The sequence below is a fragment of the Vibrio sp. Of7-15 genome (assembly GCF_022347565.1).
GTDB lineage: Bacteria > Pseudomonadota > Gammaproteobacteria > Enterobacterales > Vibrionaceae > NORP241.
The window spans coordinates 403,700-519,042 of record NZ_JAKRGH010000001.1 but is presented as its reverse complement, the minus strand read 5'-3'; the positions used below and the strand labels follow the sequence as shown (position 1 = coordinate 519,042).

Genomic DNA, 115,343 nt, shown 5'->3' with positions numbered 1-115,343 from the left:
ATCGGCACATACGCAGCCCCCGCTTTTAATACAGCAAGGATACTGACGACCGTAAACAAGCTACGATCAAGATACAAGGCAACCAAGCTCTCTGGTTCCATTTCCTTCCCATACGCTGCTGTGAATTGCGCGCGAAGCTCCCTCGCCAACACATTCGCCTTTTGGTTTAACGCATCATAGGTCAGGGCTTCCCCACCATACGTCAACGCGATGGCATCTGGGGTGTTAGCGGCTTGTTGTTCAAACCGATAAGCAAAAGTATCGGCACAGTATGGTTGATTTTCCGACTGATTCCATTCGCTGAAGGCCGTGTGCTCTTCTTCCGACGTGAAACTTAAACTTGCGTGCAGGTCGTACACACTGTCCGGTAAGCGTTGTACGATGCGCTGAATTTGTGCAAGCAGGGTCGCTGCTTCCGATTCTGCCAGCAGGCTTTGATCGTATTTCAAATGCAGCTCAAGACCAGCTGTCTTTTCGTACACCACCAAAGAAAGGGGGTAATCCATTTTCTCAATTGACGCACGGAAGCGAACCCCTGCTTCAGCGGCTTGCTCATCGTCCATTGGATAGTTTTCATATACAAACAAGCTATGGAACAGTCGCTCTGCACCCTGCTGCAACGACGCGAGTGAAACACCTGAATGGCTATTTATGGCGGCTATTTTTTGTTGAATACCCTGCAACATTGCAAGGCAAGTTGCGCTCTCATCCCAGCGAATGGTTAAGGGTAAGGTATTGATAAACAGGCCAACACTGGCTTCCACACCCATGACAGGCATATCCCTGCCTGACACGGTCGTCCCCACTGTGGTTTGCTCGTCCTGAGAGTAAGCAGCCAGCAATTTGTGCCACGCAAATTGCATGGCGACATTGAGCGTCACGCCATGCTCCCTGCACGTCGCATCTAAACGTCGGTGAATTTCCCCATCAATTTCAATGATGCTTTCTGCGGCTTTTTCCAATGTTTTGAAAGCATTTAAGTCACAACGTGACGTCAGCATTCTGTTGATATCATTCGCTGATGCAAATTGAGCACGCTCTGATGCCCAAAAAACCTCATCGTGCTGTTTTTGTAGCTGTCTGTATCGCTGCGCTTCTAGATACGCCGAATCGTGACCGACTTCAGGACACGTTCCGTCTAGCAGCGCAATGTAATACTGGTGTACAGATTGGAGCAACAATGGGCCACTCCAGCCGTCCGCAATCGCGTGATGTTCCGTTTTCATCACCGTTGATGAGGATCCACGAACGAACACCGTTAAACGAATCAATCCTGGGGAGGAAAGGTCAAATGGCACGGCCCTGTCTTGCTGTTGAAAATCAACCATTGCCTTTTCTTGCGCGGCCTCATCAAGGTGCGAAATATCAATGACGTGGAAATTACCTTCTCCTATCGTTGGTTGCGCACTGACAACCTGAAGAACATCGCCTTCTCGCTGCCAAACAAAGGCAGTTCGCAGTGCTGGGTAGCGTTTAGACGCGAGCTGCCACGCGTGCTGGTAAGTTTTGATGTCGATAGGGCGTTCATAATCAAACAATACTTGCACACGGTAGGCATCGTCTTCTGGCTGCGTAATGTTGTGGTAAATGAAACCTTGCTGAAGCCCGGTTGCAGGAAATATTGCTTCAATATCATATTGCCCCTGCAATTCTTCAAGCTCTGCGGGAGATAAGTCTTCCACATCGAAATCTGCTGGCGTTTTTACACCCCCCGATGCCATTGCTTGCAATGCAGTGGTTAACACGCCTCCCAGTGCGGTGTTTAATGCCTCTTGGAAAGTATCCGTCTCCTCTTCGGACAATGCGCTTTGAATGTAGAAAACGAGCTCGCCTTGCCGTACGACACTATTGATCGCCAAAGCATCAAGATCACCGTTTTCCTTTGCTACGACACGTCCGCAGGCATCTGCTGAGAGACCCCACTCTCCGTTCGTTCCTTGTGCGCCCATCTGCCCCAGATAATTAAACGTCACTGAAGGCAAGGAGGAGTAAGAGAGGTGCCCTGCCGCTTTAATAGCACCATACCCAAGGCCTTTGTTTGGCACCTTGCGAAGCATCTCTTTAGTATGGATGATGGTTTCTTCTTCATCCCTACCCGCATGTAATATCACCGGGTAGGTTGTGGTGAACCAACCCACTGTCTTAGATACATCGATACGCTCGTCAATCGTTTCACGGCCATGTCCTTCCAGCGTAATCGCGCTGTATGCATCACCGAATGTATTGGCTAACGCAATAGACAATGCACTAAGCAGCAAATCGTTTATCTCGGTGTTGTACCCTTGGTTTGCATCTCGAAGTAATTGTGTGGTTTGAGATTGATCTAACGATATTGTTCTGGTGTGACTTTGCCCAGACTCCGCTTTCAAGTGGTTGCCGTCGCAGACATCTTGCCAATATTTTGCTTCTTCTGGGTGAGCCGACGCATATTCTTCAACAGCCTGCACCCACTGGCGATAACTGCTTGTCTTTTCTCCTAAGGCTTCGCCCTGCAACAGACGTTTTAAGTCCTCTGCAACGATCCGCCAAGACACCGCATCAATGATAAGGTGGTGGCTTGCAAAGAAAAGTCGTGCACTGCCATCACCATACCCAGTGAGGTGGCCCGCCTGCCAAAGAGGGCCATTTTCTAAATCAAAGTGCTGCTGCCATTCTGTTAGGGTCTCTTGAATCTCAAGATCATTTAACTGGGATACATCTGCGGTTTTCAGAACAGGCACCCACGGCTGAACATCTGCATGGTAACGCTGTTGATAGCCACATTCAGTCGGCTCAAAGCCACAACGCAATATGTCGTGTTGAAGGGCTAGTGATTCTAGCGCACACGCAATTTCTTCTGCGGTATATCGCTCTGGTATAGTAACCATGAACGCCTGATTCCAATGGGAAGGGCAAGGAAGCTGCTTGTCGAAAAACCACTGCTGGATTGGCAACAATCCAAATGCCCCCGTCAAAATACCCTGTTCGGCTTCAATTTCCACTGCTAAGCCACTGTTTTGGGTCAGCGATATTGCTAGCTCGGCGACAGTAGGCGCATCAAAAATGGCTTTTACCTGTAAGACATACCCCTCTTGGCGAAGTCGCGTCACCAACTGAATGCTGACGATAGAATCTCCCCCAATCCTGAAAAAGTTATCATGAATACCAACACGCTCTACACCCAGTACATCCTGCCAAATGTCGCAAAGCTGTGCTTCGCAGGCGTTGCGAGGCGCGGTGTAGTCATCACCTTGAACAAACACAGGCTCAGGCAATGCTGCTTTGTCGAGCTTACCATTTATATTCAAAGGGACAACATCAAGCTCAGTGAACGTTGTTGGCACCATATAAGGCGGCAATGCTTCCCCAAGCGCATTTCTTAGGTATGTTTCATCAAGCGTATTGTTTTCTTGCATAACCAAATATGCTGCTAAGTATTTGGTTCCATCTTTATTCTTGTCTAATACCAGTGCTTGTTTGACTTTCGGTATATCGCTTAGCGCACTTTCTATTTCACCCAACTCAATACGGTACCCTCTGATTTTCACTTGAAAATCGTTTCGCCCGATATATTCAAGGTTGCCATCGCTCATCCAGCGTACTAAATCTCCCGTGCGATACAAGCGCCCATAGCCAAGAGCCCGATCGGCTTCTGAAGCGAAAGGATTGTCAATAAAGCGTTCCGCCGTCAGTTCTGGACGATTTAAATAGCCTCTCGCTAAACCAGCACCGCCAACAAACAATTCCCCTGTCACACCCGTTGGGACCGCTTGCCCACGCTCATCCAGCACATACGCTTGCATGTCTTTAAGTACGCGACCAATGTGAGAATTCGACGCATGATCATATTCGGTGAGTGGCTTATAGGTCACATGCACCGTTGTTTCCGTTATCCCATACATGTTTACAAGGAGCGGCGACGTATACCCGTAGTGTTGCCACCACGGTTTTAACTGCGCGAGATTCAGTTTATCCCCACCAAATATGACATAACGGAGGCTATCAAACGTTGCATCACAACGACGTGCCGCGTCACTGAACGCGTAGAAGGCCTCAGGGGTCTGATTTAACACCGTCACCTTGTGCTCCTGACAGAGCGACACAAATTGGGGAAAGTCGCGAAGGCAATCTTCCGTTGGGACGATGAGCTTCCCGCCATAAAGGAGGGCTCCCCACAGCTCCCAGACGCTAAAGTCAAACGTATAGGCATGGTACAAGACCCAAGTGTCGTGTTCATTGAACTGGTAGTCTCGCTCTGTTGAGGCAAACAGCCGGCCAACGTTCTCGTGTGTTTGCAGAACACCTTTGGGCTTGCCGGTTGTGCCTGATGTGTAGATAACATAGGCCAAATCTTGTGGCTTGATGTCCAGCGTAAGGTTGCTTTTATCCCATTGCTGCTCTCTGCTCGCTTCGATTTTCAATACCAGAGGTTGCGAAGAAGCCTGTTGCTGAATGCCAGTGAGTTGCTCTTCAAGCAAGGGTTGGGTAACCACAACGGGTGAAGCCGTATCCGCTAAGATAAATGCCGTGCGATCTTCTGGGTTTGCTGGTGAAATAGGAACATAAGCGCCGCCCGCTTTGAGGGTGGCTAAAATGCCGACCACCATGTCAATGCTTCGTTCAAGATATAGCGTAACAAAGGTACCAATGGGCATCGTTTCTTGATACTTGGTGGCATAGCTACCTCTGATGTACCTCGCCAATCGGTTGGCACGCGCGTTCAGCGCGTTGTAGGTCAAGGACTCTCCTTCAAAGGTAACGGCAATATTTTCGGGATACAACGCCACTTGGCTTTCAAACCAGCGAGTTATTGAATGCGTTTGTGGGAACGCAGATTCGCGCTCGCTCCAAGAAGCCAACTGCACTTGCTCGGTGCGGGTGCTCATTTGCAACGATGATATGTTCGCTTCTGGTGTGTCTACTACTCTTTCCATCAGCGTAATAAAGTGCTCTGCCATTTGCCCAATGCGCTCGGGGGCGTAAAGGTCGGACGCATATTCCCATTGAATTGAAAGTTGCTCATCTCCTTTATCCCAGCAGGTTACCGTCAGGTCAAATTTTGCTTCATTCGTGACCAATGGAATATCTCTCAAGGCACCTTCCGCATTAAAGCCCATATCTTGATTCTGCAAGACAAAGCAAATATCAAATAAAGGATGGCGATTCTCTTCGGATGTCACACCCAATGTGGTGAGTAAATCTTCAAACGCAATGTCGCTGTTGGCAAAATCTGAGAGTGTGTTCTTTTTCACTCTTGCAAGCAGAACATCAAATGCTTCTTCTTCCTTGACGTTCTCTCTTAGCGCAATCGTATTAACAAACATGCCGACAATATTTTGGATTTGACTATTCGAGCGCCCGTTAACCGGTGTACCTATGACGAGGTCGTTCCCCGCTTGGTATTTCGCCAGCAGCACGCGAAAAACTGCCATCAAAAGCATATAAACCGAACAACCTTGAGAGGCGGCCAATTTGCGCAACGCGTCAGCAAGATGGGCAGGAACTAAACGAGTTAACGCGTTTCCTTTCAAGCTTCTTACACTTGTTCTTGCATAATCAGTCTGTAAGTCGGTGACGGGTACACCATCTTCAAACCTTTGCAGCCAATATTTTTGCATGGATTGGTATTTATCCGACAAGTGTCTTTCTTTGTCCCAAACGGCAAAATCTTTGTAAGTAAGCGCCAGTGGATGAAGCGTTTCTCCGCGTTTCAGCGCCATATAATCGTGTAGGATAATACCCATAGATGCGCCGTCGGTGATGATGTGGTGTAAGTCCAAAAGTAAGAAGTGCTTACCTTTACGCTGGATAAAGACAGCTCTAAACAACGGCGCGTTTGATAGCACAAATGGCACGATGGAGCGTTGCGCTACCCGCTGGATAACTGCATCCGACTCACCCTCTTGTCGCTCTGCATCTACAAACACCACATCAACAGCACTGCTATCCTGCACCTGTTGTTTCACTTCATCGCCATCTAAGGTAAATGCCGTTCGTAAGGATTCGTGCCTTTCCACTAAAGCACGAAACACACGACGCTCTTCGTCTTCAATAGGCTGTGTATCCAGTTCTAGTAATACGGGGATATTGTACGCTGTCGAATCCGGATTTAGCTCTGCCTGCCAATACATTTGTTGTTGGGCTTTGGACAGTGGGTACGCTTCCGCTAATTCCGCTTTCTTGATTAGCTGACTTTGTTCTTTTTCTGAGAGTGTCACCTGACCGCCAGCTTTACTTTGCTCAATGGCAGCCCCTAATCCATGCTTGTCGTTCAAGGCATTGATAAATGCTTGAATGGAATCGGAAGAAAGCAATGCGCCAACGTCAGCTTGAATGCCTAATATTTCGTTGAGCATATATACAATGCGTGTTGCAGTGATGGAATCGCCACCAATGTTGAAGAAGTTGTCTTCCAGACTAATCTGCTCATAGCCCAAAGCGTGACCGATTGAAAACGCCACCAGCCTTTGCGCATCACATGCCTCGCCCCCATCAGGAAGTCGTGCATGATTACTACTCAACGCAATAGCAAGAAGGTCTTCAGGCACCCGCTCTTTTCGCTCATCGACGTCACTTTGCGTGCTTTTATTGATGAGTGGCAACTCTTGTTCGTTGAACCAGAAGCGATTTTTTTCAAAAGGCTGGGCAGGTAAACTGACGCGAGCATGGTTGGAAGAAAACACGTTCTTCCATTGAATTTTTGCACCTGCGACATACAGGGAAGCCAGCTGCGCTTGTATATCCGCTGTTACCATGTCACAGTCTACAAGCAGTTGATTCGCTTTTTTGTCCAACCCCTTTGTTACGCGTTTATCATCCAATGACAGCAATATCGTTTCTGGTAATGTACGTTCTTGGTTTTCATCGTCCAGAACGCAACTGAGGCGCTGAAGCTGTTCAACAAGATCCTCGATAGAAGTAACGAAAAGTGCGGCGCGGCAAAGGTGATGCTCTCGTCCTACCGCAGCTGTATAGCAAACATTATCAATCCTTACATTCGGTTGTGTTCCAAAATACGCGTTGTACCTTTCTACCATTTTTTGTAAAAGCGCAGGTGTTCTACCAGAAACCGGGAAAACAAAGTGGTTTTGAGTGTCTTCACTTTCAGGCTGATCATTCATCGCCTGCTCGAGCACAATATGGCAGTTTGTGCCGCTTAGGCCAAACGAGCTGATACCAGCCAAGCGCGAGCCATCAGATTCCCAGTCCCGGCACTTGTCATTGATAAATACCGGCCCCGAGCAGAAATCTATAAAAGAATTGGGTTCATGAAAGTTTATTGTCGGCGGAAGCAACTTTTCTCTAAAGCCCATCAGTACCTTTATCACTCCAGCCAAACCCGCTACTCCTAGCGTGTTGCCAATGTTCGTTTTTACCGATCCGATAGCACAAAACTGCTTTTTATCAGTAAAACGAGAAAATGCGTCCCTTAGCCCTTTTATTTCAATGGGATCTCCCAAATGGGAGCCCGTGCCTTGCGCCTCGATATAAGAGAGTTGATCTGGCGTAATACCCGCCCGCTCCCACGCTTCAACCATCACATCTCTTTGGGCTTTCGCATTTGGCGCAGAAATGCTGCTTGAAGCACCATCATTGTTGATTGCAATACCTTTAACGACCCCATAAATCGTATCTCCTGCCTTTTGGGCTTCAGCCAAAGGCTTGATCATGACAGCGGCAACGCCTTCTCCCCACGCTGAGCCATTGGCCTTCTGATCAAATGCGCGGATTAAATAATCGTCATTTTCCATGTCTTCCATCACATCTTTCCAAGGACGGAAAAAGAGGTTCGCGGCGCCCACTAATGCACTACTGCAATCCCCGGCTTGTACTGCTTTAATCGCTGAATCAAGCGCGATCAAACCAGAAGAACATGATGTATCTAGGACCATTGCTGGCCCTTTTAGATTTAGCAAATAAGAAAGACGACTTGCTAACACGCTCGACCACGAGCCAGTGATGGTATTAAAATCTCGTTTTTCAGCTTCGATAAAGTTTAAATAGTTATTTGCAAAACGATGGGTATGGTCATTCCCAATGAATACACCAACGGTTTGATTATAAAATTCGCCTTTGTGATAACCCGCGTCTTCTATGGTTTCTGTCATTACCTCAAGCAACTGGCGATGATACGGGTCCATATGACGGGCAATGGCTGGCGGTATATTAAAAAACTCGTTGTCAAACGTGTCTACACTCTCAAGGAACCCCGCATTAAACAGCGTCACTTCCCCTTCTTCTATCGCTTCTAAATCCGCGCGGCGCTTAGCAGGGAAAGGCCTGATGCTGTTTCTGGCATTCAATATGTTTTGCCAAAACTGCTCTTTGTTATCAGCTTCAGGAAAACGGCATGCAATGCCAACGATAGCGACATCTTGTCTTTCTTTTGACGGCGAAGATTCAAGGCTATTTAAGAAGCCAATCGCCGTCCCTTTATCAAGCTTCCTATCCTTAACCTGCTGCAGTAAATAACGAACTAAGTCTTTATTTTTAGTTCCTACATCCATGTTATTTTTTCCCGTTTTCATTGGCATATCCCTGCATTACAACTGGCAATCTGTAAAAATCCGAAAAGATTTCAAGTCAAGCGTCACCTAACCACTTTTTTCAAGGTGGCTTATTCGGTTATATTTCCGGCATACGTACCGCCCTATAAGAGCGGTGCGTTATTCTTGGTACACAGCAATTTTATTCTCCGGATACCAAGGTTCGGCATTATTTAATTTGAAGTAATCAATTTAGAAAAACTCCGGCTACTTCTAAGCAATGGGAGCAATATTGTCAGGCAGCAAATAGCCAAAACAACTTCCGTAGAAATAGAGAACATTAATGGTCCTGTGCTGCCTTTAACCTGCCAGAAAATACCCCCCACTAACGGCCCTGAAATGGCGCCGAAGTTACTAACAAACCCTTGTACACCAAATGCACTTCCTTTATTTTCACCCGCGACTTCACTGATTAGCTTCGACAGAACAAGTGCTGAAGTGGTGATCACACTTGCATCAATGACGAACAGTACACTAATTTGCCAAAGCGCAGACACTTGCAGCATTAACCACGTGGATGTTGCACCCACGACGCTTGCAAAACTGAGGAATATTGCAGGGTTAACCCTATCAGCAAACCGCCCAAGCATGGGGGCCGCCATCATAGAAATAATCCCACCCGGAATATACGCGATAGATAGCTCCGCAACGCTGACGATATTGAGGTGTTCAAGCAAGTATACTTCGAGGAATGGCGCAACAAGAGAGCCCGTTAGCTGTCCTACAAACACCAGTCCAAAAAGGCACAATGTCAGCTTAGACATCCGAATTTTTTCCTTAGAAACCACCTCTTCTGAATATTCTTCTACCACAATGCCACGTATCGCATAGTAGCTTTTTATACCCGCATACAAAGAAGCCACGGCAAACACAGGAATAGAAGCATAAATAATCGCTGCGGAGTACCCTTCACCTTCCGCTACCGATAGCAACGTAAACGCAAAGATAGCGCCCCACATTACGCCAATACCCAGTTGCTTAGACGCTTCGCCAAGCACTTCAGCACGATGTTTAAAATCGCTGACTTGCCCAAAGCACGTTTGCCATACCAGCCAAAACAGGCCAGAGCCAAACCCTAACGCAAGTGTGGCAAAAATCATTACTGTGTAGCTCGATTCCAAAATAGCTAAATAGAGACACACATACGCCGCTGCTTTAAGTACACAGGCAACCAAAGCAAAGGTCGCTCGGTTAGCCCAACGGTTCACCCTCTTTGAAAAAATGAGCGCCGACAAACCAGTACCGACCGCTTGGAGTGAGAATAGTATGCCCATTTCCCAGCCGTTCGCATCAAAACGCTGGTGTGCCACTACCGGAATGATAAAGTTAATAAAAAAGAAGCCAAGTGTATCCATCCGAATCGGAATAAGCAGAGGTTTAAGAACCGCTGGAAAATTAGAAGTCATACGTCATCCTTAATAAATTTGATTATGCAGCAGCGCTAAGCTTGTTTTGTTTCAACTTGTCATTAATTACTGTGCAAATATCTTGGTAATGTTCATTTATAAAAAAGTGGCCGCGGCCAAATCGATATAAAGAGAAGTTCCCTTCTGTATACCCTTCCCATGCCTTCGCCATGTCAATAGTTAACATGCTATCTTCTTCACTAAAGAAGAAAGTAATGTCTGACTGCGAAATAAACCGAGGCTCTTCCATGACATAGTTTTCAAGAATTCGATAGTCACTTCGAAGCACAGGTAAAAATATGTCTACCAACTCCTTCATCTTGAAAAAATCATCGGGTGTACCATCAATTTTTCTGATTTCATTAAGGAAGTCGTCATCAGAAAGCGTGTGATAGCGAGTGAGCACAGGCATGTGAGGCGGCTTTCTTCCTGATAAAAACAGGTGTTCAGGATCATTCACCCCCATACTTTTCAGCGCCTTAATAACTTCATACGCCACGGCACATCCCATACTGTGCGCATACAAAGCATATGGGCCTTTTCTAGCGATAGGTAGAATTTGGCTTAAAGTGTCATCAACAGTTTCCTGCATGTCTTCACATCTAGGTTGAGACATACGGTGGCCATGCCCGGCATACTCTACTGAATGCAACGCAATGTGCTGCTCAAAATGCGCCCCCCACTTGCTATAGGTTGCATGCCCAGAGCCGCCAGCGAAAGGAATTGCTATTAGTGTGATCTTCTTTTCCATAGTCCGTAGAAGCGCGTAAACCTAACGATTCACGCGCGTTCATCTCCTAGATTTTATCCAAAATGTTGTCAATTGATTCGTTGCCGTCAGTGACACTGTCCATCAAGCTTTCCCAATCGGTTTTCGCATCTTGCTCACCCTCGTCCTCCGGGATCACACCGCGTTTCTCGTCGATATACTCCGCCATGACATCTACAGATGGGTAAGAGAAGACGTCTGAAATATCCACCATTCCTGGGAACTCAGCTTCAACTACCTTGAGTAAGTGGGTGGCAATAATGGAGTTACCGCCCATATCTTGGAAGTTAGTGAACACATCTATTTCGCTTACCCCGAGCACGCACGCATAAATCTGCGCCAACGTCGTCTCTGTTTTAGTAAGTTCAATTTCACTTTTACCCGTTATTTCAACCGCACCGCCAGACGCCTCTGCATTATCGCTAGCCGAGGAGGCGGTCTTTGCCAGCTTGTCTTCCATTTCAGGCGACAACGTAAATGGCACTTGTTGCTCAATTTGCTTGAAAATAGTGGGGTTGATATCGCTCGCAATGACAGAAGACGCTCCCGCCAGTACTACCTGAGTCAGCTTGGTAAAGGCTTCCTCGTTCTTAAGCGAATTGAACGGTGTAGAGCCTTCTTCAATTTGGAAAGCGATAGCCATTCCCGCTTCTTGCCACAACGGCCAGTTTATTGAGTAGACAGGAATCCCAAGGGCTCGCGCACAGGGGGTAAGTGCATCCAAAAAGGCATTCGCAGCAGCATAGTCCGTTTGGCCTTCGCCACCAATACATGCGGTAATCGACGAGTAGAGAACAACAAAGTCGAGGGCATCACCTTCAAGCAACGACAGTAAGTTGCAACTTCCTTCGAACTTGGGCTTTAACACTGAATCGTAGGTTTCAAACGACTTACGCATAACAAACCCGTCACCCGCGATACCTGCCGTATGCAACACACCATTTATTTGGCCTATGTTGGATTTGATGCTGCCAATCGCATCAGCCAGTTGCCCTTTGTTCGCGACATCTGCACTCACATAGGAAACTGAAGCAGCGCTCTCCTGCATTGACAGCATTGCCTGACATACCTCTGCGTATTTATGATCCTGCTGTGCGGCAATCGCAGACCATTCATTGCGCTCTGGCAGTTGTGAGCGTCCCATAAGGACGATGTGGGCCTTAGCCTGACTGACAATGTGCTGCGCTGCAAGCAAGCCAAGCCCGCCTAGTCCCCCAGTCACGACGTAAACGCCATTTTCCTTAAACATTGGACCAGATGGCTCGGTCACCGTATGAGGTGCTAGCACTTGTTGGTATAGCTCTCCTTCCCGTAACGCAATATTTTTACCAGTAGGGATTTGCACAAGGCAGGTAACTAACTCTTCTTTTGACGTAGTAACACCCCCATCGAGCACTCTGCACTCGAGGCCAGGTACTTCCATCGCAAACGATTGAACGAACATCGCGCTTGCTGCGGCGATAGGGTTCAAATGAGACTCTAGGCCAGAAACCTGCCACCCTTCCGCACTGAGCAAGGCGATCCCCCAAGGCAGCTTCACTTTTTCTTCGGTGATGGCTTTGCAGAGCTTAAACCACAGGTCTGAACTGCGTTTACGTGCCTTCTCTATACCGCCGTTTAGAATGTCATCAACCTGCACCTGAAGATCATTTGCGAGTACGATGCCAGCTGTCGTTGCTGTCACGCTTCCACTCAGTGCTTCACGCAAGGCCTCAATGCTCATTCCACGACTGATGTCCAAAACACGGACGTTTATTTGCTGTGCTTTGAACGCGCTTTCCAGTTCAGTAATTTGGCTTGCGTCATCTGCTACTAATAGAAGCTCACCTTCCGGTCTCGTGTCTGTTGCATCAAAACCAGGGATGCGCGACCACGTCAGTGCAGTGAATGCCTCTTTACCTTGTTGGCTGAAACCGAAGCTGTGGACCTTTTTGGTGATGTAACCAACAGACTCCGCAATCACATTACCTTCGCCATCGGTCAGGGTCACGTCATAGGTATGGGTCTCTTCTTCACCAGTTACGGTCGTTTTTGGCACTACATGGGTATACATCTCAGCGGTAAATGGCGCGTACAACTTGAACGATTTATACATAAACGGCAGGTAAGTCTTACCTGTGCTTTGGCTGGTCAGATTCATCGCGTTGTCGAGCACTGATGGGTGAATTGCTAAGCTCTCTAACTCGTGTTGTAACTCAGGTTTCAGGCTGAGCTTCGCCAGTGCGACGTCTGGTGTTGTCCACGTTGACCGAATTGCGTCCCAGTGAGGACCAAACTGGAAGACGCCCGTATCACTCTCAATGCGATAATCTTCAACAATTTCCGTCGCTGCTTGCTTTATTTCTTCAATTGGCAATGTGCGGTTTGGAAGATCGGTGATGCATTCTGCTCCACCTTCTACATGTAGAACCCAATCATCAGACTCCACATCTAAACTTGAAATAGTGAAATTGACCGTCTCCCCTTTCTGGGAAAGTGACAACTGCATACGGCGCGTTTCACCTTCTGCCACGACCATTGGCTGAAGGAAACAAATATTTCTAAGGTCAATGCTTGCCCAACCTTTTGCATCTTTTACCGCAGCGCGCGCCATTTCTAGGTAGGTAGTACCCGGAACAACACACGTCCCCTTTATTTTGTGGTCATCCAAGACCCAATGCGTTTCATTATTGAAATCTGACTCATACACCCATTCTTGTGACTGACGGCCAGTGCAACGTTCTACCAGTGGGTGTAATTGGCTATCAAAGCCTTTAACTTGGCTAACCTTTGGCTCTGCCCAAACACGTACCCGCTCAAAGGGATACGTTGGCAACGCTAACCGATATCGGGTTTCAGCTGCATAGCAGGCTTTCCAGTCAACATCAGCCCCTTTGCAATAGTGCTCGGTAAGAGCGGTTAACGCGTCAACGTGGGATTCAGACAGGTAAGCAGTTAAGCATGACTTCGCGCTGTCAGTCGCCGCTTTTTTCTCTTTATCGGTTATTTCACCTTGCTCCCTTTGCTTTTTCTTCTCACTGACAATGTGATGTGAGCCGTACGCAATACCCTCTTTTGCTGCCGGTCCTTCTTCAATGAGGTTGATAGAAGCATTCAACTTACCCACAAAATCCTGTTCATCACTCGCCACAATTGCAAGTCGGTGAGCATAGTGACCACGGCCCGTTGCTGCGGTGAAGCATAAGTCAGCCAAGTTCCATGATTGTGTTTGGCAAAAGTCCTGATACCGCGCAACATAATCAAGAAGCAACGTTTTCTTTTTCGCTGATAAGGTAAAACAATATTGTGCTGCTTGGTTATCGGAGCGCGGTTTTCCCGGCGCTTCTTCTACCACCATGTGGCAATTGGTATGGCTAAACCCAAATGAGCTAATGGCAGCGCGTCTTGGTGTTTCGCTTTCCGGCCAAGGTTGATTTTTGTCCGAAACATACAACGGGCTATTGGGAAAATTGATGTAAGGGTTTGGTGCATTGAAGTTTATCGTTGGTGCCAATGTTTTATATTTCATTGACTTAACGACTTTAAATAGGGATGCAATGCCAGAGCTCGCCACCAAGTGCCCCATATTTGTCTTCAACGAACCAATCGCACAAAACTGTGAACGTTCGGTGAAGCGCCGGAACGCTCGCGTTAGGCCTTTGAACTCAATCGGGTCACCTAGCACGGTGCCGGTGCCGTGTGCTTCGATGTAAGATAATGTCTCTGGGTGGACACCCGCATTATCCCACGCCTTCACAATCACATCTTCCTGAGCTTCTGCGTTGGGCGCGGTTAGGCCATTCGAGGCGCCATCATTGTTAATGGCACTGCCTTTGATGACAGCATGGATATGGTCACCATCTTTCACTGCTTGCTTGAGCGATTTGAGCATGACCATGGCAACGCCTTCACCCCAGACTGTACCGTTTGCGGAGGCATCAAAGGTTCGGATAACGCTGTCTTCGGACTCTACCGAGTCCATGCTCATCCCACCTTGGTAACGTGGCTTAAATTCACCCGGGATGATGTTTACCCCACCAGCCAATGCAGTATCACATTCACCACTTAATATCGCTTTTGCGGCCATATGTACTGAGACAAGGCTTGCCGAGCACGCAGTGTCCACTAGCATGCACGGGCCCCTAAAGTTAAAGAGATAAGAAATTCGGCTACCAATAATACTTTCCCAAGAACCGGTAAGTTGCATTGGATCCTTTTTGGTGTTGTAACGATATAGGGAGAAGTTGGTACCTTCTTTCCCTATGTAAACGCCGGTGTTTGAACCGAAAAGCGTTTCTCCCCCGTAGCCTGCATCCTCCATCGCTTCCCAAGCGACTTCTAGAGTCAGACGTTGATTTGGATCCATATAGGTTGCTTCTGAGGGAGGAATACCAAAGAAAGCTGTGTCAAACTTATCTGTTTCATCCAAATACCCCGCTTTTGCGTAAACCTCTGCCATGTCTTCTGGCTTGATCGCCTCCCCTATCAAGTATTCCATGTAGTAAGGGTTACGAAGGATGTGCTCTCCGTCTTTCTGGCGCTCTATGGGGAATTCGTCAATGCAGTTGATGCCATCGCTCAACAACTGCCAAAACTTCTCCGCATTTTCAGCTTTAGGAAACCGCCCAGCCATGCCAATTACAGCGATCTCATTGCCTGTCGTACCCGGAATATTTTCTGCTCTGCCACTAGTTAACTGACTTAGCTCGAGCAGGTACTCTTTGGCTTGTTGTTGAGATATTTCCTGATTGGCGACCTGTTGCAAGATATAATTTTTGATCGCTTTCATTTGTAAACATATCCTTGTAAATTCAATGTATTATTCTTCATCGAGCCTTCAATACCACTCGACAGATAAACCTTTAAAACGTGCCTAAAACAGCGCCTCGGCCTCTTCTGCAGACAACTCTCCCCGGGCAAGTTTTGCAAGAATGTCATCCATGTCAGAATCAATAGGTGCTTTCTCTGACGCCACTGGCGCAGGTTCCGATTTTCCTAATGCTTTGCGTAAAAACGCAGCTTGCTCACGAATCGTGGTATAGGTAAACAAATCGGCCATATCAATTACCCCAGGGAAAAGGGACTCATAGGCCTTATACTTCTGTGTAGTTAAAATTGAGTTGCCACCTAGATTGTTAAACGGCTCGTCTGCGTCCAGCTCAGACAACCCAAGTACCCTGCCCCAAATGTTTGCAGCGGCATCATCGAACTCATCGGCATCTTCAATACCTATCAGGCTTGTCGAGGACGAAATACTTGGGCTGGCGTCTTCGTTTTCTTGACGTGAGTGACGAAGTTTTCTCTTTACAGAACTCCCCGGAGTCAGGTCTAGCGAAGCAATATCTTGATCAGTTGCACCTGTTTTCAGACGAGACAACACAACCGTTGGGGGAAGCTCGTTCCCTGCGGCAATGACTCGTGTTAGGCCATCCAACGCTTCTTTTGTATCGATAGGACTAAAGACATCTTCCTCATTGACAGCCCCATAGTTAACCGCGATCCCTACTTCACGCCATGCAGGCCAACAAACAGAAACGGCTGGCAAACCTTGTTGTCGACGTTCCTCAGCTTTGGCGTTCATAAAGCTATTCGCCGCACTGTAGTCGCTTTGTCCGGGCTCAATAATGAGGCTTGCAATCGAGGAATACATGATGAAGAAATCGAGAGGGTCTTCTCTTGTCAGTGCATCGAGCACCACGGTACCCTGCACTTTAGGAAGCAACACTTTTTGCATCTCTTCATCAGGCTTGTGGACAAGGAAGCCATCCCCAGCAACGCCTGCCGCATGGATAACGCCCTTCAGCTGGCCATGCTCAATGCGTATGCTCTGGAGTAAAGAAGCCATGGCGGCATCATCTGAGACATCCACTGACGCGGTAATAATCACGGCACCTGTATCTTGGATTGCGAGCAACTGTTTTACGGTTTCCTTTTGCCCTTTTTCCGTCGAATCACCATTAGCAACTCCCTCCCATTCTGACGCAGGTGGCATGTCTGAACGCGATGTCAGCACAAGCGTGATCTTTTGGCTTTGAGCTTGCGCTTCCTCAGCCAGTCGCTTGGCAATAGCAAGCCCAAGCGCGCCAATACCACCACTTATCAGATACGTCCCCTGACTCAACCACTTTTCTCTAACGAGATCGGGAAATGACCACTGGTGCAGCACGCATTCAAGGGCCTTGTTGTCTTGATGAATTTGAAGGGGCTTGAACTCGCTTTCTGTCAGCCCAGACAGCAAGGCGAACGCTATGTCTCCCGTTATATCAAGACATGTCATAGACAGTTGCGGGTTTTCTAGGCTGGCTACCCTTGCAAAACTCGTTGCCGCCGTGTGTAAAGGGTTGATGTCCGAAGACAGCGCAAAGGCACCACGCGTCAACACAATAAACTTTTGCTCAGGTTGAACCCTTTCATTTACGCAGTAATTCACAAAGGACTTGAAGCGATGAAAAGCAGTATTGCTTGCGTCTGTTGAAGTTTGCCCCAAGAACTCGCCATACAGTATGTGGCTGACGCGCTCATGAAGGAGGGAATGCCAACTCGCGTGATCCTCAACATCCAGTGCAACATATTCAATGCTGTTATTAGTCAACACTTGTTCGATGTGGGTCACATCAGCGTGGGGCGACGTTACAAGTAACACACGCAGCGAACGTGTATCAGCTGTAATCTCTTCTAAGGTTTGCTCATTGGTTTGCACTGCCACGGCAAACACATCAAGATCTTGTTCTGTCTCACTAAATTGCTGCTCATCTGCCACTCGCTTAACTCGGTAATTGTCCACAGTGGCACAGATGTTCCCTTCAAGATCAGTCAAGGTGACACGCAGTGATACGACTTCCGTATCTCTTGCTCCGTTCAGATGTAAGTTGACAAAGCAATCTGCAGGAAGCGCTTTGTACACACGCAGCGTTTCATAGGCCAAGGGTAAATAGAGCTCTCCATTGCCAAGAAGGTGGTTCGCCGCATTGATTGCCGTATCAAGAAGTGCAGGGTGATAGAAATACTGCTCAAGTTCATCGTGGTAGGTATCTTTTAAAGCAAGTCGAATCAGATACTGGTCGCCATTCGACGAACCCCAGCCTTCTTGGAAGGCATAATTCCACCTGTCGCCAATTTCCAACCCTCGAGACAAATCTTCGTCTTGAGTAAACGACACGGTTTCTCCTAAGGCTTTTTTAAGATTGTTTAGATCCAGTGCTTTTGGCGCTGTATGACGCTGTCTAAGTTCTTCAATTTCAGCGACACAGTGCAATTGCCCGTTGTCTCCACTACCACTTCCAATTTGCATAACAAATCCACTTCCCTGTTCTTCTATTTGAATATCCAGTGCGCGATATTCATCTTCTCCAACCATAAAAGGCGTTAAAAACTGCACTTTGTTGAAGCTGTAGTCCTGAAAGTTTCCGCTTCCTAATCGCGAAGTCAGGGCCAAGATAATTTCGATGTAACATGTCCCTGGGAGGACATACATACCGCGCACTTTGTGCTCTGCCAACGCCCATTGACGTTTCTCGCTGCATGTGGTTCGATAGACGGACACCCCAAAACTGTCGACTAGTTTTTGGTCAATCAAAGGATGGGCAGGCATAAACGGGGAATAACGTTGGTTAGATAGCGCTTCACCCGCTGGGGTGGCTTCCACCCAACAACGGTGGCGAGCAAAAGGGTATGTAGGCAATGACACCCTGCGACACGCTTCATCACTAAGGTAACGAACCAACAAACTTGCATCAGCGCCTTTACAATACCCCTCAGCGAGACTTGATAGCTTGGCTTGGCGCTGTTCACCAGACTCTTCCAGAGGGAAAATACTCATCAACTGATGAGAGAGTTCCTCCAATTGTGATTCGGATGTCAGGTGAGCCGAGGTTTGCATTTGAGTACCACCTTGGTTTTGGTGCGACGCTTCCGCACCGTGGAACGCCGTTGAATAGTAGTCACCCGAGCGTTGTTCAACAAACGCCAGCAGGGCATCGGTCAACGTGGTAAGTGACGTAAACAAAAAAGCAGCACGCACATCATGGTGCTGACGACCTGCTGCTGCGGTAAAGCAAAGATCCTCAATACGCGTCCCGCTTTGTTCTTCTAACCATGTGAGATACGCATTTGCTAAATCTCGAAGTTGCTCCGGACTTTTTGCTGATAACGGCAAAATCCATGCTTTGTTTTCACACGCTGTCGTACTTAGGTCGGCGCTGCCTTCGTAAGAAGAAACCACAACATGGCAATTGGTTCCGCTTAACCCAAAGGAGTTAATACCAGCAATGCGCGGCTTGCCTTCTGCGACTTCCCAGTTCGTTAATCGGTCATTGACATAAGTGGGTGTCTGTTCAAACCCTATGCTGGTATTTGGCTTGTCAAAAAACAAACTTGCAGGCAACTGTTTGTTTTTGAGAGAAAGAACGACCTTACTTAACCCAGAGAGACCTGCTGCATTGTCCAAATGCCCAACATTCGTCTTCACGCTACCAATGGCACAAAATTGCTTGCGTGAGGTGTCGCTGGTGAACGCCTCTTTAATACCGCTCACCTCGATAGGATCGCCTAGCCGCGTTCCCGTTCCATGTGCTTCAATGTAAGAGACGTCTTTCGCATTGATGTGTGCGTCCGACAATGCGGAACGGATAAGCGTCGCCTGAGCTGTATTATTCGGTGCGGTAAGGCCCGCTGACTTTCCATCTTGATTGATTGCACTGCCACGAATAACCGCATGTACTTGGTCACCATCTCGCTCTGCGTCAGCGAGTGGTTTGAGCACAAACGCGAATACACCCTCGCCAACAGACATACCATCACTGCTATCGTCGAACGTTTTGGTTCTGTCATCCGAAGAGTAAGTGTCGGCAATGTCTTTCATGCCCACACCCGTAGTGGGATCTTCAAGCAAAGGAATGAGGTGTGTTTTTACCGCGCCTACCAGTGCCATATTGCACTCGCCACTGCGTAAAGAGCGGCAGGCCAAATGCAGTGCTACCAAACTTGATGAACAAGCAGTATCTACAAGCAAACTTGGCCCCTTAAGATCCAAAATGTAGGAAAGCCGGCTAGCGATAACAGACTTAATGTTACCTACAATGGCGATCTCGGGAGCGTCCGGAGCAAGGGTTTCAATGAGGCGACGGTAGTCCTCACCAAAGTCGTTACTAAAGCCGCAAAACATACCTGTTTTACTGCCTTTGATGCCTTCTCCACAATGGCCTGCGTCTTCCAAAGCCTGCCATGCTGTCTCTAAAAACAACCGTTGGTCAGGGTCCATCAAGTTCGCTTCTTGTTTGGATAAGCCAAAGAATGCGTAATCAAACTTGTCGATATCGTTTAGATACGCTTCTCGCAGATAATCCTCATCTTTTACGGCTTGACTGGCATGTTTCAGGCAAAGGTACTGCTCCACATCTTTTCTACGTGACGCAGGTAGATCACGGATGCTTGCGTGCCCCCAAGCCAGTTGCTGCCAAAAAGTCCCTGGGTTGTCGGCATCCCCAACTTTTAACGCCATTCCGATGATGGCGATATCTTTGGCCTGCTGGTTATTTGGAGGCAAACGCTCTTGCTTTTCCACTCGCACTGCTGAAGTGGCAGTTTGCTTCGAGCCAAACAAATCATCGAGTGCTAAATTTTTTATTCCCACGCTTTACGCCCTTTCTAAATGACTAGCCATGACTCTGTTCAAGCAAAATACTCTGCAAACTGCGCTGTATAACCTGTTGCTTGTGCTACATCGCGGATCCGTTCATGCAGTTCATTCTCATTGGCACCTTTGGTCAGCATGATGGTTTTCAGCAATTCCACTGCTGCTAACGCTTGTGATGCTGACGCGTCACTTCCTTCCTCGAGTACGGCATCATGCATTTCTTTCAGGCGTTGATACGGAGCGACTACGCCTTTTTGGTAGCTTTCTGTATCCCAGTTGGTGTTACGCGTGCTAACGGCTGCTGCCATACACTTACCAATAAACGCCGGGCGCTCTCGAACTGTGCGTATGTCCGTATCTAGAAGCTGCATAACCTTCGCCGCATCGTCTTCATCATCCAAAGAAAACGCCCTGACATTCCCCAGCACCGCCGTTGTCAGTTTTCTTAAAACTACCCCGGGGCCAACTTCAATAAACAAATCAAAAGGCCCTGTCGTGGATGAATGCTGCATCCATTGCAGTGAGTCTTGCCAGCGCACAGCACCAGTTAATTGCTGTGTAAGTTTGTCTTTTACTTCTGAAGGCGATTGATAAGGCTTGGCATCAATATTTGCCACGATAGGCGTGGTGGCGTCGTTTAGCGATACCGCGTCTAGCGCCGCGCGAAGTGAGTCAGATGCAGCGGACATATAAGGACTGTGGAACGCACCGCTAACACGCAGTTTAATGACCGAAGCGCCTTCTTCTTTCAAACGTTCTCCAACCTTATCCAGATGCGTGGTGTCGCCAGAAAGTACCAGTTGACGTGGAGAGTTGTAATTGGCTACGACAAACGATTCGCCAAAGCCTGCAAACTCACCGCAGATCTTTTCCACCTGCTCACGCTCAAGTTTGGTGATGGCAGACATGCCGGTTTCATCCGGTTTTGCACATTCAGACATCGCCAAGCCCCTTTGCCTTGCGAGCATCAGACCATCAGATAATGTCAATACACCTGCGCATACCAATGCACTGATTTCGCCCAAGCTATGGCCTGCGACGATATGGGGACGCAGTCCCGTCTCTTGCTCGAACACTTTGAAGCTTGCAACGCTGCAAAGCAGTATTGCGGGCTGTGTATTTTCAGTGCTGTTAAGTGCGTCTGAAGGCCCTTCAAAACAAAGGGCTTTCATATCCATTCCCAACACGTCAGACGCTTCATCAAAAAGGTCTCGAACTCGCTGATTTTCATCATGCAACGCTTTACCCATTCCTACATATTGGGAGCCTTGCCCTGGAAATAACATCGCTATTTTCTTCATAACTTTATCTATCCTTGAGAAGCATCTATAACTGTGTGCAGCAACGTCATATAGTCGCTGGCCATTTGATTTATTTCCTGCTCGCTTAGACGCGAGCTATTGAAATAGAGGTCGCCTTCGGCCGTAGAAGGTGAAAACTGAAATTCGATATCAGTCTTACTAAGTTTTTTCTGCCCATAACTCTGATTGGATACCAGCACCAACGCCTTTCCTTCAATCGCTGCACCTTCTAGTTCTGAAAGTGCCAAACTTTGCAATATCCCAGTGCGCTTTTTAGCCACGTAGTTGAACAGTGTCTCTACGTCTTCTAAACCCGTAAGATCAAGGTCTAAGTGCGAAAAGTCAGTGGCCGACGCCATCAACAGCGACACCTGATGCTGACCTGTCAGACGCGTCCAATAGAGCGCGAAAACGGCGATAAATACATCAAAGTGCTTCACGCCATAATGTTTCGCCACACTATCTAACTGCGGTGCACTTTTGCTGCCTAAGCTCAACGCAAAGCCCTCTGTCCCGGTGTTATCCTGTACCGAAGTAAAAAACGCGTCGGGTAGCGATACTCTGGGTACCCTGTCTTCGCCTTGTCCGGTGCGAGACTCAATAAGCGTGCGGAGTTGGCGTAACGTAGGATGAGCAAAGATGTCTGCTACATTGATGATTGACGGGTAGCGCTTCTCAATTTCATCTTGCAAAAACACGATGCTCATTGAGTTGCCCCCTACATCAAAAAATCGGCTTTCTTTGTTGAATGCGCGTCCGGGCAAAAGCGTCCGCCAAATAGACGTTAGAAACGCCATCAGTCCATCATCGTCCTCTGGCTGCTCAGTCGTAGGCTTCACCTCGATCGATTGTTCAAATTGAGCGATGTCTTGAGGCAACTGATTGCGATCGACTTTGCTGTTCGGCGTAAACGGCATCTGGGTCAGTTTAATAAGCCGCGTGGGCACCATATATTCCGGTAGTTTTTGACGTAGGCACTCTCGAACATCCAAGTATTCAACATCCACATCAGCGGTATAAAAGCCAACAAGTTCCGAATAATTCGGTGCGGTATCCCTAAGCACAACCGCGCCATTTTCGATACCGTCGCAAGAGAGTAATGCATGCTCAATGTCCATCAGCTCCATTCGGTATCCACGCAACTTAATTTGGCTGTCACTTCTGCCAAAGTACGTGAGTTCACCGTCTTCCGTCCAAGCTGCAATATCTCCGGTTTTGTACATGCGTTCTCCGGGATAAAACGGATCCGAAACATAGGCTTCCGACGTTTTTTGAGGATCATTCAAGTACCCTCTTGCCAGTCCGTCCCCTGCAATGTACAGGTCCCCTTTGCTGCCTGTAGGCAATAGCTGTTTAGCTTTGTCCAGCACATACATCCGGGTGTTTGCTAGAGGTCGGCCTAACGTAACCGTACTCGTTGGTTCAAGGGGCTTAATACTTGACCAAACGGTTGTTTCCGTTGGGCCGTACACGTTAAAGACTTTCAAATTTTCAAGTCTTGCCAGCGCTTGTTTGTGTTGAGGTTTAAACGCCTCACCACCTACGATTAAGCGCTGTAACCCAGCCAATGATGTTTCTGGATCGGTGGACGCGGTCAGAAGCAGTTGCAATCGGCTGGGGGTCATTTGCGCCACGTTGATGTTCTGCTTCTCAATGAATGTTCCCAACGCTGCCGGATCTTGCTGAAGCTTTTCCGTTGCAAAGACAAATGTTCCGCCCTTCAGCAAGGTCAAAAACAATTCGAGAACAAAAATATCGAAAGACACTGTGGTCAGGCCCAACATTCTTGGGTGAGACGGCAAATCAAGCTGCTCTGACATCGAGAGTAAGAAGTTAACAACACTGCGGTGCTCAACCATCACCCCTTTAGGTGTCCCTGTCGACCCGGATGTGAAGATGACATAGGCCAGCTCGCTCGCACTAAAAGGCGCAATCGTTGTTGCCGAACTGTCTTTGCTAGAAAGTAAGGTTTCGGGATCAACAATCGTGTTTTCATAGCCAATATCCCCCAGCAATGATGTCTTCGCTATCAAAAGCTGAACATTGGCCGCATCCAACATGTAGCTCACCCGAGCCGATGGGTAGTCAGGGTCAATGGGTATGTACGCGGCTCCCGTTTTCAGTACGGCGAGAAAAGAAACAAGCGCGGCACTCTCACGAGCAAGCATCACCCCCACTAATTGCCCGGGCCCTGCACCCATTTCTGTAAGTTCTATTGCCATAGCGCTTGAAGCAATATCCAGCTCGCGGAAGCTGTAGTGCTTGTCTGCCGCCTGAATGGCTGTTTTTGAGGCATTTGCTTCAAACGAAGATGCCAGTAGTTGTGGTACGGTTTGGCAAAGATCGTAATCACGGTGAGTAGCATTGAACGCAACCAACATTTGTTGTTTGTCGGCTTCCTCCATCAGAGCGATGTCTTGAATGGCCTTTTTCGGCTCAGCGATGACCTGATTCACGATATTGATGAAGTAACCTTTCCACGATTCAATGGTCTGCTTGCTAAATAGCTTTGAAGCATAGATAAAGCTACAACGTAACTTCCCTCGCTCATCAATGATCTCAAGCGTTACATCAAACGCAGAACCTTTTAACGCGACAGGTAACGCATTGACATTAAGGTCATGACTATCAACCAATCGCTTATCGCCCGGTTCATAGATAAACATCGAGTCAAACAGCGCATTTCTGCTCATGTCACGAGGTACATTTAGCTCTTCTACCAACTTATCCAGTGGGAGCTTACTGTTATCAAATGCCTTCCCGCATAGACTTCTGATTTGATTAACAAGATCTTCAAACGTCAATGCCTTTTCGGTATTACCGCGAATCACTAAGGTTTGTGCAAACATGCCCAGCGTTCGTTCGAAGTCTTCTGTTCCTCGCCTATCAAATGGCACACCAACAGAAATGTCATTTTGTTGAGAGAGTTTCGACAACAAGACAAAGAAACTACTTAGTAACCAGGTAAATGCCGTACATCGAAGATCTACACCAGACTGCTTGATCGTTTTGGTTAAGTGTTCATCCAGTTCGAAATGAACGGTGCCCCCTTGGTATTCATTTATCGCAGGCCTGCCAAAATCTGTAGGTAAGTTCAACGGAGGACATGGTGGGAAAAGTTGGGAAAGCCAGTATTCACGCTGTGATTGGTACGCATCAGAGGCAATAAATTTGTGCTCTGCTGTTTCAAACTCTTTATAAGCAAGGCCCAATTTTTCAGGCTGCTGACCTCGGTAAAGTGCAAAAAAATCATCCATCAATAACGACAGTGAAATACCGTCCGCAATCAAATGATGTAGCTCAATGAACAAGGTGTACGTTCGTGGCGTATGTTTCACCAACCGTACCCACCACAGTGGCGCTTGTGTCAAATCAAAAAGCACTGGCGTCGGCTCAATCAGTGCACTGCCGTCAGAATTGTTTTCAACCACATTGATGACTGGCGTGACCTCTGGCTCCACGCAGCGATAAACCGCGCCATTCTCAATCACATATCGGGTGCGTAGCGCTTCATGTCTGTTTGCCAATGCTTTGAATACGGACTCGGCGAGATCACTGTCAAACTCACCTTCAATAGAAAAAGCCCCACAAATGCGATATGCCAGATCCCCGCCTTTCATTTGGCTAAGTACATACATCCTGCGCTCTTCCGATGACAAAGGGTAAAACGCTGATGGCTTATAAGCCCCTCCATCACTATGTACATCAAGCGAACGGAAACTAAAGCCGCCCAGGCGTAACGATTCAGTCGCGCCTTTCATCGCATCCAGTATGGCGTTAATGTCCTCTTGCGTATGCGCGGTAGAAAAAACAAAAACACGCCGCTCCCAGCAGAAAATACCCGCTTGCTGTAGGAGCTTGAAGAACAGGCTGCTTTCCAAACCGAGCTTGTCCATTTCCTGTGACGGCAACGTTTCAATTCTGAACATTGAAGCGAAGGGCTTAATCACCATTGGAATTTGGTGCGCTCGGCAAAGGGCATTCGCTTTATGGGCGAACTCTTCTGTAAATAGGTTTAGCTTTTGCTGTAAGGCTGGGCCTTGCTTTTTAATTTCCGAGAGAACAGCGTGTGCCGCCGCCATAGTCAGCGGGTGCTTACAAAATGTGCCAGCAAATACGGTTGTTTTGGATGACGGCAGAGAATCATCGCCAAATTGCCAATGCCCACCATCAATATGATCAAGAAGCGCAGCTTTTCCCGCTACAACGCCAATAGGCATTCCTCCACCAACGATCTTTCCATAGGTAACAAGGTCAGCCCTAATATCAAAGAAAGCTTGCGCTCCCCCCGAATGGCATCGAAAACCAAGGATCATTTCGTCGAAAATCAGAACAATGCCAAGTTTTTGAGTAAGGGCGCGTAGCGCCTTTAGGTACTCGGAGGGTTGAAGTGCAGGGTTTCGGCTCTGTACCGGTTCTACAAGAACGGCGGCGATATGATCGGCCTGAGCCTCAATAGCCTCCAGAGAAGCTTGCGTTCCATAGTTAACAACGAGCGTATCTTCTACCAATGACGCCACGTGGCACCCTGCTGCTGGCTGACTTCGCTCTTCGCCTGCTTCTGCCAATACGCCATCAAACGTGCCATGATAAGCGTTACTGAAGCGTACTATTTTCTGCTTTCCTGTTGCCGCTCGTGATACCCTCATTGCAGCCATTACTGCTTCAGTACCGGTATTCGAGAAAGTCACGCGTTCAACGCCAGTTAGCTCTCTGATAATGGTGGCAACTTCTCCCGCTTGATCAGATTGCGGGCCTAACGCGTAACCTTTTTCTATCTGTTTGAGAAGTGCGTTTTTTACAAAGTCAGGATTATGGCCGAAAAGGTTAACCCCATAGCCCATGCAAAGATCGATGTATTCATGTCCGTCTAAATCCTTGAATCTCGCCCCACTCGCTGTATCAACAACCACAGGGAAACACATTTCTTTCAAGGAGGCGGAGAAGTTCAAGCCGGAAAGCCAATCTGCCATACCCGGGCGATATTTCTCTGCATGTGCTTTAGACAGAGGTAAGGCTTCAGATATCTGCGAAGACAGCGTGTGGATAAATGACCGCTGCTGTTCAGACAATTCTGGCTCTTCCACATTAACGGTTGTCAGCATCTGCTTTGCTTGTTCTGGCGTAACAGTTGACGTATCAGCAACTGCTTTGGTGAGATCTGGCTGTGCCGTTATGGTGCCTTGCGGTATTGGATGTCCACCCGTACTGCCAAGTAATTGGAGCTGTTGATGCATGATCGCCAATTGAGACTCAATGACCGATTGGAGAGTGGCACCCTCAAGCTCGCGTTGCGACGCTGTCGATTGTAGATTCGACGCTATTGGTTGTGGCAACGAAGCAGTCGATTGTGGCTGTTCGTCGAAAGACGTGATAGTACGCTCTGAGGACGTGTGTCGGTCTGTATTATCTACAATGGCATCGAGTGAGGCATTTTTAATCACAAAATCCGCAATACGCTTTGGGGTATGGATTTCAGTAAAAAAATCGTTGAGAACAATTTCAACGTCATAATATTTTTTAAGCCGTTTGTTGAGTTGAACCAGCATCAGCGAGTCCATACCTAATGCAAACAAATGTGTTGAATCACTGATCTCAGACTCATCAACACCAATGACATCACAGATCATCTCGACAACATGTTGTTGTACCTGGCTCTCATTCGTTGTTGCCGCCAACGTCACCTGTGGGTACTCAGACATATCACTTTGTGGTGAGGGTGTTATTGATGATGTCGTCTCTTTTATCGTTTCGGTTAAATCTCTAAACCAGTACGACTCGCGAAACTGACCAGTGTAAGGCAACAAGGTATCAACACATTTTCGTTTTTGGTGGTACTGCACCCAGTCAATATCTGCACCAGCCTTGAAAAGCGCGGAAAGACTATCGTTGACCTGCTGCCACGCATCTTTTCCTTCACGCAGCGAAGGGTAGAGTTTGAGAGCAGCACGTTTTTCAGGTTCAGCCACGTCTGCAATCTGCGCTATAAGCCCGCTTAACGTTGCCTTTCCTCCAATTTCGATAAAGTTGGTCGCGCCACTTTCAATAGCGGTTTCGATTGCATCAACAAAACGTACGGGCTGACAAAGGTGCTGCTGCCAGTAGTAACTGCCAACCTCGGCGGATGAGGTCACGCACTTTCCGGTAATGCCGGAATAAAAACGCATTTGTGGCTGTGCGAACAAGACTGTTTGAATTCCCTCAGCCAGCTCTGCTGCACTGTCTTCCATCAATGGAGAATGGTAGGCATGCTTCATGGGCAGTGGCTCAGTGAAGATACGCCGTGCCTTTGCATCCGCGATCACGGCATTCACCCCTTCAGTGCTGCCAGCAATCGTCACATTGTCAGGAGCGTTAATTCCTGCAATCCACACATCTTTTTGTGAATCACACATAACTTGAACAGTCATGGGATCAGTGAGGATACCTGCCATACGCCCTTCACGCTGACAAGATTTCATAATTTCGCCGCGCAATGCCACCATACCGACAGCATCATCGAGGCTAATGACGCCCGCGACGAAAGCAGCGGCATACTCTCCAATGCTATGACCAATCACATGTTCAGGCTTTATCCCAAGTGACAGCCAAAATCGACTTAGCGCATACCCAATACTAAAGATAATCGCTTGTACTGTCGCGGGGTCTTGGTGGCAGTGAGTTTCAATTCCCGTAATTATTTCAGTTAGGGGGAACGGAAAATGCTGTTCAAATTTCAACTCACACTCTTCAATGGCAGCTCTAAACACCGGAGAATGTTGATATAGGGTTTTCCCCATTTCTGGATAGGTTGAGCCTTGGCCTGTAAATACAAAAGCGATACTCCGAGGCTTACAACTGGTTTTTTCGGTCACTGAGCGCTTTAGCTTGAGTCCTTTGTGTTTTTCAATGTATTTGGTGATTCTTTTTTTCAGGACTTCGCCACTTGACGCAAAGGTCGCGTACCGTGATGGGTAGTAACTTCTTTGAAATTGCGTTTCTTTACACCAATTATCTAGCGCCGGACGTTCAAGCGGCATCTTGTGCGCATGCTGCTCCAATGTTGATAGCAGACCTGCCTCAGACTTTGCAGAAACACTAAACAAAACGCCGCCAGAGTGGTTTTCTTGAATGCCTTCGTTCGCACTTACCGTGGTATCAGGCGAGTACTCTTCAAGAATCATATGTGCGTTGCTGCCATTAATCCCCAACGATGTAATGCCCGCCATTCTTGGCGTTTCATCACCTTCCCATTCAATTAGCTTGTCGACGACTTGGAGAGAGGCGGCATCCCAATCAATCAACCCATTGGGCGTTTTATAGTGAAGAACTGGCGCAATTTGCTTGTGTTGTAAGCATAGAACTAACTTGATTAGTCCAGCCATACCTGCTGCGGCTTCGGTATGGCCGATATTTGACTTAACGCTCCCAATCCATAAGGGTTTTTCCCGCCCTTTGAACACGCGAGTGAGTGCATCAGCTTCCTGTGGGTCGCCCAGTTTAGTGCCGGACCCGTGAGCCTCCACATAATGGATTTGTTCAGGCTCGACATTTCCATTCTTAAGTGCTTCTCGGATCACCTTCTCTTGGGCCAAGCCACTCGGTACGGTTAACCCCCCACTCTGCCCATTGTGATTGACTGCAGAACCTCGTATCACGGCCTGAACACGGTCACCATCACGTATCGCATCAGATAGACGCTTAAGAACAACAACGCCACACCCTTCACTCCTCACATAACCGTCGGCTTTTTCGTCAAAACTTGCACAACGGCCGTGCGGCGATAGCGCGTTCAAACTTGAGTAGCTAATATGGCCGTCAGGCTTCAACATCAAGTTTACCGCCCCGGCAAGCACTAAGTCGCAAGAACCTGATTGGAGTTCTCGCGCACCATAGTGAACAGAAACTAAGGATGAAGAACATGCCGAATCCAAAGCAAGGCAAGGCCCCTGTAAGCCAAACACATAAGAGATACGCCCCGCAGCAGTGTTGAACATGGACCCTGTGAACGAATATGGTCCCGTTCCGTGCCCTAAGGCGTGTCCTATTTGTGCATAGTCGGTTCCTGATATCCCGACAAAGACGCCTGTTCTGGATCCAGATAGAGAGGGAATATTCGCGCCGGCATTTTCTAACGCTTCGTGACAAACCTCCAACAGCAAGCGCTGCTGAGGATCCAAGGATTCCGTTTCGTTAGGAGAAAGTCCGAAGAAAAAAGGATCAAATTGATCAATACCATCAATGAAACCGCCTCGATGCGCGGCAATATTGTTCAGCTCAGACTCTTTCTTAGACCACCTATTTTCGGGTATTGGAGCAATTGGGTCTTCGCCATTGGACAAAAGCGACCAATACGCATCAATATCATTCGCGCCACCAGGAAAGCGGCATGCCATGCCAATGACAGCAACTGCCTCTACGTTGGCAGCACGCGCTTTTTGTTTCTCTGCGGCTTCTTCAGGCGCAGCGGGCGAATTTAATTTACTGCCAATCAGTGTTGCCAATGCTTCTGTTGTAGGATAGTCCAGTATCGCGGTGCTCCCCAAGTGCACCTCATACTCACTTTCCAGTCTCTTCTGAAGTGCCATCAGTGCCATTGATGCAATTCCCAGCTCCATCAAGCTCGTTTTAGCATCAAGCCCTGGAACACCAGTGTATTCTGCAGCGATTGACAGTACATTTTGGTGAATTTCCTCATGCTCGCTTTCTTCCCCGCGATGAATCGCCTTTGATGGAAAGAATGCGTCTTCGGGTGTGCTATCACCTGAAAACTGCTCGACTAAACTCGCCATTGCCAATGAAAAGGCATCCTCATTCTTCCCATTGTTTGAAGGTGATGAAGGGGATTTTTCAACGTCACCTGTAGTCAACTGTTCCGTGTTATTGTCCGACATGTCCGATCCTACTTTTGTGCGATTAAACGCCAACCCGTTTTGATGCTTTACGGAAGTATCTGCGCAAAGCAAAGTTAGAAATCATCATTTGCTGTATTTGCGTCGTCCCTTCGATAATTTCCAATACCTTCGCCTCTCTGTATAAGCGCTCTACCGGATAGCCATTCCATAAGCCATTACCTCCAAGTACTTGAACAGCAGTACTACTCACTTCACATGCAGCTCTAGACGTAAATAGTTTGGCGATATTGGTCTCCATTACGGCTTGGTCATCGTTGTTGTCACGTAGCAGTGCGATCTTTTCGCACATCGATCTACCCGCATGGAGAGACGTGGTCGAATCAGCGATCATTGCCTGAATGAGTTGATGCTGGCCTAGCTTCTTCCCAAATTGCGTGCGCGTTCTGGCATAGGTCACCATTTCCTCAATAGCAGCAGCCATAATGGCCACACCACCCCAGGCAATGCTGTAGCGCCCGTAAAACAATGCTGTATTCGCGACGAAGCTAAAGCCCATTCCTTGTTTACCTACAAGGTTTTCTTTTGGCACTTCTACATTTTCAAACGCAATTTCTGCCAGATGTGCGCCTTTGCTTGCCATAAGGCCACTCATGGGTGAAATACTCACACCCGGCATGGCGCGATCCACTAAAAAAGCACTGATGACACCTTCATTGGCGGCAAACACCAAAAACAAATCCGCGATACCCGCAAACGAAATCCACCTTTTTTTCCCCGAAAGCACAAAACTGGATTCATTTTCGGCATAAGAGGTAGATATTGAGGCTGCATCAGATCCTGCATGCACTTCAGAAAGCGCAAAGCAGGCCAGTTTCTCTCCGGATGTCATCAAGGGAAGGTATGTGGCTTTTTGCTCTTCTGTGCCAAGTCGCTCTAAGGTTTCGCCAACCAAACTGGTATGTACTGTCAGCAACGCTCTGACTGAGTTACACCCTTTTCCAATTTCTTCTGTAATACGGCCATAGGTATACGGATCTACACCTGCACCACCGTATTCCTTGGATATCACACTGCCTAAGAAGCCCTTTTCCGCCATCAAGTCAACAATCTGTTGAGGGACGCCAGTCTGTTCGAACTCGCCAGCATTACTTCGTATATGCTGGTCTGAGAACAGTTTTGCCTCTTCGATTAAGGGATGGTTATTGAGATTCATGCTGTACCTCTTTTAACCTCACCATCATTTGCCACATTGCACTCACAGAACTGAAGTTATGTATCGCTATCTCTTCATCTGGAACAATCAACCCAAACTCATTCTCAATGAAGTTCAAAAGGCGCATTGCAAAAGTAGAATTAACGTACCCACTCTCGAAAATGTTCGTTTCATCGTCGAATTCGACGTCTTCGTCGAAAACATTCATATTGTTTTCGATAAACATGTAAATTTTATTTCGACTATCTGCTTCTGAAAAAACCATACAAACACCCTATTGGAAAATTAAAAAATAAAGGTGAAAGAGAACCCCCTGAATAATAATTCGGGGTAATTAACACGCATAACAATAACTAGACCACTTGTTTTTCAACAGGTAGCAGAACACATCACTCAAAACAAAGCGATCAAGTGCAAACTAGTTATATGGTATTTTAATAAAACAATATTTAATGCGGATACTTACGTTCAATTCACCATTTTACACATGTAACAAACTTGCCAGCTAAAAAGCCGACCAATTGTAATGAGCACCACACTCACTTTTTACTTAGGAAGGATTAACCTCTAGACCCTAAAACTCAGTCAAATAAGACTGAAAACTAAAAAAACAAATAAAAAATAAATAAATCAAGACCATTATATTATCGATGCAACGCAAAACGGATCCCATCTAATAGAGATATCGACAGCCTTCACATTATATAAAGTGATGCGCATTTTATTGAGAAACATCACAACTTAACATGCATAACTGTATGAATAACAACCTTATCATTAGTGCTACGCATCACAATATAACCACCAATACACAACATCAATATATTGTCGATGTAGATAACACCCCAACTGAAAGGCATCAAAATATAATAAGCAGCCAAAACTCGGCTCACAGCTTACATTGTTGAACGAAGACAAACAGCTTTCTATATATAGACATAATTGGCAGTTCATAAGCTAAAGAATGGTTAGAGTACCGAGTGAACCCGTTTCCTATACAACAAACGGAGTGCAACCTTACTAATAAGTGATGTATTTTCTCAAGCACGATGAAACATCATGAAAAGCGCCACCATTTTCAACTCTGCATCTCAGAAGTTCATTAACTTGCTTCGCTGACAATGCAGGACGTGCTTTATTTAGCCCAAACTCTTCATATTTAAATCTAGAGCATTAAATCTCATTTGTTGGATTTAATAATAAGCGTAAATAACGCTATATAAATGAGGAGTTCTTTAATCTTAAGTGAGAGCTGAGCTCACAACTTCCATTACAGCAAAGCGGCACTCTGTCGGAGATTCCTACCGCTTGTCATATTACTCAGCACTCGACAGCTAACACATTTAACCTGCGCTTATTGAATTTGAAAGCGCACAGCGGAGTCAACAATGATTAGATTTGAGAACATCTACAAGTCATACAAATTGGGAGAAACCGAAACCGTTGCATTACATGGTGCTAGTGCATCAATCTCAAAAGGTGAAACAGTTGCCTTGGTCGGCCCATCCGGAAGTGGGAAAAGTACCCTTCTCAATATCTGTGGCCTTTTAGATAACAACTACCAAGGGGTGCTAGAAATAGATGGCGAAAAAGTCTCTCGAGACGAGCACACCATTACAACGCTTAGGCGAGAGAAACTCGGGTTCATTTTCCAACACTATAATCTCATCCCAGTAATGACTGCATTGGAAAACGTCGAATATCCGCTGATGCTTAGCCCCCTTTCAAAAGCGGAGCGCAAAAACCGGGCTCTCTCTGTGTTGGAATCGGTTGGTTTAAAAGAACAAGCAAACAAACGCCCCGACCAACTGTCCGGCGGTCAGCAACAAAGGGTTGCAATTGCACGGGCACTGGTGAAAAACCCATTGTTGGTCATCGCCGATGAGCCCACAGCCAATCTAGATACCGAGACAGCATCACTTGTCATCGATTTAATGAAGAACCTTGGTCGTCAAAGTAACACCACGTTCTTGGTTGCGACGCACGATGAACGTATGACTTCACGCTGTGACCGTGTTATACGCCTCCAAGATGGTCTTATTAACCAAGACCTGGTACAAGCATGCAGCAACAAAGTTACCCACGAAACCATTGCCGAAGGAGTTTGAAATGCGTTGGATTAAGTTTGCTTGGCTAAACATACTGCGTAACCGCAGGCGCTCATTGCTAACAATTATGATTTCGGCAGTCGCCACAACGGCCTTACTATCTACTGCAGGTTTTGGGCTTTATACCTACCAGTCATTGGAAGAAATGTCTGCTCGCGAGGTAGGTAACATTACGCTGTCCACGCCAGGCTATTTCGAAGCCGAAGAAGATTACCCTCTTGAACTTGGTATGACGGATCACGAGAGCATCCAAAAGCAGTACCTTAAAGATGATGACATCCGGGCTGTACTCCCTAAAGTCGACTTTAATGGTTTGATTTCAAATGGTGATAAGTCCAGCATTTTTATCGGTACCGGCGTTGACGTAAAAGAGTTTTTGATAAAAGGCCCTATTCTCGAAATCGTAGAAGGCCAAACCTTATCAGGAAAACCAGACCCAAGTGAAGACCCAGAAATAATGCTTGCTGAAGGGCTTGCTAGAAATATGAAAGTTGGCCTTGGTGATATCGTGACACTTCTGTCTACTACAGTAGATGGCGTGTTAAACGCAATGGATTTTGAAGTGAAAGGGATCTTTAGGACTGGGGTACCAGAAATGGACAAGCGTCTTCTCTACACCACCATCGACGCTTCTCAGTCTCTTTTAGACAGTGACAAAGTCAGCTCAGTGTCCATTTTTCTCTATGACCACGATTTAACACTTGGCAAATGGAAAAAAGTTCAATCGGAGCAGACCGAATTGGAAGTTAACCCTTGGTGGGAGCGCGCGTTTTACTACGAAAAAGTAAAGAATCTGTATGACAACATTTTCGGCATGCTTGGCAGCGTCATTGCTATCATGGTTTTCTTGGCCATCTCTAACACCATGGCTATCACCGTTGTAGAGCGTACCCGCGAAATTGGCACGCTGGCTGCTATGGGTTCGTATCGCAAAGAGATTGTTAGAAACTTCACTTATGAAGGCATGCTAATGGGTCTTTTAGGTAGCTTGATTGGTGTTGTTCTTACCCTAGGCATCTGCATCTTTACTATAGTGGTTGAAATAAATATGCCACCACCACCAGGTAGCACTATGGAATACCCTGTATTTGTAAACTTTTCTCCAGAACTCGCAACAGCGACAGTATTTGCACTCACATTCATCTGCACAGCAGCAGCATGGATCATCGCTAGAAAAGGCGCGAAGAAACCAATTGTAGAGGCTCTTTCCCATGTCTAAATTAAGAAATGTAATTTTGTTCGCCATCATACCTTGTTTCGCCATTGCCAGTACATTTGCCAACGCGAAAACGGCACAAGAACATCTTCAGCAAGCAGATAACTATCGCTACAAGACAGGTTCAAATAAGTCTGTCACTTTGGTCAAACAACTGGAAGGCGAGGAGCTTAAAAAGAGTAGTTTATACAATGTGTACTCCAAGACGGGCGTAGGTTCACTGGTTGTCTTCCAGTCAACGGCAGAAAAAGGCCAAAAGATGCTTATGCAAGAAGACAAATACTGGATGTTCATGCCTAGAAGCAAGCGTCCGATTCGAATCACGCCAATGCAAAAACTGTTAGGTGAAGCATCAGTTGGGGACATTTCCTCACTGAGCTGGGCGGAGAGCTATGACGTCACTTGGATAAACGACAACCCAGCAGAAAACACTGATGAAACCGTCCAGCTTGAGTTAACTGCAAAAGTATCGGGATTGAGCTATCACAAAATCGCATTGGAGCTAGACAAAACCGACAGTTTCCCTGTAAAAGCTGACCTTTTTCTTAAGTCTGGTAAGCTAACCAAAACGGCTTTCTTTACTAAAGGGCAAATTAATGGTGAAGTAGCCGTGACCGAAATGAAACTGCATGATGGCATTCAAGCAAAACAACAGACCATCATTGAGTATCAGAGCATCAAGGAACTGGATATACCTAATAAGCTATTCAATCCGTCTTATCTGGTAAGAAACAATCTAAACGACTACTAAGCATGTAAGAACACCAAGAACATAGAAGTTATCGCTCGCGAAATGCTGTTTCAGTCAACCTGCCCGAAGAGGAAGATGATGAGAATAACACAGCAAATCAACCCAGAGTGATAACGCCTATGGCGAGCGTCTGCTCGCACACGTCAGAGTAATAACCCTGACCCTTTTGGGGGTGCAACCACACCCCCAATTTTTTCGCCTCTATCCCGTAACAACACCATCTATTAATCACGCATTCGCGGCACAACCCTCCCCCCCTTACTCACAATGTGGCTCGATATATATTTTCTCAACCCAAACAACCTGAAGATACAGGATTCAGGTTATTTGGGGTATAAACCGTTAGCTATTTTACAGGATCTTCCCTGACCAGCAGATCGAGAACACCTGTACTAACTCAATTCCTCAACCGAATATCGCTTTTCCTTTCTTCCTGTCGTAGAAAATAACGAGTTATCGCGCCCACAATTATCCTTCTTCCTCATGAAATATATTGTTTACATCAAATGAGCAGCGGCAAAAACATAAAGGATGATATTTACCTTTGGTGCCGACGTTATTACCAAGTTATTTATAAAGATTGATATTGAGGCACTCTAAACGTGACTCATTCAAGGAGCGAATAAATGAACAGGGTTGTTATTACATCATGCGTTAGGACACCGATTGGATTATTCGGAAAATCCCTTAAAACCGTATCGGCCATTGACCTTGGAGCGGCAGTAATAGAAGAAAGCCTAAAGCGCTCAAACTTGAGCGGAAAAGAAGTCAGTGAGGTGCTTTTTGGCTGCGCTATCCAGTCTGGCCTGGGGCAGAATGTTGCAAGACAGTGCGCAATCAAAGCTGGGTTACCCGAGTACGTACCCGCTACGACGGTCAATCAAGTATGTGGCTCAGGTTTGCGCTCAGTATCCCTTGCTTATCAATTAATTAAATCTGGTGATTCAGATATTATTTTGGCGGGCGGCACTGAAAATATGAGTCAAGCACCTTTAACCCTTAAAAACACCCGCTTCTCTGGACAGCAAAATAATATCGAAACCATCGATGAAATACAGTCCGCGCTTTCTGATGGACTGCAAGGTTTTAAAATGGGCATGACAGCTGAAAACTTGGCAGACAAATTTAAAATAAGTAGAGAAAAGCAAGACCAATTGGCCTTCCTTTCTCATATCAAAGCTAAACGCGCGCAAGACGAAGGCCTATTAAGCGCTGAAATTTGCCCAATCCTAATCAACAAAGAAAGCAATACGTATCTCAGTAACGATGAAACCATCGTAAGAAATGTTACGCCTGAGCATTTTTCCGGGTTAACACCTCTATTTAAAGATGGGGGCAGTGTCACAGCTGGAAACTCTTCTGGCATTAATGATGGCGCCGCTGCCGTGGTACTCATGAGCGAACAAAAAGCTCTTGAGCTTGGCGTGCCAATTATGGCAGAGATTAAAGGTATTGGTCAGGCAGGTGTTGACCCTTCCATCATGGGGTTTAGCCCAGTAATGGCAATCAAAGAAGCGGTCAATAAAACCAACATTCATCTTGATCAAATTGACCTGTTCGAAATTAACGAGTCTTTTGCTGCACAAATGATAGCAGTTGCCCAAGGGCTACGAGAAGAGGGAGTTGGCGAAGTTCCTTTCGAAAAGCTCAACGTAAACGGCGGTTCCATCGCACTAGGGAGCCCTGTTGGGTCTTCTGGTTGCCGAATACTGGTTACGCTCCTTCACGAAATGAAACGAAGCAAAAAAAGAACTGGCCTAGCTGCCATCTGTGCAGGAGGCGGTATCGGCACTGCCATCATTACGCAAAATTATGCCGCTTAACGACAAACAGATTCGAGTTTAAGGAAGATAAAGAATGGATACTAAAATGAATATCGCAATTATTGGTGCAGGTGTTATGGGGGCGGATATCGCCATTACCTTTGCTCTATATGGGCACCAAGTAATTTTACACGACATCAATGAAAGCGCACTTGACGCTGCTAAAGGAGCGCTGCGAGGCAAATTGCGGATGTACAAAATGATGGAGCCATCTCTTAAGGATTTATCAGCTAGTGACATCTCTACCAATATTCGCTACACAAGTACATTGTCTAATGTAAAAGCAGCGGATTGGGTAATTGAAAATGTGCCAGAAGTGCTATCCATAAAGACTGAAGTTTATCAGTCTCTCGCTGAAATTTGTCATCCTGAAACAATGTATGCGGTGAATACCAGTTGTATATCAATTACAAAAATTGCGTCGCTAATGCCAGATCCTACCCGTGTAATTGGCATGCACTTTATGAACCCTGTTCCTGTTAAAAAGGGGGTTGAAGTCATTCGTGGTCACCTCACTTCAGAAGAGACCGTTGTAAAGTCAAAGGCACTTTTAAAGGCTGTGAAGAAAAATGCCATTGTTGTTCAAGATCTTCCAGGGTTTGTCGCCAACAGACTATCCCATTTATTTATGAATGAAGCCGCCTTTCTTGTTCAAGACAAGGTTGCTAACCCCGCAGAAATCGACGCAATTTTCAAGCAAGGTTATGGGCACAAAATGGGGCCACTCGAAACAGCAGACTTGATTGGGCTCGATACGGTTGTTCAGTCTCTGAAGGTGCTTTACGACAGCTATCAGGACCCCAAATTCCGTTGTTGCCCTTTACTGCAACGTATGGTGGATGCCGGAGAGACCGGGCGTAAAAGTGGTAAAGGATTCTATCAGTATTAAGGACAAAGATTATGTTAAACAACACTGCAAATTTAGAAATTAAAGTACCAATGGTGTCATTGTCGAACAAAGCAATAAAATGTATTGTCTGGGATCTCGATAATACTTTATGGGAAGGCATCCTATCAGAAGGTGACAATGTGACGCTTAAGCCCGGAATTGTATCTCTGATTGAATGGCTTGACCGCAGAGGAGTGATCAACTCTATCGCGAGCAAAAACTGCCATGAAGATGCAATGGCAAAGCTCAAGAGCTTTGGTATTGATCACCTTTTCCTGTATCCACAAATCAATTGGAATGCGAAATCCGAATCGGTAAAAAACATCCAACAAAGCCTTAACATTGGCATTGATACGTTTCTTTTTGTCGATGACCAGGTCTTTGAGAGAGAAGAGGTAGCGGCTGTACATCCACTTGTTACCACCCTCGACGCGCTTGATTATCAACGCATCGAATCACTACCACGTATCATCAACTTTAAGGTTTCAGATGATGCCGCTATGCGTAGGGTCCGCTACCAAGAAGACATGATGCGGCAAGAGAGCGAGTCGAAGTATTCAGGGACTCCAGAGCATTTTCTTTCAACCTTAAACATGCAATTTAAAATCACAGCAGCTTGTAAAGAAGACTTACTAAGGGCTGAAGAATTAACACTTCGTACTAACCAGCTAAACTCAACCGGGGTTACCTACAATGCCCAAGAACTTGAAAAGCTAATGAACGATGAAAATCATGACTTACTGGTTTGTGAACTCACTGACAAATTCGGCAGCTACGGCAAAATCGGATTGGTACTGATTGAAAAAGGCGTCGCTGTCGACAAAATTAAATTGTTGCTTATGTCTTGTCGTGTAGCGTCCAGAGGCGTTGGGAGTGTCCTCCTAACACACTTAAATAATTATGCTCGTCAACGAGGCATTGAGCGACTGCAGGCGGATTTCAGACGAACAACCCGTAACCGCCAGATGCTGATGACATACCAATTCTCCGGTTTTAGCGAAATCAGAAAAAATGCCGAAGATATTATTGTGTTTGAAAAGCCTATTTCGAGCCATCAGCCCTACCCCGAATATATTAATGTTCTAACAGCGTGATCTTCTCTCCCCTCTTTAGGCTCGCTTCCAGCCTAAAGAGGGGGATTTCAAATGCGTAGGTGCTTCCCCCAATAGAAGCAACGTAAGTAGGGATAAATACCTACTACAGACCGTCACACAAATGTTAGAACGGGTAACTAATCAAGCTAAAGAGGACTTGCTCATCAGGTAATTGAGAAAAAACGGAATCATTGCTCCCCCCAAACCACCTGCCTCCTGCCTCTATCCACAGTCCCCCTGCCCATGTATGCCGAATCCTGCCTGTAGTAATAATACCTCCATCTTCAGGAGACAGCACAACATCCATAACAGGATCCCAGCGCTCCCATTCATAGCGTGTATGGAGAAGTAAATTGTGTCTGACGAGATTTTGTGAGGTGAAAAAATTTTGGCTCGCCGTTAAATTTCCATACAAATCCTGCCCCGAATGCAATGCGTTACCTGTCGCGATTAACGTTTCCCATTGCGAGTTTGTAGGACTTCGCTCATCAAACCAATACTCCACAAGCAAGCTAACATTATTGCTAAAGTTATAGGTTAAGCCAGACAAAAACTGTGCGGCATTTTTGCCAACCTGATGATAGACCGGGTTGCCTGGAAAAGGCTGGTGTTCTTTCGAAAAGTGATGTTGCAGTTCATTGTATTTTCGCTGGAGTGTCGCCGATGTATGGAATGATAGCGCATCACCTATCACCGTCACCATGCTTCCGCCAATTAACCCTTCGCGAACGTCATCATAGTAGGCTAAGGCTTGTACATCCCAATCCCCTACTAATGCATAATACCTAACACCCGCACCTTTTCGTGTAGGTGCATTACTTTCCTGTTGAGTTTTACTATTCGCCGCTAAAAACGAAAGTACACCTGTATCCGTAAAGTATTCAGCTGATGCAATCCATGCACCTTCTTCTACGGTAATGCCAGTTGGCTGAGAAATATAAGACTGAATAATATCTAAAGGCCTATAGCTGTACCCAACCCCCCAATCGAGCCTTTTCTTCCCAATGGTAAAATCCCATGCCCACACGCTTTTATCTATATAGAGCTCATTGAGGATCAGATCATCCTCCTGTTTTGTAGCAAGCCACTGCTTCCGCGCGGTTGCGACACCACTGAGACCAGCATAGCTCAAGCCCAACTCGGCGCTCACTTGCTTTAAGTCGTTATTGGTTTCTGGGAAGAAGTAACCTTGTTGAGGTGACATATTCTCAAGAGAAGCATGAAGAGAAGCACTCCAATCTAATGCAGTGGCGGAAGCACTCACTAGAGCAGAAATTGAAAAGGCTAAAAAAGTTCGGGGCATCTTAGAACATCAACAGAGACTTTATTTTCACCAATAGAATCACCGTTTGACCAAGCAAAGCAACCGCCATTTGTGAAAAGTCGACGCAATTCATAATTTAGTATTGAATTCGTGAGTCAATGAAGAAATAGGAGGGTCTGTTTGTTAGCTTTCTATGGAGAAGGCTGTTCTAGCCTACCAACAACGACGTTGCTGGAGAGAAACTACAGCCTTTTTATTCTCAACTTTGCTAATACGCAGTATGTAAATCAACGGTACGAGCTCTGTGCGTACATTGATGTGGCCAAATATTTAATTACGTCATTTCCTTTTACTATTTCAACGTTTTTCACTTCTCCAACCTGACTAAAAGACAGGTGATATTTCTTTTCAACATTGTGCCAGTGTCTCGTATATAACCTGACACGCCTACTGTTAATGTATGTATTGATATAGTCTGAACTATCTAGTTCCGTTGTATCTACAGCACTCAGCGGTGCTGTCAGCCCCACACCAAGCGCTTTTAAAACGGCTTCTTTACACGTCCACATCTTGGTGAATTGAAAGCTCCGCTCGTCCTGACTAGACTCTAACACGTAACTTATTTCATTTACGTTGAAGTGGCTATTCGTAATATCGCCAATTTCACCCTCTTCTATCTTGGTGTTGACCTCAATATCAACACCAACGTGGTCGTCCTTACTTACAGCTAGGGAAATGAAATTTCCACTATGCGACAAGTTGAAATATACTTCCTCTTCCATGCCTTCTACAACTAATTTTCCCAATTTCGTTTTTGTAAGACTAATGTTGTGTGGTTTTACGTTGAGGTGCTTAGACAAAATGCTCTTAGCAAGGAGCCTGCCGTAGATAAATTCTTTTCTTCGAGCGTTTGACTTTATCACTCCCAAACGATTTCTCTCTTCAGAATCTAACCAGGTTACCGCTCTATACTCCGGACAATAGGTACTAAGCCTATTTATTTCAGCGATATATAACAAAGATGTTCCATATTCAATCTGACGCTCTTCACTACCGTATGACAACGCTAACACGCTGTCTATCCTATTACCTTGTGGCTCGCAGGCCATCCTTATCGCTCGTCTCATCTCTGTTATTCCGACATTATATCAATGGTAATAATATAAGCCGTACTAGGTTCACCTTTTATAGATTGTGACCAAGAGGAAATATCAGCGACGAATTGCAATTGATAAATCAAACATAATAAAAAGGAATATGATATTAATGTAATGAAAATAAACCAAAAGAATAGTGACACTTAAAATACACCATAATAAGCACACCAGTAGATATTGATTGGGATAAAGAGGGCATAAAAGATCAAAGGAAAACCCAACAACCAGCATATGCATCACGACGCAATTAAAATACAAAACAGATAGATGTTAAATATAAAGATAGTTTCAATGAAAGGTCATTTGCTTTTAGCACGAACAGAGAGGGAATATTTATAAAGCCTCAGAACTAAAAAACCAACGCTTTAGGCATTGGCTTTTTATCTCGCAGGTTATCACTGAAAAATACTCGTTAACACTTGCTTTGTTTGATGTACACGAATGGTGCCTGGGTGACCCAACGCGGACAAAGCAAAGAAACAGCCAGCCCTGCGGTTATGCCAGTATCTAGTGAAAACTTTCCACCTTTTATTCTCAACAAAGCTTGTTATATAGTCTGACTCATCCAATTGAGTGGTATCTATCTTTTTCAAAGAAGAACTAAACGCATTGCCCAACACACTGACAACCGCTTCTTTGCACGCCAAAATCCTATAAAAATTCCGAAAGTTAACTTGGTCATTTAAGGTATTGACTCTAGATAACTCCAAGCGACTAAAGCATCTATTTGAAATACCTACTAACGCTTTCTTAGGTAACTCTTCAGACGACTCTATATCAATTCCTACCGGCGTATTTACACTGGTAGCCACTGCAATGTATTTTTTGCTCATCGATATATTGAAGTAGACAGAAAATTGATCACCTTTCGCTAGCGAAAATACATGTTGATTTTGTATAAGTGTAAAATCAGCGGCTGTTTCCCCGTACAGATTTCTAATCAACCTCTCGACAATTAATCTTCCGTAAACCATATCGGTTGTTGTCTTTTTGTCACCAAGACCGCCCCCCACTTCCATTGCTAAACGTTCTTCTATCTTTGCTCTTTCTACAACAAACACATCCGTGTAATCACTCATTCCTTACCCTCTACTCAACACTTTGCGCAGAAGATCTTTCAATCCTTTGCTTCGCAAACTTGTACTCTGGCGTACTGGTAAGCCCTATCGCTTCAATTTCTGTCCAATACTCTAGCGCCCGGCCATTCATTCCACTTTTTTCGCTCCATAGCCCTTTTAAAAGCAATGCTTTTTGGTAGAACTCTTCATTCAATGAATTTCTTTTACCAACAAACCAGCTTAGGTCATCCACCAACGTGGTGTCGTTTGGAAATGAAAAATATGAAACCGCTCGCAGAAGCCTTAATCTCGTATCATGTGGGTTCAAGTCGACTGCTTTCTCCATCACACTCGTCCCTTTAGAAAGAAAGTACGATCGCTGAACCACTGGAGTAAGTAACACGTTCCATGCCCTACGGAGAGGATAAACTCTCGCCATATGGATATACGCAGCGCCTAGTTGCCCCAATGCCATCGCGTCGTTCGGTGTTTTCGCGAGCTTATTGCTCGCGATCTCAAACGTTTTCCTGCAGGCTCTAAATGAGTCAGAGTAGATACAAAGCCCGAGGTAAATTTCACGGCGCTGTTTCTCTGTCACATCCTGCCGCGTATCAAAGCTCGTCAACTCGGTTTGATAATGTTGAGCTAACTGGTCCTTGTACCACTTGGTATTGTACGCTTCTGCTTTAGATATAATTTGCTCTGTCGAACGGGTCTGTTTCTCTCCCCAGTTGTCATAATGTCGCTCAACAAAAAAGAACAACGCCATGCTAACTAGTGCCCATACGACAAGGAGAATTTGCATTGATTTGCGTATCATCGCTGGTCCTCATACTTTGATTTAGTATGAATATACCTACATACAAATATTGCCAATCAATGTTACGAGAAGCTGGTATTTTTCGGGATAAGCGGTTTAAACCGGTGACTAATGGAAAAGCAGTAACCTTATTAGTTAACCTGAGTTCGGGATAAAAACTGAATGGAACTAAAAGCTGGTTCTGCGATCAGATCTTTCGACCAAGAAGGACTCATCACAAAAGAACCAGCTATGCGTAAGTTAGTAGACTTATTTTGTCATGTCGATGATTTTTGTCAGGCTTTTCTACCTCAGTGGCAAAAGTGGCAGTCTCGTCCTCTCGATAGTGTCTATCCCATTGTTTATATTGGCTGTATTGTCATAAAAGTTCGACAAGGCAAACAAGTAATCAATAAATCCGTGTATCTCGCCTTAGGCGTGAATATGGAAGGCCAAAAGGAACTGCTTGGACTATGGATATCAGAAAATGAAGGGGCTAAGTTTTGGTTAAGTGTGCTTACTGAGCTTCAAAATAGAGGTATAAAGGACATACTGATTGCTTGTGTGGATGGACTAAAAGGCTTTCCAGATGCCATTAACTCCGTCTACCCTGACACCCAAATACAGCTCTGCATTGTCCATATGGTACGGAACTCAATGAAATACGTACCGTGGAAGGATTACAAAGCGGTGACAACCGATTTGAAACTCATCTATCAGTCTACGACTGAAGATGAAGCCCTATTAGCCCTTGAGCAATTCTCTGATAAATGGGATGAAAAATACCCTCAGATTAGCCGTTCTTGGACCGCTCATTGGGATAACCTAAATACGCTATTTAATTACCCTCAGGACATACGTAAAGCCATTTACACGACCAACGCCATTGAGTCCTTAAATAGCGTCATCAGAAAGGCGATTAAAAAGAGAAAACTGTTTCCAAATGATGACTCTGCAAGCAAAGTCATCTACCTAGCAATTTTGGATGCATCGAAACGATGGACCATGCCTATACGCAATTGGAAAACGGCTTTAAACCGATTTATGATTATGTTTGAAGAGCGACTCACAAAATACTTATAACCGACAGTAATCACACAGAATTATTTACAGGGTCCAATACTCGGGCTTTTTAAATAATAAGATCAGAATAGTATAAGTAATCACCTAGTCACACTGACTTGATAGCACTCATTAATTTAAACTGAATCATTCACAAAATTAACCACAGTTTTTATAATTGGAACTTAAGCAAGTTTTAGCTTTATTTTCGGATTTAGAAATTTCGTTATCGGACATTGTTTCTCTTAACTTACTAACAACTTCGTCTTTTATTCCTTCCCTCGAGCTATTTTGGCTAGCCAAAATAAACCACATTGCAGCGGTTAATTTATTTTTTCCTTCTACACCTAAACCATTTTCATACATCTTGCCAAGATTATTTTGCGCTATTACATGCCCCTGCTTGGCAGCCTTTCGATACCACTTTAAGGCTTCTTCATAATCTTGATCTACACCCAGACTATTCTCATACATCCAGCCAAGATTATTTTGCGCTTTTGCATCGCCTTGTTCTGCAGCCTTTCGATACCACTTTAAGGCTTCTTCATAATCTTGCTCAACACCCTGCCCCTTATGGTACATAAAGCCAAGGTTGGTTTGTGCTGTTGCATAGCCTTGCTCAGCAGCCTGTAGAAACCATTTTACGGCTTCTTCATAACCTTTCTCTACACCTTGGCCCTTTCGGTATAGCAAGCCAAGATTATTTTTCGCTATTACATTCCCCTGCTTGGCAGCCTGTCGATACCACTTTACGGCTTCTTCATAATCTTGCTCTACACCTGAACCTTTCTCATACATCCAGCCAAGATTGGTTTGCGCTGTTGCATGGCCTTGCTCGGCAGCCTTTCGATACCATTTTACGGCTTCTTGATAATCTTGCTCTACACCTAAACCATCATCATACATCCAGCCAAGGTTATTTTGCGCTCTTGCATCACTTTGCTCGGCCGCCTTCAGATACCACTTCATAGCCTCTTTATAATCTTGCTCTACACCCAGACCATCATCATACATCCAAGCCAGATTCGTTTGCGCTGCTGCATAACCTTTCTCGGCAGCCTGTCGATACCACTTCATAGCTTTTTGGTAATCTTGTTCTACACCCAGACCGTCCTCATACATCCAGCCAAGGTTATTTTGCGCTCTTGCATAGCCTTGCTCCGCAGCTTTTCGGTACCACTTCATAGCTTCTTGGTAATCTTGCTCTACACCCAGACCATTCTCATACATCCAGCCAAGATTATTTTGCGCTCTTGCATAGCCTTGCTCCGCAGCCTGTCGATACCAGTTTATCGCTTCTTGATAATTGCGCTCTACATCCTGGCCCTTCTCATACATCCAGCCAAGATTAGTTTGAGCACTTGCATTGCCCTGCTCGGCTTGTGAAGTTAACTTTTCATTATTATTTGGAGTTAAGGAACAGGCAGTCAATAAAAACGATGCAATTACTCTTATTACCACCAGTTTAGTATTTAAGCGCATAAGTGAACCTGAGTAGCTAAAATTAAGAAACGATTTTAGTAATTTATTTACTATCATCAAATGAAAATTAAACGTTCATGTAAATTGTATTTAAAATGAATACCGCAAATTCAGAACCTTGTTAGTTCCTCTCGAATAGATACAAACTATTAGGCTATGCCTTCGTAAAATATTACTTCGAAGGCCTGAAAAAAGCAAAACGGGAATGGTTTGTGAAAATTAACATTCAGCCGTTGAGGTAATAAGTAACCCAAGCTTAAGTGGAAACTTACTAATGAGTTTATGGAAACACGTAGAAAAGAACAACTAAAACAAAAGCGGCTCAACTGCGTGGAAATCAGCTTAGTAAATACAAAATTACTTACACCAGCACCAAAACAAAGAAGAATCGCTCTGTTCCTATTTATTCCAGATTGTATGAAGTGTAGAAAGTCATTCCAACTTGATTACACTTATAATGCCTATTACCCGGGTGTAAAAGAGAAAATCGTTGATATGGCTATGAATAATTCTGGGTTACGCGATACCGCTAGAGTATTACACATTGGGTTTAATACGGTATTGAGGACATTAAAAACGCCAACCAAAGCAAGTAACGACACTTCCTTTTGATGATGCTGAAATCGAACTTATCTGTGAAGTGGACGAGCAATGGTCATTTGTTCAGAACAAGAAGAATCAACGTTGGCTTTGGTATGCATGGGAACCAAGATTTAAAAGGGTCATCGCGCATGCCTTTGGTCGCCGAAATGCAGAAGCATTTCGTTCTTTGCTTCAACACTTAATTACGTTTTTCTGCACAGGTGACTTTGCTGTGTATTCATCGCCCCTTCCAGCAGAGAAGCACATTGTGGGAAAGTTATTAACCTAACGTATTGAACGACAAGACCTCACATTAAGAACACGATTAAAACGATAAGTTTCTCAAAATAAGAAGAAATCCATGACAAAGTGATAGGTACATTTATTGAACGGGAGTTCTATAGGTGAGGTTCAACAAGTTGGAGTCACGACCAGTTTATTCTTCAAACATGACTGTAGGAGTAAGCTTAGCCGTGGATTCTCAAGGGGTTGCGGCTCAACAGCTTGCTAAGCCTGTTCAAATTTCAGCTCAACCCTCTCACGCTGTAATAGCTTGTATTCAACAACTGCATTAACCAGTGACAAAGCCGTTGACACAAAAATCCCTCATAATATTTGCGGTAAAGAAGAGCAAAACCAAGGTGATACACCACCCAATAGAGTTGTATAAAAAAACAGTAAAATTTAGTACCATAAGCCTGTCAGTCGATAGGTTTATACTGCAGCTGTTGCGATCCTGAATGCGGCCACTCTTTTGTCATGAATTTGTGCTTTAGTCACACACTTAGCCCTAGTTCCAAAACAACCAGCCAACTTGCCTTTAATATGGTTAAAGCCTTACCGCCAGAGCAGCGGCAAGAACTTCAACAGCAGATATCGATGCTATAAACAAAGATGTGATGAATCGGAATCGTCGGCCATTTCAACAATTGATTGAATGGCCTTTCTTTTATCTGCTATCTGCGTCTAGCTTTCCTTGGTTGGCAACAATGAGCAACTACATAGGAGTAACACTGTATATTAATACAGCGATCTGCAGGTGTTTTTAAACACAGATCACTCATCCATAAATTCTCTGAACCAATAAAATCACTACAAGCCCAGCCATACGACTAGAAACCAAATACATCAAAGATTAATTACTAAAATCAAAGCCTAGAGAAAATGCTATCCAATGCTTACCGTTATTTTTAAAATTCTCTTTACGCCCTACTTTGTCTTCACCAATAATTATCCCAGCATTAAACTCATCTTTCAGTTCAAACAGTATTCCTCCTCCCCAACTAAAGCCAAACAAGCTTGATGAATCCCCCTCACTATCTATATCTTGAATAGTCGTCGCACCTGCAAAAAGAACCGGATTAAACTCTATACCTAAGTGATTCCAATCTATTCGATACCCAACAAATGGGGCCAATGTAGAAGAACCGATATATTCTTTTCTTGTCTTATAATATTTATATGGTGCGATTAAAGCGCCATAACTAAACCCCCTTACTTTTGAGTTACCAAGTTCAAAACCTCCCATACCATGTGTAGCTTTAATTCGAGTACTGCGAGGTAAATAGCGTAATTCAACTGAATCATCGGGAAAAGACACACAATTTTTTCGCATTATGCTCGAATCGCTACTTTTATCCACCTCTATATTATTTTTATAATCTTCTTCCTCTGCTTTGTTAGCTTCACTTACCCACCCAAAATGAGAAACACGATAAAGTTCAAAGTATTCATCTTCGTGGGAAACGATTCGAATTTTCTCATTACTGGGTAAACAATAATATTCTGGGCTCTCCTCGGATTTTTCTTGGTCAACCAATACAACATCGTAAACAAAACTGACAGTATCTCCCTTATAATTTCCGTCACTATTAGGGACTGAACCCTCTTCACCTTCAGCCTGAACAAACAGAGAAAAAGAAACAGCAGCCATAGCAAAATATGGTAATAATACTCTTTTCATATACACCTCCACATACACGACTAAGATCTCAGCCGCTATTAACATATATATTCATAATAAAATTCATATAATAAGACCTCACGCCAACTCCGAATCATCCCAATCAGGAGAAGCTGGCCATGCTCTGGAAAAACCGATAAATCTGGCTGTACATACTCAGATTCAGATAATGGCTTCGGTGGTTCTTTTTCAAATTCGTCTAGCCAACTGAGGTTCGCTGTGGGTATGTACTCCTCTGCTAGCTGAGCTGGGCCCACGGTTCCGCACGGAAGAACCTCCGCAGGGCGAATTCTTATCCTTGTTTCATCATCTATTCGAACTGAACTGCCTTTTTTCAACGCGGCCAAGGCAGATTCATCAATATTTGGCGGTAATTCCCCTCTTATTGAGTAAGGCGCTAGTAGCCTTCTTAGCTGATCGTCAATCTGCTCGGATTGTGGCTCCGTACAGTTATTGACAGAACTCCGAGTTCAATTACTTACCTTTAGCTTATGCATATAGATTAGGCTTTGAAGGCTCTTTTGGTTTCCTTACTTTTTAAAAAGTCTTAACTTGCTCTAAATCATTTGAACACAAAGACTTTATCAGGGATTTATAAGCCTGGTCGAAATTTAACAGTTCTTTACCACTCATTGACGTCCCCTAGGTAGTTAACGCCTCAAACACCGGCTCAGCTTTGCTGCGTCCGAGTGCTTTGACTTGTTAGAGGTAATCTTGTCTCAATTACCGCATCGCCGTTTTGCCTAAGCACTTTAAAGATCAAAGAATTTTCAATAATTTCAACATACCCGACTGCATTACTTGCATAGAATTTACAATCGGTTTCTGAAAGTGGTTGAGAAAGAGAAAAACCAGAAGCTCCATATATGGATTTATCAAACCTTACATCATTTTCGAACCATCTTATTCGATTCATTAAGAAACTTGTCGGCCAGAATAAAGAGCCAGAAACAAGTTGATGTATTGTTGTACTTTGACCTTGATATTTTAGGCTTGCTGCAAAATGGGAATGAATATCTCCTGATAAGAAAATAACATTTTGAATATCTTTACTGATAATATAATTCAATATACGTTCTCGTTGACTCGGGGCTTTTTTCCAATTGTCAGACTTGTTAGGTTTAGAATGATTATCAGCCAAAAATGTTACTGAACTTGCCACTAATTTCACTCGGCAATCAGAAGATAAGAACTTCTTCAAATGCTCCTCTTGTTCGGAAGAAATTAAGCCTCTATGCCCTCTCTCTTTTCTAGTATCCATGAGAAATAGACCTACATCACCAAAATTAATGCTAGCATAATGCCTTACAGGCACTTGGTTTTTAGACTGCCCCTTTACGAATGAAACGCCTTCTTGCTCACTAGGCTGTGTATCATATATAGGTCCATGAGATGCTTGATAAGAATAGAACGCGTTAATTCCATTTATAAGTCGATCTTTATCTTTATTTAGCCAATTAAACCTTGTGTCGCCATATTCATCAGCTCCGTGTTTAAAGCTATCTTCTATTTCATGATCATCCATAACCATGTAGTTCGGCACTTCAGGTAGCAGTCTTTTGACATGCGTATTGCAAAAAAAATCTTCATATAATTTAGTAAAGTCTTTCTTTGATGAGTTATGTAGTGTGGCACCTAATAATTTATCATTATAAACTTGGTCTCCCAGCCAGAGCATCATATCTAACGGGGTATCTTGGTGCATCTTATGAACGGTTTTTAGAACTTTTCCAACTCGACTGTCATCATTATTTCTTAAACAAGAGCCGAAACAAAAGCAAAACTCTGAAGAACTTTTGGTAAGAAAACTATAAGTTTTAATTTCTTCCCAATATTCAAGATTTTCTATTTCGTCTTCTGAGTAATCGGAAGTGTACGCCATTTGATACTCATACTTGGTGTTTAATTCTAGATAAGTTAATTCAATAACACCGGTATAGTAAAAGTTTGCATTGAATCTAAACTGTTTTGCTTTTTGCCAGTTAGATCCACTTCTCCTAATTCTAATCCAGCCGCAATTTGGTTTATCATTATTTGGTTTTTCATTATTATTCCAGCACTGAATTCCGCACATTATTCTTGCACTAGAAGTTTTAACTAAGCCCAAAACAGGACCAATCCTTGGATTGATTAACTTCATTTCTTATCTCCTCATGCATAATGCTTGAAAAATATAACGCCTGCAATAAGGTGCCCCGCACTGAGCCAACAAAGCAAACCGAACTTCACACCAAAACCGCCGAGTGTAACGGGTCACCTTAATTGCTTTGTTATACATTCTTACTCATCACTCAAGTTTTTCAAACGATACGCAGCATAGCTATTTCCTCTTGAGCAGTTTGTTATGTGGCTGCACTTCGAATCGATTTATATCTATCAGCATGACCATGACCCATTAGGTTTGCAGCTTGAATTAAATGATTCCAAAACTACTTTGATGGGATCGGGTTATCTTCTATAACACCATCCAACTCTTCCATTGCTAACAAAAGCTCATTTGCAGCGATGTAATCAAAAAAATCATTTTTTCTATAACCATTATCGGATTCAATGGTTGTCTCTGGAAGCAGTTCATAAGCCGCCATTAACTCTGCTTCTATTTTCTGCCATCTCTCACTTGAGTCATATTTATTACTAACCTTTGGCCTCTCTGACCACATAACGCCTGGGATCAGCGCCGACGCCCCTTGCAGCCCATTGCTATGCGAAAAATTTGATGGTTACTTCCAACAAGTAACAGAATACTTGCCGTTGACTTGTTTGGTTACCTCTACCTTACTGGCGCTCGCCCGCAAAGCTTCTTTGACAACACTTGGAACTTCGCTTTTTGGTATATCAGTTAGTTTGTTCATCTAAGCATCCTTAATTGCACGAAATAGAAAGATCAGTAACTGCATCGGATCGCAAACTGCTTGCTCTTTTACCGAACATAAAAATGACATGACCTATGTTGTCCGCTGTTTGTTTGCGCCATTGATCCAGTTTTCCTTTATTATCGGCATTCGAATTGAGCCACGATTTGATGCAGTTAGTGGTTTTCAGATCATCTACATCGAACTCATCTGAAATTCCGGCAACCCTGGCTTGTTCTATCTCCATCGTATTGCGAATGACTTCTGGGCACAAATTTAGGTCTCCCTTCAGCGACGCTGTTGCATTGTTGCTGTCGTCTGCCGATATAATTGCCATGCAGTAATCTAGGACATAGGGCTTGTTCACCACATTGTTAACCATACTGGACACAGCTACAGCGATGGCTTGAGTAGACTGATCATTGAGTCGGCTAGTAATACCACCGCCTGAAAGCGCTGCGCTACTGGAAGATGATGCTGCCGCAGTTGTTGCGGCCGAGTCCTGAGCAGCTTGTAAAGATTGGACTCGTTCTGTTGCGGCGTCGAGAGTTTGTTGACGTAAGGCGCGAATTTCTTCAGCCAAAGCAACTTCACTGTCGGCAGTAGCAAGTTCTCGCTCCGCTCTTTGAAGTCTTGCGCCCGCACGTTGCCCAGCCGCGTCGTCTCCCGGATTGTTTTGACGATCAGCTTGGGCTGCCGCAAGTTCGTCTTGGGACTGTTTTTGCTTTCCTTCTGCGTCGCTTTTACGTTCTAACGCCTCTTCCAGTCTTGTTTGGACGCGCTGCTGTTGTTTTAAGGCCGCTTCAAGCAGCTGTGAGGTGGCGATCATCACTGAGGTAGCATCAGCCGAGGCGCTACCAGACAAGGCGGCTTGTTGTGCTACAACTACTCCTGTCAGTTGCTCGGTCGCGAGGATTACAGCCGTTAGATCCTGACTACGGCTCAACATCGCCATAACCTGTGGCCCACTCAACTTGCCGTTCCCATAGGCTTCGCACATACGGTAGAGCGCATCACGCATCAAAGTGATCGATTGGGTCCTAAGCCCAATGCTAGCCGCACTCGAATTTCCGCTAGCGGTTGCAGTCGCGGCACCCTTCGCCGGAGAACTGGCCCCGATGCCTGCAGCAGCAGCAAAGGCCGCCAAGGCATCCGGACTGGGCTCCGAGCAATACTTCCCCATGGAGTTGACGATCAATAGTCGTTGCTGAATGTCCAAATGGATTGCCTTGCCTTTGTTGCTAGCGGAATCAAGCGACGTAGTTCGAGCAATGGTGTTTAAATTCGCACAGCCCACTAAAAATAATAGTGTTCCAAACAACAAAGATATCCTTCCAGACCATTTTGGTTTATTTGCCATTCTCATCGCGCTTCTCCGTTTGATTTCCTCGTTACACATAGCATTAACTATATGACTGAGATCCGTATATATCTTTGATTTCGGGAGATATACTGATTTGAAGCACATATACAAGGCTCAAACCAAGACAACAAACCAAGTCAAGGATGTATCATTAATTGGACATTTAAATAATAGGTATGAATAGACGGTTACGCTCAATAAGCAATCAGCATTACATATAATTTACAGATCTATCATTAACACCTAGGCATACTTTGCCAATAGCACCTTTTCTCTATGAAGCGTTTGTAGTCAGCCATGTATTGTTCATCGGAAATGGCTTTTATATCACTCATGTCTATATCTCGGCATGTTAATGGCCAGCCTCGAGCGCTGGTAGCCCAGCACATAAAGTTATCCACTTTTTACTTTGCGTCTTCGCTATCAAAAGTAATGCAAAACCTGTTTTCGGTACTAACATGCACACCACGTTACTTGATGGTTCTGTTTAGCTTCTCTGCCTGTTTTTCCAAACGGATGATTCGCTGGTAAAGCTTTTTTTAATACTCCTCTGGTTTACCTTGTTTCTTGGCTATCGATTTCGCTTTGATGGTTTGGCCTTTGGCAGCTTGAGCAACCTCAATACCTGCATCCATACAGTCGGCCGCTTCCACAAGGCGATCACGCAAATGCTCCATCAAAGCAACACAATCCATATGAACCGTATTCACAAGAGACAACACGCACCACTGCTTATCTAACCCAAACTGACCACCAGAAAGAACGTGGGTAATTTCATGACAAAGCGACTCACCCGTTGTTTTGCCTTTTTGGTCAATTTCATGCTGAACCAACACATCGCCCACTTGGTAATTACGATCATTAAAACGCACTTCAGACATTTTCAGCCCCTTGCGAACGGCAGCGAAAAACTCAGCTTCGGTTTTTACTTCATGCACTTTCATGATTTCACCTCCACACCTTGTGAAGCTTTCACCCCAGCAATCAGCTCAATAAGCTTGTCTTCAACCAACAACAACTCACATAAAGCCTCTTCCCCAGCTAAATCAACATACTCCTCAAGCACAACTCTTGGCTCTGCCGTTTCAAATTCATCCGCTACAGCAGAAACCGTAATATGAAGCCCTTCAATGTGGCTGGAATATCGAATAACGAAATAAACCACTCCTCGGTTTACCATGGCTAAATCCATGATCGAATTCACCGTAGATTGCACCGCTAACTGATTCGCAATAGCTTGTGTTTTCTTATTCATCGTTGTTACCTCATGAAATGTAGGTAAAAAGAAACCCTCCCTCTGCCTATACAAATAGGAGGGCGAATAGGCAAAATGCCTAATGGCTAGGTAGAACTAAATACTGCTAGGTTTAAGACCAACGCTCTGAAATGTGTGTGGCCTGTAAATCTATTTTTCGAATTTCGTGTCTTATGCGCTGCTGCTCGCTTAACTTATTGCTCTCTTCGTAATGCTGAACAAGCTCTGAACGGCGAGAATACAAGCGGGCTAACTGTTCTTCGCGCATTTGAGCGCGAACTTTTTGTAAACTGGCTAAACCACGCACCTTATCTTCATGAGGTAGCGCATAGTGCGGCATGTTTGGGCATGGGTTTGCTAAAGGTGGAATAACGGAAACGGACACAGGTGCTCACCTAAGCTAAACTTGGAATAGGAGCACCGCTGGCAAGCAATTCCATACCCATACTAATTAATGGAGTTGTGCCAGTAGTGCGGTTCTCTAAATCAAAAATAATGGAAACAAGGTTGGTTAACGCCGATTGAGCCGCGCTATGGTTTTACGTTTATCGCTGCGGTATAAGCGTTCTGCATTGCACAGTGTGATTGCATCGCGAGAAAGCTCACCCGCTAACGTGCTGTTCATTAGCACTCGTTCAACGAACGTTTTCGCTTGTTCCTCTTTTGGCACCGCGGCCACCACGACACCTAAATCGCCAAGTAAGGTATTTACTATGGTGTAATCGCCCGAGGCATTGCAGAATATGGCCAAATCAACCGGCGTTAACTTATGCGGCTGCTCAGGGTTGAGTTTGTTTCTGAGCATGGTGCCTGAAATACCAACCGATTCAGCAAGCTTTTCGATATTGTGGTTTTGCACAAAATCACGGCAAACCTCATCAAAAGAGCGCTGTTTGAAGTCACGTAATTCGCACATAGCGTTCACTCCATCCATGTATGACACTCTCTATAGCAACGGCGGTATACAAATGACGACCCAAGCAATGACATGAATCCACATTGGGCAGTGGTTTTTATTCGGAATCAAAGAGGAAAAGCGCATGCACTACCCTAATTTTTCAATGGCTTCACGTGCGGCGATTTCAATCATGGCAACCATGTTTACCAGCGGCTTTTCTTTAGGACGCTCTTTTTTCTTAATTAGAGTTTTGCCTTGGTTTACATAATCTTTGATGGTGCCCATAGGCAGGCTAGAAATTCGTGAATACTCTTCATAAGTCACGAAAGGTACAGGAGAGACTGGGTTATAAGTCAGCATGATGGTATCCTTCTCGGCAGTTCATATAAATTCAGATTCATCCAGCTTTGGTCGGTGTGTGTGAATCTGAGTACGAGAAGATTGTTGATCGCCATCTGGATATTTTAAGCATCCATTTAGAGGTTCACGTCAAAAAAGCATGGAAAACTGATGGGAAAAGATAAAATCCTACCTTTTGAGTATTTGAAAGGTTCAGACTTTACAGACAATTTGAAGCGCATAACTAAAAGTAAAACACTTCTTGAAATGTCTGACTTACTAAATGTACCAAAGCAAACGTTTAGTACTTGGAACACACATAACCGTACTTCTCACGAACTCATGGTAAGACTTCATTTAGCATTGGGGATACCAATTGAGGACATGGCGTTATCTGATGAAGAAAGAGCAAAACTGCCTAACCGCCCTGCCGTTGCTACTGCTTCTACAGTTACTCCTGCGCCAGTAAGCCAAGCAAAACCACAACCGAAGCAAACAGACACTGTAATTCTGCCTTCAGTTTGCCTGACTAACGGAAAGCTAATTGATACGGGTGAGATCCCTTACGCGACTCGACGTATAAATAAGTACGACCTTGAAGGTGCAGATGTTATTGAAGTGGAAACGAACGAAGCAATCTTCTTAGTCAATCAAGACATCAAAAGTGCGGTATCAGGTAAATATTTAGTGGATATTGATGGGCATTTATCTATCAACCATATCCAGCGCTTGCCAGGTAAAAAGCTAGCTATCATCTTCGGTGACAGTACCATGGAAGTATCTGAAAACGATATTGAAGTAGTTGGCAAAGTAGTTGTTGAGATGAGGAAGGGTTGATGGGATTTAAAAAATCACTAAAAACGGCTAGAGAACTAGCCCAAGAAGAGATAAAAAACAGTAAAGAACTCACCCAAGAGGTTCAAAATTCGTTAAGTAGACTTACTGAGCCTCCAATGCCTGTACCTGAACTCTACAGAAAATTACAATCACAGCTCGGTAGTATACAGAGCTCTCTAAGTTATGTTGAGAAAGACTGGCCTATCGATGCTATTTTTGTCCAAATACATAAAGCTTTCAGTGCCTCAACAGAAATTCATAATGTCTTTTCCCAACCCGGACAAAAAAACCTTAATGATATATCTCACCTTACATTAAGCCTGAATGATAGTTTAAATAAAGCGTTAAGCCACCTGCGTGATGAACAGAGCAATTCAAAATTACAAGAAGAAATTACAGCTAATATAAAAGAACTAGAAGAGAAAGAGTTAAGGCTAGTAGAGTTACAGAATAACATTGAAAGACAATACTCACATTTAACAGATTATAAAAAAGAGTTAGATGATGCTTTCAAAGTATCGAAAAAAAAGATTTCAGACTACCCTAATCAACACTTAGAATATATTAAAGATGAAGTAGAATCACTTAAAGTGGAGCTATCAACGATTATTGAACGCACACAGTTAGAATGCACTTCAATAAGCAATGACTCGATTGAAGAAATTAAATCAAACTTGGTTTCATTTGAACACGAATCTATAAAAAAAATAAATAACATATCTTCTAAGCAACTAGAAGCACTAAATAAAGAGCATTTAGCCGCAGAAACAAGGTTAAATGAAACACTATCCAACGCTCTTGAAAATGGTGAAAAGAAAAACCTTTCATACTTAAAACAAGTAGGAAACATGATCACCAAGCAACAAAGTGAACTTCAAGATGAGATTACTTCTCAAACGATGGGGCTCAAAGACTTAATTAATGAAGAGGTTCGAACCTATCAAGACTTGAAAGATAACTTACAGAATGAGTTTAATGAAAAAGTCGCTAAGCTAGAAAAGCAATTAAGTATAGTTACATCAGGAGTGATGGCCGATCAACATATAAAACAAGCAAATACTGAACGCTATGTATATTGGATACTACAAATTGCTGGTTTTGCCTTCATGCTTGCTGCCATTTATGCAGGTGCCATATTCTTCAGTGAAATTACTAATGTTCGTCTTCCATTTTTCCAAAAACCAGACTTAGTTATCCATGTGGATGGTAGCTTAGCTGCTAATCAAAACCCAATGACTCTTATGTTCATGCGATTATCGATGATCATATTGCTTACGGCACCCGCAATTTATTTACTAAAAGAAGCTTCGGTTCATCGACATAAAGAAAATATCTACCGCCAACGAGGCATTCAGCTGGCTACTATTTCTCCATATTTAGAAGAATTAGAGAAAGATGAAAGAGCTGCCATTAAAAAAGATCTCGTCGCCTCATTTTTCCAATTCCATGATGGGAAAGTAGATACTCAAAACGTACCGGATTTCTTAAAAGATATGAAAGAAGCCGTTGGTATAGCGAAATCACTTAACTCGCAAACTAAAACAGTTTCTCAACGATTCGGACGTAAGCCAAAGCCGTAAGATCCTAATAAAAGCTCAGACGGAGCAATCTATCGGCCTCCCAGCATCAAGATTTAAAAAACGTAGGGCTGTAACCCCCACGCTTTTTAGTTAATACTAGATACGAAGTCTATTTGTAACTTTCACAGACTGTAACGTTTGATTTTGCTGAAGTACCATGTTGTAAGTATTTGTATCGCCCTCCGCTCGAATCGAAAGAACTAGAGAATACTTTAGAGGTTCGAGCTCCTTTTGAACGCCTCCCCCTTTTTCTCGAGCATGGTATTTGACATCAAAAACTGGATTCAGCAACGTAGCCTTCTTGAATCTCTGTGACCTTGAAATACATGTTTCCCACTTATGCGCATCCTCACGTAAATCCTCTTCCGTTTCGTACAGGTTACCAACAGAGAAGAATGTTTTTGTATCAGCATGAGTAGCTTCACCTGTTACTTTGCTCTCATTCCCACGAAAAACGATATCAAGGCCACTTCTTGTGTAATGAAGTGGATGTTCTGGGTCTGTAATTGCATTAAAGCAAAAAGTTGCTTTTAAGTGAACCCAAGTACAATCGATCCCTTCAGGTACTGGAATTGGTATTCTTAAATGCTCGGATTTATTTAACTCACCTTGATAAACCACAATAGCTTCATCATCCAAGCATTCCACAACCGCTTCTGGAGAGTTAGGTAATAGCCCCCATCCAACGTCATTTTGATCATTGCCTTCTTTATTTGCATGATGCACCATTAAAGCTTTAACTGTTGGCGCACTCAAATCAAAATCAGTTATCGCATCTACGCCAGCAGCGACTCTTAGTGCATACGGAGCGGCGTAACTGGTTCCTAAAGTACCTACGATCGAGTGTGTTAATGGAGAGTAAACCTTAAACAACTCTTCATTTGAACCACCAAAAATTATTCCGTCAGGCTTGACTACACCAGGACTTCTACCTGGCCCCACGCAACTATAAGAGGCTCTCTTCCAGGCATTACCTTCAGTGTTTGATGCCCCTACAGCAAAGCAATTCACCATATCACTAGGAGGCTGAATTCTAGCGTATTCTCCTTCTAAATCACCATCATTACCTATAGCTACAGTAGCGAAACAATGACCATCCTGAAGTAACCTATCAATAACCGAAGTCCAAACATGAACATCATCATCATCAATTGCCAATCTTGGACCTAGGCTGAGGTTAATGTACTTATATTCCTTTTGTTTTAAGACATCTTCAATTCGAGTAAGCACATCAAACAAGTCAGGGTCTGTATCACTTGCAGATAAGACTCTGACTATATCAACACTACTGTACGGATCACTTATGATCGGTTGATTCTCATTATAAGGTCCAAATAAATACGTAGAGCAAACCTCACTTCCATGAGCTAGTAAGCTTGGGTGGCCCATATCGACATCTGAAGGTATATACTCCGTAACCCATTCTTTAATAACGTGTTCATTACCAATGCCTCCATCAAAAATACAAACTTTAAAATCGTTATTAAGAGCCTTGAATTTAGGAAGAGAAAATGCATCCTTAAGAGACATTCTCGTAGCATCCGGACGATTGAATCGTAATTTAGGCATGCTTCGAAGGGCTCTAAGGTGTGAGAATTCAGCCAACTCTTGCTCATGCCCATTATGGATGGTGACAGGCAAAAATGTTAGCCCACCGACAATCTTTGCTCGCTCCCAATCAACGGTTCCGCCGAGGGTATTTGAGTAGTCCCCAAACGATTTTCGGACTGCGCTATCTTCTTCAGATGCATGCAAGACTACTTCTAATTTCAATTCTTGTTGTTCTATATCAACATGCTTTATTTTCTCTTCTGGCTTAATAGAGCTTACATTCTCAATGGATTGAATGATCTCTTTAGTACCATCGGGTAGATTGTCATGTTTAATGCTATTTAACATAGCTTCAAACTTTTCTCTTGTTCCTGATACAAAAATACAAGATGTAAGACCTTGCTCTGGGTGCTTTTTCACAGCCCAATTTTGAGGCTTAATTCGCAAAGATTTTGAGCCTACATCTTGAATATCGTATTTATTAAACAAGCTAGTTGGGTAGTACGATTTAGCAAGATATGAAGGATGCTGAATAAACTTTATTACGACCTCACCATTCGCACACTGCTCTACTGGCTTAGAATCTATATCTTCAATTACAACAGACAAATCCTGAACCAACCGATCTCTAGCTTCAGAAAAAGTGTACGGATGTTTTTTCGAGCCACCACCGGACTTAACCTCTACTTTGTCTGTCAGAGACTCACCATAGCCAATAATAAAGTTCTTCATCTTACTCCTTATTTCTTTTGCAAATCTTCAATTGATTTTTTAACAGTTGGTCGACTAATACCTAATTTCTCAGCAATGGCTCGCTGAGAAAGACCTTGCTCATGGAGCTTAACTGCCATCGCTTTTTTATCATCTAGACTCAACTCTTCATAGTAATCCACGCTTTTTTGTCCTGCGAGATTCCTTAATGAAATTGCGGATATAATACTGGCTCTTCTTTCTTGAGTTAGCTCCCTATCGATATCACTAAAAGACATTCCTTTGAACTTATCAATGCTTTCTCGTTTTCCACCTTGGGCGTCAGGCCAGTATTCACTTAAATATTCACTAATCATGCTTTCGGAGGGCATTACGAATGAAATTTCCATATCAAACCGTCTCCAAATTGCTGGATCCAACAATTCACCATGATTTGTAGCAGCTATAAGTAGAGATGTTGAAGGCCACTCATCAATGGTCTGAAGAAGAACTGTAACTAGCCTTTTTAATTCTCCAAGCTCTCTATCATCATCTCGACGCTTAGCAATCGCATCAAACTCATCAAGCAACAGGACGCATGGAAATGACATAGCATGTTCTAACACAGCCCTTACATTACTGCCTGTTTTCCCTAAAAAACTACTCATTACCGTAGCCAAATCCAACACCAATAAAGGAAGCTCTAATTTATTTGCTAGCCACCTAGCAGACATTGTTTTCCCTACACCCGGAGGACCTTGAAAAATCATTGATTTTGTTGGTTGCAATCCTTCCGATAGTAACGCATCTACATGTTTTCTTTCTAATAAAGCCTGTTCAAATGACTCATAAACACTCTCAGAATAAATCGGAGCCTTTAACAGCATTTCTGGCTCTTCAACTCGAATTAAACTTTGCCTACTATCTGAATCAACAGGCAGTGGTTGCCTTTTTAAATCTCGGCTCCGAAGGGCGTCCGACGCTAATCTACTAGTCAGTTGCTCATACAGAGATGTATTGGTTACTCTTACCTTAGAGGCAAGTTTTCGAACTGCCATTTGCGCAATAGACTTGTCACCTCTCAAGGCTGCATCTACCAAGCTTAAAATAATTTTATCTTCCATTTTTTAGCCTACTCTTGATAACTACCAATATAATGGTAAGTCAATGCGCAAACTTTACCACACAAAGGCATAAAATTACCACCTAAATATCAATAGTTACCAACACATGTAAGTGCGTGGTAAAAGCAAAAAAAATGGTTTGCATTGTGTATTAACTAGCTCACATTTTGAAAATTAACCTAGCTAGATTCGCCCTATTGCTGGCATAACAAGCTTTAGGGAAAAACCAATTTAAAGTAATCTGCCAGAGCTAGTTAGATCATAATTTTGGAAACTGATAAATAATTCACCTCAAAGGTTACGTTTCAAACTCTAATACTACTTCCACTTTCCTAAACGATAGATATTTTGTAAAACCAGTACTGATGATGGCTTTATTATTTTCTGAGAATCCTACATGGCCAACAACAATAAAATCGGAGCCATCCAGTTCAGAAACTTCTTTTAATTTAAACTTTTCCAGTAATTCATCTTTTAAAGAAGATGAAAGGCTAATACTTGGCTCTTTTCTATAATCACCGTAATTCAGCCATAGAGTGCCGTTTTTATCGACATTCAGGTTATTGATCGAACCCCAGAAAATGTACTCTTTGCCAACATGCTCTCTACTCACGGTAGAAATTGGTACCAAATACTCCGACAGAGTGCCTTCTATAATTGGCCGACCGCCAGAGGCAACAATTTTAATCGTTTGGCCTTTATCGGCATACTCAGGATTTCGGCATAAATTGGTAAGTAATGCTCTGAGGGATTTATTCAAAGGAAAACCAGAGCCACTACCTAGCCCTTTCGCTTGCTGTGTACCAACCCATACGGATTCATCGAGGCTATGCTTATGGTTATTTTTAGATAGGTAAAGCGAATTATTAGAAGCTTTGTCTAAATCGACTTTCAAGTCAGATGATGTTTCGCCATCATCATTTTTATCTTCATCAGTACCATCAGTACTCAATAAAGCAGTAGAGGCATCGCAGCCATCGGCATGCCTAGCACCAAAACAAGCCATCCGGTTAATTTTGGCGGTTTCATACGCTTCAGTGGTACATTGACTGCCATCTTCCCGATAAGTACTAACTATCATAGCCATACAACCAATTGATTAACTTATTTAAAGTTAGCAACTGATCATTCATGCAATCAATCGATAAATATGCACCCTGTGACACAAATCATCATTAATTCCACTTATTATCTAAGGACTTAGGAATTGCAAATCTAACATCGCAGCGCTACTGTATATAAAAACAGTTAAAGTGATTATTATGTCGATCAGAAACGTAAAAGATGGATCTGCTAAACCTTGGCTTTGCGAATGCTATCCCAACGGGCGTAAAGGTAAGCGTGTTCGTAAAAAGTTTGCTACCAAAGGCGAAGCGAAAGCGTTTGAGCTTCACACCATGAAAGAGGTGGATGATAAGCCGTGGATGGGCAATAAATCAGATCACCGCCGGCTTTCACACATTATTGATGTTTGGTATTCCCACTATGGCCGAACGCTAACCAATGGCGAAGTAATTTACCAAAAGTTTGGCCACATGGTTGAGGCAATGGGTAACCCAGTTGCTTCTACGTTTAACGCCAAGATATACGCTGATTTTCGCAGTAAACGCATGGCAGGCCAACTGAGCTTTGTAGATGATAAATGGCAAAAAAGCGCTCCGAGTGTTTCAACGCTGAATTCTGAACTAGCACACTTTAAAGCGGTATTTAGTAAATTAAAGGAAATTGGTGAATGGCCTCAGCCCTACCCTTTAGAAGATCTTAAACCGTTTAAAGAAGCTGAACGTGAAATGGCGTTCTTACCAAAAGAGAAGCTGCCACTTTTACTTGATCTGGCTAACCAGCACCAACGCCAAGACATTATTAAGATAGTGAAAATTTGTTTAGCCACGGGAGCACGCTGGAATGAAGAGGCTCAACTGCGTTGACATCAGCTCAGTAAATACAAAATTACCTACACCAATACCAAAACAAAAAAGAATCGTTCTGTTCCTATTTCGACTAGGTTGTATAAAGAGAGCTAAAAAACCAATCTCCGGTTTATAGCTACTGTCGCCACAAAAAACTTTTGAATAAGTGTCGCCACTTACTATTTTGGGGCATAAAAAAGGCCGCTAAAATGCGGCCTAAAATCATTCGTTATTTCTGTTGAAATGATAAAGGCTTTGACGCGAGAACAGCATCAAAAGATTAAACAGCATTCACAGTTTTAATTTGGTTTCTACTTTGGAGTAGCGGTGAAAGGAACATAATAATAAATGCCACATCTATTACACGTAAACTTACCACTTATTTTAGTATCCGAAATATAATCAATCATTATATTGTTACGATCTCCTCCAGGACTCGCTCTATATGTACCATCTTTGAAAACTAAACTAGATCCATATCCCGAATCTCTTTTCCAAATTGAGTATGAGGTAGAGCTAAAGCTTAACTTTACATCTGTATAGCCATCAACAACCCACTCCGTACTACGAAGTAAATCACGAGATGATTCGTCTATATAATGGCCTTGGATTGCATACTTAAGTTCACCGTTAGACGTTAAATATATGATTTCTTGTATTCCATTACCGTCTAAATCGGCAAGTTCAAAGGATTGAATATCTTCATTTGGTAATATAGTTCTTGGATTTGAAAATGAAATATCTTTTGAGAGTGCTTGAGTTGATAATAACGAAGTCATTGCCAACAATAAAAAACTTTTTTTCATCGTGATTTCCCTTTATTTAAATACTGGTTTGCCTAACCAACAAACTATTTCCGGGGAATATAAACCAAAGGAAAGTCATCAGTCAAATTACATAAACAATTGATAATAAAGTAAATACATGAATATTCCGTGCATTAAAAAGGCACTTAATCAAAGAGACCAATCACACTTTCGCCCTACCCATCACATAAATGCCAACACCAATACCAAAACAAAAAAGAATCGCTCTGTTCCTATTTCGACTAGGTTGTATAAAGAGTTCTAAAAACCCAATCTCCGATTTATAACGACCGTCGCCACAAAAATTTTTTGAACAAGTGTCGCCACTTACGATTTTTGGGCATAAAAAAGGCCGCGAAAATGCGGCCTAAAATTCTTCGTTATTTCCGAACTATCGAGTGATTACTCTTTACCAAAAACGTTGTTCTCTTGTTCTTGTACGCGGATAAAAGTCGTGCGTTTTGTTAGCTCTTTAAGCTTTGCTGCGCCTACGTATGTACACGTTGAACGTACACCACCAAGGATGTCTGAGATAGTACCGTGAACGCTGCCACGGAATGGCAATAGTACGGTTTTTCCTTCAGCTGCGCGGTATTTTGCTACGCCACCTGAATGCTTGTCCATCGCGCTCTGTGAAGACATGCCGTAGAACTTCATGAAAGTTTTACCGTTTTGCTCAATGACTTCACCACCTGACTCTTCATGGCCTGCTAACATACCGCCAAGCATTACGAAGTCAGCGCCGCCGCCGAATGCTTTAGATACATCGCCAGCACATGAACAGCCACCGTCACCAATAATACGGCCACCTAAACCATGAGCGGCATCTGCACATTCAATGATTGCAGAAAGTTGAGGATAACCAACACCCGTTTTTACGCGAGTCGTACATACAGAACCTGGGCCAATACCTACTTTTACAATATCGGCACCAGCAAGAATCAGCTCTTCGACCATATCGCCAGTAACAACGTTACCCGCACTGATTACTTTGTCTGGAAACTCAGCGCGTACTTTTTCAACATACTGAACTAAATGTTCAGAATAACCGTTCGCGATATCAATACAAATGAAGATTAAATCATCACTTAATGCCATGATATCTTTCGTTTTTTGAAAATCTGCTTCAGAAGTACCAGTAGATACCATTACATTTTTCAGAACAGAAGCATCATTCTCTTTTGCGAACTCAGCCCAATCAGCAACGGTGTAGTGTTTATGAACAGCCGTCATCACGCCGTGCTCTGATAATGCTTTCGCCATGGCAAAGCTACCAACAGAATCCATGTTTGCAGCAATAACAGGTGTACCAGACCATTGACGACCGCTGTGTTTGAATGTAAAATCGCGGGTTAATTCAACTTGAGAACGGCTTTTTAGTGTTGAACGCTTCGGGCGAAACAATACATCTTTAAAACCTAACTTAAGTTCTTGTTCGATACGCATGGTGTAGATCCTTAGTATTAACGAATTAATGCTGCATTTGTATATGCAATCTTTGGCAGAAGAAAACAGATACTATATTGCAGGCACAAAAAAACCGGAGCGTTGGCAGACGCTCCGGTTTTCAGTATTATAGGCAGAGATTTTTTTTAAACAAGACTGCAATTTTTATTTTTTTTATGATACCTTTAACCAGATAGTAACCTCTTAAAGTGGTTTCGTTACATCCATATCATACCAACTGTTTTCTAAATCATCTCTCCCATCTATACCCTACAGAACAGATATAACTCCAAGATATAAAGTAAATTCCCTTTCTTCTCATTTACATCGTCAGTAGCTCTCATTGTGTATACTAAATATTATCAGTTGCGTTATGGGCGACGACACACATGCACTTTAAAAGCCTCTGTTTTCTTTTGTTTTTGTTAATGCCCCCTCTTGGTTACAGTGCCATACCGGATTGTTCCTCCAAACCTGAAATCAGGATGTTAGCCTTTAGCTGGACATCAAGCCAAATACTCACCGAAATCGAAACCATCATTATCGAAAAAGGGTTTGGCTGCCGGGTTATACATATTCCTGATCATCAAATTAAAGGGCTAATCACGAGTCTGGAAGCAAATGACATCGACATCATCCCTGAATTATGGGAAAACAGTTACACCAATGAACTAATCCGCCTTAATAAAGAAGGGATCTTTAAAGTATTAGATAATGTCTACTCTAATGCCCGTGAAGGCTGGTTCATCCCAGAGTACTTAGCCCAAGAGTACTCAGGGCTGGATTCCATTTACACGCTAGGCAGCTATACGACTATGTTTGCGAGATTGGAAAATGAAGATAAAAAAATAGCCTTCATTAGTTGCCCTGTTTTTTGGACTTGCTCAACCATTAACTACAATTTGCTTGCCGCTTTCAATCTTCATGATAAGTTCAGGACCATCATCCCTACATCAGCAAAGGAACAGCAAGAGTTAATTATTAAATATATAAAGGAGAGAAAACCGTTCGTTTTTTACTACTGGAGCCCTGCTAGCCTGTTAGGGGAGTTTTCATTCACAGAAATCACTATGCCCAGCTACAACTTCCGCGGGCACCAATGCAATAGCCAGCTTAATTGTTCGGCCCCTTATCCTAGTGGTTACCCCATTACCGATGTCTCAACGGGGGTGTCTTTCTCATTTGAAAAAAATCACCCAGAAATTACCAAGATGCTACGTAAAGTATATTTACAAACTAATGATATGAATCGGCTACTCGCTTGGGCTAAGATGGGAGAGAACTCACCACGGGATGTGGCACTGCACTTTTTAAGAAACTACAGCATCTATTGGACGGATTGGGTGCCTCATGATGTTAAGCTCAAAGTTAAAGCGTACCTTGAAGATCTGACATTACATAGAACATCACCTCGTTCTCTGAAAGAAAATCCAAGCTCACAATGATGACAAATCAAGCAACTGCACTTTTTGTTGTCGTAATTTGTCGTTTAAATGACAGTTTTCTTATTTTTTTGTGATAGAATCGACGAAAATTCCCAATACAACTAATTAGCTCAATCGATGAAATTTCCTGGTCAACGTAAGTCTAAGCACTACTTTCCTGTTCATGCTCGCGATCCGCTAGTCAGCCAAATCAAACAAGAACCAAAATTAACGCGCTCGCACCTTATTGGTGTAGGCCAAACGATTGTTGATATTGAAGCTCGTGTTGATGATGACTTTCTAGAAAGACATGAACTTAGTAAAGGCCACTCTTTGGTTCTCGAAGAACATAAAGCGGAAGCTTTGTACGAAGAACTAAAAGAAAGAGACTTAATCCAACACGAGTATCCAGGAGATACGATTGGTAACACCCTGCATAACTACTCTGTATTGGCAGACAGTAAATCCATCTTGCTGGGTGTAATGAGTAAAGATCTAAAAATTGGTTCTTATGCGTACCGCTACCTGTGTAACACTTCTAGCCGTATGGATTTAGACTACTTACAACCAGTGAATGGTCCTATTGGTCGTTGTTACACACTGATCTCTGAAGATGGTGAACGTACTTTCGCCATTAACGAAGGTCAGATGAACCAACTTTCACCACAAAGCGTACCAGAAAAAAGTTTCAAACAAGCTTCTGCTCTTGTGATCTCATCCTACTTGGTGCGTGGTAAAAAAGGCGATCCAATGCCGGATGCCGTAATGGCAGCCATCGGCTATGCAAAGAAATACGATGTACCAGTTGTTTTAACTCTTGGCACCAAATACGTTATCGAAGACAAAGCAGAATGGTGGCAAGCGTTCTTAAAAGAACATGTAACTGTTGTTGCTATGAACGAAGAAGAAGGTGAAGCGCTAACAGGCGAGAAAGATCCACTTCTTGCTGCTCATAAAGCGCTAGACTGGGTTGATTTAGTGCTATGTACCGCTGGGCCAATTGGTTTATACATGGCTGGTTACACCGATGAAGAAGCGAAACGTGAAACGACATTGCCGCTACTTCCAGGTAACATTCCTGAATTTAACAAGTATGAATTCAGTCGCCCAATGCAAAAAAGCCAGTGTAAGAACCCACTAAAAGTGTACTCGCACATTTCCCCGTACATGGGTGGCCCGCGTGTAATTAAAAATACCAATGGCGCAGGTGACGGGGCTCTTTCTGCACTTTTGCATGACATGTCTGCCAACCGTTACCACAAAGAGAATGTACCGAATTCAAGTAAGCATGAGTATAGCTACCTATCATACTCATCGTTCTCTCAGATTTGTCGTTACTCGAACCGAGTAAGCTATGAAGTGCTGACTCAACATTCTCCACGTTTATCAAGAGCACTGCCAGATCGTGAAGACAGCTTAGAAGAAGCCTACTGGGAGCGCTAATCTCGTTTCCTCAAAATAAGAAAAATAAAAACCGATCATGATGATCGGTTTTTTGTTATTTATTGACAGTTTAGAATCACCCTAGCTAAGATAATACAAATTAAGCATCTAATAATATTTTAGCTAAGGTTGAATATCCCTCTTCTTCTAAGCATTCAATTACTTCTGCAATATTAATAACGATATCGCTGTGTTTTAATTCGATAAACGCTTGCTGGAAGATCTCTTCATGATAGTCAATATAATCATCATAAGCATTAAAACAGACAAAAATTCGACTTAAAGAAATTGAGTCGGACACTTTTCGTCCATTGGCTTTAGAGACAAGTAACTTGAATAAACTTGGCTTGATAAAGTAACAAGTCAGACATAAATATAACGCTTGACCAAATGCTTCATCGTTTAATTCTTCAAGCTTAATATCTGTATCTTGCAACACACCTTCAAGGTAATCTACATAATCATCATCAATCTCAAGTGATTCACCAGCTTTACATAAGATGGTGAAGTACTCCGTCACCGACATCATCTCTTTGTTACGCAATAGCTTAAAGGGAGTATCTACATACTCATTTTCAAACTTATCTGTATTACAAATCAATATTGCAAGAAAGTAATCAGCGTACTCGAATAACATCCCTAGCTCGATGCACCTTAAACAAGCTTTAGCCATATCATCAGGAGATTGATGCCCCACCAATTCTGGCATACAGGTATCAAACTGCACCGATGAAAGATCATCCCCCATAAGCTCTGCATACTTTTTGATGTATTCAGTCGGTAACGCTGCCGTTACGTCTAGGTAGCTATCAAAAAGAACATCACCCAACTTTTTTACTATTTCATAATCACTATGATCCAAAGCACCAATGAGTTCATGCAGCTTTTCTTTTCCATCAGCCTCGCTCCAGTCCCCAAAGTAATACTGTTTCATCGGGATATCCTTAAATTAATAGTCTTCCAAAGCGCGCAAACCGCTATATCACTTACCTAGATAATGTTAAGGATTTACGTGCGATAAAGAACCTTGATTATGTGGTAGCCAAACTTTGTTTTAACAGGGCCAATTGGCTCTAGCACTTTACCTGTAAATACGGCTTTATCAAACGCAGGAACCATAGCCCCCTTTCGAAACTCGCCAAGATCTCCGCCACGTTTTCCTGATGGACAAGTAGAATGCTTTTTCGCCAACGTCTGGAATTTTGCGCCTTTTTTTAATTGTTGCAGAATGTCTTTTGCTTTTTCTTCATGTTTGACCAAAATATGAAGTGCGGCTGCGGTTCTTGCCATAAATCCTCTTACTGTACTGCTGTATTGTTCTGGCGCGATTATAAATGATCTAGTTCAAATTTGCAGTCATGTAAGAACAATAAGCAACCTCATCAATGTTATTAATAACAATACATTCACAATAAATATACCATTTTATAAAGTTACAAAAAGAGACTAATTTCTTTATACCCAAAGCATGATTTTACTTTTATAAACCTTATAAAAAGTTAAAATACTCGCCTGCCTCACCAACGCTATGGGTAAAACCATAAGGGAAAAATGCAAATGAAAAGCAAAGCCAACCAATCACAGGGCATGCTACTGTTTAATTTATCACTATCTCAGCGCTTCGCTATCGGGACGTTGAAAGTCAGGGAGATCGTTCCTTACCTTCCGCTAACAGATATCCCCTATTCGCACCCTAATGTCGTCGGTACGGCTACCATACGTGATATGACCATTCCTATTATAGATATGGCGTCAGCGATTGGTTTTCGCCCTATTTGTAAAGAAGAACTTCAAGACTGCTTTATTATTGTGACGGATTGCCTACGTACTATCGTGGGTTTTCTGGTACGCAAAATTGACCGTATTACTGAATGTAATTGGCATGAAATTGAGCCGCCGCCAAACACCGTTGGCCGCAATGCTTTTGTTACTGGTGTCACAAGAGTCGATGATCAGCTCATTCAAATGTTGGATGTCGAACTTCTACTTTCGAAGATTTACCCGCAACCAACAGATAAGCTGTTCCCTATTTTAACGGATGTAGAGCGGGAACGTCTTAAGCCCCTCAACATTCTGCTGGTGGACGATTCAACGGTTGCACGCCGCCAGTTAGCTGGTGCGCTGGATAGCATTAATATCCCGTATCAAATCAGTACAAATGGCGCTGACGCACTGAGCTTAATGAGAAATGCCGCTGGTACTAGCAATGCCATTGATATTGTAGTTAGTGATATTGAAATGCCAGGGCTAGATGGCTACGAGTTAGCCTTTGAAGTTCAAAATGATTCAAGCATTAACAGTGCATACGTTATTTTGCATACATCACTATCGAGTGAAATCAGTGTCGACCAAGCACATCAAGTTGGTGCTCATGAAGCATTAACAAAGTTTGAAGCAACAGAATTGGTGAATGCTATGCTCCGAGGTGCCAGTCATCACTTATTGAAAGCGGAACCAGCATAATTGTTATAAAATTTCATTCATACTATTGGCTTTTTTTAAGAAAAATCATGTAAATCCACGTAACTATTGATCTTAACTCTGTTCTGAACAAGTTTGTTGTGTTTTAATTCGGGAAGAAACTAGTTAATTTTATTACTAAATTGGATGTTAAGAACATGAACAATGTATTTGAGATTGTTAACCAAGCACGCCGCAAGAACAAACTGAAGCGTGAGCTACAAGATAACGAAAAGAAAATTCGTGATAACCAAAAACGTGTTGATCTGCTTGATAACCTAATTGACTACATCAAGTCAGAAATGTCTCACGATGAGATTGTCGCTATCATCAAAAACATGAAATCTGACTACGAAGATCGTGTTGATGATCACATCATCAAGAGCGCTGAGATTTCAAAATCTCGTCGCGACATCAGCCGTAAGATCCGCGAGCTAACTGCTGCTGATAAAGAAGAGCATGGTGTAACGAAAAAATAATACGTTTACGAATACCAAAAGAGGCCACTGAGCCTCTTTTTTTTGCTTAAAATTCGAGCTATTAACTTATAGTGAACCAAAATGCATAAAATATTGGTCATCCTACAATGAAATACTGGATATGTTCGGGTATGGTTAAATAAGACCTAAATACGAAGAAGGAAACTAGTATGGATTATCGACACCAGTGTCATGTTGGCGATCATGGTGATGCTCTCAAACATCCTGTTTTAGCGTTGCTCATTCAATTACTTTCCCAAAAGCATACTAAGCTCAACATTATAGATACGCATGCTGGCACTGGTTGCTATGATCTGAATACGGCCCCATCTTCTCATGCTGCCGAGTTTAGCGAAGGTGTCGGATACCTTTGGAAAAACAAAGACCAATTGCCTGCCTCTTTCCATTCATTCACCACCACTCTCTCTGCTTTTAACCCGAGTGATGAACTAAGGCTCTACCCTGGTTCCGCTGCCATTGGCTTTCAGCAAGGCCGCTCTGAAGACAGTTTTTACTTTGCTGATATTCAAAAGCAAGAAGCTGAATTGCTACAAACGAACATTGAACAAATCCGCTCCGATCTGCATATCAAAAGTGACCTAAACATTTTTACTGGCGACGGTTTAAAGAATTTAGTATCAGCAGTGTCAAACCACCACGATCACAATCTCATCGTCATTGACCCACCCTATGAGAAAGATGACGAATACAGTGACGTGATTGAAGCGCTTATTGCAGCTTGGGAGCACACAAAGAATGTTTCAGCTCTAATTTGGTACCCGCTCTATACCGAAGATAAAAGTACATTAATTTTGCAACGCTGTTCTGATGCTGTTAATAACAACCAATTACCAAAACCGATAAAAGCGGAACTGCGCTTACGTGATGCCAAAGAAGACGATCGTCTTATTGGTAGCGGATTATTACTGTTTAACCCACCAGCAGCCCTTAAAGCATCGGTCATTGAAATAGTGGACTACTTACACCAAAACTTAGCCACAGAGAATGAAGGTTATTGGCAAGTAAAATAAGGACAAGAAAGAAGCAAAAGTGAACCTCACCACTGCGAGGTTCACTATTACTGAATCAGTTATTTTACCCCTTCTGCTATGGCTTCTGCTGTAGCATCTTCCACAGCCAAAAACATGCTTTTAATTTCCCCCGTAGGCGTACGCATTGGGTTCATGGTCACGTTTTGGTACATATACTGAACCTGCTGAGTAATTGGTCTTACGTTACGACAATGAAATAAATAGGGGCGCTGACGCCAAATTAAGAAACTACGGCACCCTAATTCATACACAGGTTTCGTTTTTGCTCTAAACCACTGTTCCGGAATTTCAGGAAACACCTCAAATAAGGTTTTACCCATGGCATCATGTGGTTGAATACCGCTGTGATGAGTCATAAAACCGTTCCAGACATGAATCGTGAAATCCTTATCCAATACAATCAGACCAACATCGACATTTTGTACCATGTCAATCATCCAGTGAAACTGCTCAAATTCTGCTGGCATACTGGCCATACGGTTACTCCTCATCCATCAAGTATGAAAGTTTGTTATCCAATAACGGTAATGACTCATCAACAAACATAAATAAGAGATCACATTTAATATCAGTCTGATCAATACTATAACTGACTTCAAAAGACATAGTGCGAGAAAATGATCCCGATGTAGAGTCAATAATAGATTCAATCGGAATATGTTGGCCAAGCAGCACAGGGTGACTTTGGAAGAACCGAACCTCTGCTTGCTCCCCTAGCCCTTTTAAGAAAGAACCCACCAGAATGTTAGATACGTCCATCAGCAACTCTAACTCTTGATCAGAGTCGGCATCATCTGGGTAACGCATTAAAGACACCAAATCGCTCACACTCGAATCACTCAATAATACAAGTGCTTCACCAGCAATGCCTTCGCCACTGAATCCCTGACACACTCCCGACATTTGGCTGTTACTGGCTAGATGCTTCAATGTCATGTGAAGTTCACTTAGCTCGAATAAGTTCACATTAGGTAATGGAAGGTGCACAAATACATCAAAATGACGTGCGAGTGAGTCAGCAGCACGACCAATAGCCACGTTTGCAACTTCAAGGTAAATGTCTCGACGACGAAGTTTCGGGGTTACAATACGTTGAATTGTCGTAAAATCGTCATCGTCTGATTTATTCAAAGACAGCGATTTTAATGTTTCAAGTAATAACGTTTTGTCCACTGGCTTTTTCAAAAACGCTTTAGCACCAAGCCCAAGTACTCTTTCCTGTGCTTTTGGCTGAATATCACCAGAAACAACAATAACGTTAATATCAATACCCTGATCTCGAATGGCTTCAAGGGTGCCATAACCATCGAGCTCTGGCATGGTTAGATCAAGAAACATTAATTTAAAGTCTTGTTCATTTAACTTTTCTAAAGCATCTAAGCCATGAACAGCAAAAGTGACTTCTGCATTTAGTGAGGTAGGAATTGCCCTTGCCATCTGCTTTCTTGCTAAGGCGGAGTCATCACATATTAGTACTGGAATTGTCATTATCTCGCTCCAAAAGCGCTATACAGGAGCGCAGTTTCATGTCTATTGTTATTAATTTTAACACTTTAATACGGTGCTAAGTACGGTTATTTTAAAGGCAACAAGTTGAACATAAAAAAGTATAATATTTTCAGTTAAATATAATTGTAATCTACCTAATAAAAATTAGTGTAACTTTCTTAACTTCTGCAACAATTAAACACTCAACTGTATAAAAAACATTCGAATTGTTATGGTAGTGCAAAAATACAATAAAAAAAGAGGCATAGAACAACTCTATACCTCTACAAACAGAAACCTAATTGACTAACTCAACATCACTTTGTGGGCGGCAACAACAGGCGAGTATTGTTCCCTGCTCCCGTTCCCCTGGCAGTAAAGCTGGCACATCAGGCTGATCCACCTCACCGGATTCCACTTCCATTTTGCAAGCACCACAGAAACCTGAACGACAACTATAAGGTAAAGCAACCCCTGCATTTTCTGCCTGTTCTAATAGAGTTTGCTGGTTATTACCTTGGAATAAGTAACCATTAATGCTGATGGTGAGCTCTTTTTCCTCGGTTTTCTTACCACTTATTGGGCCGAAGGTTTCTTGATGATAATGCTGCTCAGAAACCCCATGAGAGAGTAAAAGCTGCTTACTGCTGTCCATAAAGGCCTCAGGGCCACACACAAATACCTGACGATCCGGCAAATCAGTAATATGGGTTAAATGGTCAGCACTCAAACGTCCAGTCAGCCCAGTCCACACTTCATTCTCACCCGTTAAGGCAATATGAACCGTCAAACCACTGTGCTTATCAGCCAATGTTTTTAGCTCAGCTAAAGCTGGGATATCCGCTTTCGTTCGGCACTGATGGTAAAACACCACATCTTTAATTTCATTATGATCAGCAAGATAACGAAGCATAGACAGCATAGGAGTAACACCACTACCACCAGATAAAAGCACTAACTTATCGGTTGTTTCTCCTAAATGAAAAGCGCCATCTGGAGTTTGAGCAACCATACTGTCACCAACATGGAAGTTATCGTGTAACCAATTAGATATACGGCCATCCTCGACTCTTTTCACCGAAATGGCATAACGCCCAGGACGACTTGGACTAGACGATAATGTATAACGGCGAGCCACATACTCCCCATTTATCTCAATTTGAATCGGTAAATGTTGCCCAGGCTGGTAACTTGGTAGTTCTATGCCTTTGGTTGGCTCAAGCCAAAATGTACTAAAATCTTTCGCTAAATCTTCACGTTCAACACACGTCAATACCAAAGGTTTATCACCACTATCAGGGTAAGAGGCTGCTGGCTGTGATTCTAACACTTCAATTTCATCGCCTTCTTTGATCACCCCTTCATTCAGAGCCACCAAGTTTTGGCCAAAGTACACTTTGCCTTTCTTATCAGCGCGAAACTTACTTAATGTCGTGAGTGGTTCTTGACGTTCATTAAGTTCACCCGTTGTTGCATCTACCGTTGTTAATACACATCGGCTACAACCTCCACGGGCTTCAAACTCTACCTCTCCGATTTTAATTCTTTTCCAACTGTCTTCTTCAAATGCATCACACTCTTCAACCACCAAATTCGTACGGAATTGATCCATATGATGAATCGACGTTGAACGCTGATTCAATTCTATTAATGACGCTTTCGAAATCACAAGTAGAGGGAAACCATCAGCAAAACTCACAGGCTGTTCAGCTTTTGCAGAAAAACGAGGCGAAGAATCCCCCAAATACAACAAAACCGCAGGCTGACCAAGTATATGACTCAACCAAGCGTCCGCTTTTGCGACAGTGCGCCCAGCTTTAAATTCATCAGACCACACATGAGAGCTGAACGGTTCCATTGAAAATGCCGAGTATTTTAGGCGAAGTGTCGACATGTCTGGGTAACTGAGACTGATGCCATCAGGTTGCAGACTCGTTACCACTTTTACAAGTTGAGGAAACTTTCGTGCGGTTACCATGGTGCCGTCTTTAAGGGCAATCATAAAACGGCGATCAAAACTCAGCCCTTCAGATTCAACCCAAGCCGAAGATAAATGAATACCTTTAGTGGATTTGATAGGGAAAATATTGATCTGACTTAATCGTACATTGCTCACAGTGCTTCCTTAGCGATCTCATTGTTATAAGATCATAATAATGTTCACTCCATTGAAATGAAACGATAAAGCCGATTATTTCTCAAGTATCATGAATCTTACGTTCTTTTTAAACACTCAGGGCTAAAAAACACATAAAGCCTCTACTTACTTGAAATCTTTACTTGTTTTTAGAGCCAGCGTACTGTCATCCATGTACAAAAAAGGTAAAATGGCATAACGCAATCAAGCATTCATCTTCTGTTCATTTAAGCTCAGGTAAAGTGAAAGAATGAAATCATATATCCATATACTAATCAGCTTCATTTTCTTTGCTTCAAGCTCAGCATGGGCAAATACGCCCAAGCTAGATGTAGAAGAAGATCATGACGATGTCCTAGAAGCGGTTGAAAAAGGTTTAATTCAGCCCTATTCCTCGTTGCTTATTCTTGTTGGGGATCAGCTTAACGGTCGGGTGATCCGTGTTGAACTAGAAGAAGATGATGATGAATGGATTTATGAGTTAAAATTACTCGATACCGCCAATAACATTGTTAAAGTCGAATACGATGCTAAAACCTTGCGCATCATACAAATCAAAGGCCGCAACCTCGAGAATGTAATAAAAAAATGAAAATACTTGTTGTCGAAGACGAATTACAGTTAGGCGAACAAATTGTTCAAACTTTAGAAAAGAATGGCTGGGTACCAGAACTTTCTACGGATGGCATCGATGCACTTTATCGTGCAACGTCTGAAGACTGGGACGCCATTGTGCTTGATCTCGGCCTTCCTAAAATTGATGGCCTTACCGTATTAAAAAGCTTACGAGATGAAGGCATTAACACACCCGTTATTATTTTAAGTGCCCGTTCAGAGCTGACTCAGCGCGTTGAAGGCTTAAATGCTGGTGCCGATGATTATCTCACAAAACCTTTTGATACCGTTGAACTGGTTGCCCGCCTACGAGCACAGCTCCGCCGAGCATCAGGTAATGCTTCCCCAATCATGCAAATGGGTCAACTCAGCTTAGATACACGAAGCTCTAAAGTATTATGGCAAGGGCAAGCGGTGGATCTTACTGCGCTAGAGTACAAAGTGGTTGCCTATTTCATGCATAACCCAGATAAAGTCATCTCACGAACTGAACTGGTTGAACATATTTATAAACAAGACTTTGATCGTGATTCAAACACCATTGAAGTCTTCATTGGCCGTATTCGTAAAAAAATTGCCACCAATGTTATCAAAACCGTTAGAGGTCTAGGGTATCGCCTAAATGCTTAAAAGCCTTAAACACTTTATCGCCTGCATGAGCCTACGTGGACGGCTCATGGTGGCGGCGAGTTTATGGTTAACCACCATTGTTGCCATCGCCGCCTTAACTGTTCCCAACCTTATTGATCATTACCTTTCTTCAGAACAATCCAAACAACTTACGGTGTATTTAGATGAACTTACCTCTTTGGTGGATCAAAAAGGCACTGGTGAAGTCTTTGTTGATGGTTCTTTGGCAGAACCACGCTTTAACCAACCCTACAGCGGTTTTTATTGGTCTGTTACCACCAAAGACAACACCTTACGCTCGCGCTCACTCTGGGATAAACGGCTGGATCTCTCCGATGATGATATTGAGGGGCCAAGAGAAGAACCTTTATTAATAGTCACAAGGGAAATTTATCTTCCTGAAGACGACTCTGCGGCCACATTGGTCATTGCCATTGATAAAAGGCCATTACTAAAAACCTTAGTCACATTAACGGGTGGCTTTATGGTGCTACTTATCCTAATGGCTTTAGGCATATTGGGGCTTATCTGGCTGCAAATTTACTGGTCATTTAGGCCGCTAAAACAAATGCAAAACGATCTTAAATCCATTCATGAAGGCCAGTGTGAATCGTTAAAGGGCGACTACCCAAAAGAGCTTTCGTCTGTTATCAGTGATTTAAACGCCCTCTTTTTCCACTACCAAGAACTGCTTAGCCGAGCGCGAAATCACGCAGGTAACCTATCTCATGCATTAAAAACACCACTGGCAATCTTAAATAATGAAGCAGTTTTGCTCAATGACGATGCCCAGAAAAAAATGGGGCCTGCCATCAAGCAGTTGCAACAACACATTGATTATCACTTAGGTCGCGCCAGAATGGCTGGATCATCTAATATCTTCGCGGCAAGAGTGACACCGTCACAAAGGGTCGATGCCATATCAACGGCAATGGATAAGGTCTATGCTGAAAACGGCATTGTTCTGGTTAATGAGCTCGACTCCGATTTAGAGCTGGCCATTGAAAGCCAAGATCTTGACGAGATTGTCGGCAACATTATTGAAAACGGCTATAAATGGGCACAAAGCCTAATTCGAGTTTATACCGAGCCGACAACTGACCCCGCTTCTTTTATTACATTAGTCATCGAAGACGACGGTCATGGCATTGCTGATGAAAAGCTAGAAAGTGTTTTAGAACGCGGAAAGCGGTTGGATGAAAGCACACCTGGCAGTGGTTTAGGCTTAAACATTGCCCATGAACTGGCACACAGTTATCGAGGTGGGTTACAACTTAGTACTGGGAAGCTTGGTGGCCTAAAAGCCTCAATAACTCTTCCTATACCAAGAATAAAGTAACCTCTAATCAAAATAAATTAAGCTATTCAGGTTAGAGTAATAAAAAGGGAGAGCCAGTAAACTCACTGACTCTCCCTTTCCGTTTAAATCGATTAAACCGTTGGCCAAAACGTCATATTTACTACGCGGATCACCACGCCGAATAAGAAAAAAGAGACTCCAAGCTTATACCAGCGGAATTCATCCACTTTCATTGGAATGCGTTTAAAAAACATGGTTAACGTGCCTTTCCAGTCATTCGTGCGCTTTCCATAACGAATAACGGCCCTGAGTATCATAAAAATACCCGCAAAAATCAGAATTGTTTCTAAGAGATTCATTGTGGCTGCCATCATGCTGCACACTCCCTGTACGATTGGCGATGAAAGAAGAAATACTGGATTTATTATTAGTAATCAGTCGATTGAAATTCAACATATATTTAACACTTGAGGCTTACCAAGCTCACAAGTTAAAGAAATTTGTTTAAAACTCATACTGGATTCTCCGTAGCCGTATGAAAAATAAAGTTAATCCATTTTTCATTGCTATTAAGAAAGATCCCGATCACAATTTATTGTATTATCGCCCCCTATTTTTAGTTAAACGAATAACGAGACGTTATGGAATTGCTTGAAGCGAATTTAAAAAAAATTGAGAAACGAAATTACCGAAGCTATACCACCATCAAAGGCAAGTATGATTTTGAAGATTTCCAACTTTTTATTGATACCGTTCAAGCCGATCCGTACGCGCCACCTTCTCGTGTTCGAGCTAAACGTGCTTGGTCACTCACAGATCTCGCTTGGTTAAAAGAAACCTCTACCGATTACCAACGCGCTGCTCGTGATTTTATTGCGCGCTACTTTAATCAATTAGCCGAACGTGAGAACCACGTATCCATTGGTTTAACAGGCCAAACCATTCTTGATCATACCTCTGTGGTATTTGATGAAGAAGGAATCGAACTTCGTTTCCGTGTTGAGCTTCCTGCTGATGGCCGTACTATTTTGGCCAAAAAAGCCATCAATATTCTTACTTTCTATTTACCAAAGTTCATTCGTCGCGCCACCATTGAGCGTGAAATCCCAATTGAAGAGCTTAAGCGCCATTGTGAAGTCGCTGAAGATCAAGTCGCTCTTCGCAGACAATTAGCTGAACATAACTTGGTTGCGTTTGTGGCTGATGGCAGTGTATTACCGCGTATCGCAGGTAACTGTGATCTACCAATGCAAGATGCGGTCACTTTTACTAGCCCAGACTCTTTAGCCATTGAATTAAACACACCGAACCGTGGCACAATCCGTGGCATGGGGATACCAAAAGGCATAACCTTAATTGTGGGGGGTGGCTTCCATGGTAAATCTACCCTGTTAACAGCCATTGAGCGCTCTATTTACGATCATATTCCAGGTGATGGCCGCGAGTACATTGTTACTGAACACAGCGCGACAAAAATCCGTGCTGAAGATGGACGCTGTGTACATAATCTTGATCTTTCAAACTACATTAATCACTTGCCAATGGGTCGTAATACTGAGTGTTTCTCAACACAAGATGCGTCTGGCTCTACTTCGCAGGCAGCTTGGCTACAAGAATCCATTGAAGCTGGCGTAAAAACACTGCTTATTGATGAAGATACCTCGGCAACAAACTTCATGATCCGTGATGAGCGTATGCAGGCACTGGTCACAAAAGGGGACGAACCAATCACACCGCTTGTCGACCGCATTGGCCAACTACGTGATGAGCTAGATATTTCTACTCTTATCGTTATGGGTGGCTCCGGTGATTACCTAGATGTTGCCGACACTGTCATTCAAATGCATGATTACCAAGCGGTTGATGTAACAGAAAAAGCAAAACAAGTAGTTGCCCAGCACCCTACTAGTCGTAAAAATGAAGGTTCAGAAGCACTTAAAAGCGTCAAGCCTCGCCAAATCAACCGCACGGCCCTTCAAAAGCAATTAGAAGAGGGTAAATTCCGCATTCAAGCTAAAGACACGGGTTCATTACGCTTTGGTCGTGAATTTGTTGATATCAGTGCGTTAGCGCAAATTGAATCCGACAGCCAAGTTCACGCAATCGGCTGGTTGTGGTTCCAGTTTGCTCAAATGCATGGCTGGGAAAAACAACCAACTAAAGCCTTTAACGCGATGTTAAATAATGGCTGGTACACAATGATGCCAACTCACGGAGATCTTGCAAAACCAAGAACCGTTGATGTGCTAGCAGCAATGAACCGTATGAGAAAAGCTGAGTATAAATAGGGGTATTACTTCGCTTTACGCTGCAATAGCAAAAAGTGCATATTTACCACAGTTTATTCACCTTATAAATAAATGCAGCTTCGGCTGCATTTTTCATTCTTAAGCTAACCAGATCACACTATTTATATAATCCCACCTAATTTCAGCAAATTTAGTGTTAACATAAAAATTACAAAAGGCCATTTAAGTAAACAATTTTAGCCTTTTAAACTAAATGGTAATCCTTTTTTAATCATTACGTTTATCTAATAGTGAATAAATAGTTTTTTTTAATGAATAGTATTCCACTGGCATTAAAAAACGTGTACTCTCACTCTCAATGAAAAAATACGGATGTTTAGTGAATATTTATACCAAAGGATTACGGTATAACCATTGACTAGTAGTAACTCGAGAATAATATGCAAAACCAAACAACTAGCTCTGTCCCAACGAAAAAAAGCAGCTTTTTAATGTTTCTGATCCCGTCGCTGATCGGCCTATTTTTATTCATGGCTCCAATCACGTATAACGGCGACATTACAATCCCTGTTGCAGTACTTGCTAAATCAATTCAAAGCGTTTTTGACGGCTATCTAGTCGCGATGGTAACAACCATTATCGGATTTATGGCTGTTGCATCATTACTCACCAAAGTATTAAAACCGTCCTTCATTACTAGCAACGGCTTTTTAAACAGCTTATTCAATCCAACAATACCATGGCTTATCGTTCGCCTTGTTGGTGGTATCTGTGTACTATTCACTTTCTTCCAAATTGGCCCTAAAGCAGTCTGGGAACCCAACACAGGTGGACTGGTTCTTAACGACCTTCTTCCGGTTCTGTTTTCCGTATTCATTTTTGCAGGCTTGCTTCTACCTTTACTACTAAACTTTGGCCTACTTGAACTGTTTGGTACGCTTCTAAGTAAAATCATGCGCCCAGTATTTAACCTGCCAGGTCGCTCTGCGATTGACTGTATGACTTCTTGGCTAGGTGACGGTAGTGTTGGCATTTTGCTTACCAGTAAGCAGTATGAAAACCGTTTTTATACTCAACGTGAAGCCGCTGTTGTTGGTACTACCTTCTCAGCAGTATCCATCACATTCAGCTTAGTGGTTATTGCCCAAGTAGAACTAGAGCACATGTTCTTGCCTTTCTACCTAACTGTCTGTTTGGCAGGTATTGTCGCGGCGGTTATCATTCCTCGTTTACCACCTCTTTCTTGGAAAAAAGACCAATTTATTGATGGTACAGAGCGTAATGCAGACTCTGAAGCGATCCCGCAAGGCTACAACACATTCACATGGGGCCTTGAACTTGCAGTTAAAAAAGCAGGTGAAGTTAAATCCATTAAATCTGTTTTTGTTGATGGCGTTAAAAATGCGGTAGATATGGTATTTGGTGTACTGCCTGTGGTAATGGGTTTAGGTACTCTAGCTCTTGTTGCCGCTGAATACACACCTGTATTTTCTATCTTAGGCCAACCATTCATTCCATTCCTTGAACTATTAGGTGTGCCAGAAGCTGTTGAAGCTTCTCAAACCATCGTAGTTGGTTTTGCAGATATGTTCTTACCAGCTATCCTAGCAGCATCTATTGAAAGTGACATGACACGTTTCATCATTGCTGCAATGTCGGTTACACAGCTAATTTACATGTCTGAAGTGGGTGCCCTACTGCTTGGCAGTAAAATCCCTGTCAACATCTTCGAGCTGTTCGTGATCTTCATTTTACGTACTCTGATCACATTACCTGTTATTGCGGGTGTTGCTCACTTAATCTTCTAAGTGATTTAGCAACCACCACACAGAAAAGCGCTGGGTATTTACTCAGCGCTTTTTTATTACTCGTACAAAAAACGCGGCTGATTTTTACATCAGCCGCGTTATCAATTGTCCTAAATAAAAGCTAACTTACTCTTCTGCTGGTTTTGGCTTTTTCTTTGGCATGAAAACATCATCACCCACAGCCACTGTTTTATAGAAGGTGTTATCACGCTTCTTCGGCTTTTTGCTTTTCGGTGCAGCCTGCTTTTTCGCAGTCGGCTTGTGGCTAGGCTTCTTCTTAAACGTTTTCTTCGGTTTAGGTTTTAGACCTTTAAACTTACCTTTTAAGCCTTCAAGAACAGAGAACTCAATATCTTGCTGTAAGAATGCCTCTACACGCTTAAAGCTAACCCAGTCTTTTGGCCCCACTAAAGAAATCGCTGTACCTTTGTTGCCAGCACGACCTGTACGACCAATACGGTGAACATACTCTTCAGTATGCTTTGGCATATCAAAGTTAATAACGTGAGTCACACTCGTTAAGTCTAAACCGCGTGATGCAACGTCTGTGGTTACCAAGATTTTGTGAACCACACGTTCGAACTGACTCATGATGTTGTTACGAGCGGTTTGGTTCATGTCACCACTTAATGCAACGGCTTTTAACTTACGTTCGTTCAGTTCTTTGGTCAAACGATCGGTATCTGCACGAGTTGCAGTAAAGATAATCAGCTGACGATACTCTGCTTCTTCAATAATACGCTCAAGAATCGCTTCTTTATGATCTAGGTGATCACATAGGTAAAAACGCTGAGTGATATCTTTATGCTCATCATTCGCCAAACCAATTGCGATACGCTTTGGTGCCGTTTGCATTTCAGCTGCAATGTCGTTCACTTCCGCATGATCAAGCGTCGCTGAGAACATCAAAGTTTGACGACGACGGTGGCTTGCCGCTTCGTTAATTTGACGAAGCTGATCTTCAAAACCAAGATCCAACATACGGTCGGCTTCATCTAAGATCAACATTTCAAGGCTATCTAAGCATAGAGAGCGGTGATTAAGGTGATCCGCCAAACGGCCAGGAGTCGCCACGATAAAACGAGGATATTTTCTTAGCGCTTTAACTTGATCGTTAAAGTTTTCACCACCCAAAATCAGTGCAGACTCATATGTTAAGCCAGTTAACATGGTTTTTAATTCACCATATACTTGCTTTGCCAGCTCACGAGTAGGAGCCAGAATAACCGCCCTAGGATCACGGCGTGAATACGCTTTGTTTTTCAACGAGCGATGCAGCATAGGTAAAACAAACGCCAAAGTTTTTCCTGAACCCGTTTTAGATGATGCAAGCAAATCTTTACCAGCAATAGCCACAGGAATGGCTGTTTGCTGAATCTCTGTTGCTTTTTTAAAATCAAAGTGAGTTAAGGTTTTAAGAAGGCGATTATCTAGCCCTAGGTCTTTAAAATGCAAAGGTTACTCCAAAAACAGCGTGTCTTCGTAATGACAGAAGACAAAAAAACAAATTCAGTCGCGCAGTCTACCATAATTCATTAACCGCCTCTAAGGCTTTAAAACAAAGAACTTAAAAATGATTGACCTTAGCACGTCACAGGCATTAACGTTCCAATATCCACCACCGACTGATCTCTGCCATTGTCTTTCGCTTGGTATAGACATTCGTCGGCCATTCTGATCGCTTCATCAATTTCAGTATTAGGGGCAGCAAAACAGCCACCAGCACTCACTGTTACTTTTGGCTGTTGACCATTAATGTCCAATTCAATGGTTCGTATAGAGAAAACCAAACGAGAGCTCAACTCTTCAACTTCATCCCACGACTGTGGATCAAAATACACAACAAACTCCTCCCCGCCAAACCGACCAATAAAGCCCGAGCTCGGTAACTCAGAAATAATGATTTGTACCACTTTAAAAAGCACTTCATCGCCTGTTTGATGACCATAACGATCATTAAAAGACTTAAAATGATCGACGTCTATCATAACTACGCCATATGGTTTATTGCGATGCAATTCGGCTTGTGCAACCCGTTCAAAAAAACCTCTTCTAGTTAGTGCTTTTGTTAATTCATCGGTCATACTCAGCTTTTCTAAACTGCGATTCGTTTGTCTTAAGCTTTCGGTTTTCTTGCGCAGATTTCGATTAACAGACAAAGCGTACTTCTGGGTCGCGGCATTCACCTTATGCAAAGCCAATAGAAGAGAGAGGAAAAATATGGTGCCAAACACCAGCGACAAAGCAAGCACTTGTTTTAGAGGCATAAAAAGAGTGTCTGATGGTACATCTGCCACTATTAAATAAGCAGTATCCACATCATTAGACACAGTTGGAATAACAACACGTACTGTATCATCACTTAGATCATAATATTGTAGCTTCCCGACCTTCACGGCGGTGCGAAACAACTCTGTAATCCCCTCTTTTGCAGGGTATAGCTCATTATGGTTAACCCCCAATAAGCTCCCTGCGCCATAAATAAAATGATCATTATTAGGAATGACAGTAAATAAATTTTTTAGCTCCGCAAGCAGTAAATATCTAGCGGTATTACGCTGAATTTGAGTTAACTCTTTGTGATCGGTTTTCTCAAGAAGTACATTTTTATGGAACTCATCAGGCATAAACATCACAACCGAATTCGCTAACTGCTCAAAGTCCTGCTCAAGATCGTGTGATAAATGCTTATAAGCCCATATTGCCATCACAGCAAAAATCGTAACTGACGCAACAGCGGGTATAGTCACAATCAAAAAATAGCTTCGTATTACTTGGTGTAACTCTGGCTCTACTGAAGTGTAACGTCTGTTCATATTGTACTTCTTGTTACCGTAATTATGTAAAGTATGTTCATAGCAGTACGATGTTTTTGACACCTTACGGGGTGAAACATATTTTGCAAGTATAAGACGTAACTCAACATATCCCCTCCATAAAAAACAAAAACAAGGCAGATAAGTATAGATTTAAATGCACAATAATTATAATTAATTACAATAATATAGATACTTAATCTACTAAAGCATTCCATAACCTCACAATTGCTCGATCATTTTTTGATCTTGAAAAAGATCACACTTCTTAATTTTTTACTTTAATTTCGCAGTTACAAGCACTTAAGGCACCAGAAAAAGATATAACACGCTTTCTTAGCTCGACTCCCCCTATCAGGTTGTTTATTAGCAAAGTATCTCGCCACCAAATGTTTGAACATACATAAAAAGACCCCATTTACTTAAATATAAATGGGGTAAAGCTACTCTTAGGAACCTAAAAGCTCGGTTTAGTAGTTAATGGTTTAAGAGCTCCAATCGGGAACTCAAAGGCAGAATTTAAGCTTTAATGGATTGCATTTTATGAATCGTTAGTTTTTTCTTACTTAGTCCTTCTCTTGTCTCTTGTTCTGATTTGTTCTGTGCTTTAAAGGAGGCTTCTGTGATTTCTTGTAAATAGCTTCTAAAAGCAGTGATGGTTGCGTCCGACATTTCACCCACATTTGGATCATAAAAATGGACTCTTCCTTTACTGCTATAAGCTGCGATAGCATGAGCTCCACTCGAAATATAATAATAAAAACCACTTTTTATACAGCCTGATAAATTACTGTATGGATAAGCAACCTTTACCTCTGACACTTCTTTACTATAACCACTCAAAGCTCTATCTAAATTGTTTTGACTCTCATGAGACTTCTGAACTTTTTGGGACATCGGCTGAATGTCTGTTTCTTCATTATTAGGCCCGCTAATATTAAATCCCCATACTTTAAGCTGATGCTCATATAATTCTTCAACGTAGTTTCGACCATCAATATTGGCTTTAATCCACTCAATAGATAACCCTGCACACACCCCCGACCAAAAACCTTTATCATATCCAGCGGTACCCAAAGCCCCCCACAAAAAAGAGAACTGAGAGATATACCTGACTTTTGCACCACTGCATTTTCTCTCTGCACTAGCAAATGCAATTTTATATAAGCAAGCCGCCTCAGAAAACAGCTTACGATTATTAGGTGTATCTGGCATACCCATGAATAATTCCCTCTATATACAATTAGTTAAGCAGCAATAAAACGAGCTAATTTTTCATTTTATAATAAGTACTTATAACCAGTGAAAGTAATTGGCTTGTATTAAAATAATAAATACAACACAAAACTTAATGGTGCTTTTAATTCACACCAATGAACTTAATTTAGTATCACTGTGTTATGAAAATATTAAAATATATTTTTATAATTGGTGTTTTTTACAATCTCTTTTTTATTATTAATTTTACAACTATCTCTTATATCAATAACGCATCAGACCGAGAAACATAATTAAATATTACAAATAATTTCAATTTATTTGATTTTATCTAAAAGACAAAAGTTTGCTCATCCCTTTATGCAACCAATTGCTATTATTCCTACTTATTTTCAACTGAAACATAAAATATGTTGGCGTATTACTTTTACCGTATTCTTCTTTTCTATTGCTCTGATACAATGCAAGTAGAATTCTAAAAAGATAAAAATGATGAGCAATATTTACACTGGAACACTTAAAAAAATGACGGCATCTCTTTCAGGTGAAGTTCAATACAACTTACCTGTCGGAGAACATTCCATTCCTCTGAACCCACTAATAGGTAAAGAGATAACATTAACTCACACTGGCAATATCTTTTGCTGCTCATGTGGAAAGAAAACCAAAAAAAGCTACTCCCAAGGTCACTGTTTTGTATGTATGAAAAAGCTGGCGAGTTGCGATATGTGCATAATGAAACCTGAAACATGCCATTACGCTGAAGGAACTTGCCGTGAGCCACAGTGGGGAGAACAAAACTGCATGGTGGATCACTACATTTACCTTTCAAATACCTCCAGCATTAAAGTGGGGATCACTCGTCACACCCAAGTTCCAACCCGCTGGATAGATCAAGGGGCCACCCAAGGTTTACCGATCTTCAAAGTAACCAACCGCTACCTATCTGGCTTAATTGAAGTTGAACTGGCGAAACTGATCTCCGACAAAACCAATTGGCGTACTTTGCTAAAACAAAACTCTGCACCACAGGACCTTAATACCCATGCCGCAGAGCTGATTCCTCAGATTGAATCACATCTTGATGAACTCGAACTACGGTTTGGGGAAGGCTCTATCGAACGCTTAAACGCTGAAATTGTGGAGATTAACTACCCAGTAACTGAATTTCCTACCAAAATTGTTTCTCACAATTTTGATAAAGAACCTGTCGTCAATGGCACCTTGAAAGGCATTAAAGGTCAGTATTTAATTTTTGATACTGGTGTGATTAACATCCGTAAATTCTCCTCTTACGAAGTCACCGTAACCCATTAATAAAAAGTAGAATATACTGCTTTCGAGTGCGTCAATATTAAACCGATAGCAGTATATCCAGCTTCATATTTGAATTTTTTGTTACATTTCATTTATCCAACTTAGATCAAACTTCCTTCTATTTCGCCTTTCATAGAGCCAAAACTCTAAGCTATGGTTGCTTCTTAACCATTACACAAATATATCAATCAATTACAACGAACAAGAGAACTAACTATGAAAAAATCCACAAAGTTAGCCATTGCTCTCCCGCTTTTATCTCTTTGCTCTTTTTCCACAAGTGCTGCCCTGAATGGGTACCCCGTTGTTTTAGTTCATGGCTTTCAGGCTGGTGATCTTTCAAGTAAACCTAATACGGATAAAGTTACCAGTAACGGCCAAGCTTATTGGCAAGCGTACTGGGATTCATTCGCTGATGAGCGCTTAGACTGGCCTTCACACGAACGCATATCCGGTAAAATTGCGACCGATTACATCTGGCCAAAAATCAAAAAACTCTCTCAAGATGGAACCTGTCAGTCTGGATGTATTTTTGTGACTCACTCTACTGGTGACCTCGTCACTCGTTACCTTATCGACAATCAAGCTAACTGGTTAACTAACGCCGGATTAGAGCCATTAAATATCGTCGCAACATTCGATTTTGCAGGCGCTGGTGGCGGCTCTGAGCTAGCTGACTTGGCTCATAACGTGACTGAAGGTAGCGGTGCGGTAGATGCATCACTTCGCTGGGCACTTTCTTTATGGCTTGGGGAAACACCAACACAAGGTAACATTGGTGTATTAAATGATTTACGAGTAAACACTGCCCGGCAGCTTGCACCCTTCCCAAGTTCACAAGTACCAAGATTGCGTTTTGTAGGTGATGGCTCTGATTTCTTTGGCGCGACAGGAGGTTTCTTGCCGGGTCATGATGATGGTGTGGTTTCTAGTCACTCAGCTTGTGGTGCAACTGAAGCTGGTAGCTTTGGTAGCTGTTCAACCACAACGGCTTTTGATGGCAAGCAAGAATTGCAATCCAATGCCGTCAGCGCTTTCATGCCTTACCATTACCCACTATTAATGGGCGAAGACTATAGCCATAACGGAACTATTGCGCCAAAACAACAAGGCAAACTCACTGTGGCCTCTTCGTCTGCACAATTTAGTGATGGTAAAACCTTATCTTTTGACACTAAAGATGTGGAATCAGGTTGGTTCTCTCGCTCTACTTATCGTTATGTGATCGATTCCGAGAATACAGCCATGTCTCAAACGGTCGTTAACGCATTAAATTAACCACCATAAAGTGACCATGCTCTGTAGCATGGTCATTTTACCATTTGCGGTTCAAAGATTATTTAGCACAGCACTTTTTATATTTCTTACCACTACCACAAAGGCAAGGATCATTACGGTTTGGTGTTTTTTCAAATGTTGTTGTTTTTGGCTTATTTAGCATTGTTTCCAACGCAACAATGTTCTCTTGGGCTTCAGAATTTAGCTCAATGTCAGCAACCAAAGCGTGCTCTTCTAAAATGGCTTCAATTTCCACTTTTCTTTCTGGTGAGTTCACCACTAAAACTAAAGGAGAATCCACAGTTCCTAACTTCGCTGCACGCTTAGTGTTATAACCGAAACCTTTCGTTTGCTCTCGGGTTTCAATGCGGCCTTTATAGAAGAATTTAGACATTACAGCGGTTTCCTATGTACTTAAATTAGTTTGAGCCGAGCTTATACTATAAAAGGCTGCGTTAATAAATCGATATTCTACTACTCCACCATTGATTAACTTCATTAACCTTATCGAGGCTTCATGAAAAAACGACTGCTTGCTCTCTTCTTCACTTTTATCGCTGCTGTTATCGCCGTTTATTTTCTGTTCTCACCGCCAATAGAAGAACATCAACCAAAAGTGGCAACCCCACAACAGACTCGCTCAGTAAACCCAATAGCAGACACAGATCCAGTGACACCACATAAAAAACCAAAAAGTGAGCCTCACACCACACAAAATCACATTGAATCACTTCAGCTAGGAACACAAAGTAAAGTGATTGCTGATGCCTATGCGAAAGAAATTACTTTCCCTCCCTATTCAAAACCACTGTCTATTCAAGACAAGGGGCTGCTAAAACCTAACCACTTTGTTCCTGTCTCTTTTCCATTAAAGAATGGAGATTCGTTATCTCTAGCTCTGTCTAAGTTTCGATTTATTTTCCCAGAACCAATTCAATTTACTCTACACAGTTCAAATGACGATCATCACTCAGCCACCGTCGAACTAGTAAACTCAATCAAAAACGAAATCTTACTCACTCAACCCCTCTCCCTCACTCAAGGAAGTGGGCAAACGACAATAGCGGGTGATCAAGCATGGCCGACAGAGTTAATCTTAAAAGTCAGTATTAATGAACTAAGCAGTAAACAACCAATTACTGCCCTCTTTCAATATGTCAGCCCCGTAGCGGAAATTGTTTCGGTAGATGAACGATACCCAGATGAAGCAGACATTGTGATACCTGTTAGTCTCGACGTTACTAAAGCTGGTTTATACCGCCTTAGAGCCAATTTATACTCCCAAAAAAATCAGCCTATTGCGATTTTAACAGGGCAAGAAAAACTCGACCAAGGCATACAAACTCTCCCTTTAAAGGTGCATAAAAGTGTTTTAAATAATCATGAAGGCCCTTATGAGCTCACTACCTTTCAACTCGAAAAAAGGTCAGCCAGCCCTGGAGAGTTAACTGAATATGGAACGAGCCAGCAAGACAGCTACGTAATCGAAAGCATTGCTCTCTCTTTATTAAGTGACGAGCCTTATCAACCTTCTGAAAACGAGCTAAAACGACTTCAATTTTTAGAAAAAATGGCAGAAAGTCCATAAAGTGAGAACCAGTGTACGCATTTTTATAATTTTTCAGACTATATTTATGAGGAATAAAACTAATACTCTAGAAAGGAGTGATCTATGAAAAACCAGTGGTTAGTAGTGTTAGGTCTTGGTGCAGGTATCGCTTTATCGGGTTGCTCAAGCCCTGCAAGCACGCAGTCTCAAGATCAACTACTAGTGAATAAAATTGATGAACTGAGCAGCCAAGTTCAGTCGCTTACAAATCAAGTCAATGATATGAAATCTGAGCATAGCCAGATGTCATCCGATGTGAGCAGCACTAAGATGATGGTTAAAGAATCTTACGATGAAGCCACCCGAGCGAATAAACGAATAGATAGAATCGCAACATCGTATACCAAATAATGATTTGCGCACCCTGCGGTTAGTCGTACGCAGGGTGCGCAATTTCAATGGGAACCCCAGCTTGAACACGAATGGCCGCCTGGGCTCTTGCATCTGGTAATTCATATTCACTTAACCACCAACTCAATTCTATTGGCATCTCTAATTCGGTTTTCACACCTTTATGTCTTGTTAGCGGTTCATGAGCTTCAATATAAACACTTCTGTCTGGCTCTAAGGTTAATTTCAGTGGCGTATTAATAATCCTGACAGATTCGCCTTTTCGTACTTCATTAAACAACCACTTAATGTCTTTAGGCTCCATACGAATGCAGCCCGAGCTTACTCGTAGACCAATCCCAAAGTCTTTATTAGTTCCGTGGATTAAATACTGCCCTTGCCCATAAGACAACCGCAAAGCAAAATCTCCTAGCGGGTTATCAGGGCCCGCAGGTACAATCGCAGGAAGCTCAACACCTTTATCATTCAAATATTCTTCACGAATGGATTTAGGTGGCGTCCACGTTGGATTCGGAATTTTTTGGCTGATTCGAGAGTGCATTTCTGGTGTATCACGACCAACTCTGCCGATGCCAACAGGAAAAACATGAACGGTTTGAGTGTTCGGAGGAAAATAATACAAACGTAACTCAGAAAGATTAATCACGATACCTGTTCGAGGCACATCTGGCAGAATAAATTGAGTAGGGATGGTTAAAAAGGCTCCTTCTTCAGGCAAGAAAGGATCCACACCTTTATTTGCCGCCATCAATGCGAGAAAGCCAATATCGTACTCTTTAGCAATCAGAGCAAAAGTTTCGCCCTGTTTTACTTGGTGGGTTTGTAGTTTTCCCACTAACAAGCTGCCATCGACTGGTAGTGAAAACTCGGCACTCACAGTAAATTGGCTTACGCATAATGCTCCTAATCCAAAAATAAACTGCTTAAATTGCACGTCACTACCCTCCTTACTCATTCGTCTAACGAGTATGGCAAACTCAGATAAGAAGTTCACAATCCGGATCACAACTGCTACAAAAAAGGGACGACCAAAGTCATCCCTTTCCTTAAGCATTCACACACTTATCGCATGTTTAAGAATGCAAAACCCGTTTCAAATGCATCTTGTTGGTAGTGCTTTAAACCTACATCTTTCACACGAACTTGAGGCGGTGTACGCTTCAAACTTTCTTTTAAGTCTGCTGCGTTCATTGTGTGCACTTCCACACGATCAATTAATTGAATCGCACTTTCTAATTTAAAGCCAACTGCACCACCTGCAAACTTGCCTTTCATCAGACGCTCTTTGATCACGACTTTTTCGACACCGTAATCTTCCATTAATTTCGCAAATGAGAACTGGAAATCACGAATAGACTGAGTTTCTAACGGATTCTCAATTGATAGCTTAGCAACACGACAATCAGGTAGATCCATCATGCCATCAGATTGAGACAATAGACAGATAATCGCATCGTTGCCTTTCAGTTCTACACCACAAATTTTCATTAAATAATACCCATTTTTTTGTTAGCGCAGGATTATAAGATAGTTTTAAACATAAAACCGCTTATTTAGCCCAAATATCACAAAAATCCGGAACACAGATGGTCGGTGTCGGTGTTGAAGAACAACCACCCAATACCATAACAAGAGCACCAATTATCATTAAGTTACGGATCATATACCCTCTCAAAATGCTCACATACATTCAGTTATGTTCACTGATTAAGCATTGTTACCTTCAGATAATATTATTCTACACCAGATACATACAATTGTACGGTCATTCCTTTGTTTCTCGCCCATAGAAACAAAAGCGGAATAAGTATCACATTAGCCGGGTAACTTACTAACATTATTACGGTTATTTCAATTTCCTTTATTATGCAACATAACCTTAAAACCCTTTAGCCCGCAGAAGACTTTAATACCAAATGCTGCTGACCTTTCACATCACTCGGGAAATACCCCCGCCACTGATTGCGACCTGCTTCTTTCGCCTCATACAACGCTTTATCTGCTTGAGTTAAACTGTCACTCCAAGGGTGACAAGAATCATTATACGGATACCAACATAAACCGATGGAAGCAGTAACTTTCAACCTCTGGCCTGATGAAAGGCAAAAGCAGTGATTCTCGATCCGAGCAAGTAACCTTGATACCATGGATTTTGCCTCTTCGGCATTAATGTTTGATGCCACAATCAAAAACTCTTCACCACCTAGCCTGAAAACCATGTCTTTTTCACGACAATCAAGAGCAAGTAATTGAGCAAAGCTTTTTAAAATCTCATCCCCGGCATCATGACCATGCTTATCATTCACCGTTTTAAAATAGTCTAAATCCAGCATGATCATTAATACCTTATCAAGGTCTTTATGCAAAATTTTCTCAGATACTCGGCTCATGTAAACATCAAGGTAGCGTCGGTTATTCACTTGAGTTAATGGGTCTGTATAACTTGCAAGCTCATGATATTCTGAGACTTCCTCTAGATTTTTTTGATAAATGTTTACAGACTCAATCATGTTATTAAACTTACAATAAAGCTGACCAATCTCATCTTCACGCTCAGGAAACTCTATAATATTAAGTTCATTACTCTGACTCATTTGCTCCATTTTTCGTGTTAAAAGCACAATAGGCGAAACCACTTGCCGAGATAAAATCAGATAAGAAACCCCAATAGAAAGCACCCCACAAATAAACAATGCAAAATAAACCATCGCTAAACCACTTTGAAAAACTTCAAGAACAAGGTATTTGTCCCTAAGAGCGAGTACCGATACTGGCTCCTTTGCTTCATTTGTGATCACAAGCTCTAATAAGACATTTTTCTTCTCATCACTCGTCAGCCGATATTGATAGCCATTTATTCTGCCGTCACTGTTTAATGCTGGGTTATCTTTAGTTACAGGGTAAAATTCAAAGTTAGACTGGCTAACATCATTAATTCTATCTTGAAAATCCTGATCAATTTCCACCCCAAATAACAAGGTTCCATTGCTCACCTTCAAACCGGAGCTGTCACTAATCGGATGAAACCCATACATAAAAGGCAAAGACATCATATTCTGAAAACCCATTCTTTTATGGTTATCCTGTAAGAAGGTTTCTATTCCTTCAATGTCTTCAATAACATCTCCACGGCTATCCTGCGCAAGCTGCCACAATACATTCCCCTCATCATCAAAAATCACCATTAGATCAATTTCTAATACATTCAAAGTGGAAAGTGACAGCTCCTTAATAACGAAAGCATCGTTATTTCCTTCTGCGAATTCGTACATCGCAGTCCACGTTGCCCAATCTTTTACATTGGCATACAGATCGGAACTCTTATGCTGAATAAAATGCAAGATACTCTGTGTATTTTGCTTAAAGCGGTGTGACTCCAGCCTCTCAAGCTCTGGCATTAATAACTGACGTAAAACCACAAAAAGGCCGATGGCTAAAAAGACAATAGACACAGCTAATGCCCCAACTACCCTTCTTTTTACGCTGGATTTCATAATTTTCCTCAAATATACATACAATCTTATTGTTGCCATATCACCTAAACACTATATAAGTGTATGCAAACATAGAATTAGTGCGAGTTTATCCTTTTGTCTTTTTAGCGCTGAAACAATAAGATATGAACATGAACTAACTACCACTTATGGTAAACTCTCGCTAAATCTTCCTACTGCGCTTTTATTTATAAGGATCATGTCATGTTAAAAAAATTAGCCATAACAGGCTTACTGACACTGGCTATCAGTGGTTGTGATCGAAATGAGGTGGGGAATGTCTCCTTAGGCATGTTCACCACGAAAGACATCAAAATTGAAGTATTAAATGATCCGGTAGTCACCGGTGTTACCTGCCATATTTCTAATGTAGAAGCCGACTTAGATTTTGCTGATCCATCAGACATGGGGATTTCATGCCGACAAACAGGCGAAATTACTCCGGCCATGATAGAGCAAATCGATACCTCTAAATCTGGCGAAGTTGTCTTTAAAAAATCAAAAAGTATTCTCTTTAAATCACTAAAAATTCGTCGTATTTACGATGCTAAATCGCAATCGTTATTGTACTTATCGTACAGCACCAAAGAGACAGAAGGCAGCTACAAGCACAGCTTATCTACCGTCCCACTTTGGGATACAAAAGCTTGGAAAACACCGGAAGAAACCGAGCAATAATACAAGAACACCTGAATTTCAATTAATTGGAACTAAACAAAAGCCCACTGAGCATAAACTCAATGGGCTTTTTAACAAACTTATCGATTCACATCAACCACGGTAGTAACGCTGTGGAACGAATGGCATTTTTTCAACTGTCATTGGCAGTTTTTTACCACGCACTTCTGCAAATAACTCAGTGCCCGCCGCCACTAAATCTGCACGTACATACGCCATGGAAACAGGCTTACCTGCTGTCGGACCTGCGGTACCACTCGTTACGATACCAACTTCGTTATCATCGGCATCAAACAACTTCGCACCTTCACGTACTGGTGCTTTTGTTTGACCCACTAAACCCACACGCTTACGAGTAACATCTTTAGTAATGATTTGCTCAAGAATAATATCAGCACCTGGGAAGCCACCTGCACGTTCACCATCAGTACGACGGTTTTTGCTAATCCCCCACAGAAGACTCGCTTCCACTGGTGTTGTGGTTGTATCTAAGTCGTGACCATACAAACATAGACCACACTCAAGACGTAATGAATCACGAGCACCTAGACCAATCCACTCAACTTCTTCAAAGTCCGTTAGTTTCGTGGCTAGCTCTTCTGCTTTATCAGCAGGAACTGAGATCTCATAACCATCTTCACCTGTATAACCAGAACGGCTTACAATGCACTCAACACCTAAAATCTCATGTACTTGAGCGTCCATGAACACCATATCTGCAGCTGCAGGGTTAATACGAGCTAACACCTCAGCAGCTTTAGGTCCTTGAAGTGCAAGTAAAGCACGATCGTCAATAATCTCCATTTCTACTGACTCAGGAAGGTGCGCTTTAAGGTGTGCAATGTCTTGCTCTTTACATGCCGCATTCACAACAACAAATAGATGATCGCCTAGGTTAGAGACCATCAGATCGTCCATAATACCGCCTTGCTCATTAGTAAAAAACGCATAACGCTGTTTACCTGCTGGCAGATCAATAATGTCTACTGGTACTAGAGATTCCAACATTTTCGCCGCATCCGCACCACGTAAACGAAGCTGACCCATGTGAGAAACGTCGAATAGCCCCGCAGCATCACGAGTATGCAAGTGTTCTTTCTTCACCCCTAGTGCATATTGAACAGGCATATCGTAACCAGCAAAAGGAACCATTTTTGCGCCAGCAGCAACATGTAACGCATGAAGTGGGGTTTTCAACAATTCTTGTGTCATTTTAATTCTCCAATGGGCCTAATAACGCCTGTACAGGCTAGGCGACAAGTCACCAACCTCAGGGAAATACCTAATCGGTTGGCACATAATTCAATACTATTCCGTGATTACATCAGCTGATAATCGCGCTTTCATTCTGCTTGTATTATCGACTGTAAAAATGATGCGTAATTGTTAACGCGTGTTTCCTATAGTAGATAAAGTTGACTAACTTTTAAACCCAGGAAAACTTTAAAGCTACTCATTTTGTGATATTTAACAATTTAAAAACAAATAAATTTAAGTGAATGAAGAGAAAAATGAAATCACTTACAAAAATAAAAACAATATAATTCAATTAATTACAAAACCAGACGCAAACGTTTGCTATTTGTTATCACGCTCTGTAACACCCAAAAAATTTACTTTGCTGTAACCCAAAGTATTAAAGCGTCCTCTTCGCTGGTGGATGTCAGCATGTGGCCCATATTGGCATCATAATAAACACTGTCGCCTTCATTCATGAGCATAGGTTCATAAAACTCAGAGTGAAAAGTAACCTGTCCTTCTAGTATAAGAAGGAACTCTTCACCATCGTGGCGAATCCAATCACTGTAGTCTTCAAAACTTCTTGCACGAATACGGCTTTTAAATGGCATCATCTTTTTGTTTGATAATTGAACAGCCAGTAGTTCATGCTCATAAGTTGAGGTTGGGTGTGGTTTTCCTTGTCCCTTTAAGGTGAAATCTCTTCGGCCAGCAGCCACTTTTTTCTTTGGTGGCTCAAAGAGTTGAGGCATATCAATTTGCAAGCCATTGGCCAGTTTCTGCATCGCTTGAAACGTCGGAGAAATTTGCTCATTTTCAATTTTTGATAAGGTAGAGCGAGCCAACCCCGTTCGCTTACTGGCATCTTCAAGAGTTAAACCAAGATTTGTTCTCACCTCTTTTAAACGCTGCCCAAGCTTCAAAGGTTCAATTGTTTGCTCTTGCGCTTCTTTGGCAACCGTCATTGATGGGTACTCATCCTGAATATCATCATTCATTTCATTTCTCTCTATTTATTCTTCTCTCCATGTAGGGTTATTGTTACACAGAGATTACTGAACATTAAAGAGAACACAGGTATTTAAAAGGTGCGCTATGTGGCAAATATGGAAATAAAGTTTCCAATAGGAAATATGTGATTGAATAATGTTTTCAAGCGCGCTATGTTACGTACTTGTTAGATGGACAACAAAATTGAATTAAAACCTTAGCAGTAAACTCAAAACAACGACGGAATGCCTCTTTTTCTTTTGAACTTTTTGCATTCATTACCACAAAGTTTGCTGCCAAAACCTTCGTCGTCAGTCGTGCCTAACCCCTACAGTAAAGCACAAGGAACTGACTATTTAAGGATAGCCCTCAAAACTCCATCAAAAGGAGTAGAGGAAAACATAGGTCATATAAACATGAAAACATCTTACCAGAACCACGAATTAGAGAGCTTTTTCTCAACTAACCTTGCTGAAATGGACGGCGCTGTTTTTGCCGGCATTCAATCTGAAGCGACTCGCCAAAATCAACAAATCGAATTGATCGCATCAGAAAATATTGTTTCTAAAGCTGTTATGCAGGCACAAGGCACGTGCCTAACCAATAAATACGCTGAAGGTTACCCAGGCCGTCGTTACTACGGTGGCTGTGAGTACGTTGATACCGTTGAGCAAATTGCTATTGAGCGTGCAAAACAACTTTTCCAATGTGGTTACGCAAACGTTCAGCCCCATTCTGGTGCTCAAGCCAATGGCGCGGTGAAGCTAGCCCTTCTTCAGCCTGGTGACACCATTCTTGGTATGTCTTTAGACGCTGGTGGCCACCTTACTCATGGTGCTCGCCCTGCTCTTTCTGGTAAGTGGTTCAACGCAGTTCAATACGGCGTAGACAAAGAAACACTAGAAATTAACTACGATGATGTGTTGGCGCTAGCAAAAGAGCACCAACCTAAAATGATCATCGCTGGCGGCTCTGCCATTCCTCGTACTATTGATTTTGCTCGCTTCCGTGCTATTGCTGACGAAGTTGGCGCAATCTTAATGGTAGACATGGCTCACATTGCTGGCCTAATCGCAACAGGTGCTCACCCTAGCCCACTGCCACACGCACACGTTGTTACCACAACAACACACAAAACACTGCGTGGCCCTCGCGGCGGTATGATTTTAACCAACCACGAAGACATCAATAAAAAAATCAATTCTGCAGTATTCCCTGGTCTTCAAGGTGGCCCACTAATGCACGTTATCGCCGGTAAAGCGGTGGCATTTGGTGAAGCGTTAGAGCCAGAATTTAAACTTTATATCGATCAAGTGATCAGTAACGCAAAAGTTCTTGCTGAAGTATTGCAAACTCGTGGCTGCGATATTGTGACTGGCGGAACCGACACACACTTGATGCTTGTTGATCTACGTCCCAAAGGTTTGAAAGGCAACCAAACGGAAGAAGCACTAGAACGTGCCGGGATCACATGTAACAAAAACGGAATTCCTTTCGATTCAGAAAAACCTATGATCACCTCCGGTATTCGCTTAGGGACTCCAGCAGGCACAAGCCGTGGGTTTGGCAACGAAGAATTTAAACAAATCGGTGAATGGATTGGTGACGTGCTAGATGGCTTAGTCGCAAACCCAGAAGGTAACGCAGAAGTTGAACAACGCGTTAAGCAACAAGTTCAAAAGCTGTGCGGCCGTTTCCCGCTTTACCAATAATTTTAACACTATAAATTTTGATGCATTCCTTTCTAGGATCAATTTTGGAGAAAGACACATGGAAAACACACTAAAGTTTGCGAAAAGTCACGAGTGGGTAAAAGAGAATGGCGACGGTACAGTAACTGTTGGTATTTCTGAGCATGCTCAGGGTCTACTTGGCGACGTGGTATTCGTAGATTTACCAGATGTGGGTGATGAAGTAACTATCGAAGAAAGCTTCTCACTAGTTGAATCTGTAAAAGCAGCATCAGACATCTATGCACCTCTTTCTGGTGAAGTGGTTGAAATCAATGAAGAGCTAGAAGACAGCCCAGAGCTTGTGAACGAAGAACCTTATGAAGGTGGCTGGATTGCTAAAATCAAACTAAGCGATGAAGCACAACTTGCTGAGCTATTAAACGCAGAAGCTTACCTAGAAAGCATCGAAGACTAATTTATTGGGTTTTGTCATGACAGATTTACTCAACAGCCTGAGCACGGATAAGGAATTTATCCGTCGCCACAATGGCCCAGACTCAGCGCAACAGCAAAAAATGCTGGACACCATTGGTGTAACAAGCATTGGTCACCTGATTGAAGAAACAGTTCCAGCTCATATTAAATTGCCAGAAGCGATGAAGCTTGACGGCGCAATGAGCGAAAAAGACATGCTTGCAAAACTTAAAGAAATTGCAGGTAAAAACCAGATCAAACGTAGCTTCATTGGTCAAGGTTACTACGACACGGTAACTCCAAACGTTATTCTACGTAACGTACTTGAGAACCCAGGTTGGTACACAGCGTACACGCCTTACCAACCTGAAATCTCTCAAGGTCGCTTAGAGTCGCTGCTAAACTACCAGCAAATGGTAATGGACTTAACAGGTATGGAGCTGGCTAACGCATCCCTACTTGATGAAGCCACAGCGGCTGCTGAAGCAATGACTTTCTGTAAGCGCGCAGGTAAAAACAAAAGCTCTAGCTTCTTTGTTGCCGACGATATTCACCCACAAACTCTCGCTGTTGTAAAAACACGTGCAGAGTACATTGGCTACAGTGTTATCGTTGATGCGGCTGAGAACCTAGACGAGCATGATGTGTTTGGCGCCCTACTTCAGTACCCAGGTACAACAGGCCAAGTTCGTGACCTAACGGGTCTTATCGAGCAAGCTCACGCTAAGAAAACTTTAGTTGCTGTCGCGTCTGATCTTCTTGCCCTAACAGTACTGAAAGCACCAGGCGAAATGGGTGCCGACATCGTGATCGGTAGCGCACAACGCTTTGGTGTTCCTATGGGCTTCGGTGGTCCTCACGCTGCTTTCATGGCAACAAAAGACAAGCATAAGCGTACGATTCCAGGCCGTGTGATCGGTGTTTCCATTGACTCGAAAGGCAACAAAGCTCTTCGTATGGCAATGCAAACTCGTGAACAGCACATTCGCCGCGAAAAAGCGACTTCAAACATTTGTACGGCTCAGGCTCTACTGGCTAACATGGCAGCGTTCTACGCGGTTTACCATGGTCCAGAAGGTCTACGTAAGATCGGCCGCCGCGTTCACCACCTAACCGCAATTTTAGCGGCTGGTTTACGCCATGCAGGTTATGAACTGGAGCACGGTGCGTTCTTTGATACGGTAACTGTTCAAACTGGCGATCAAACCAAAGCACTTTTCGACACAGCACAACAAGCAGACATGAACCTACGTCTTCTTGAAGGTAAGTTAGGCATCAGCCTAGACGAAACCACGACAATTGCTGATGTTGAAGCGCTATTCAACGTATTTAGTGCAGACAAATTAGAAGCAAACATGTTCACTGCCGACATCGCTTCTGACGAGTTTGCCGCTATTCCAGAGGCGTGTCGCCGTACTTCTGAGTACCTGACTCACTCTGTTTTCAATACGCATCACAGTGAAACACAAATGATGCGTTACCTGAAAAAGCTAGAAAACAAAGACTTCTCACTAACGCACGGCATGATCCCATTGGGCAGTTGTACCATGAAACTGAATGCTGCTGCTGAGATGATCCCAGTAACTTGGCCTGAATTTGGAGCGCTGCACCCATTCGCACCAGCTTCACAAACACAAGGTTACCAAGAGCTAGCTGATTCACTAAGTGAAATGCTGTGTGAAATCACAGGTTACGATGCATTCTCTCTACAGCCTAACTCAGGCGCTCAGGGCGAATATGCTGGTCTAATCGCGATTCAACGCTACCATGCTAATCGTGGTGAAGGTCACCGTAACGTATGTTTGATCCCAAGCTCTGCACACGGTACTAACCCAGCTTCTGCGGCTATGCTGTCGATGAAAGTTGTTGTGGTTAAGTGTGACGAGTTAGGTAACATCGACCTTGCTGATTTAGACGCGAAAATCGAGAAACACCAAAACGATCTTTCTTGCATCATGATCACTTACCCTTCTACACACGGTGTGTACGAAGAAGGTGTTCAAGAAGTCTGTGAAAAAGTACATGCCGCTGGCGGTCAAGTATACCTTGATGGCGCAAACATGAATGCGCAAGTTGGTTTAACCAGCCCTGGCTTCATCGGCTCTGACGTTTCTCACTTGAACCTTCACAAAACCTTCTGTATTCCACACGGTGGTGGTGGTCCGGGCATGGGTCCTATTGGTGTTAAATCTCACCTAGCACCTTTCCTACCGGGTCACGTTGAGAATGGCGATAAAGGCACTGATTACGCGGTTTCTGCTGCTAACATCGGTAGTGCATCTATCCTTCCAATTTCATGGGCATACATTGCTATGATGGGTGGTGAAGGCCTAACAGATGCAACTGGTCTTGCTATTTTAAACGCAAACTACGTGATGGAACGCTTGCGTCCTCACTACCCTGTTCTTTACCGTGGCACACAAGGCCGCATTGCTCATGAATGTATTATTGATATTCGTCCGCTGAAAGAATCAACAGGGATCAGTGAAGAAGACATTGCTAAGCGTCTGATGGACTACGGCTTCCATGCTCCAACCATGTCTTTCCCTGTTGCTGGTACATTAATGATTGAGCCAACTGAATCGGAAGATTTAGCTGAGCTGGATCGCTTCTGTGATGCAATGATCGCAATCCGTGAAGAGATGGCGAAAGTACAACTTGGTGAATGGCCACTGGAAAACAACCCACTGGTAAATGCACCTCACACTCAAGTAGATCTGATGTCTGATGAGTGGGATCGTCCATATACTCGTGAAATTGCGTGTTTCCCATCAGTTCAAGCGAAAGACGCGAAATACTGGCCAACAGTAAACCGTGTTGATAACGTATTTGGTGACCGTAACTTAATTTGTTCTTGCCCTAGCATCGAAAGCTACGAAGAATAATATTTTATGCCTCATAGTGTTTAAAACTTAGACAAAGTAATAAAAATAGACAAACTTAGGTTTGTCTATTTTTGCTTGTGAATAACCTTCAGTAAAAAGCACTGAAATTTGATATCTTTAACCTTCGGTCAGTTGCTGATCATTTATAGTAATTCTGCTTTGATTTTGGCGATGAAAATAATACCACTGTTAGCGCGGCTAGCCTCCCTTTACAATTTTCCCATAAGTGTTGCACTTATTATCTGAATTCAGGAGAATGCAGGCTTATGAATAATTTTATCATAACTTTTATTGTGACTAAAATAGGAAGGCTTTAGTGAACACCCGAAAAATATTCTCTAAACAGAGTTAATCATCTCGTAGCAAGTAGAAAATTTTTAGTATAAGAGTAAGTTATACAGTATAGGCAACACTGCCAGCTATTATAATACTGATGAAAAACTTAACACAATCTCTTTATTTGAGTTAGACAACTCCAAGACTGTTTACTTTGATATATATTTTTACGAGATTGTTGTTAATCTAGCATAAGATAATATGGAGCGTGCAGCGGGAATCGAACCCGCATCATCAGCTTGGAAGGCTGAGGTAATAGCCATTATACGATGCACGCTGAGATGGTTATTATAATGCCATAGAAAAATGAAAAAGAAAGGGTTAATTTTGCTATAACTGATTGTTCGAACAATTTTAAATCAATTTCTTAAACACTACCTTACCAATGGATAGACAAAGTAGTGTTTTGGTAATTTTTGATCCAACGGTTTGAACAAGGCGTATTTAAATAAATTCCGCAGCCACAAAACGATCTCTGCCCTGCTCTTTGGCTTGGTATAACACTTTATCTACCATCTTATAAATATTTTCTACGGATTCTAAACCTGTTGGAACCCAAGAAAGCACACCTTGGCTTACTGTAACTCTGTCGGAAGTCATGGAGCGAATGTGAGAGATGTTAAGTTTATCAATCACCGATTTTAGCCGACGGCACTGCTCAACAGCTTGTGTTTTATCACAATGACTAATTAAGACGACAAATTCTTCGCCGCCATAGCGTCCAACCACTTCACCAGAGCGCCCAAAAGTATCTTTTAATGTGTGAGCAATTTGCTGCAAGCAGTGATCGCCATCAATGTGGCCATAAAAGTCATTAAACGCCTTAAAGTGATCCACATCCAGCATGATGATGGTAAGCGGCATAGTATGACGTCCATGCCATGAAATCAGGGCAGCCAGTTTCTGATCCAGATAACGACGGTTAGAAACCTTGGTCAGACCATCTTCATGAACTTGTTTTTGTAAGGCTGCATTTGCAATTTCTAGTTCAGCTGTGGCTGCTTTTAACTGATGACGCATTTGAGCAATACGCTGCATCGCTTTTAGTTTGGCGCTAAGTACCATTTTATCAACTGGTTTGATGATGTAGTCATCCCCGCCTTTATCGATAGCTTTTGCAATCATTTCAGGCTCTTCATGGCCACTTAAAAAGATAATCGGCACCCACTCTTCATAGATTTCCCTTAACCTTTCAGCCACTTCAAAGCCATTCATCTCTGGCATATTGACATCAAGCAATACTAAATCGGGATCAAAATTGGCGTATTCTAAAATGGCTTCTTGACCTGAACCAACCGCTTTTACTTCATGGCCTAGCTGTTTCAAGCGGATAGCAAGTTGCATTCGCTCCATTTGAATATCGTCAACTAACATTATTCGCATCGTTGCCATGATGTACCCTACTGATATAAATAATTATTTTTTTTGTTTGATTTAAATAGTATATACCATATCCTTTGCGCTAATTCGCTTAAAAAATTAGCTTTCAGACAAAAATCAAAAGAAATAGAACATTTCACAATTGACATTTCTATTCGACTGATTAGGATTTCATCTTTAATCAGTATAGCTGGAACTAAGACATGTCTGAGACAGAAAACACACAACCAACAGAAATTAACCTAGACGAAATCTCGCCAGAGCTTCGCAAAGTCATCGAGTTTGAAAAAGTTCCTCAAGAAATGATGACCATGTTACTTTCTATTCACGAAGTATCTGAAGTTGCAGTGCAAGAGAGCTTTGACGCAATGCCAGCAAGTGCTCAGAAAGTATTGGATAACTTCGAACAGTTTCATGCTCTAGTTTCTCTAAGTCAAGCTTACGCAGGCCTAGACTTCATGAGCGAGTTTGAAACCATCAAGCTACCTGAAGACATGACCGATGAGCAAAAAGAAGAGTACCGTGCTCAGCTTCTGGATCAAGTTTTACATAACTGTGTTAAAGATATTGTTAAGCAAATCAAACAAGCACGCCGCCAGCCTGGTCTAAAACGCGAACTTAACGAAATCTTTGTTAAATAAGATTTTGTAAAATTAGCATTATTCTGTTCTTAGGCGACTAAAAATAGAATAAATGTCAGCACCGGTTCCATTTATCGGTGCTGTTCTTTCCAACTATTGATGCCGAATAAAATCACACTAAGCATCTAAAATGTTATGTCTCTCTCCCCCATTTCTTTTTATTTATCTCATTTTTAATACGGTGCATCTGCTCAAGATCGACGTCATATACGTTGGCAAGTGCACACACATAATATAAAACATCATACAGTTCTTCACCGACTGTGCCTTTCATGTCTTCTTCTGATGTGGGAATTTGCGTTTGTCCTTTTCTGATGGCCTCAGACAGCTCTCCAACCTCTTCCATTAGCTTTAGTACATAATGCTGATGATAATCTTTGTCGCTATCGAACCCACCGATGTAATGCTGTAACTCTTTTAATTCCATTATTTATATTATTCCTTGGGGCACTTCGCACGCTAAATGCTCAATAAGGTTTGATTCTACGTCAGAAATTTCTTTTTCCAACAGCATTACCATGCTTAAATACACCAAAATTGAGATAATACATGGTCTGGATGGAGTTTATTCATGGCACGTAAAGTACGTTACACCTATAAAAATGAAACGAAAGAAATTTTATTTTCCTTCCGTGAGTTTCATGGGCCACATGAAGCCGCTGCGGCAGCTGAAGGCGTTAATATCGCGGGTTACCACGATATGCTAACTCAAGTGGAAATGGCATCCACCAGCGTTAAAGGTGTAAAAGATTTCCGCCACAATTATTTTGCGAAGCTAGGCTTTTCAGATATTGGCTTTGTAAAAGAAGAAAAAGGCACTAAATAACACCTTCTTCTCTTTTGATTTCAAATAACTGCTTACTCAAAATAACAGTTCGTTTGAAATCACTGCCTATGTTAACCGCTTTTCATTCTTTAAACGGTTAGCGCCATTTCAACAGTCGGCCAACAGCAGACGGATGATAAGACCAACAATGGTCAAAAATATCCATCAATGCTGGATTACCGTATTTTGATAGACTGACTGCATGGAAGCGGTTTTTCTTCTCTTTCAATGCGTGAATATGCTCTAAAACCTTCTCAGGTTGCGATGGGGCGATAAAGTCAGACAAGACAACCAGATCCGCATTTTTATATTTATCTGCACTCATGAGCTCAATAGACTGCTCCAGAACGGGCTTTAAATCAGTTCCTCCATGGAATGTATAAGAAAGAAAGTCATTCACTTCACGTAAACCATCTTGCTTAGTTAGCTCATACGTAATTTGGGTGGTTGAAAACATAATCACATAACACTCACGCTCTTCTGCTAAAGCGATTTGCATTAAGCCATACGCGAGTGCCTTAGCACACTGTTCTGGAAAACCACTCATCGAGCCTGACGCATCCACACACACGATGAATGGCCCTTTTTCTTGCTCTACTTTCTTGGCTTGTGGTTTTGTGGCTTTTACTTTACGTAATTTTCTCTGCGTGCCTTGCATTTGATAATTCATCAAACGCTTATCAACTAGGTGTTTGTAGAAAATCACTTCAAGCTCTGGATGAGCCAAAAAGAGCGTTTCATTTGGCAGCATCTTATTCAGATCATCGCTTTCATAAACACCAACAATATCATCAGTGACATTATCGCTCTTCTCTTCCACCATTTTCAGATCTTCACTTCGTGTGCGATCTTTATTTGGATCATCAATCTCATTGGCCATTCGACCAAGCTGTTCGGCAATTTTTTGTAAGCCTTGATTACGCAGCAAAAATTTTGCGTATTGCTTCATCACTGTGATGTCTGTTTTACTCAATTTAGCCGCAGCCATATCCCAAAGTCGGCCTAGCTGGGCTTCATCTCCTGCTGTGGCTACTTCTTCCATAGTTTTGAGTGTTTCAATACGCTGATATAAGTCGGCTAATACTTTCTCTTTATCTTCTTTTAATTCTGTTAATTGCGCCTGTTTAATTGCATCAGATAAGCTTTTGTACCACTGTTCACAAAAATAGTGTGGGAACATAGGGTTTGACAGTGATTGCTCTCTTTCCAACAATTGACGTGCTTCAACATAAAACGATGAATGCCATTCTAGCTGCTTGACTATATCGTTTATTTTATTAAAGAAAGTGGCCTCATCCCAATATACGACTTCTTGATATAGGGCGAGCTCTTTTTGAAAACGCTCAGTTTCACATACTTTGGTCATGCGTTTTTTTACGCTGCCTCGCCACTTTAATAAATGACCCTTAATCGATCTTTTCATGTTTGGGTTATTTTCAGCCACCATCATTAATTGTGGTCGGTGTACCAGTTCATTCATAGCCGATTCGATCATCCCTGAGTCTGCTATCATTAACGCTAGATTTACTCCATCTGCTCCAAGCATAGGCCTCCCCCTTTGTTAATTTATTCAGGACGATTACAGAAAAAACTCGCCAATTTTTGTTACTCGTTGTGCTACTTTTTCTATGGATTTTTTCGTTGATTCCACTGTTGAAGCCAGCTCTTGAAGGCTACTTTCCATAATGTGTGGTAAGTCTTCTTCTACAAATAAGTGAGGCAACGCACCTTGAAAGGAGCTTCGAGACAACCTTAACGCATGCTGCGCTTCATTCAGCTTATCCAACGCCATCTGACCTGATTCTTGCCAGCGGTTTTGTTGTTCAATCGTTGGCCCTTGTTTGCCACACAGCCCCACCAAGATAGAACGATTGGCAATGTCTTTTATCACCAGTTGTTCGGACGCATTCAGCTCAAAGCGCAACATGCATAAGCTTGGGTTCATGTTTACGTAGCCATATACTTCACAGCTACCTTCTTCTTTCATCTTTTTATCAAGATCATCCGCATTCACGTACACCCAGCGACTGTCCCCTTTTTCACCTTCAGAAACCGACATATTGCCTTGTAGCATCACCAGTTTGATCAAATTATGGGCAGAACCTACGCTGTAACGCTTAGCTCCAGAAAAGTCATAACTGAACGATTCTTTACGCATAATGCCCGTGGGGGTTTCGTGGTTGTACGTCATGCCTAGTGAGGTGGTAATTTCTTTTTCCAGCTCTTCCAGCTCTAATTTCGCATCCAGAACAAGGCTGCGAACTTTACTCTGCTCAAAGGCATGCTCTGTAGCAAACTGACGGATCACACTACGCACCATTTGGCGCGATTCAGGGCTATTCCATAAACAATCTTGTAATAAGAGTAGATCCATTGGGTTAATGGCATCACGGCCATTAAAAAACGCGCTTGCTTTCAGTAGTTTCACCGCTTTTTTCCAGCGACGATCCGACACATAAAGGTCGGCTTCATAACCTTCCATGTCACCCGACTCAGCACGCTCTTCCAGCATCGATTTTAATTGATACAGTTTCTCAAAAATGGCTTCGGGCAATTCTAAGGTATCTAAGTCTTGTTGCCATTGAACATACTCTTCGTCCGTAATGGCTAGGCCTGCTGGTAACTCGGTTTCTTGTGGAGTTTCCATGGTTAACATGGACTTAAAGTTATTCTTATTTTGAATCCGGTTAACAAAAACACGAACTAACATACGATCATAAAGGGCATCTAACCCGCTGTCTTCATCTGGCAGTTCATTGGATGCAGACACCAATAATCGCATTGGCACAGGCAACACTTCACTGCCGTTTTTAAACGTTTTTTCGTTCACCACAGTTAAGAGTGTATTCAAAATCGCTGGGCCTGCTTTCCAGATCTCATCTAAAAACACAACTTGCGCGGTAGGCAGGTAGCCATCAATCAAGCGAACATATTTACCGTTATCTTTTAGTTCTTGAATCGACAGCGGACCGAATACTTCCTCTGGTGTGGAAAAGCGTGTCATTAAGTATTCAAAGTAACTGCTATTATCAAATGCTTTAATGAGTCTTTTCGCAATTAAGCTTTTTGCAATACCTGGAGGGCCGAGTAAAAATACGCTTTCACCTGATAACGCAGCAAGAAGGCATAACTTCATCGTATCTTCGCGTTCGTAAACACCATCAGATAAGGCTCGAATGAGTTTCTGAATTCGTTCCGCTAACAACGCTTTTTGTGCACTGGTTTGTTTTCTTGTTCCTAGCATCTGATACCCCTTTCGATTCTTATCATTATTGTTCTTTTACATACTTCGGTGCTTCTTCTCTAACGCTAAGTCTTAAAATCTTTCCCTTAACAATTGTTAACACTTTGTAACGTAAGAGGCAAGTCTTTCAGACGCTGTTATAGCAAATCAAGAGTTAAGCAAATACAGCGCAAACAATGTTTGCAAAAATGGTGGCAGATAAACTCCAATAAGATAACTGGGTCACGATTTAATTATTAATCTTATTTATTTTATTTGTCTTAAAAACAAAATATTAACATTTATATGGATATTTCTAAAAAGATAGGTATATTTCGGTCATTCTTTCCAAAATAGAAATAATAAATGGATTTATTTAACTGCACGCTGCTGTTTCATAGCGTGGTTGAGCACGGCACGATGTCCAAAGCTGGCCAACAATTAGGCTTAAGCCCTTCCGTTGTAACAAAACGCATTGCATGGCTAGAAGATAAATTAGGCGTTCAATTGTTAATGCGAACCACTCGCCAGCTCGCGCTAACCGAAGCAGGCAGCCTGTTTTATAAACAAAGTCTGCAACTTAGCCATCAGTGGCAAAGCTTATTAGATGAAACCGCAGGATCAGGACAACTCAGTAAAGGAAAACTACGTATTGCTGCGCCGCAGCCCCTAACTAACCGCATTTTAGTCCAGCGTTGTAAAGAATTTCAGCAACTTTTCCCGAACATTGAAATAGAATTAGAAGTCGCCCACTACCAAGATTTACCTCTTTCACATGCAGACATCAGCTTTTGCGCTGAATTACCGGGCTTTAATTCTTGCAGTTATATTGGCCAAAAAGTGTTTGATATGCATTATCAGCTTTACGCGTCTCCTGAGTATATAAAACAGCACGAGCCAATCACCAGCTCAAAGCAGATCAGTGAGCATAACTGCCTGTATTTTGGCTTAGAGAGCAAAGCCAGCTGGCAACTAGGAGCAGACTCCATTACAGTTGAAGGCACCATGAAAACCAACAATACGGAAGTTTTGATTACCGCTGCAACCCTTGGCCAAGGTATTGCCTATTTGCCTTCAGAGCTTGTGCAAGATGAAGTCGACAAAGGATTGTTAGTTTCCATCCTTTCCGATCTCCAAGGCGATTTAACCCCAACTTATATTTATTTTCCAAAGCTCGACCATATGCCACAAAAAGTACGCCTGTTCATCGACTTTTTTAAAAATAGCTTTCAGTAGCCCGTATATAAAAATCCCGATGGTCACCAACGGTGAACGCATCGGGATAAGCTCACTTTATACAGCTCTTAATCACTAATTATGAACAATATACTGATGTCCGATTTTAGGCGTATTCTTCATTCCAACTGACTAATTCATGTATAGCAAAGCACTCTAACAATAGGAATGTCGCAAATTTTTTTCACATTTTTTTGACGAATAAAACAGGTATCATGGAGTTCAAGAATGCAATGCGGCATAAAGAAAATAAGAGGGTTCATGAAGTTATTACTTGTTGAAGATCATCAAGATATTGCGGGGGTTATTTTCGATTTTTTCGAAATAAAAGGCTATACGCTCGATTACACCAGCGACGGGAAACAAGGCTATGAACTTGCAAAAAATGAATATTACGATCTGATCATCTTGGATGTAATGCTACCAAGAATGGATGGTTTTACCGTCTGTAAATCCCTTCGTGAAGAAGGCATTGATACGCCTATTCTTATGTTAACTGCTCGCGATACCCGTGAAGACACGCTAGAAGGGTTTGATCAAGGAGCCGATGACTATTTAGTCAAACCATTCGACTTAGAGATTCTTGAAGCACGCATAAAAGCCTTACTACGCCGTAAAAGCGGCATGCAGGCCACTTCTAAGCTGAAGTTCGAGCAACTGGAGTTAGACATTACAAGCCACACCTTAGTTCGACAAGGCTTAGAGTTTTCTCTAAACCCGACTCAATTTACCATCATGAAGCAGCTTATGCTTAATGCACCAAAAATCGTGCAAAAAGAAGCGATTATTCAAGCCTTATGGGGAGACGATGAACCAGAAAAAGACGTACTAAGAAGCCATATGTACCAGCTACGTAACCTCATCGATAAGCCATTTAAACACGCTTATATTAAAACAGTGCCGAAAGTAGGCTATCAATTGGTGAGCGAATAATATGAATATGCGTAAACGCAGTGCCAAACAATTAACCTTTATTTACTTTTCTATCATCTCGTTTGCCATTATTTTAGTTAATGCCATTGTCGTCGATGCTACCATCGATGGCGTGGAAAACTTGGTCGCCGAGAACAGAATTGTCGATATTAAAGAGTTTGCAGTCTCGGTACTAGAACGAAGCAACATTAAAGAGCTGAAACTCAAAGATGACGTTTACGCTTATTACAACGCCGATGACATGAAGTTGCCGTTAGATGATCCAGCCTCACTCCCTTTAGATACCACCATTGAAGTATTACAAGAAGGCTCCTACGTTGAATCTGAAGCTTTTATTCAACGTACACTCGACTCCAAAGGACGAAGTGTTTACCTCGTATTCAGGGACGATCCTTTTAATGACAATGAAAGAAATACCTTCTTTGCACAGTCCAGAACCATCAGTTCCACCCTCCTGCTTATGCTCATCAGTTTGTTTGCAATCTTGAAAGTTTCAAGCCTATTAACCGACCCACTGGCAAAGCTTTCCCAAGAACTCGATAAACGCACAGCCCATGATTTATCCCCTATAAATGACTCAATTAACAGCAACACCAAAGAAATGGACATGTTAATTGACACCCTAAACAACCATTACCAACGCATTTCTCAGCTTATAGAGCGAGAGCAAGCTTTTACTCGTTACGCTAGCCACGAGTTAAGAACACCACTGATGGTCATGAAAGGGGCGACCTCACTCTTAGGCCAATCAAACAAACCGGAATTTATTGAGCGCCAGAAAAACCGATTAAGCCATGCTACCGATGAAATGTCGGATTTCATTGAAACACTATTATCACTGACTAGTGAGATGGATAATACTCCATTAGCAGAACGCCCTTTAACTGAAAAAGAGCTCACAGACATCGCACAATCCCATGAGCATCTAATCCGTAATAAACCCATTACTTGGTGTTTAGAGTTAGAGCCAGAAACAACAACCCAGCTTCCTATACAAGTGCTTAAAATCTTACTTGGCAATCTCATCAAAAATGCCTTTGCCTGCACAGAGCAAGGGGAGATTATTGTTTCGATAACACAAAATAAATTTATTATTTCAGATACAGGCGTTGGCTTAGGCAGCAAACCCCGCGGTGTTGAAGGTTATGGTCTTGGGCTACTTATCGTTCGCGACATATGTCAGCGTTATCATTATGAGTTCACCTTAGAAAATAAAGCATCAGAGAAAGAAAATGGCTGTATTGCTTCCGTGATTGCCAAATAACCGTTACAAAAACCCATTACAGAGGATCATTTGTTCTGTGATGGATTTCTCGTAAATAAGAGTAATGCAGTATTTTTTGCGTTTTCACGTTATAGTAAGCCTCTAAAATATAAAAATTATAAAACGAACATTCATGACAAAAAAAATCATACACAGCTGGAAAAACATTCAACTTACCGTTGAAGACCATCAATTACCCACAGGAAAAGCGATCACTCATACCAGTATTGAACACCCTGGGGCCGCGGTTATTATTCCTATTCTCAACAATGGTCATATTGTGCTCGTTAATCAATATCGTCCATCTTTAAATAAATGGTTATTAGAAATTCCAGCGGGGACCATGGAAAGTGGCGAAAATCCCCTATTGTGCGCGCAACGAGAATTAAAAGAAGAAACAGGTTATGAGGCAACAGATTGGCAAAATCTAGGCCAAATTACTCCACTTGCTGGCTTCTGTGATGAAATACAACACCTGTTTCTTGCCAAGAACTTATCTGAGCCTTCAGAAACCGATCTTGATGAAGATGAACTGATATCAGTGATCACATTATCACTTTCAGATATCGAACAGAAAATTATTAGTAATGATATTACCGATGCAAAGACCATAGCTTGTATCAGTAAAGCCAAGCTACTTGGATTAATTTAAGTCGCAGCAATAGGTTTTTTATGGCACCACCAATTAACATCAACGAAATTAAAACAAATCTACCTGAACCAGATCTAAGTAATGAGCAAGGCAAAAAACGTCTTCTTCAAATCATTGCTTTGATCATGGCGGTATTCTATCTCCTTAATATTACTATCTCATACAGCCCTGAATTTGATTACAACCAAACCTATCGCCTATTTATCTCTTTCCCTGCTTTGGCTACCTGTTTATTTTTTTGTTGGGCAGTAAAAAAGTTTCCTTACCGTTCCATTGCAAAGTGGTTTGTATTAGCCAATACCATTCCATTTGTTGCCTTTATTCCCACGGCCCAAAACTTCGGTTTAACGTCAATATGGTTTTGTTTGATCCCACTGCTTTCTTATTACTTGCTAAAACAAAAGCACGCCCAAACCATCTCTTTAATCATGGGGGCTCTGTTAATTCTGACTGATACTTACTCTTTTCAGATTGGAATACTAGATCTTGCTGGTTATATTAATAACTTATTCTTATTTGTTGTGATTTTAGCCATTTCACAGGCCTATACAGAAAATCAAAAAGCGGCAAAGAAGCAAGTTTATCATTTACTGGAAACGGATTTTCTCACCAATATGGCGAATCGACGTGGCTTACTGCGATACTTTCAACAATACTCAAGCCAAGCCTCTACCAACAGCCGTATTGGTGCCATTTTACTGATCGATATCGACCATTTTAAGCAAGTGAATGATCGTTATGGGCACGAAATGGGCGATAAAGTATTGGTCCATATTTCGACTATTCTAAAAAAACACACTGAGAGCCCAAATATCATTACTCGTTTAGGGGGAGAAGAGTTTTGCTTATTAGCGCCACAATTAACGCTAGAGCAAGCCGTAATTCTTTCTGAACGTATTCGTGAAGATGTAGAGCAGACTTCCCTATGCCTGGACAACGACATCACCTCAATGACAATAAGCATCGGTGTGTCTTTGTTTGTACCGAATAATTTTTCTGAATCTTATAACGCGTGCGATAACCTTTTGTATCAAGCAAAAGAAAGCGGACGCAATAAGGTATGCTACTAATCATAAAAATAAACCCATAAAACAATAACAAAAGCCAAGGAGATGGCTCATGAAACAAACGCTCTTCTACGCAAACAGTATGTTAAAACTCTTTGGGATGACCAAGGTGCCATTAATTTGGTGGTGCCGCCCCAAAATTTTGCATATTGATGACAATTCAATTTCAATCAAAATTCCTTTAAAACGACGAACCAAAAATCACCTAAACAGTATGTACTTTGGTGTTTTGGCAGTGGGTGCCGATGTTGCTGGTGGTTTCTTGGCCATGAGTAAATCGGAATCTGCTGGTAAAAAGGTATCGCTGGCCTTTAAAGACTTTGACGCCAAGTTTTTAAAACGGCCTGAAGCCGACGTGGTCTTTACGTGCAGTGATGGCGGAAAAATTGATGAAATGCTTGCCGAAACATTTCGTACTGGTGAGCGCATCAATCAACCTGTTACTATTATCGCGACCTGCCCTAGCCTACACGGTGACGAACCAATGGCAACCTTCACCCTCACCTTGTCATTAAAGAAAATACCGACCTCTTAGATTTACTCTCTCATGTCTTAGAAGTGAAACTAAACATTGAATATCAAGTGTTAATGGCGTTATTCTCAATGCAGTAAATAACCCATTAACACTCTCTAAGGAAGTTCAATGATTGATTTTCGTTCAGATACAGTAACAAAACCAACACCTGCAATGCGCGAAGCAATGGCAACAGCTGCCGTTGGTGATGATGTATATGGCGATGATCCTACCGTTAATGAATTAGAAACCTGGGCAGCACAAAGGCACGGTTTTGAAGCTGCACTTTTTACCACCTCTGGTACGCAAGCAAACCTTCTGGCTCTCATGGCGCATTGTGAGCGTGGTGATGAGTATTTATGCGGCCAGCAAGCACACAACTATTGTTATGAAGCTGGCGGTGCGGCTATTTTAGGCTCAATCCAACCACAACCGATTGATAATGAAAAAGACGGGACCTTAAGTTTTGATAAGCTTCAGGCCGCCATCAAGCCTGATGATTTTCACTTTGCACGTACCAAACTACTGAGCCTCGAAAATACCATCAATGGAAAGGTACTACCACTTAGCTATTTAGCTGAAGCACGTCAGTTTGTTGATAAAA

General features: G+C 42.8%; 82 protein-coding genes, 1 tRNA gene and 7 pseudogenes (2 of these 90 running past the window's edge). 40 read left to right on the top strand and 50 right to left on the bottom strand.

The features are described from left to right. From MHO82_RS02065 to MHO82_RS02025, 9 genes are all read right to left on the bottom strand, one after another. Positions 1-8,507: the 5' portion of a non-ribosomal peptide synthetase gene (locus tag MHO82_RS02065; protein ID WP_239182181.1), read on the bottom strand. It extends 4,795 nt beyond the left edge of the window; 8,507 of the gene's 13,302 nt are visible here — the first part of the coding sequence; the start codon lies at positions 8,505-8,507; the stop codon falls past the left edge of the window. A gap of 191 nt (positions 8,508-8,698) precedes the next feature. After that, positions 8,699-9,931: an MFS transporter gene (locus MHO82_RS02060; RefSeq protein ID WP_239182180.1), complete on the bottom strand. Its 1,233-nt coding sequence runs from the start codon at positions 9,929-9,931 to the stop codon at positions 8,699-8,701. A 22-nt stretch (positions 9,932-9,953) separates the two neighbouring features. Further along, on the bottom strand, positions 9,954-10,682 hold the full coding sequence (locus MHO82_RS02055) for an alpha/beta fold hydrolase (protein WP_239182179.1): 729 nt from the start codon (positions 10,680-10,682) through the stop codon (positions 9,954-9,956). Positions 10,683-10,728: 46 nt separating this feature from the next. Continuing rightward, entirely contained in the window at positions 10,729-15,468 is a 4,740-nt protein-coding gene (locus MHO82_RS02050) for a type I polyketide synthase (RefSeq protein ID WP_239182178.1), read from the bottom strand. A gap of 84 nt (positions 15,469-15,552) precedes the next feature. Then, the gene (locus MHO82_RS02045) at positions 15,553-20,310 is read right to left on the bottom strand and encodes a beta-ketoacyl synthase N-terminal-like domain-containing protein (protein ID WP_239182177.1); all 4,758 of its coding nucleotides are present in this window, start codon (positions 20,308-20,310) and stop codon (positions 15,553-15,555) included. A gap of 38 nt (positions 20,311-20,348) precedes the next feature. Next, a complete protein-coding gene (fabD, locus tag MHO82_RS02040; RefSeq protein ID WP_239182176.1) occupies positions 20,349-21,599 on the bottom strand; it encodes an ACP S-malonyltransferase in 1,251 nt (416 codons plus the stop codon). Between the two features lie 23 nt (positions 21,600-21,622). Then, positions 21,623-30,487, bottom strand: coding sequence for a non-ribosomal peptide synthetase/type I polyketide synthase (locus tag MHO82_RS02035; RefSeq protein WP_239182175.1), 8,865 nt, complete (start codon positions 30,485-30,487; stop codon positions 21,623-21,625). A gap of 22 nt (positions 30,488-30,509) precedes the next feature. Beyond that, positions 30,510-31,661 carry an acyl-CoA dehydrogenase family protein gene (locus tag MHO82_RS02030; protein ID WP_239182174.1) on the bottom strand — a complete coding sequence of 384 codons (1,152 nt, stop codon included), beginning with the start codon at positions 31,659-31,661 and terminating at the stop codon, positions 30,510-30,512. Continuing rightward, the gene (locus tag MHO82_RS02025; RefSeq protein WP_239182173.1) at positions 31,648-31,926 is read right to left on the bottom strand and encodes a phosphopantetheine-binding protein; all 279 of its coding nucleotides are present in this window, start codon (positions 31,924-31,926) and stop codon (positions 31,648-31,650) included. Before MHO82_RS02025 ends, MHO82_RS02030 begins: the two co-directional genes overlap by 14 nt. Before the next feature lie 1,123 nt (positions 31,927-33,049). On the opposite strand from MHO82_RS02025, the gene MHO82_RS02020 reads away from it, so the two are divergent. The 6 genes from MHO82_RS02020 (at position 33,050) to MHO82_RS01995 (ending at position 39,542) form a co-directional block, all read left to right on the top strand. After that, positions 33,050-33,769: an ABC transporter ATP-binding protein gene (locus MHO82_RS02020; RefSeq protein ID WP_239182172.1), complete on the top strand. Its 720-nt coding sequence runs from the start codon at positions 33,050-33,052 to the stop codon at positions 33,767-33,769. Position 33,770: 1 nt separating this feature from the next. Then, positions 33,771-34,988 (top strand): FtsX-like permease family protein, encoded by a 1,218-nt coding sequence (locus MHO82_RS02015; RefSeq protein WP_239182171.1) that lies wholly within the window; start codon positions 33,771-33,773, stop codon positions 34,986-34,988. A gap of 16 nt (positions 34,989-35,004) precedes the next feature. Continuing rightward, complete coding sequence (locus tag MHO82_RS02010; RefSeq protein ID WP_239182170.1) at positions 35,005-35,736, top strand: outer membrane lipoprotein-sorting protein; 732 nt, start codon at positions 35,005-35,007, stop codon at positions 35,734-35,736. Between the two features lie 626 nt (positions 35,737-36,362). Next, entirely contained in the window at positions 36,363-37,559 is a 1,197-nt protein-coding gene (locus MHO82_RS02005; protein ID WP_239182169.1) for a thiolase family protein, read from the top strand. Between the two features lie 34 nt (positions 37,560-37,593). After that, a complete protein-coding gene (locus tag MHO82_RS02000; protein WP_239182168.1) occupies positions 37,594-38,448 on the top strand; it encodes a 3-hydroxyacyl-CoA dehydrogenase family protein in 855 nt (284 codons plus the stop codon). A gap of 11 nt (positions 38,449-38,459) precedes the next feature. Further along, entirely contained in the window at positions 38,460-39,542 is a 1,083-nt protein-coding gene (locus tag MHO82_RS01995; protein ID WP_239182167.1) for an HAD-IIIC family phosphatase, read from the top strand. Positions 39,543-39,666: 124 nt separating this feature from the next. Here MHO82_RS01995 and MHO82_RS01990 read toward each other — a convergent pair whose 3' ends face one another. The 4 genes from MHO82_RS01990 to MHO82_RS01975 all read right to left on the bottom strand — a co-directional run bounded on the left by MHO82_RS01990 (position 39,667) and on the right by MHO82_RS01975 (position 43,841). Continuing rightward, positions 39,667-40,845 carry a hypothetical protein gene (locus MHO82_RS01990; protein WP_239182166.1) on the bottom strand — a complete coding sequence of 393 codons (1,179 nt, stop codon included), beginning with the start codon at positions 40,843-40,845 and terminating at the stop codon, positions 39,667-39,669. Between the two features lie 248 nt (positions 40,846-41,093). After that, positions 41,094-41,879 carry a 4'-phosphopantetheinyl transferase superfamily protein gene (locus MHO82_RS01985; RefSeq protein WP_239182165.1) on the bottom strand — a complete coding sequence of 262 codons (786 nt, stop codon included), beginning with the start codon at positions 41,877-41,879 and terminating at the stop codon, positions 41,094-41,096. 479 nt (positions 41,880-42,358) lie between these two features. Beyond that, entirely contained in the window at positions 42,359-43,042 is a 684-nt protein-coding gene (locus MHO82_RS01980; RefSeq protein ID WP_239182164.1) for a 4'-phosphopantetheinyl transferase superfamily protein, read from the bottom strand. 10 nt (positions 43,043-43,052) lie between these two features. Then, positions 43,053-43,841 carry a hypothetical protein gene (locus MHO82_RS01975; protein ID WP_239182163.1) on the bottom strand — a complete coding sequence of 263 codons (789 nt, stop codon included), beginning with the start codon at positions 43,839-43,841 and terminating at the stop codon, positions 43,053-43,055. Between the two features lie 204 nt (positions 43,842-44,045). On the opposite strand from MHO82_RS01975, the pseudogene MHO82_RS01970 reads away from it, so the two are divergent. Next, positions 44,046-44,903 (top strand): annotated as a pseudogene (locus MHO82_RS01970) (IS256 family transposase); the annotation flags it as partial. A 138-nt stretch (positions 44,904-45,041) separates the two neighbouring features. Here MHO82_RS01970 and MHO82_RS01965 read toward each other — a convergent pair. Next, the gene (locus MHO82_RS01965) at positions 45,042-46,364 is read right to left on the bottom strand and encodes an SEL1-like repeat protein (RefSeq protein ID WP_239182162.1); all 1,323 of its coding nucleotides are present in this window, start codon (positions 46,362-46,364) and stop codon (positions 45,042-45,044) included. 314 nt (positions 46,365-46,678) lie between these two features. On the opposite strand from MHO82_RS01965, the pseudogene MHO82_RS01960 reads away from it, so the two are divergent. The 3 pseudogenes from MHO82_RS01960 to MHO82_RS01950 all read left to right on the top strand — a co-directional run. Beyond that, positions 46,679-46,789, top strand: a pseudogene (locus MHO82_RS01960) (site-specific integrase); the annotation flags it as partial. Then, a pseudogene (locus tag MHO82_RS01955) lies at positions 46,788-47,297 on the top strand (IS1 family transposase); the annotation flags it as partial. The pseudogenes MHO82_RS01960 and MHO82_RS01955, both read left to right, overlap by 2 nt. Before the next feature lie 363 nt (positions 47,298-47,660). Beyond that, positions 47,661-47,834, top strand: a pseudogene (locus tag MHO82_RS01950) (transcriptional regulator); the annotation flags it as partial. 247 nt (positions 47,835-48,081) lie between these two features. On the opposite strand, the gene MHO82_RS01945 reads toward MHO82_RS01950, so the two are convergent. From MHO82_RS01945 to MHO82_RS01900, 11 genes and pseudogenes are all read right to left on the bottom strand, one after another. Beyond that, positions 48,082-48,909: a hypothetical protein gene (locus MHO82_RS01945; RefSeq protein WP_239182161.1), complete on the bottom strand. Its 828-nt coding sequence runs from the start codon at positions 48,907-48,909 to the stop codon at positions 48,082-48,084. Positions 48,910-48,947: 38 nt separating this feature from the next. Continuing rightward, positions 48,948-49,391: pseudogene (locus tag MHO82_RS01940) on the bottom strand (hypothetical protein); the annotation flags it as partial. A 188-nt stretch (positions 49,392-49,579) separates the two neighbouring features. After that, positions 49,580-51,049 (bottom strand): alkaline phosphatase D family protein, encoded by a 1,470-nt coding sequence (locus MHO82_RS01935; RefSeq protein ID WP_239182160.1) that lies wholly within the window; start codon positions 51,047-51,049, stop codon positions 49,580-49,582. Between the two features lie 289 nt (positions 51,050-51,338). Beyond that, complete coding sequence (locus MHO82_RS01930; protein WP_239182159.1) at positions 51,339-51,494, bottom strand: hypothetical protein; 156 nt, start codon at positions 51,492-51,494, stop codon at positions 51,339-51,341. Positions 51,495-51,629: 135 nt separating this feature from the next. Next, the gene (locus MHO82_RS25735; RefSeq protein ID WP_275440453.1) at positions 51,630-51,761 is read right to left on the bottom strand and encodes a hypothetical protein; all 132 of its coding nucleotides are present in this window, start codon (positions 51,759-51,761) and stop codon (positions 51,630-51,632) included. A 10-nt stretch (positions 51,762-51,771) separates the two neighbouring features. Beyond that, positions 51,772-52,707 (bottom strand): hypothetical protein, encoded by a 936-nt coding sequence (locus MHO82_RS01925; RefSeq protein WP_239182158.1) that lies wholly within the window; start codon positions 52,705-52,707, stop codon positions 51,772-51,774. A gap of 956 nt (positions 52,708-53,663) precedes the next feature. Continuing rightward, positions 53,664-54,068 carry a DUF3850 domain-containing protein gene (locus tag MHO82_RS01920; RefSeq protein WP_239182157.1) on the bottom strand — a complete coding sequence of 135 codons (405 nt, stop codon included), beginning with the start codon at positions 54,066-54,068 and terminating at the stop codon, positions 53,664-53,666. Then, entirely contained in the window at positions 54,065-54,379 is a 315-nt protein-coding gene (locus MHO82_RS01915; RefSeq protein ID WP_239182156.1) for a hypothetical protein, read from the bottom strand. Before MHO82_RS01915 ends, MHO82_RS01920 begins: the two co-directional genes overlap by 4 nt. 112 nt (positions 54,380-54,491) lie before the next feature. Continuing rightward, positions 54,492-54,764, bottom strand: a complete 273-nt coding sequence (locus MHO82_RS01910; protein ID WP_239182155.1) for a hypothetical protein — start codon at positions 54,762-54,764, stop codon at positions 54,492-54,494. A gap of 10 nt (positions 54,765-54,774) precedes the next feature. Then, positions 54,775-55,313 (bottom strand): annotated as a pseudogene (locus MHO82_RS01905) (phage regulatory CII family protein). 111 nt (positions 55,314-55,424) lie between these two features. Beyond that, positions 55,425-55,637 (bottom strand): hypothetical protein, encoded by a 213-nt coding sequence (locus MHO82_RS01900; protein ID WP_239182154.1) that lies wholly within the window; start codon positions 55,635-55,637, stop codon positions 55,425-55,427. 150 nt (positions 55,638-55,787) lie between these two features. Between MHO82_RS01900 and MHO82_RS01895 the strand changes: the two genes are divergently transcribed. Both MHO82_RS01895 and MHO82_RS01890 read left to right on the top strand, forming a co-directional pair. Further along, a complete protein-coding gene (locus MHO82_RS01895) occupies positions 55,788-56,453 on the top strand; it encodes a phage repressor protein CI (RefSeq protein ID WP_239182153.1) in 666 nt (221 codons plus the stop codon). Next, positions 56,453-58,033, top strand: a complete 1,581-nt coding sequence (locus MHO82_RS01890; RefSeq protein ID WP_239182152.1) for a hypothetical protein — start codon at positions 56,453-56,455, stop codon at positions 58,031-58,033. The genes MHO82_RS01895 and MHO82_RS01890 overlap by 1 nt, the downstream gene beginning before the upstream one ends. Before the next feature lie 96 nt (positions 58,034-58,129). Here MHO82_RS01890 and MHO82_RS01885 read toward each other — a convergent pair whose 3' ends face one another. From MHO82_RS01885 to MHO82_RS01875, 3 genes are all read right to left on the bottom strand, one after another. Beyond that, positions 58,130-60,316 (bottom strand): S8 family peptidase, encoded by a 2,187-nt coding sequence (locus MHO82_RS01885; protein ID WP_239182151.1) that lies wholly within the window; start codon positions 60,314-60,316, stop codon positions 58,130-58,132. A gap of 8 nt (positions 60,317-60,324) precedes the next feature. Beyond that, a complete protein-coding gene (locus tag MHO82_RS01880; protein WP_239182150.1) occupies positions 60,325-61,398 on the bottom strand; it encodes an ATP-binding protein in 1,074 nt (357 codons plus the stop codon). Positions 61,399-61,696: 298 nt separating this feature from the next. Next, positions 61,697-62,479 (bottom strand): hypothetical protein, encoded by a 783-nt coding sequence (locus MHO82_RS01875; RefSeq protein ID WP_239182149.1) that lies wholly within the window; start codon positions 62,477-62,479, stop codon positions 61,697-61,699. A 181-nt stretch (positions 62,480-62,660) separates the two neighbouring features. Between MHO82_RS01875 and MHO82_RS01870 the strand changes: the two are divergent. Then, positions 62,661-63,416: pseudogene (locus tag MHO82_RS01870) on the top strand (site-specific integrase); the annotation flags it as partial. A 203-nt stretch (positions 63,417-63,619) separates the two neighbouring features. Here the strand turns inward: MHO82_RS01870 and MHO82_RS01865 are convergent. Continuing rightward, complete coding sequence (locus tag MHO82_RS01865) at positions 63,620-64,114, bottom strand: hypothetical protein (RefSeq protein ID WP_239182148.1); 495 nt, start codon at positions 64,112-64,114, stop codon at positions 63,620-63,622. A 402-nt stretch (positions 64,115-64,516) separates the two neighbouring features. After that, on the bottom strand, positions 64,517-65,560 hold the full coding sequence (locus MHO82_RS01860) for a GMP reductase (RefSeq protein WP_239182147.1): 1,044 nt from the start codon (positions 65,558-65,560) through the stop codon (positions 64,517-64,519). Between the two features lie 485 nt (positions 65,561-66,045). Between MHO82_RS01860 and MHO82_RS01855 the strand changes: the two genes are divergently transcribed. Both MHO82_RS01855 and MHO82_RS01850 read left to right on the top strand, forming a co-directional pair. Beyond that, positions 66,046-67,005: a glycine betaine ABC transporter substrate-binding protein gene (locus tag MHO82_RS01855; RefSeq protein WP_239182146.1), complete on the top strand. Its 960-nt coding sequence runs from the start codon at positions 66,046-66,048 to the stop codon at positions 67,003-67,005. A gap of 117 nt (positions 67,006-67,122) precedes the next feature. Further along, positions 67,123-68,427, top strand: coding sequence for an inosine/guanosine kinase (locus tag MHO82_RS01850; protein WP_239182145.1), 1,305 nt, complete (start codon positions 67,123-67,125; stop codon positions 68,425-68,427). A gap of 100 nt (positions 68,428-68,527) precedes the next feature. Here the strand turns inward: MHO82_RS01850 and MHO82_RS01845 are convergent, their stop codons facing one another. Continuing rightward, positions 68,528-69,361, bottom strand: a complete 834-nt coding sequence (locus MHO82_RS01845; protein WP_239182144.1) for a hypothetical protein — start codon at positions 69,359-69,361, stop codon at positions 68,528-68,530. A 74-nt stretch (positions 69,362-69,435) separates the two neighbouring features. Then, positions 69,436-69,717: a peptidylprolyl isomerase PpiC gene (ppiC, locus tag MHO82_RS01840; protein ID WP_239182143.1), complete on the bottom strand. Its 282-nt coding sequence runs from the start codon at positions 69,715-69,717 to the stop codon at positions 69,436-69,438. Positions 69,718-69,984: 267 nt separating this feature from the next. Here ppiC and MHO82_RS01835 point away from each other — a divergent pair, with 267 nt between their 5' ends. The 3 genes from MHO82_RS01835 to rlmJ all read left to right on the top strand — a co-directional run bounded on the left by MHO82_RS01835 (position 69,985) and on the right by rlmJ (position 72,397). Further along, complete coding sequence (locus MHO82_RS01835) at positions 69,985-70,890, top strand: chemotaxis protein (protein WP_239182142.1); 906 nt, start codon at positions 69,985-69,987, stop codon at positions 70,888-70,890. A 155-nt stretch (positions 70,891-71,045) separates the two neighbouring features. After that, positions 71,046-71,366 (top strand): DUF496 family protein, encoded by a 321-nt coding sequence (locus MHO82_RS01830; protein ID WP_239182141.1) that lies wholly within the window; start codon positions 71,046-71,048, stop codon positions 71,364-71,366. 170 nt (positions 71,367-71,536) lie between these two features. Beyond that, the gene (rlmJ, locus tag MHO82_RS01825) at positions 71,537-72,397 is read left to right on the top strand and encodes a 23S rRNA (adenine(2030)-N(6))-methyltransferase RlmJ (protein ID WP_239182140.1); all 861 of its coding nucleotides are present in this window, start codon (positions 71,537-71,539) and stop codon (positions 72,395-72,397) included. A 59-nt stretch (positions 72,398-72,456) separates the two neighbouring features. Here the strand turns inward: rlmJ and MHO82_RS01820 are convergent, their stop codons facing one another. The 3 genes from MHO82_RS01820 to MHO82_RS01810 all read right to left on the bottom strand — a co-directional run bounded on the left by MHO82_RS01820 (position 72,457) and on the right by MHO82_RS01810 (position 76,022). Beyond that, positions 72,457-72,894: a PAS domain-containing protein gene (locus MHO82_RS01820; protein WP_239182139.1), complete on the bottom strand. Its 438-nt coding sequence runs from the start codon at positions 72,892-72,894 to the stop codon at positions 72,457-72,459. A 4-nt stretch (positions 72,895-72,898) separates the two neighbouring features. After that, positions 72,899-73,906 (bottom strand): response regulator, encoded by a 1,008-nt coding sequence (locus MHO82_RS01815; protein WP_239182138.1) that lies wholly within the window; start codon positions 73,904-73,906, stop codon positions 72,899-72,901. 298 nt (positions 73,907-74,204) lie between these two features. After that, positions 74,205-76,022 carry a hybrid-cluster NAD(P)-dependent oxidoreductase gene (locus MHO82_RS01810; protein WP_239182137.1) on the bottom strand — a complete coding sequence of 606 codons (1,818 nt, stop codon included), beginning with the start codon at positions 76,020-76,022 and terminating at the stop codon, positions 74,205-74,207. A gap of 271 nt (positions 76,023-76,293) precedes the next feature. Between MHO82_RS01810 and MHO82_RS01805 the strand changes: the two genes are divergently transcribed. Genes MHO82_RS01805 through MHO82_RS01795 form a run of 3 tightly spaced genes read left to right on the top strand, consistent with a single transcriptional unit; the run spans position 76,294 to position 78,627 of the window. Further along, on the top strand, positions 76,294-76,635 hold the full coding sequence (locus MHO82_RS01805; protein ID WP_239182136.1) for a PepSY domain-containing protein: 342 nt from the start codon (positions 76,294-76,296) through the stop codon (positions 76,633-76,635). Continuing rightward, positions 76,632-77,288: a response regulator transcription factor gene (locus MHO82_RS01800; RefSeq protein WP_239182135.1), complete on the top strand. Its 657-nt coding sequence runs from the start codon at positions 76,632-76,634 to the stop codon at positions 77,286-77,288. Before MHO82_RS01805 ends, MHO82_RS01800 begins: the two co-directional genes overlap by 4 nt. Further along, positions 77,281-78,627 carry an ATP-binding protein gene (locus MHO82_RS01795; RefSeq protein ID WP_239182134.1) on the top strand — a complete coding sequence of 449 codons (1,347 nt, stop codon included), beginning with the start codon at positions 77,281-77,283 and terminating at the stop codon, positions 78,625-78,627. Before MHO82_RS01800 ends, MHO82_RS01795 begins: the two co-directional genes overlap by 8 nt. Positions 78,628-78,719: 92 nt before the next feature. On the opposite strand, the gene MHO82_RS01790 is transcribed toward MHO82_RS01795, so the two are convergent. Continuing rightward, the gene (locus MHO82_RS01790; protein WP_239182133.1) at positions 78,720-78,962 is read right to left on the bottom strand and encodes a hypothetical protein; all 243 of its coding nucleotides are present in this window, start codon (positions 78,960-78,962) and stop codon (positions 78,720-78,722) included. Positions 78,963-79,229: 267 nt separating this feature from the next. On the opposite strand from MHO82_RS01790, the gene MHO82_RS01785 reads away from it, so the two are divergent. Both MHO82_RS01785 and MHO82_RS01780 read left to right on the top strand, forming a co-directional pair. Next, a complete protein-coding gene (locus MHO82_RS01785; protein WP_239182132.1) occupies positions 79,230-80,876 on the top strand; it encodes an ABC-ATPase domain-containing protein in 1,647 nt (548 codons plus the stop codon). Positions 80,877-81,277: 401 nt separating this feature from the next. Continuing rightward, positions 81,278-82,645 carry a YjiH family protein gene (locus MHO82_RS01780; protein ID WP_239182131.1) on the top strand — a complete coding sequence of 456 codons (1,368 nt, stop codon included), beginning with the start codon at positions 81,278-81,280 and terminating at the stop codon, positions 82,643-82,645. A 126-nt stretch (positions 82,646-82,771) separates the two neighbouring features. Here the strand turns inward: MHO82_RS01780 and MHO82_RS01775 are convergent, their stop codons facing one another. The 3 genes from MHO82_RS01775 to MHO82_RS01765 all read right to left on the bottom strand — a co-directional run bounded on the left by MHO82_RS01775 (position 82,772) and on the right by MHO82_RS01765 (position 86,682). Beyond that, complete coding sequence (locus MHO82_RS01775) at positions 82,772-84,100, bottom strand: DEAD/DEAH box helicase (RefSeq protein ID WP_239182130.1); 1,329 nt, start codon at positions 84,098-84,100, stop codon at positions 82,772-82,774. Positions 84,101-84,228: 128 nt separating this feature from the next. Continuing rightward, complete coding sequence (locus MHO82_RS01770) at positions 84,229-85,461, bottom strand: GGDEF domain-containing protein (RefSeq protein ID WP_239182129.1); 1,233 nt, start codon at positions 85,459-85,461, stop codon at positions 84,229-84,231. Positions 85,462-85,980: 519 nt separating this feature from the next. Then, on the bottom strand, positions 85,981-86,682 hold the full coding sequence (locus tag MHO82_RS01765) for a YopT-type cysteine protease domain-containing protein (RefSeq protein WP_239182128.1): 702 nt from the start codon (positions 86,680-86,682) through the stop codon (positions 85,981-85,983). Positions 86,683-87,171: 489 nt separating this feature from the next. On the opposite strand from MHO82_RS01765, the gene MHO82_RS01760 reads away from it, so the two are divergent. Beyond that, on the top strand, positions 87,172-87,996 hold the full coding sequence (locus tag MHO82_RS01760; RefSeq protein ID WP_239182276.1) for a DUF2797 domain-containing protein: 825 nt from the start codon (positions 87,172-87,174) through the stop codon (positions 87,994-87,996). A gap of 216 nt (positions 87,997-88,212) precedes the next feature. Then, on the top strand, positions 88,213-89,274 hold the full coding sequence (locus MHO82_RS01755) for a hypothetical protein (RefSeq protein ID WP_239182127.1): 1,062 nt from the start codon (positions 88,213-88,215) through the stop codon (positions 89,272-89,274). A gap of 58 nt (positions 89,275-89,332) precedes the next feature. Here the strand turns inward: MHO82_RS01755 and MHO82_RS01750 are convergent, their stop codons facing one another. Continuing rightward, a complete protein-coding gene (locus MHO82_RS01750; protein ID WP_239182126.1) occupies positions 89,333-89,668 on the bottom strand; it encodes a PBPRA1643 family SWIM/SEC-C metal-binding motif protein in 336 nt (111 codons plus the stop codon). A 123-nt stretch (positions 89,669-89,791) separates the two neighbouring features. Between MHO82_RS01750 and MHO82_RS01745 the strand changes: the two genes are divergently transcribed. Both MHO82_RS01745 and MHO82_RS01740 read left to right on the top strand, forming a co-directional pair. Beyond that, positions 89,792-90,862: a hypothetical protein gene (locus tag MHO82_RS01745; protein ID WP_239182125.1), complete on the top strand. Its 1,071-nt coding sequence runs from the start codon at positions 89,792-89,794 to the stop codon at positions 90,860-90,862. Positions 90,863-90,946: 84 nt separating this feature from the next. Continuing rightward, the gene (locus MHO82_RS01740; RefSeq protein WP_239182124.1) at positions 90,947-91,234 is read left to right on the top strand and encodes an Lpp/OprI family alanine-zipper lipoprotein; all 288 of its coding nucleotides are present in this window, start codon (positions 90,947-90,949) and stop codon (positions 91,232-91,234) included. A 19-nt stretch (positions 91,235-91,253) separates the two neighbouring features. Here the strand turns inward: MHO82_RS01740 and MHO82_RS01735 are convergent, their stop codons facing one another. From MHO82_RS01735 to MHO82_RS01725, 3 genes are all read right to left on the bottom strand, one after another. Continuing rightward, on the bottom strand, positions 91,254-92,288 hold the full coding sequence (locus MHO82_RS01735) for a L,D-transpeptidase family protein (RefSeq protein WP_239182123.1): 1,035 nt from the start codon (positions 92,286-92,288) through the stop codon (positions 91,254-91,256). Between the two features lie 8 nt (positions 92,289-92,296). Further along, the gene (locus MHO82_RS01730) at positions 92,297-92,722 is read right to left on the bottom strand and encodes a DUF3010 family protein (protein WP_239182122.1); all 426 of its coding nucleotides are present in this window, start codon (positions 92,720-92,722) and stop codon (positions 92,297-92,299) included. Between the two features lie 401 nt (positions 92,723-93,123). After that, a complete protein-coding gene (locus tag MHO82_RS01725; protein ID WP_239182121.1) occupies positions 93,124-94,728 on the bottom strand; it encodes a diguanylate cyclase in 1,605 nt (534 codons plus the stop codon). 204 nt (positions 94,729-94,932) lie between these two features. On the opposite strand from MHO82_RS01725, the gene MHO82_RS01720 reads away from it, so the two are divergent. Further along, entirely contained in the window at positions 94,933-95,406 is a 474-nt protein-coding gene (locus MHO82_RS01720) for a CreA family protein (protein ID WP_239182120.1), read from the top strand. A 93-nt stretch (positions 95,407-95,499) separates the two neighbouring features. On the opposite strand, the gene gcvT is transcribed toward MHO82_RS01720, so the two are convergent. Continuing rightward, positions 95,500-96,618, bottom strand: coding sequence for a glycine cleavage system aminomethyltransferase GcvT (gcvT, locus tag MHO82_RS01715; RefSeq protein WP_239182119.1), 1,119 nt, complete (start codon positions 96,616-96,618; stop codon positions 95,500-95,502). Positions 96,619-97,019: 401 nt separating this feature from the next. Continuing rightward, entirely contained in the window at positions 97,020-97,643 is a 624-nt protein-coding gene (locus MHO82_RS01710) for an XRE family transcriptional regulator (RefSeq protein WP_239182118.1), read from the bottom strand. A 408-nt stretch (positions 97,644-98,051) separates the two neighbouring features. Here MHO82_RS01710 and MHO82_RS01705 point away from each other — a divergent pair, with 408 nt between their 5' ends. From MHO82_RS01705 to gcvP, 3 genes are read left to right on the top strand one after another with little or no spacing between them, the layout of a single operon-like run. Further along, positions 98,052-99,347: a serine hydroxymethyltransferase gene (locus tag MHO82_RS01705; protein WP_239182117.1), complete on the top strand. Its 1,296-nt coding sequence runs from the start codon at positions 98,052-98,054 to the stop codon at positions 99,345-99,347. 58 nt (positions 99,348-99,405) lie between these two features. Next, positions 99,406-99,783: a glycine cleavage system protein GcvH gene (gcvH, locus tag MHO82_RS01700; protein WP_239182116.1), complete on the top strand. Its 378-nt coding sequence runs from the start codon at positions 99,406-99,408 to the stop codon at positions 99,781-99,783. Positions 99,784-99,799: 16 nt separating this feature from the next. After that, a complete protein-coding gene (gene gcvP, locus MHO82_RS01695; RefSeq protein WP_239182115.1) occupies positions 99,800-102,667 on the top strand; it encodes an aminomethyl-transferring glycine dehydrogenase in 2,868 nt (955 codons plus the stop codon). Positions 102,668-103,205: 538 nt separating this feature from the next. Here gcvP and MHO82_RS01690 read toward each other — a convergent pair. Beyond that, positions 103,206-103,280: transfer RNA gene (locus MHO82_RS01690), tRNA-Gly, on the bottom strand. 167 nt (positions 103,281-103,447) lie between these two features. Beyond that, on the bottom strand, positions 103,448-104,395 hold the full coding sequence (locus tag MHO82_RS01685; protein ID WP_239182114.1) for a diguanylate cyclase: 948 nt from the start codon (positions 104,393-104,395) through the stop codon (positions 103,448-103,450). A 191-nt stretch (positions 104,396-104,586) separates the two neighbouring features. On the opposite strand from MHO82_RS01685, the gene MHO82_RS01680 reads away from it, so the two are divergent. Next, entirely contained in the window at positions 104,587-105,024 is a 438-nt protein-coding gene (locus tag MHO82_RS01680; protein WP_239182113.1) for a DUF3069 domain-containing protein, read from the top strand. A gap of 133 nt (positions 105,025-105,157) precedes the next feature. Here MHO82_RS01680 and MHO82_RS01675 read toward each other — a convergent pair whose 3' ends face one another. Continuing rightward, positions 105,158-105,451 (bottom strand): MazG nucleotide pyrophosphohydrolase domain-containing protein, encoded by a 294-nt coding sequence (locus MHO82_RS01675; protein ID WP_239182112.1) that lies wholly within the window; start codon positions 105,449-105,451, stop codon positions 105,158-105,160. A gap of 144 nt (positions 105,452-105,595) precedes the next feature. Between MHO82_RS01675 and MHO82_RS01670 the strand changes: the two genes are divergently transcribed. Next, positions 105,596-105,850, top strand: a complete 255-nt coding sequence (locus MHO82_RS01670; protein ID WP_239182111.1) for a DUF2960 domain-containing protein — start codon at positions 105,596-105,598, stop codon at positions 105,848-105,850. Positions 105,851-105,947: 97 nt separating this feature from the next. Here the strand turns inward: MHO82_RS01670 and viaA are convergent, their stop codons facing one another. Together viaA and MHO82_RS01660 are read right to left on the bottom strand one after the other, a co-directional pair. Then, positions 105,948-107,396, bottom strand: coding sequence for an ATPase RavA stimulator ViaA (viaA, locus tag MHO82_RS01665; RefSeq protein ID WP_239182110.1), 1,449 nt, complete (start codon positions 107,394-107,396; stop codon positions 105,948-105,950). Between the two features lie 33 nt (positions 107,397-107,429). Continuing rightward, positions 107,430-109,094, bottom strand: a complete 1,665-nt coding sequence (locus MHO82_RS01660; RefSeq protein ID WP_239182109.1) for an ATPase RavA domain-containing protein — start codon at positions 109,092-109,094, stop codon at positions 107,430-107,432. Positions 109,095-109,439: 345 nt separating this feature from the next. On the opposite strand from MHO82_RS01660, the gene MHO82_RS01655 reads away from it, so the two are divergent. From MHO82_RS01655 to ltaE, 7 genes are all read left to right on the top strand, one after another. Then, positions 109,440-110,309 (top strand): LysR family transcriptional regulator, encoded by an 870-nt coding sequence (locus tag MHO82_RS01655; protein ID WP_239182108.1) that lies wholly within the window; start codon positions 109,440-109,442, stop codon positions 110,307-110,309. A gap of 261 nt (positions 110,310-110,570) precedes the next feature. After that, on the top strand, positions 110,571-111,242 hold the full coding sequence (locus MHO82_RS01650) for a response regulator transcription factor (RefSeq protein ID WP_239182107.1): 672 nt from the start codon (positions 110,571-110,573) through the stop codon (positions 111,240-111,242). 1 nt (position 111,243) lies between these two features. Next, positions 111,244-112,506, top strand: a complete 1,263-nt coding sequence (locus tag MHO82_RS01645; RefSeq protein WP_239182106.1) for a histidine kinase dimerization/phospho-acceptor domain-containing protein — start codon at positions 111,244-111,246, stop codon at positions 112,504-112,506. Between the two features lie 133 nt (positions 112,507-112,639). Then, positions 112,640-113,158, top strand: a complete 519-nt coding sequence (locus tag MHO82_RS01640; RefSeq protein WP_239182105.1) for an NUDIX hydrolase — start codon at positions 112,640-112,642, stop codon at positions 113,156-113,158. Between the two features lie 20 nt (positions 113,159-113,178). Beyond that, the gene (locus MHO82_RS01635; protein ID WP_239182104.1) at positions 113,179-114,228 is read left to right on the top strand and encodes a GGDEF domain-containing protein; all 1,050 of its coding nucleotides are present in this window, start codon (positions 113,179-113,181) and stop codon (positions 114,226-114,228) included. 49 nt (positions 114,229-114,277) lie between these two features. Continuing rightward, the gene (locus MHO82_RS01630) at positions 114,278-114,760 is read left to right on the top strand and encodes a DUF4442 domain-containing protein (RefSeq protein WP_239182103.1); all 483 of its coding nucleotides are present in this window, start codon (positions 114,278-114,280) and stop codon (positions 114,758-114,760) included. Positions 114,761-114,871: 111 nt separating this feature from the next. Further along, on the top strand, positions 114,872-115,343 hold the 5' end (the start) of the coding sequence (ltaE, locus tag MHO82_RS01625) for a low-specificity L-threonine aldolase (RefSeq protein WP_239182275.1). It continues 533 nt past the right edge of the window; 472 of the gene's 1,005 nt are visible here — the first part of the coding sequence; its start codon is at positions 114,872-114,874; its stop codon lies off the right edge, out of view.

Excerpts from the sequence above, each read along its gene's own strand:
- MHO82_RS02060 (WP_239182180.1), bottom strand. The coding sequence starts at position 9,931 with ATGACTTCTAATTTTCCAGCGGTTCTTAAACCTCTGCTTATTCCGATT.
- MHO82_RS02055 (WP_239182179.1), bottom strand. The coding sequence starts at position 10,682 with ATGGAAAAGAAGATCACACTAATAGCAATTCCTTTCGCTGGCGGCTCT.
- MHO82_RS02050 (WP_239182178.1), bottom strand. The coding sequence starts at position 15,468 with ATGAAAGCGATCAAAAATTATATCTTGCAACAGGTCGCCAATCAGGAA.
- fabD (WP_239182176.1), bottom strand. The coding sequence starts at position 21,599 with ATGTTATTTCCAGGGCAAGGCTCCCAATATGTAGGAATGGGTAAAGCG.
- MHO82_RS02035 (WP_239182175.1), bottom strand. The coding sequence starts at position 30,487 with ATGTCGGACAATAACACGGAACAGTTGACTACAGGTGACGTTGAAAAA.
- MHO82_RS02030 (WP_239182174.1), bottom strand. The coding sequence starts at position 31,661 with ATGAATCTCAATAACCATCCCTTAATCGAAGAGGCAAAACTGTTCTCA.
- MHO82_RS02025 (WP_239182173.1), bottom strand. The coding sequence starts at position 31,926 with ATGGTTTTTTCAGAAGCAGATAGTCGAAATAAAATTTACATGTTTATC.
- MHO82_RS02020 (WP_239182172.1), top strand. The coding sequence starts at position 33,050 with ATGATTAGATTTGAGAACATCTACAAGTCATACAAATTGGGAGAAACC.
- MHO82_RS02015 (WP_239182171.1), top strand. The coding sequence starts at position 33,771 with ATGCGTTGGATTAAGTTTGCTTGGCTAAACATACTGCGTAACCGCAGG.
- MHO82_RS02005 (WP_239182169.1), top strand. The coding sequence starts at position 36,363 with ATGAACAGGGTTGTTATTACATCATGCGTTAGGACACCGATTGGATTA.
- MHO82_RS02000 (WP_239182168.1), top strand. The coding sequence starts at position 37,594 with ATGGATACTAAAATGAATATCGCAATTATTGGTGCAGGTGTTATGGGG.
- MHO82_RS01995 (WP_239182167.1), top strand. The coding sequence starts at position 38,460 with ATGTTAAACAACACTGCAAATTTAGAAATTAAAGTACCAATGGTGTCA.
- MHO82_RS01990 (WP_239182166.1), bottom strand. The coding sequence starts at position 40,845 with ATGCCCCGAACTTTTTTAGCCTTTTCAATTTCTGCTCTAGTGAGTGCT.
- MHO82_RS01980 (WP_239182164.1), bottom strand. The coding sequence starts at position 43,042 with ATGAGTGATTACACGGATGTGTTTGTTGTAGAAAGAGCAAAGATAGAA.
- MHO82_RS01975 (WP_239182163.1), bottom strand. The coding sequence starts at position 43,841 with ATGATACGCAAATCAATGCAAATTCTCCTTGTCGTATGGGCACTAGTT.
- MHO82_RS01965 (WP_239182162.1), bottom strand. The coding sequence starts at position 46,364 with ATGCGCTTAAATACTAAACTGGTGGTAATAAGAGTAATTGCATCGTTT.
- MHO82_RS01945 (WP_239182161.1), bottom strand. The coding sequence starts at position 48,909 with ATGAAAAGAGTATTATTACCATATTTTGCTATGGCTGCTGTTTCTTTT.
- MHO82_RS01935 (WP_239182160.1), bottom strand. The coding sequence starts at position 51,049 with ATGAAGTTAATCAATCCAAGGATTGGTCCTGTTTTGGGCTTAGTTAAA.
- MHO82_RS01930 (WP_239182159.1), bottom strand. The coding sequence starts at position 51,494 with ATGGCGGCTTATGAACTGCTTCCAGAGACAACCATTGAATCCGATAAT.
- MHO82_RS25735 (WP_275440453.1), bottom strand. The coding sequence starts at position 51,761 with ATGAACAAACTAACTGATATACCAAAAAGCGAAGTTCCAAGTGTTGTC.
- MHO82_RS01920 (WP_239182157.1), bottom strand. The coding sequence starts at position 54,068 with ATGAAAGTGCATGAAGTAAAAACCGAAGCTGAGTTTTTCGCTGCCGTT.
- MHO82_RS01915 (WP_239182156.1), bottom strand. The coding sequence starts at position 54,379 with ATGAATAAGAAAACACAAGCTATTGCGAATCAGTTAGCGGTGCAATCT.
- MHO82_RS01900 (WP_239182154.1), bottom strand. The coding sequence starts at position 55,637 with ATGCTGACTTATAACCCAGTCTCTCCTGTACCTTTCGTGACTTATGAA.
- MHO82_RS01895 (WP_239182153.1), top strand. The coding sequence starts at position 55,788 with ATGGGAAAAGATAAAATCCTACCTTTTGAGTATTTGAAAGGTTCAGAC.
- MHO82_RS01890 (WP_239182152.1), top strand. The coding sequence starts at position 56,453 with ATGGGATTTAAAAAATCACTAAAAACGGCTAGAGAACTAGCCCAAGAA.
- MHO82_RS01885 (WP_239182151.1), bottom strand. The coding sequence starts at position 60,316 with ATGAAGAACTTTATTATTGGCTATGGTGAGTCTCTGACAGACAAAGTA.
- MHO82_RS01880 (WP_239182150.1), bottom strand. The coding sequence starts at position 61,398 with ATGGAAGATAAAATTATTTTAAGCTTGGTAGATGCAGCCTTGAGAGGT.
- MHO82_RS01875 (WP_239182149.1), bottom strand. The coding sequence starts at position 62,479 with ATGATAGTTAGTACTTATCGGGAAGATGGCAGTCAATGTACCACTGAA.
- MHO82_RS01865 (WP_239182148.1), bottom strand. The coding sequence starts at position 64,114 with ATGAAAAAAAGTTTTTTATTGTTGGCAATGACTTCGTTATTATCAACT.
- MHO82_RS01860 (WP_239182147.1), bottom strand. The coding sequence starts at position 65,560 with ATGCGTATCGAACAAGAACTTAAGTTAGGTTTTAAAGATGTATTGTTT.
- MHO82_RS01855 (WP_239182146.1), top strand. The coding sequence starts at position 66,046 with ATGTTAGCCTTTAGCTGGACATCAAGCCAAATACTCACCGAAATCGAA.
- MHO82_RS01850 (WP_239182145.1), top strand. The coding sequence starts at position 67,123 with ATGAAATTTCCTGGTCAACGTAAGTCTAAGCACTACTTTCCTGTTCAT.
- MHO82_RS01845 (WP_239182144.1), bottom strand. The coding sequence starts at position 69,361 with ATGAAACAGTATTACTTTGGGGACTGGAGCGAGGCTGATGGAAAAGAA.
- ppiC (WP_239182143.1), bottom strand. The coding sequence starts at position 69,717 with ATGGCAAGAACCGCAGCCGCACTTCATATTTTGGTCAAACATGAAGAA.
- MHO82_RS01835 (WP_239182142.1), top strand. The coding sequence starts at position 69,985 with ATGAAAAGCAAAGCCAACCAATCACAGGGCATGCTACTGTTTAATTTA.
- MHO82_RS01830 (WP_239182141.1), top strand. The coding sequence starts at position 71,046 with ATGAACAATGTATTTGAGATTGTTAACCAAGCACGCCGCAAGAACAAA.
- rlmJ (WP_239182140.1), top strand. The coding sequence starts at position 71,537 with ATGGATTATCGACACCAGTGTCATGTTGGCGATCATGGTGATGCTCTC.
- MHO82_RS01820 (WP_239182139.1), bottom strand. The coding sequence starts at position 72,894 with ATGGCCAGTATGCCAGCAGAATTTGAGCAGTTTCACTGGATGATTGAC.
- MHO82_RS01815 (WP_239182138.1), bottom strand. The coding sequence starts at position 73,906 with ATGACAATTCCAGTACTAATATGTGATGACTCCGCCTTAGCAAGAAAG.
- MHO82_RS01805 (WP_239182136.1), top strand. The coding sequence starts at position 76,294 with ATGAAATCATATATCCATATACTAATCAGCTTCATTTTCTTTGCTTCA.
- MHO82_RS01800 (WP_239182135.1), top strand. The coding sequence starts at position 76,632 with ATGAAAATACTTGTTGTCGAAGACGAATTACAGTTAGGCGAACAAATT.
- MHO82_RS01795 (WP_239182134.1), top strand. The coding sequence starts at position 77,281 with ATGCTTAAAAGCCTTAAACACTTTATCGCCTGCATGAGCCTACGTGGA.
- MHO82_RS01790 (WP_239182133.1), bottom strand. The coding sequence starts at position 78,962 with ATGATGGCAGCCACAATGAATCTCTTAGAAACAATTCTGATTTTTGCG.
- MHO82_RS01785 (WP_239182132.1), top strand. The coding sequence starts at position 79,230 with ATGGAATTGCTTGAAGCGAATTTAAAAAAAATTGAGAAACGAAATTAC.
- MHO82_RS01780 (WP_239182131.1), top strand. The coding sequence starts at position 81,278 with ATGCAAAACCAAACAACTAGCTCTGTCCCAACGAAAAAAAGCAGCTTT.
- MHO82_RS01770 (WP_239182129.1), bottom strand. The coding sequence starts at position 85,461 with ATGAACAGACGTTACACTTCAGTAGAGCCAGAGTTACACCAAGTAATA.
- MHO82_RS01765 (WP_239182128.1), bottom strand. The coding sequence starts at position 86,682 with ATGGGTATGCCAGATACACCTAATAATCGTAAGCTGTTTTCTGAGGCG.
- MHO82_RS01760 (WP_239182276.1), top strand. The coding sequence starts at position 87,172 with ATGAGCAATATTTACACTGGAACACTTAAAAAAATGACGGCATCTCTT.
- MHO82_RS01755 (WP_239182127.1), top strand. The coding sequence starts at position 88,213 with ATGAAAAAATCCACAAAGTTAGCCATTGCTCTCCCGCTTTTATCTCTT.
- MHO82_RS01750 (WP_239182126.1), bottom strand. The coding sequence starts at position 89,668 with ATGTCTAAATTCTTCTATAAAGGCCGCATTGAAACCCGAGAGCAAACG.
- MHO82_RS01745 (WP_239182125.1), top strand. The coding sequence starts at position 89,792 with ATGAAAAAACGACTGCTTGCTCTCTTCTTCACTTTTATCGCTGCTGTT.
- MHO82_RS01740 (WP_239182124.1), top strand. The coding sequence starts at position 90,947 with ATGAAAAACCAGTGGTTAGTAGTGTTAGGTCTTGGTGCAGGTATCGCT.
- MHO82_RS01735 (WP_239182123.1), bottom strand. The coding sequence starts at position 92,288 with ATGCTTAAGGAAAGGGATGACTTTGGTCGTCCCTTTTTTGTAGCAGTT.
- MHO82_RS01730 (WP_239182122.1), bottom strand. The coding sequence starts at position 92,722 with ATGAAAATTTGTGGTGTAGAACTGAAAGGCAACGATGCGATTATCTGT.
- MHO82_RS01725 (WP_239182121.1), bottom strand. The coding sequence starts at position 94,728 with ATGAAATCCAGCGTAAAAAGAAGGGTAGTTGGGGCATTAGCTGTGTCT.
- MHO82_RS01720 (WP_239182120.1), top strand. The coding sequence starts at position 94,933 with ATGTTAAAAAAATTAGCCATAACAGGCTTACTGACACTGGCTATCAGT.
- gcvT (WP_239182119.1), bottom strand. The coding sequence starts at position 96,618 with ATGACACAAGAATTGTTGAAAACCCCACTTCATGCGTTACATGTTGCT.
- MHO82_RS01710 (WP_239182118.1), bottom strand. The coding sequence starts at position 97,643 with ATGAATGATGATATTCAGGATGAGTACCCATCAATGACGGTTGCCAAA.
- MHO82_RS01705 (WP_239182117.1), top strand. The coding sequence starts at position 98,052 with ATGAAAACATCTTACCAGAACCACGAATTAGAGAGCTTTTTCTCAACT.
- gcvH (WP_239182116.1), top strand. The coding sequence starts at position 99,406 with ATGGAAAACACACTAAAGTTTGCGAAAAGTCACGAGTGGGTAAAAGAG.
- gcvP (WP_239182115.1), top strand. The coding sequence starts at position 99,800 with ATGACAGATTTACTCAACAGCCTGAGCACGGATAAGGAATTTATCCGT.
- MHO82_RS01685 (WP_239182114.1), bottom strand. The coding sequence starts at position 104,395 with ATGGCAACGATGCGAATAATGTTAGTTGACGATATTCAAATGGAGCGA.
- MHO82_RS01680 (WP_239182113.1), top strand. The coding sequence starts at position 104,587 with ATGTCTGAGACAGAAAACACACAACCAACAGAAATTAACCTAGACGAA.
- MHO82_RS01675 (WP_239182112.1), bottom strand. The coding sequence starts at position 105,451 with ATGGAATTAAAAGAGTTACAGCATTACATCGGTGGGTTCGATAGCGAC.
- MHO82_RS01670 (WP_239182111.1), top strand. The coding sequence starts at position 105,596 with ATGGCACGTAAAGTACGTTACACCTATAAAAATGAAACGAAAGAAATT.
- viaA (WP_239182110.1), bottom strand. The coding sequence starts at position 107,396 with ATGCTTGGAGCAGATGGAGTAAATCTAGCGTTAATGATAGCAGACTCA.
- MHO82_RS01660 (WP_239182109.1), bottom strand. The coding sequence starts at position 109,094 with ATGCTAGGAACAAGAAAACAAACCAGTGCACAAAAAGCGTTGTTAGCG.
- MHO82_RS01655 (WP_239182108.1), top strand. The coding sequence starts at position 109,440 with ATGGATTTATTTAACTGCACGCTGCTGTTTCATAGCGTGGTTGAGCAC.
- MHO82_RS01650 (WP_239182107.1), top strand. The coding sequence starts at position 110,571 with ATGAAGTTATTACTTGTTGAAGATCATCAAGATATTGCGGGGGTTATT.
- MHO82_RS01645 (WP_239182106.1), top strand. The coding sequence starts at position 111,244 with ATGAATATGCGTAAACGCAGTGCCAAACAATTAACCTTTATTTACTTT.
- MHO82_RS01640 (WP_239182105.1), top strand. The coding sequence starts at position 112,640 with ATGACAAAAAAAATCATACACAGCTGGAAAAACATTCAACTTACCGTT.
- MHO82_RS01635 (WP_239182104.1), top strand. The coding sequence starts at position 113,179 with ATGGCACCACCAATTAACATCAACGAAATTAAAACAAATCTACCTGAA.
- MHO82_RS01630 (WP_239182103.1), top strand. The coding sequence starts at position 114,278 with ATGAAACAAACGCTCTTCTACGCAAACAGTATGTTAAAACTCTTTGGG.